Here is a 115,343-nt window from a genome sequence, read left to right as displayed (position 1 = left end):
ACAGCCTGTTTTTTGCCACGATCGTCGGGTTGATCACGCTGGCGCAGGCCTACCTGTTCACCGGTATGCTGGTGCACTGAGACCTGCACGTAATAGGGTAAGAATCGACGCCGGACACCGAGTCCGGCGTCTGCTATTTCTGGAGGACCGATGAGCCTGCCTGCTGCTTTTCTGAGCGACGTCGCACAACTGATCCCGAAAGATCGTCGCTTCGACGATCCACTTTCCACCCTCGCTTTCGGCACCGACGCCAGTTTTTACAGGCTGATCCCACAGCTGGTAATTCGTGTGGAGTCGGAAGACGAAGTTGTGGCGCTGCTGCAACTGGCCCAGCGTGATCGCGTACCGGTGACCTTCCGCGCAGCAGGCACCAGCTTGTCCGGGCAGGCCATCAGCGATTCGGTGCTTATTGTGCTGGGCGATAACTGGAACGGCCGCGAGATTCGCGGGCAAGGCACGCAGATCCGCCTGCAACCCGGCGTGATCGGCGCACATGCGAATGCGTGGCTGGCGCCATTCGGGCGCAAGATCGGGCCAGACCCGGCGTCGATCAACGCTTGCAAGATCGGCGGTATCGTCGCCAACAATGCCAGCGGCATGTGCTGCGGTACGGCGCAAAACACCTACCACACGCTGGCAGGTATTCGATTGGTCCTGGCCGACGGCAGCCGCCTGGACACCGAAGACGCCGCCAGCATCACAGCTTTTCGCAAAACCCACGGCGCGCTGCTGGAAAGCCTGGCGACGCTGGGCCGCGAGACGCGGGCAAACGCTGAGTTGGCTGCAAAGATCCGCCACAAATACCGTCTGAAAAATACCACCGGCTTGTCACTCAATGCCTTGGTGGATTTCGATGAGCCGCTGGATATTCTCAGCCACTTGCTGGTGGGCTCCGAAGGCACACTGGGCTTCATCAGCGCAGTGACCTACGACACCGTGATTGATCACCCAAACAAAGCTTCGGCGCTGATTGTGTTTCCGGATGTCGACACCTGCTGCAACGCGGTGACGGTGCTGAAAACCCAACCGGTCTCCGCCGTTGAACTGCTCGACCGACGCAGCATGCGCTCGGTGCAGAATAAACCCGGCATGCCCGCTTTCGTACAGCAGCTATCGGAAAATGCCTGCGCACTGCTGATCGAATCCCGCGCGGCGTCGCCGTCGTTACTGCATGAGCAACTCGCGCTGATCATGGCGTCCCTGGCGCCCTTCCCGGTGGAGAAACAGGTCGACTTCACCGAAGACCCCGTGGAAAACGCGCGCCTGTGGGCGATCCGCAAAGACACCTTCCCCGCCGTCGGCGCCGTGCGCAAAACCGGCACCACAGTGATCATCGAAGACGTGACCTTCCCGGTTGAGCAACTGGCCATCGGCGTGAACCGCTTGATCGAGCTGTTTGACAAACATCACTACGACGAAGCGATCCTTTTCGGACACGCCCTGGAAGGCAATCTGCACTTCGTCTTCACCCAAGGCTTCAACAACAGCGAAGAAGTCGCACGCTATCAGGCGTTCATGGACGACGTGGCGCAACTGGTGGCAGTAGAATTCGGCGGCTCGCTTAAAGCCGAGCACGGCACGGGCCGCAATATGGCGCCCTTTGTCGAGCTGGAATGGGGCAGCGATGCCTATCAATTGATGTGGCAACTCAAACGCCTGCTCGACCCGAACGGCATCCTCAACCCTGACGTGGTGCTCAGCGACGATCCCCAAATTCACCTCAAACACCTGAAACCACTGCCCGCCGCTGACGAGCTTGTGGATAAGTGCATCGAGTGCGGTTTCTGCGAGCCGGTCTGCCCCTCGAAAGGCCTGACCTTGAGCCCGCGTCAACGCATCGTGATCTGGCGCGATATCCAGGCGAAAAAACGCGCGGGTATCGACACCACCGAACTGGAGGCGGCTTATCACTACCAAGGTATCGACACCTGCGCCGCCACCGGGCTGTGCGCCCAGCGCTGCCCTGTAGGCATTAATACCGGCGACCTGGTGAAAAAGCTGCGCAGCCGTGAAGCCGACCATACGAAAACAGCCGATTGGCTCGCCAGCCATTTCGCTACCGCACTGCAAGGCGCGCGCTTTACGCTGCACGTCGCCAATGGCGCACGCATGCTGTTGGGCGCGCCGCGTCTGGCGAAGCTGTCGGCAAAAGTCACGCAGCTGTCCAAGGGCCAAATCCCGCAGTGGACCAGCGCCATGCCGCAACCGGAAAAAGCCATACGTTTCAGTCCCGTCGTCACTGATGGGCGACCGCGCGTGGTCTACCTGGCAGCCTGCGTCTCACGCGCCATGGGCCCGGCAGCCGGTGATAAAGAGCAAATGTCGCTGTACGACAAAACCCGTGGCCTGCTGGAAAAAGCCGGTTACCAAGTCGTGTTTCCCGACAATCAGGACAGCCTATGCTGCGGCCAACCGTTCGCCTCTAAAGGCTACGCCGAACAAGCCGAACTCAAACGCCAGGAACTGATCGGCGCCCTGCTCCATGCCAGCCGTGGCGGGCTCGACCCCATCTATTGCGACACCAGTCCGTGCACCCTGCGACTGGTGCAAGACCTCGGCGAAACGCGCCTCGACCTTTACGACCCAGTGCGTTTCATCCGCACCCACCTGATGGACCGCCTCGACTTCACCCCGCAAAAAGCGCCGATTGCGGTGCACGTCACCTGCAGCACCCAACACCTCGGCGAAAGCCAGGCCTTGATCGACCTCGCAAGGCGCTGCTCGAAAACCGTGGTGATCCCCGAAGGCATCCACTGTTGCGGCTTCGCCGGCGACAAAGGTTTCACCACCCCGCAACTCAATGCCCATTCACTGCGCACCCTCAAAAACGCCGTGCAGCACTGCAGTGAAGGCATCTCAACCAGCCGCACGTGCGAGATCGGCCTGAGCCAGCACGGCGGCATTGATTACCACGGCCTGGTGTACCTCGTGGACCGCGTCACCCAGGCCCGCGTGCATTAAACCTGCAAAAAAACAGAACCCCTGTGCGCCGGCGCAGTCATCTGCATAGGCCTCGACGAACGAGGCTAAACAGAGATGTCGCTGGCAGGCCTTGAACGCCAGCAATGTCGAGCCCTTTTTCGCAAGGAGATACCCTATGAAGCGTTCCGCTCTTGCTGGCTTGTTCATTACCGCTGCGATGCTGGCCTCCCCTGTTTTCGCTGCCGGTGACAAAGACTTGTGTCAGATCAACCTAGGCAAAATCAACAACGGCCAAGCTCTGCTGGCGGCTGATACCAGTGGCAAAAAAGGCGAAATCGACACCGTTGTCTCCCAAGCCAAGGCCGCTCAAGCCGCCGGCGATGACAAGAAGTGCATCGAGATGACCTCCAAGGCCCTGCAAGACATGCAGAACAGCGAGAAAGGCGGCCAATAAACCCGTCGCCGTCTCAGGGCCAACCTTCGGGTTGGCCTTCTCTAACCGTTTGGCGTACACTGCACAGGCTTGTCACTCACTAAGAAACAACGAGTTACAAGCACGGGGCCGTTTAGGATTCGACGCCGGTCGCGAAACTTTAGGTGCATGCCGAGTTGGTAACAGAACTCGTAAATCCACTGTTGCAACTTCTTATAGTTGCCAATGACGAAAACTACGGCCAGGAATTCGCTCTCGCTGCGTAAGCAGCCTTAGCCCTGAGCTTCTGGTACCTTCGGGTCCAGCAATCACCAGGGGATGTCTGTAAACCCAAAGTGATTGTCATATAGAACAGAATCGCCGTGCAGTACGTTGTGGACGAAGCGGCTAAAACTTACACAACTCGCCCAAAGCACCCTGCCCTTCGGGTCGCTGAGGGTTAACTTAATAGAAACGGCTACGCATGTAGTACCGACAGCGGAGTACTGGCGGACGGGGGTTCAAATCCCCCCGGCTCCACCACTTCAACATCTAAAGACGTCCACGGACGTCTTTTTTTGTGCCTGAAATCCAGCAAACACGGGGCTTTCAGGGCCATCAGCGTCCAAAGACGTCCGATACAATCTACAACCATTGGTATTCCACATGGTATTCCAAGCCCTGCAGTGGTAATTTTTGGAATACCGAACGATGTCGTGGAATACCTCATGTGCGCCCAAGCCACCCGCCTCTCTGATCGTCAGCTCAAAGCTATCAAGCCGAAAGATAAAGATTACGTCCTCAGCGATGGCGACGGCCTTCAATTACGAGTGAGAATCAATGGCTCTACACTATGGAACTTCAACTACCGTCATCCGGTAACGAAGAATCGTATCAACATGGGACTCGGCACCTACCCAGAGCTCTCTCTCGCGCAAGCAAGAAAGAAAACGGTCGAAGCCAGAGAACTGCTTGCACAAGCCATCGACCCGAAAGAGCAACGCAATGCGTTGACGCAAACAAAAAAAGCAGCAACTGAGCACACGTTCGAGAACGTAGCTGCTACTTGGTTTGAGCTAAAGAAGGATGTCGTTACACCGGCCTATGCCGAAGACATATGGCGCTCTCTCATCCTGCACGTATTTCCAAAGCTCGGAACTACACCCCTCTCGCAAATCACTGCGCCAATGGTCATCGAATTGCTCCGCCCCTTGGAAGCGAAAGGCAGCTTGGAGACAGTGAAGCGACTGACTCAAAGGCTCAATGAAATCATGATCTATGGCGTGAACTCGGGGGTGATCTTCGCCAATCCTCTCAGCGGCATCCGGGGCGTTTTCAAGAAACCGAAAAAGCAGAACATGGCGGCTCTTCGACCAGAAGAACTGCCAGAACTGATGATTGCAATCGCCAACGCGAGCATCAAAAGGACAACCCGCTGCTTAATCGAATGGCAGCTTCACACCATGACGCGCCCTGCGGAAGCCGCTACAACTTGCTGGGCTGACATCGACCTCGAAAGGAAGATCTGGACGATCCCTGCCGAACGCATGAAAAAGCGACGCCCACACGCCATACCGCTGACCGCGCACGCACTTGCTCTGCTGGAGACCATCAAACCCTACAGCGGCCATCGAGAGTTTGTATTCCCTGCTGACAGAGACCCACGCACTCACTGCAACAGCCAGACAGCCAATATGGCGCTGAAGCGGATGGGTTTCGAGGGGCGCCTCGTGAGTCATGGAATGCGCTCAATGGCGAGCACCATCCTCAACGAGCAGGGCTGGGATCCTGAATTGATAGAAGTCGCGCTTGCCCACGTCGATAAAGATGAGGTTCGAAGCGCCTATAACCGAGCGGACTACATCGAGCGCAGACGCCCAATGATGGCCTGGTGGAGCGACCACATTCAGGAAGCTGCTACCGGCAACCTTTCAGTGTCAGCTATTAGAGAAAAACGAGATTTAAAAGTCGTTTCGATACGCTGAACCAAAGGCAGCTATCGGCCCAGAGTGTGTAAAAACGCTTCGCCAAAATTGAAGTGTGCGCATCTGCGTTAAATCTGAAATTTATCGGCACGTCTGCAGATGTGGATTTCGCGTAGAGACGCGATTTCCAGTCCGGTTTGGAGTACCTGACGCGCTCAAAAACGTTTTTACACAGCCTCGGCCAATAGCAGACGTCCATCAATGACCGCTTCCTACCCATCCCGGACCTTAGACACGGTCCGGGATGGGTAGGAAGCAGTCGCTTGGAAGTATCTAGAAGTCTTGGGGCGAATCACCGATCAAGCAGCTGATGCGCCCTATGGATCTCTCGAATACTCCTTGTCAAACGTGCGCTTCTTGAGCATGGGGGCGGTGCGCCCGCAAGGAGTAAGGTCATCGAGCACGGGATTGATAAGAATTGCTCGTTCTGGTATGCATTGAGTTAGGGCGCAACGGACTCTTACTTTTTGGCACGTCGCGTCTCTGCAAGTGCGGTCGAAGCCATCCTTCAGTATGGAAGAAGATTTTATGGGAATGCAGAAGGACAAAATTTATCTATTTGATCATCCGACTCTTCAGGGTTATAGGATCATAGATGGTTGGGTTAAATTGCACGGTAAAGATATAGGAGTTGTTGGCAAGAATAATGGGGCATTCCGATTTTATCCAGAAGGGGTTATTGATTTCTACGCCCATCTTCCAGATTTGCCAAAAGAATGGAAGAAATCCATCATTATTCATGGGCTAACTGCAGTCCTGCCTAGTGAAGAATTAATTCCTCTTTACGAAATGCATTCTGAGCGTCCGAGTAGTATTGAAAAACGGCGCGCTGAAGCGTTACGCTATGAAGCTGCATTCAACGATTTGGCCAATGGAATCCTCGATGAGGTCAAAGGCTATCTGAGCGAAAATCACGATCCAGCGGCAGTCAAACGCTTCTATAGTCTACTTATATCATTTAAGAGTCGAATGGGGCGTGATGCTTCTTCGCCAAGCTTGAATGGCTTTCTCTTAGGCCTTCAGGCTGCGTCGATTTTAGATGAAAAGCAATCCCAACTTATTAGTGAAAAGATCAACCAGCTTCACGAACTTGGAGACATATATTCAGACTATATATCTCACCGTTAAATAATGCTTCTGGTATTAATGGTGGTGCGTTGACATTAGCTCCTGATGATAGAGGGCTCCATCGCCTCGGTGCCCCGCAGAAAGGAGAGCCACTGAGGCAGTTCTGCCTAGTCTTGCGGTGCTAATCAACGTCTCTACGAACATTTCAACCAGATGCCGTAGCCAATATCGGCGACCGGCACTTCTTGAGCTATAGCTGCTCTTCACCAGCGGCGCTTGAGAGTCGATAGCAGTCAGTCATGACTGACCGCTTATAGCAGATCCTCGCCTGTCGTTACAGATACAAATCGGCCATTAGCTAACAACCGGATAAAACTGAGAAGGATGACTGTGTACGGAACGTAGGAAGAGTTAACCTTCCGCAGGGACTTTATAATTTGGAGATGGATCTATGTGGTTTTCTGGGAGTAAGGTTATTCCGTTTTACGAGCTTCATAATTTGAAGCACGTGAAAAAAAATGCGGTTTGGCATAAGCCAGTTGCTCCGCCTGGGGTGTCTCTAGCTGTAGACCCGTTGCTTTTTATCTATGCGTCGACGCGATCTTCCATATTGGGTAAAAGGATCGGGTTGCGAGGGCAGCTGGCGGGTCTTGGGCTTGGGAGTGTGAGTCTATGTTATCTGGCTCCGCTGATATCTAGTGGCGTTAAGCTGCCATCAAATAAATTATTTCTTCACCATAACTTCGATAATACAAAAGATTTTATCGGATCAAGTATTAAAGGCACCATCGGGGCTTCGCTTGCCTATCTGGAGATGCAACGTTTAGGTTACGCCTGGAGCGGGCATTGGGAGGACTGCGTCTCTTCTACAGGAACCTCAGTCACTGCAACACCAGATTTCATATTTGCCTCAGCACGAGACGTTTGCCTTGTAGATGCGAAGGGGTCAGCACGGCCATTTTCTGACGTTGGGACGCTGGCAAAGAATGAGTGGAAGCGACAGATTTACTCAAATAGAAACGTGAAGCTGAAGCTTGGTGGTATGCCAACAGAGGGTCGAATTATTGCAACTACTTTAGTTCGCCCCCGTGCAGTTGGACTAGTCGCCGCATATGGCAGATTTCGCACTCCACGTGCCCATCTCACCATGCCGCAAGCTCCTATTAACCCTGACAGTTTGGCGATAAAGTCAGTCCAAAAAACAAACTTCACCAACGCATTCTACTTACTTGGTCTAAACGCGCTTGCAAGCAAATTAATAAATGCCAACGACAATGGCTTAGGGGCTCAGAAGCAACTAGCTTGGGCGTTGGCTAAGGCTGAAGTTATTGACGGACAGGGAGCAGTCTTTAAAGGCATTAGTAGATTCGTCAACCTCGGTGGCGAGGGAGCTTGGATAATGCAGCCATTTTGCCGAGCAGACATTCTTCGAGAGGCCTTTCTATACCTGGACAGCAACGATGCACCTCCGGTATCTAGTGCAGCGCTAATTCTTCCCACCAACATAGAAATGGGTAGAGAATTTGTGAGTGGTGCTCTCCGGTCAGCCGAGCGAATGATTGTTCAAAGCCGTGACGGAGTCGGGGCAATATTCGATCGCGTGAATATCACCTAACTCTCTCACAATCGTTCTTCAGTGCCACAACCGGTAATGAATAGGTAGTGTTTCACAAGCGCTCTCGGGATTCTCCTGCGCTGGTTATCAATCTACGTATCGAAGTGATGGATGGAATGTGATTAGCCTGGCTGGCCCAATATTGAGCCAAGCTAAAATGGATTATTACTTGGCTCGATCAAACTTTTGATTCTTGGCGGTTTACGCCCGTGTTGACCGGCAGCTATGGGGCAGCGCCTGACTTTATCCTGTGTAGGCCATTCATATAAAAAGACTAATGAAATGTACAATTTCGGCGAATCACGCTCGCCATTGCGGGTGCTGCCCTTGTACCGCATGTAGTCCAAGCAGCATCAGCACACCCGCCGGAGTAATTCAGGCCGACGATAAGACAAAAGCCTGGATTGAGCCGAAGTCTCGAGGCTTCCACTGGTGACATCACAGGGGAATGGTACGCGCATCGAGATGCCGCCTACCCATGCAATGCAGCGTTATGAATATCGACCCTTCTGCTGCTTCGCCAGCATAGGACATGCATAATGATGGCATACCGCCTTTATAGTTTCGCCGCACCGCGTTGTGCCGCCCCGAAAGGATTCGAATGAACCATTCCGATTTGCGCCTCAAACCGATACATGAACTACTCGCCGACGAAGATGGCAAGTCGACACAATTCTGGATTCCTGCCTACCAGCGAGGTTACCGATGGAAGCCTCTGCAGGTTACCCAGTTACTGGAAGATATCCGCGAGTTCAGCCAGCGCCGTAACCCCCAGCCAGAGGAGTTTTATTGCCTGCAGCCACTGGTGATCAAATCCACTGAGCAAGGCCCATTCGAGGTAGTCGATGGTCAGCAGCGGCTGACCACGCTTCTATTAATTCTGCGTCACTTCAATGAAAGACAGACGGAGAAGTACCGACAGAAGCTATTCACCCTCAACTACGAAACACGACCTCACCTGTTGGCGTTCCTTGATGAGCCCAATGAGACCGACGCAAACACAAACGTCGATTACTTCTACCTGTTCAATGCCATCAGCACCATTGAGGCGTGGTTCAGCACTCGAGCCCACGAAGTAGACGAGATCAAGTCTGCGCTGCTTAACAAAACCCGGGTAATCTGGTTTGAACTAGCGGCTCAGGACAATGCTGTAGATGCCTTCACTCGCTTGAACGTGGGCAAGATTGCCCTGACCGACGACGAACTGATCCGCGCCCTTTTCCTCAAGCGTGGTGATGATAACGATCCAGATGCCGCTGGCCGGCAAATGAGGATCGCTCACGAATGGGATCAGTTGGAAAAAGCCTTACAGGCCGATGATTTCTGGTACTTCCTTAGTAACCAGCAGAGCCGATCTCAGAATCGCATCGGCCTACTCTTCGAGTTGGTAGCCAAATCTGATGGCTTTGGCAATGGTACGGACCATGACGAGCACAGCATCTTTCATGCCTACAGCAAGAAGCTAAAAATATCAGGTGCTACGTCGAAAGAATGGCTGCGCATCAAGCAGACGTTCATGATGCTGGAGGAATGGTTTGAAGACCGCACGCTATACCACATTGTCGGGTTTCTGATTCATCAGGGTATGGATGTCACGCGCATCTGCGAACTGTCACTACAGACCACAAAAAGCGCATTCGAACGTAAGCTGCGCAAAGCCGTGTTTGCTCGCACCATCGGTGACGAAGACCTCGACATCCTGACGCCCGGATCGCTGAAAACGTGTATCAGCGAACGTCTCGAAGAGCTGGAGTACGGCCGTCATTCGTCGAGTATTCGCTCGCTACTATTGTTATTCAACGTGGCGACCCTCCTGGACAGCCCACGCTCTAACTTGCGCTTCCAGTTCGACAGTTTCAAAAATGGTGAGTGGGACATCGAGCACGTACGCTCGATTGCCTCTAGCCGCCCTATACGTCCGCATGACCAGGTGAACTGGCTAAATCTGTGTGCGGGCTACTTGGAAGCCCAAAATATCGATGACCAAGTGACGCAGGTGAAGCAACTGCTGAACAGCATTCATGCGTTTATCAAACAATCGAAGAAAGCCCACTCGGACGAAGCATTCGAAGTTTTGTACAAAAAGCTGTTGGCCTTCTTCCAGGAAAACGACGAAACGCCGACCGACCATGGTATCTCCAACTTGGCCCTGCTGGATAAAGGCACGAACCGTGGTTACAAGAACGCTGTGTTCGCCGTCAAGCGCAAAGCGCTGCTGGCCCTAGACCAATCAGGGATTTTTGTACCGCTGTGCACCCGCAATGTGTTCCTCAAATGCTACAGCCCTCAAGCTGACAACGTGATGTTTTGGAGCAAGGAAGACCGAGAAGCCTACCAGGCCGAAATCACCCAAGCACTCGTACGCTTCTTTAGTGCACCCAAGGAGATTACACAATGAGCGACTCCAGCAGTCAGATTACCCTGAAACAGCTGCTGAGCCGCCATCAGCGCATTCAGATCCCGATGATCCAACGCGACTATGCTCAGGGCCGCCCAGCAGCCGAAGAAATACGTGAAGAGTTTCTAGGTACTCTGAAGCAGGCATTTGCGCTGGTGCCGAATGACCCTGCCCTTCCACTGAACCTAGACTTCATCTATGGGAGCGTAGAGAGAGACGGAGAGTCGAACCGCTTTTTACCACTTGATGGCCAGCAGCGGCTGACCACACTATTTTTATTGCACTGGTATTTGGCTTGGCGAGATGGCAGTCAGGACGAGTTTCACCAAGCATTTTGCGAAGGCGAAGACTCACGTTTCTCCTACAAAGTACGCCCGAGCAGCGCCGAGTTTTTCGATGCTTTAGTGAAGTTCTGGCCTGCGCACGAGGCCGCTGTCGGATATTCATTGTCCAGTCTGATCACCAATCAGGCCTGGTTTTTCCGATATTGGCGCCTGGACCCGACGATCCAGTCTTGCCTGACTATGCTCGACGCTATCCACCAGCACTTTGCCAACATCAAAGGAGCCTACACACGGTTGATGGACGTAAAGCAACCAGTGATCACCTTTCAGTTGCTTGATCTAGACCATTTCGGGCTATCCGATGATCTGTACATCAAGATGAACGCCCGGGGCAAACCGCTGACGGCTTTCGAGACATTCAAAGCCCGATACGAGCACGAGCTCAAGAGCCAATTCGCCGATGAGACCAAGTACATCGGCGACCATGTATTCACCGTCGCTGATTACTTTGCACGACGTATGGATACGCGCTGGGCCGATTTCTTTTGGGCGTATCGTGACCAGGAAACCCACCTTTACGACGATGCAATCATGAACTTCTTTCATGCCGTAGCGTTTATCTGCCGCGACCCGGAACCTTCGAGCTATCTGGAGGAGATTAGTACCTTCAGAAGCAAGCCACTGAAGTCGGCTTACCCCCTGTATCACAAGGCTGGATGGCTGGAGCGCGACTTCTCTACCACCCTTATGTTGCTTCTCGAGACATGGAGCGCTCAGGAGAATCAGTTCACGCCACTATTGCCAGAAAACCCATATTTCAATGAGGAGGTCCTGTTCCAACATCTGGTTAGTGACCCCGCAGTCTTAGCCTATACCGACCTTGTTCAGTTGTTCGCCTACGTCGCCTTCATTAGAGCGGCAGGTGACGAGCTCGAACCTCAGGCGCTGCTGGAGTGGATGCGGGTAATTTTCAACCTGTCGACCAACACAAGCTATGACCGCCCCTCAGACATGCAACGCAGCCTTCTGGCTGTCCGGGCCCTGCTGCCCCATGCTGACAATATCCTCGGCTACTTTGCGAGCACCGAAAAACCAACAACCGGTTTCTCCCTACAACAAATCAGCGAAGAGCAGTTCAAGGCCGAACTGTTGCTAGCCCATATTGGCTGGCGCAAGCAGATCGAACGAGCGGAAAAACACGGTTACTTTAAAGGCCAGATCGAATTTCTACTGGAGTTCAGTGGCGCGGTGGCCAAGCGACGTAACACCGAGCGGGCGCAGTGGAAGCCAAGCGAACATCTTGCGCTTCAACAAAGCTTTTCGAGCTACCTGAACAAAGCGGAAAAGATGTTCAGTGCGCGTGGCCTGAACAGTCTGCCGGACTTCCGCTGGGAACGTGCCTTGCTTTCATTGGGCGATTACCTGCTGCGCAGCGGCTATAACTATTCGTTCCTGGTCAACCCCACGTCGGAGCAGGCTAGTTGGAAGCGGCTGTTACGCGGCGGGGCTGGAGGAAATGTACAGGAAGCGCGAGCCCTTTTGCAGTTGCTATTAGAGCGGATCAATCCTGACGGGCCTCTTGAGGATCAACTAGATGAGCTGATTGCCAATGCCGAAGGCCTTGAGCAGTGGCGCCAGATAATGGTGAATACACCAGCTGTATTCCACTATTGCGGTGAGCATGCATTGCGCAGGGAGGACGGCTGCATCTACCTGCTCAAGAAAAGCCGCATGAGCGGGATGCATGCGGAGCTGTTCAGCTTTCACCTGTCAGTGGAGCTTGATGCAGAGCCATTCAAAAAAGGGCTCTTGCCGCTGCGGAAAATTAGTTACCAGCCTGTCAGTGGCTCAGAATTCGAGCCTACTGTGTGTCTTGCCCTCACATTTCGGAGCTGCGACCTGTACTTCTGGATCTATTCAGACTCTGGGTACTTCACGATTCAAGCGCTTAGAAAACAACTCAAGCCCATACCTGCTCTGGAAAAACTGCTGTCTGAGACCTTCAAGTTTGACGTGCAAAAGGAAGACCTCAAACTAAATGTCCCACGAGAACGCATCCACATCACCCTGCGGGCCATAGCCCGAGCGATCAAGGGTTTGGAAGCCTAGTGTGGCTGATACTTTGTGAGGTAATGTCTGTTACTAGGTAGGAGCTGATACTTCCGACATAGCCCGATGCCCAAGGATGGGTATCGGTTAAGCGTCGCATCCTTCCTATGAAGACAGGTAGGTACCGGCCAGAAGAGGGCGTTCGGGCCAGGCCTGCTTCCAGCCAAAAGCTGGCAATAAATAACCAAGAGTCTAAGGTCACAACTAACTACGGAACCAGGGGCGATTCAGACCATGCATAGCGACGGTTGAATTCAGGCCGTCGCTAACCGGCCCAGAGTGTGTAAAAACGCTTCGCCAAAATTGAAGTGTCGCGTCTACGTTAAATCTGAAGTTTATCGGCACGTCTGCAGATGTGGATTTCGCGTAGAAACACGATTTCCAGTCCGGTTTTGAGCACCTTGGGAATTTAGAACGCTTAGGCTGCCACAAGCTTGTGATGGCAAACGCGAAGTCAGTATCGGAGGTACGGATCACAGCATGACATCAGCGGATGTCAGCTGCGATTCCGCAGGTGCACGTCAATTAAGGGCTGACAATGACCTTGACGTCCGAGCCCGAGATGCTCTTGATGTATGAGTAGCTCGTTCCCAATACGGTCAACTGCTCCTTCGACACCCTTTTCGCCGATATCGCGGGTTGGACGATCACAAATTTGAAGATCAGCTCATGGTCGTGGCATTTGTTGCGCAATATTTCCAACTGCTGAGGCGTGCCTTTCAGGATTCGATCAAAGTCCTTCAGCAGTGATTGCTGGTAACGATCCATCAGTCGGTTGAAGAACTTATCGCCCGTGTACAGCCATTTCACTGATCTCGACGCCTGACCGCATACCTCATAGACGTCGGCGACGCGCGCCCCGGGCGCGGCCACGCCATTCGTCATAGGGCAGAATTTGCAGTGGTAAAGGTCGACGTAGATGGCGCCCTTGTTTTCCCTAATTGCCACCAGATCAGCGATTTCGCCTTTGCCATCATCGTTGAAGACAATGGAGTAGTCATCAGCGATCCTGTCAAAGGTAAAGCCTTGTACTGAGTCATTACGTCGCTCTGCACGCATGGACTCTTGATGGATTTTCGTTGTTCCCCAATCCCAGGTTTCGAGCAAACCGGTAGGCAGTTTTACATCCATGCTGTTGAGCGAGTACTGACGGTAGTTACCTTGCACCATGGAGCCGTCGACCTTGAGCAATACAAGCGGCTCTGCATCCAGGTACGAGTCCAGTGGCATCTCGTGGGGGTAAAGTATCTTCACACCTGGACAGGAGGTCTTGTATCCGTCCTCCAACAACTTGATTGCTATGGTAGTGAGGCGACGCTCCTCGCCATCGTTACCCTCGACCAAAACCGGGATCTCCAGCGTCTGCGCACTACGGTACTCAGGCTTACCTAGCTCAACGTCGAGAAGGTTGAAAGTCTCTCCCTGAAAATACAGCGATATCCTTTGCTCGTTTTCGATCGCGATCGACACAGGCCAGTCGGCGTAGAACAGGCCTTCTGGCCATGTGTCCTTGATTTGGTCAGCACGCATGACATTTTTGAGTACGTCACCAGGGTCGATGGTGTTGTCGTTGAGTTTGACCGACATACGCTTGCACCACTCGACCCAGTAGTTGATCGGAGAGGAGTTCATCTCCCAGATCTTGCCTTTATGCGAGCAGCCAACCGTGGTTCGCTCACCATCCTCAAAACCGGTGGCGAAGATGTTGGATTTTGTCGCATTGCCCCTCTCAATGTCGCTAATTACCTGGTTGATATCGCGTCCCACGTGCATCGTAAACCGCAGGTCTTTCCGGGCGCGGGAAAGGCCAACGTTCTGCAGCTTCATCAGCTTAATGTCGTGGAGCGTACGGAAGGTCGGCTCACCATTGATGCGACGAGAGTCTTTGGTTACCAGGTTAAGAAAGCGAGCTGCCTGAGTGTCGTCACCAGAGGTGTGAATGAACAGGGTTTTCTGCGCCTTATCATAGAAAGCGATGTATAGATTCCAGTTGGTATCGACGATTTCTTCGGTCTGAGCCCAACCAACCAGCGTCTCTCGCCGAGTCACGACAATAACGGTATCCGCCTGATCATTGATCGAGATGTACTGAAGTGTCTCTCTGCGCCCATCCAGACCCTGCGCTCGCTGCGGTGTCCAGTCTTTGGGAGAGACGTGGTACGCCACGGCGCTGATTTTGGGGTTCGGGTTCAGCCCAAAAATCACCTGAGCATCGTCACCGTCAGCAAACTGCTCGTTGAAGTCCGCTTTCTCAATCTCCCGGTCGATCTTTTGCTCGCTCACGTTGCGAATGACTGCACCCCAGTCAGCACTCTCTTTATAGAGGTCGGCCATCTGGTGGTCGGTCTTCTGGTTGGCGATGTTCGCCACGAACTTGGCATCACCAAGAGCGGCATCAACCCTCGTCAACCGGCCAATGAATTGGAGCGTCACTGCCGGGCTTTGGTGTTGATCATGAATAGCGGCGATTTTGAGCTCGGGCAGATCGAAGCCTTCGCCAAGCATGTCGACACAGACGATGATCCGGTGCTTCTTTTTGACGATTTCAGCCATCACCCCGGCTTGGTTCGGCACCTTACTGTGAATCAGGACTGGCGTGAGGTCAGGGTGCTGCTTGTAAATCTCAAACAAGTCTATTGCCCGCTTGTGCGACTTGGCCCGCACCATCATCAAGTGGTTGTACCCAGCCTTGAGGTCAGCCCTAAGCAGCTCAACAGCCTTGTCCGCGATGGCCTGATCAGAAAGCTTGAGGTTGTATTCTCGCACCGGATGGAACTCGATGCCTTTGAAATAGCCATCAAGCTGCGCATCTCGGAGCGGATAGTTGTAAATGATCTTGCCGGCCAGAGCCAGACCATCCTCCCGGAATGGCGTCGCTGTGAACTGAATACAAGGTTTGCCTCTGAAGGCGGTTTTGATTCGGTTCCAACTCGCTGCCACGACATGGTGAGCCTCATCGATCATCAGGTGGCAGCATATGTTCACCAGCGCCCCCAAAGCAGCATCTTCGAATTGCAGCAAGGCCTGGGGAGTGGCCACAATGATGTTGGCAGTAGCTAATTCTGCAACCTGCGCCTCAGACAGCTTCGAATCGATGGCTGCAACAATAGGATTGCGCGCCTTGTCCGATACCGCCCCCACGGTGCGAAGCGTCTTCATCTCCGTGCACTTACCCACCAACTGCGTCCTGAGGGCGTCCGAGGGAACCAGGATCAAGGTTCTGGCCATCCTCGCAGCGATGATCAGCGCGAGCATGGTGTCGGTCTTCCCCGTACCGGTCGGCATGACCACTGTGGCGGTCGAAGCGGGATCAACCACCAGATGCCCCAAAGTGGCGTAAAGCGCAGCCAGTTGCGGCTTGCGCAGCCCTGGTGCGTTCGTCTTGGGATCGTCGAGACTGAAATTGAAGAGATGGTTTTTCCAGCTCTGGTACACATCCAAATGCGTTATGACTACATCGTCCATGGCGATAACCTAGAGGCAGAAAAACTTTTGGGAGAGGGTGGCGATATAGTAGCACGCCCCCTATTGCTTGCATGGCCTTAACCACTTAGACATAAGTACAAACCAGTCGAGCCGCGCGCAGGGTTGCCTGACTGTAGTGCCCGCTCGGTTTTGGTTTCGCCCAGCTTGCCTCCTGCGCAAGTGCAAGCGGGCTCACCTCTCTGCCTCTTGGATACGCCTGGCATGTCAAGTCTGCTGTGGGCCACGCCCCCGATGCGCATTGATTCGGCTGTAGACTGCGCTGAGTCGTCAACTACCGTACCGATCAAATCATTCATCAAAAACGCATATTCGATTCGAAAAAAACTTAACCCTACATCACTGCTATGACACCCCCACCATGGAGCCTCAAACCATGTCATTGCAGTGCCCTCGATGTAACTCACCCAAAATCGCTTCCTTTCACCAAGCCATGAAAATTGCAGCGGCCATCGGTACGGTCGGCGGAGCAGCGCGCGGCGTCAGTGCAGCGCTTGCTGGCGGTCAGGCGGGTGCTACCGTCGGCGCAGTCGCCGGCCCGTTCGGCGTCACTCTCGGAGCCGTCTCCGGCGCCATCCTCGGAGGGCTTGTTGGCGGCGCTGGCGGCTGTGCATTAGGCGCTCAACTCGGCGACAAGCTTGACCGCCATGTACTCGCCCACAACCTCTGCCTGATCTGTGGGCATCGCTTCAACCTGCCTGCTTAAACCGTCTTCTACCCCAATCTTTTAATACGCCCGGACAGTGCCACGCGATGCGTGGCGCTTTATGCCGGCTTGCACATAAAGGAATTACAACCATGGCTCATCAAATCGAACAAATGGCTTACATGGGCGCGACTCCATGGCATGGCCTCGGCAATCAGCTGACGCAAAAACAGCCGATTGAAATCTGGCAGTGTGAAGCCGGTATGGACTGGCAGATCCAGGAAAGCCCGGTGCACTTCAAAGCCGACGCTATCGGCCATCTGGGATCAATTCACCCATTCCCGGAACAAAAGGTGCTGTACCGCTCCGACACCAAAGCACCGCTGTCAGTGGTTTCCAACCGATATCAAATTGTCCAGCCGCGCGAGGTGATGGAGTTCTATCGAGACCTGACCGAGGTGTCCGGCTATGAGTTGGAAACCGCGGGCGTGCTCAAGGGCGGTCGTAAGTTCTGGGCGCTAGCGCGAACTGGTCAAAACACCGCATTGAAGGGCAACGATCAGGTTAATGGCTATTTGTTGCTTGCGACTTCTTGCGACGGAACGCTAGCCACTACCGCCACGCCGACCACCGTTCGCGTGGTCTGCAACAACACTTTGACCATCGCTTTAGATGGCACCACACGCGCCATCAAGGTACCTCACAGCACCCGTTTCGACCCACAAGTCGTCAAAAAGCAACTGGGTGTTGCTGTCTCGCAATGGGACGAGTTCATGTATCGCATGCGCGTGCTGGCCGAGCGCAAAGTTCAGTGGCATGAAGCTATGGGGTTCTTCATGAACGTGCTGTGTGAAGTAACGCCGAACAGCAAATTACCTGAAGTCCTCCCCAACGAACGTGCCCTGCGCAAAGTACAAAGCCTGTACGAAGGACGCGGACGTGGCGCAACGCTTGAGTCGGCGCAAGGCACTGCCTGGGGTCTGCTCAACGCCGTGACCGAGTATGTCGACCACGAGCGCAGAGCACGTAGCAACGAGTACCGCATGGACTCCGCTTGGTTCGGCCAGGGGGCGCAAATCAAGCAAAGAGCATTGGAGGCAGCCCTGCAACTCGCGGCCTGAAATGCCCTCTCCCCTTCAACCATAACGCCCGTTCAGCATCCAGCTCAACGGGCGTTTTTATGTCCGCAAGGTATCCCTTATGAAAGCGATTACTAGAAATGAAAATGCTTACAAGATCCGTCCGGCCCTTCGTTTAATCGGCACCAAGGAGCTCCCCCGTGAAGACTGGCTCGCTGTGCGTAAACAAGGCATCGGCAGCTCGGACGCAGGCGCAGCAGTTGGACTGAACCCTTATAAATCGCAGTTGGAGTTGTGGCTTGAAAAGACGGGACGGGATGCCACGTTAGCGAAAATAGACCCTCATGATGAGGAAAGCCCTGCCTACTGGGGCAATGTGCTGGAGCCCATCGTGGCCTGGCACTACAGCAAACGCACCGGTAAGAAGGTGCGACGAATTAACGCCGTGCTACAGCACCCTGATCCAGAACTGCCCTGGATGCTCGCCAATATCGACCGCGAAGTGAACGGTGCCGACGATGTACAAATCCTTGAATGCAAGACTGCCGGCATAAACGGAGCACGCCTCTGGAAAGAAGGCGTGCCCGAGTATGTGCAATTGCAGGTCATGCACCAGCTGGCCGTCACCGGCAAGCAGGCGGCTGATGTTGCAGTTCTACTGGGTGGCCAGCATTTAGAAATCTACCGCATCGAACGGGACGAGCAGATGATTGCTCGCCTGATCGAACTGGAACGCAAATTCTGGCATTACGTACAAACCGACACCCCACCTCCCGTCGATGGTAGCGCCTCATCTGAAGAGGCACTGCGTTGCCTCTACCCTCAGGACAACGGCCGAACCGTGGACTTCAGCGCCAATGCTGGATTGGCCGCGACCTACTTGGAGCTCAAAGCTGTTCGGCAGTCCATTACGGCAAAAGAAAGCCGCGAATCTCAACTGAAACAGATCCTGCTGCAAGCCATGGGCGAAGCCACACGTGCGCAGTTCAGCAGTGGCTTTATCAGTTGGAAACGCTCCAAAGACAGCACCGTGCTCGATGTCGAGCGCCTGCTGAAGGAGAAGCCCTATTTGCAAGTCCGCTTCAGCAGGCGCAAGGAAGGCAGCCGCCGCTTCCTTATCAACTGATCTTTTTTCCTATCTGGCCATCTTTACGAGATTCAGTTTTCGGGTGGCCATTTTCACTTCCAAGGAGAAGCACCATGCTCAAAGGCCTGGTCATTACACCGCCCGTGCTCGGACGTATTTCCATTGGCAAAATCGTCGAGAAAAACGGTAAGCGCCTACCGGAGAAAGACGATCAATTTACCATCACCTCACAGGTGCAAAGCAGGGATGGCTGGTTACTACACCCACTTAACGAAGAACTGCGCCAGGGTAAGGAGGACAAACTGCGTAGCATTCCAGTACGTCTATTGTTCAACGAACCGGAGCTAAACTTCCGGGCAGACTACACCCTGTTCGACCGGCAATCCGGACGCCCGCTATGTGTCGGCAACGGCGAAACCTGCAAACGCATGACCCAGGACGGCATGCAGTCGCTGCCCTGCCCTTCGCCGGATGCTTGCCTACTGGCCAAGGGAGGTGCCTGTAGGCCTTACGGCCGACTGAATGTGATCATTGGTGATGAGGATTCGCTGGGTAGCTTTGTGTTCCGCACCACCGGTTTCAATAGCATTCGCACCCTCGCCGCTCGTCTACATTACTTCCAAGCAATCTCAGGCGGTCGACTGGCCTGCATACCGCTGGAGCTGCGTCTACGCGGCAAGTCCACTCGCCAGAGCCACGGTACTCCGATTTTCTACGTCGACCTCACGGTACGTAGTGGCATGGACATGACCGAAGCACTACAGAAGGCGAGCGAACTTGATACACAGCGCATAGCAGTTGGTTTCGACCAGACGGCTCTGGATGACGCCGCTCGCCGGGGTTTCGGCAATGGCGCCTTCGAAGACAGCGAGGAGGACAGTCACGTCGTAATCGAGGAGTTCTTTGGAGACACGGAGGCCGCTAGCACCAAAAGCCAAGGTGAGTCGCTACCAACGACCAACTCCCTTGCGGACAAGTTGGAATCTCTCGCTTCGCAGGCCAACTAAGTCAAACCTGCCTGTGCTGAGGACATCGGCGAGGCAAAAGCTCTGGGCCCCTCATGATTGAGCCAATCAGCCGCGATCAAGTCTAGTGATAAGACGCTCCACCATATCCAGGACAAAGTCGCGGTCATGCGCCCCAAGTCTGGAGAGTAAACCATAAAGCCTGCGCGCCTGGTCCTCTGGGCGAGAACTCCCTTCGGTCAGCAAGTCAGCGGTTTCACAACCAAAAACTGCCGCCAACTCAACCAAGCGCTCGATGTTAGGCATGACAATTCCGCGCTCGATACGGGATACAGCCTCGCTTCCAATTCCAAGCTTTTCCGCAACCTGCTCCTGGTTCAGTTTGCAACGAACGCGCTGGCGGGCAATCGCCTGCCCAACGAGTTCTGCCAGCTGCTTCGATTTGGTTTTTGACATGCCACCCTCCGGTCCAACCTGGATGGTTGACCATCAACCCGTTGACATGAAGGACCTTACAGGCCGAAACTCACCTCTAAAGGTTGATATCCAACCCATCTTTTTGACTACCACCTCTTGCAAGGAGCTCAGAAAAACCATGAATGTCATAAAAGGCCTGAACGAATCGCAGATTGAAGACCTCGTGAGAAGCAAAACGTCCTTCGAGATCCATGGCCTCAGAGGTAACTTCATGCCAGGTATCAAACTTGTCGAAACCAAGATTGAAAGCCAGGGACTGAAGTGTCGAATCAAAAGCGACGTGAAAAGCGCTATCGCTCAAGGCGGTATATTGGGCGCTGTAATTGGAGCTGCATCTCTGCCTGTTGGGGTCGTATTAGCCGCTGCGGCTACCGTCGCCAGTACTGGCCATACTCTAGCCACCTACAACCCCGACTACGAAATCATAAAAGACTACGTTAATAAAAAACTGAAAGTCATCTACAAAAAATAGCAATCAACACCGTCAGCCCGCGCTCGCACTCACGCTCACGCTCAAAAAGCCTATGAATACCGACCGCAACCAATAAGAATTAAAATATTGGACATTCCAAATGGTAAATATCAGCCTACCAAAAATAATACTAAGCACTAGTTTTATAAGCGCAACATTTTTTGCTTACGAAGCTTTTACAAGAAACACCGTAGAAAATTTAGACTCACATAAAAAACTAATCGACTCTGGACTTTCTGAACACTGGAAAAGTGGGAACGTTATTTTGTTAATAAGGCACGAAGAGCGCTGTGATCGTTCAAACAACCCCTGCTTAGGCCCAGACGAAGGAATCACAGCTCTTGGAAGCGAGAGAGCAAAAGAAACAGGCATTCGTTTAAAAGCACACTTTGATTTTGACGATGCTGATATTTTCACCAGCCCAATGACTAGAACAGTTCAAACATCCGACTTCATGCTAGGCAAAGCGAGCCTGCTATCCGATAGAGAGGCCATTTGCGGAAACGACATCGTGGATAAGCTACTCGAACACAAGAACTCCGGCAGAAATCTTATAGTGATAACCCACAACACCTGCATGAAAAATTTAATAAGATCCAGCGGACACAGACATTCATGGAGCCCCGAATACGGGAGCCTCCTATTTGCAAAAACTACAAGCAAAAATGAAATACAGATTGTCGGCACGTTAAATGCTGACGACATCCCTAAACACCCATCGCCGATTTAACACCAAAAGCCATTCACAAAGAACTTACAAAAGAATCCAACCGTTTCCCTCCTCCCACCCTGAGTTTAAGACAGTGAATATAAAATCAGTTGCACTCAAAGCAGCAGGCTGCTTGGCGCTTGCACTTTCATTGAACGCACAAGCCGAAGTTGACTACGGGTACATGTATCCACCCATGTTGCCGAATGAACAAACCATGAACGATTTACCGTATGCCATTCCGTGCGCAGAGGCCAAAAACCAGTATGGGGCAAAATTCTACCGCTGCACCTGGTATAGCATTCCAAGAAATATTACTCAGTGGAATGCACAGCAGCAGCGCAACGTCACCTTCAGCAACCACATCAGCGGCAAATGCCTGCGAGGTACTTGCCGTGCGTCCAATGGCTCAGGCATCTATGGCATGTACGGCCAAGACCTCAGCTTTAGTCTCTCTATTTACTATTACATCTATGAAAGTGAAGATGGTTATCCGATTGCCTATCGCATGGATGGTGGACCAAATAAAAAGGGGAAAGAGGTTACCTATGCTCAATCCCGAAAAATACTTCAGGGCTTTTTGCTAGATCACGGCATCAGCAAAACGAGCGCAAAAGACGCTATTGCTACCTACTCGTTGGATGCGAATGCAGCGAGGGATTCGTCAGTCGATGACGCGCCACAGGTCGAAAAGACACCAATGACAAAACCCACAAAAGCCATTGAAGTAAAAGAAGCCTGGTGCAACCCGCGTGCAGACGATGAATGCAAAATCAATGGAAAGCACCTTCCAAAGGCGGAGCTCAAGCAATACCTGCCAGCGGTTTACGAACTGGAAGTACTAAATGCAGGCGGGTACTGCGAACATCCGATTTGCTATGACAAAAACGACAAGCCAATAGGAATTCACTAAAAAGAAGGCATGGGATTCGCCCCATGCCTTTATTTTTTCTTCTTAAGAAAATCGTTGCTAAAAAGCGAAGCAAAGATCGAAGCACAAGCTACCAGATAATACTTCAGTAGTTCTCTGATCTTTATTCATCACTCAAAAACGGGCCAGCATAGCTGAGAAACTCTGCATGTGGCACTCGTTGCTCAATCCATCTGTATGGCTTGGATGGGGGCGTTTCACGGTGCTCACTAACGGTCATAATCAATCGACGCTTGGCCCGTGATACGCCAACAAAGAAAGCACAACGCTCTTCGTCTGCCTTTCCCCAGAATGTCTGGTTTTCGACGCCAAGGAGGATGACCGAATCGAACTCCAATCCCTTGCTCTTGTGCATCGTCATGATGCGTACCGCCTGGTCATCCGAAAAACGCTCAAGGGCCTTGGGCAGATCAGGTTCAATTTTGAGCAATTCCTCAATACGCAATCTAGTATCCCGAATAACATCCTTAAGCCTGTCGTAAGACTCATAGTCCGGGGAAAGCGCGCTCAGGGTTTCGATACTAACTTGTTTCAAGAACGCCCGAACGGCCTCCCACCAACCTGAATACGGCACGTCAAGAAGCTCCGCTACATCAGCTTCTTTCCGCTGACGCTTGATCAATCGGTCTACATCCTTGCGAGTGCTGGATTGGATTTCATCATCCGCGAAAGGGATCAACTGATTCATCAACCGAACCCAGGCTTTGGGCTCACGCTGGCCATAAAGACAGGACAAATAGTCCACGATCAAGCGAGCTGCCGGTTCGACCGTGATGTCCTGCATCTGTTGTTCGTTACGAAAAGGAATGCCCCGCACCTCTAACTCAGCCATGAGATGGTCGGCATATAACTCCAACTGTTTGGAAACCAGCACCGCGATTTCGGAGGGGGGGAGCTGGTCAACCCTTATCCAGTTGGCAATCAAATCCGCCAAGCACTCAGCCTCTCTGTGGCTGTCCTCAAATTGCCACGCGAAAACCTCACCTTCATCACCGGCAAGCTGCTCGCCGAGCATAGCTGACGCAGGATCAAGAACACGGATGATCTCGTTCTGCACTCGAAGTAAGCGAGGCAGAGAACGGAAATTTCGGTACATGTTGAGCGGTACTGCAGCAAAATCAGCAGCGAAGGTTTCAAAGATGCCATCAAGGGCTCCGGCCCAGCCCATAATTTTTTGTTTGGTATCACCAACGGCTGTGAGACGTATGCTGGTGCCCTGAAAGGCAAGCTTTATTAGGTCGTACTGCAGATTGGTACAGTCCTGAAACTCATCCAAAAAAACATCGCTATAGGTTTGGCGAATGGCGTTCCGGGCCACTTTAGACGTCTGCAGTATCTTTATAGCCAACGGCACCAAGTCACCGAACACAATTTGATTTCGGGAGGGCTCTACCTTCCTATCGGTGATTTTGTAACCCGCGTCCAGAGCATCTTTCCCCACCAGAACTGGCCGAAACCGATCGATTATCCGTTTAGCAAAGGCATGGAAGGTAAAGCTATCAAAGCGAGAAGCCAGATCAGTGCCACAGCGACGCTGAACCCTCTCTTTCAGGTTCTTGCTGGCATCAACTTTGAACGAGATGGCTAGTATCCGCTTTGGATAACGACAAGTGCCGGTGCGTAAAAGAAAATCTGCTCGCTGTGCAAGCATCTCCGTCTTGCCGGCACCAGGTCCTGCAGTCAGGGCAAGACACTGCTTCTGTTCCTTGGCTGCGAGGAGGGCATTCGGTTCAAGCGTCAGCCCATCAGCAGGCTGCCAGGCTTCGACTGCAATCATTCCGGCAGGTCCGCTAGCTGGGCGATGACAGCATCTGTCAGCCGACTCAGGGATGCAGGCATTTTTTCAAGCAACTCCTGGTCACTTAATTGAGCAAGTGCACTGATATGCGCCGCGGGCTTACTGCCAAGCTTGAAGCACTGATGGTAGGTGCCAAACAGCTTGAGTTCGTCGTCACTGTATTGAGATGAGTCGTGATGGCTTTTCCCGAGAACAGCCTTGATAACACCAGCATCTGGTATCTCCAGTTCAACGCCATAAGCATCTGGGTAAGCGAGAAGCATCGAGAAATCGAGATCCAGTGGATTGGAGAAATAGATGCCTCGCGCCTCAAAAGCCGCTAAATAACCGGGATGTTCACGCACCTTATGCTCATCGGAGTTCCACTTGGGAATTCCATGATCTTTCGGAAGGACCTTATCCGCTCGAAACACCCGCAACTGATCGTTTACGTATTTGAACCGACCCCACCCTGCCTGATGGCGGGCCACATCGAAATCCAGCAACGTTAGATATGGAATCTGCAGAGCCTCCAGCAGACGCCAAAAATGGTTGACGTGCCGGCCCCCCAGCGGTGCTATCACGACAGCTGACTCATCAATCGGCGCGCCTTTGGCCCGCAATAGACGTGGCAATACGATCTCCTCGCTGTCCCCTTCGCCAAGGACAACCAATCGAGAGAAGTAAACTTCAGGGAATACCTGCACTGCCTCGCGCACGAATTTGTGTGCATCGTCTGTTTTTTCAGGCAACTGAATGCAGGTTACGCGCGATTGTCGCGCCTCAGTCAGCCGCAAGTAGCGGATGTGCTCAGGTTCGACGCGCCGAAGCATGGAAGGTGCATGCGTAGCGATGAGGGCTTGAGCATCGCCTTGGCTTGTCATGGCATTCAAAGCACTGACAATCCGTCCCAAATAGTGCGGGGAAAGACTGTTCTCAGGCTCTTCAACGGCAACCAGTGTAAAAACCGGGGGGCGCAGCTTGTCAGGATCGAAGGACTTGTCTTTCTCTGCTAAAACGGCGCGACCTATAGCCTGCGACGACAGCACAAGAGACAGATAGAGCATCGACTTCTGGCCATCACTCAGCCGAGAAAAATCGACCAAGCTTTCATCATGCCCTGGCGTGAACGAGACGGACATATGCCGCAACAAGGCCTCAATCTCAGAGGCTACAAAGGTAACTTTGGGTTCGGCAAAGAAACTGCCTTTGTGCAGCGATGCCCATGTCGCTTTCAACTGCTCGCTGAACACATTGACTGATGGGTTGGATGCCAAGCTATCGCTTATGCCGTCTGTGAGCCCCTTAATGACGTCTCGCTCTTTGTCCCATTGCACGGCTCGGAGTATCCGCCCAAGCAATGCGTTGGCTCCATAAGCGATGTGATCGGCAGGGTCACGTCGTGCGGGCAAGTAGTGGACATGTATATGGCTGCGTTCGGCTCGCGGCACTTGCGCAGTGGTGAGCGGAGAACCATCTAGATTGACGTCCAGTACATAAACAAAGGTTTCTTCGATGTCGCCATCGAGCCCCATCGCTGCACTAAGGCGGAAACGCACTCGCGGAATACCATCCGGTTCGTCTAGGCGCATGTGACCAAAATGAGGAGCAACCGTGTTGTTGTCTTCATCCCGCGTCAGTTCAGGGAAAAGGAAATCTGCTTCAATCCAAAGCTGCCGCTCTTCCGGAATAACCTCTTCATCAAATGGGATGTGGAAGTCAGAACGCTGGATACGACGCTGAGACGGATCAAAAGCGAACAGGCGGCATAGTGCTTGGAGCGCAGCTGTCTTGCCAGAACCATTAGGACCGATCAAGTAGGTAATGGCTTCGAGGCCGACCTCAGTAGTTCCAGGGCCGTAAGATTGAAAACTCGATAGGCGCAGCGTCTGTAGCTTCATACTGTTTATCTTCCTTGTTGTTACTTACAGCTCGCGCTACTCAGCACACGCCGCCGACCATGCCAATGAAAATCAGAAGGTTGGCAGTAAGGTTGCAAATACGCTTCTGTGGTTTTCAGTCACGGCAGATTACCTTACACCACCGTGACCTGGCCGTTCATCAGCATGGGCAGCAGCCAGTCTCGGAGCTGAGCCAGTTGCTGGTTTTCTTTAGTGTTGTTGGCGATTTTCTCGAACACAGGCTCAACAACTGCTGCAAATCTCTCGATGACATCTTCCGTTGGAATTGCCAGCTTGGTTAGTTCAATATCATTCGAGACAATGGAGTTGAAGACGGAGCCAGAGGACTTAACCTGCAGGTGATGGATCAACTCTTTAGCGAGAAAGAACAGAAATGTTTGACTGATTCCTGGCTTGGCGCGAAGAGCGTAGCAAGATTGATTCATCGCCATATCGACACCGGCCAGCACTAATCTGCCCACGGAACCACGAGCGGTAATGAAAACAGTATGCTTGCCGAAGAGCTTGGTACTACTGCCTTTAAGGCCTTCTTCAGTGATGAAGTCCGCCGTAGAAAATTTGAAGATAGTCCCATCGGCATCGGTTGGGGTAAAGAAAGGAATATCACCGTTCCAGTACTCAGTATTCTTTTTTGTAGGCGTGCCACCGCCAAACAGATCAGCGACGGCCAGAATGTTTGAGTCTGTCCACCCACCCGGAATCTCCCGCTTCAGAGTAGTGTTGTAGACCATCTTGCCGCTGGAAGATCTGTAGGGTTTGCGGCTGGCATCAGGGAATTCGAACTGCACAAACCAGTAGTCGTACAGCGTCTTGGCCATCGCCTCCAGCTCGGCGTTAATCCGGTTGTTGCAGTCGATCTTGGCGTCGAAGGTAGAGAGGACAGCGGCAATTTTGGATTGCGTTGGCTTGTCAATGTCCGGGAAAGCGATTTCCTTTGCCGAGCCAATATTGAAGTGCTTTTGTATGGCGCCAACTAGCTGGCCCTTTATTTGTGAGTGAGTGACTGAGTTGATGTAATAAGAGACAAAGTGAGGATTGAGCTTCTCACCACACCTTATTATCACCAAATCTGAGCAATTTGCCTCCTCCAAAAAATCAGGGATAACACAGGATGCTCCTGGGCTTCCCGTCCTAACAACAGCCACGTCACCCGGCCTTAAAGTTGACTTTTTGATTTTGTTATGAAATTTACTCGTTACATATTTTAGATTGGAGGGATCGAAGAAAAAGGGTCGAATATTTAATGAGCGAAGAAAGGGAATGCCTTTATCGACATACTCACTTGCCATCGATCCAACGTAACCAACAGTAATCCTTTCAGCTAGATCGCCAAGGAGTTTTGTCTTTTTGGCTAGCATTTACTTGAACTCCAATGATTTTACTTTCGAGAGTATTTGGAGTTCTAGATTCGACGATAAAGAAAACAATTTCTCCAGGTTTTCGCTAAAGCCCTGCATTTTATCACCGAACTGCTCCGGAGTTAGGTCAGAGTATTTGATCCTCACTTCAAAATACTGCCCGGCACTCAGACTGTAATTCTTGGCGGCGAGTTCTTCGTAACTCACCACTTTGGAGAAATCCTCCACTTCTCGTTTATCGTTGAAAGTGGCGATAATGTGGTCTTCCTCGGCTTCGGAAAGAAGGGTCTTCTGGTTCTTACCATCCTTGACCTTGGTTCCGAGATTGGAGGCATCGATCAGCACCACGTCTTCTTTATTGGCGGCATCGATAAATAGGATGGACACATTGGTGCCGGTAGTGGCAAAGATATTGCTGGGCATGGATACAACGCCGGCCAGCATTTTGTTATCCACCAAATGCTTGCGGATAGCCTTGTCTAAACCACTTTGTGTAGTGATGAAGCCAGTGGGCACTACCACAGCCGCTTTGCCGCCGGGTTTCAGCGAATGGATGATGTGCTGCAGGAACAGCTGATAAATGGCCATCTTGTCGACGGCCTGCTTGGGGATGCTCGGCACCCCGGCGAAGAAGCGCTCTTGATGCTCATTGCTATCCAGCGCGTTACGGAAATCGCTGAAGTCCATCTTGAACGGTGGATTGCTGACGATATAGTCGAATTTTTTAAGCGCTTTGCCCTCCCGATGGTAAGGGTGAAGCATAGTGTTTCCCTGGATGATGTTAGGGATGGAATGCACTAGGTTGTTGAGGATTAGGTTTAGGCGTAGCAGGCTGGATGACTTTTGTGAAATGTCCTGCGAATAGATGCTGCAACGCTGCTCGCCGATGGCGTGGGCGATATTCATCAACAGGGTGCCGGAACCCGCGGACGGATCGTAGCAACTCACGTTCCTGATTTTTCCGCGCACCTTCTCCGGCACTAGGATGGCGGCCATAATCTGAGCCACGGAGTGTGGCGTGTAGTACTCGGCGTATTTACCACCACTGTTACTGTTGTAGTCTTTGATCAGGTATTCGAAGAGCGCGGCGTAGAAATCGTACTTCTGGGTAAAGATACGCTCGAAGCTGAACTCCACCAGCTTGTTGATCAGGGCGCGACAAAAATTGTCGCGTTTGGACGGGTCGGAGATGTATTCGCTGACGCGGTCAAACAGCGTGACCTTGGCTCCGCCATCGGTTTTCACCGCGAAGATGTCGTTGTTGGTAATGGCGATGTCGCGCAGGGTGTCGTCAAACAGCTTGGCGAATTCTGGCTCATTCTGCCGGCCAAACAGATGAGCTAGAAAGTGCTCTGGCTTCAGGCGTGGAGTGTCAGGTCCCAACTGCAATTGCAGCATTTCCAATTCATCTGCACTAAGGCCAGCCATGGCCTGCTCCCAAGTGAGGGCTTGGCTTAGCTCAGGACGGATTTTCTTCGCTTCGAAGGTGAATTTGTCATTGAGGAATTTGTAGAGAAAGACCTGGGTGATGATCTTGAATTCGTTGCCGTCGTTGCCCAAACCGTAGTCGGCGCAAGTCGACTTAAGGCTGTCAATCAGCCGGCGAGTGCGTTGCTCAAATTCCTGCGTTACCACGTACGTGTTCCTATTCGGGTGCCTGAGGCAAATTCATTGATATATTCGGCCACCACCAACTGGTTGATGGTGCGGGAAGCGTCTGGGGTAAGCTTAATCTTCTGGTGGTTTTGGAACTCGCCAATCACGAGCGGCATCATCATCCCTTCGAAATAGCTTTCATTACTCACGAGCTGGGTGTTCTGTAACACCTGCTCGTCGGCCTGTTGTTTGACGCCAGAGAGAGCCTCAAACAGGCGGCGTTCGGTTTGCGTGAGGCCACCACGCTCTTGCAGGCGCTTGTGTATGCGGGTGTATTTGGCATCGCCCTGATACTTGGCACGTAGCTGGTTATTCTGCCGGTTGAGCTCTTTGACCTGGTCATGAATCGCGTTGAGCGCGCCGATATTGGCGGTCATTTCGTCTTGGGTGACTTCGTTGAGTTTTTTCTTCTTGAAAAGCCGCTCCAGCTCCTGTCTCAGAGTGATGAACTTGGGGTCTTGCTGATCGAAATTGTCGGCCAGTGCTTCGCGGGTCTGGCGCAGAGTGTTCTTGAGCTTGTCAGCCAGTACCAGCTCTTCTTCCCGGATTTTGGTGAACATGAACAGCACATCTTCCAGCGCCACGTTGAGCAGGTTGCTGGTGTCAGTGCTGGATTCGATGCTCTCTTTCAGGTTGAGCATGTCGAGGTGGTTGCAGGTTTCGCGGTAGAGTTGGTTAAGCTTCTGAAAATCAAGCTGCTGCAGGAGTGCGTAGTCAGCCTGCAGGCGAATCAGGTTATAGAGGCTGCGAGCGTCGCCCAGTGCTTTCTTGAGCGCCAGCACCGTGGCGCGATCCTGAATTTGGGTGATCTGCCGCGAAAACTCTTCGGCGTTTTCGATGTTGAAGCTGAATAGGATGTCCTTTATCGCTTCGATTTCCTCGGCGATTTCTTCAGCGGATTTGAACAGGTTGGAGTAGTGCTCAAACTCATCGCCTAGCTCGGCCTGCAGCTCGTCGAAATAGGCCTTGTTGGTGGCCTCGAACTCCTTGCGGATGTCAGCGAAATCGACCACATAGCCGTAGCGAAAATCCTTGTAAGTGCGATTGACGCGGGTGAGTGCCTGCAGCAGGTTGTGTGAACGGATTACACGGCCAAGGTAGAGCTTTTTTAGGCGCTTGGCATCGAAGCCGGTAAGCAGCATGTTGTAGACAAACAGCAGGTCGATCTTGCCTGCCTTGAAGTCTTCCACCCATTGCTTGCGCTCCTCCTTGCTGCCCACGTCGTGCAGAATCAGTGCGGCGCGTTTAGCGCGGTTCTCCAGCAGGCTGCGGGCGGCATAGCTCCCAGGCTGCGTAGCAGCGATCAATACTTGCGAGGAATCCTGCTGATTGTAGCTGGGCTGGCCTTGCTTGGCATGAACAGCGTTGAAGATCTCGAACATCTGCCGGGCCTGATCGGCACTGTCACAGATCACCATGCCGCCAATGCTGGCATCAGATAGCGCACCGCGGCTCTTTTCGAAATCACGCACGATATATTCGAGCATAGGCTCGACGAACTTCGGGTGGGCGTAGATAAGCTTACGGTCGATATCTCCTTGCTGCAGTTCTACCGCGGCTAGCGCTTCCTGAAGGACCATTCTGTAGTTGGTGGCAATTTCTTCACGGATCAGGCGCAGGGTATAGCCGTCGGCGATGGATGCGTTGTAGTAGTACTTGTGGATGTAGTCACCGAACAAGGCGCGAGAGTTGAAATCATCGCCCAGCAACGGGGTACCCGTAAGACCAATTTTGATGGCGTTGCGGTCCGACTGACTAAGGTTCGCGAGGAAGCTGCCTTGCGGATTGTAGCTTCGGTGCACTTCGTCAAGAAAGTAGACGCGCTGGATATTGACGTCGTAATCCTCGGTACGCACCACGTCCGGGTCATCCTGAAATTTCTGGATGTTAACCACAGTAATTTCTGGCCTGCCACTGTGGTTGTGCAGCACCTGAGTGGCCTTAATATCGCGAGCGAAAGCTTCGCGGCTGTCGACCGTGTGGACGATTAGCCCACGGCCACTGAATTCGCGCTGAGCCTGAATAAGAAGATCAAGCCGGTCGACGATGAAATAGAACTTGGGAATTATGCCCTGACGCTGGAAGTAGTCCGTTAGAAAACGGGTGTTGTAATAGGCCAGCGCGGTTTTCCCGCTGCCTTGGGTGTGCCAAATGATGCCCTTGCGTACACCAGCATTGAGCTTCTTCTCAATCGCCTTGGTGGCGAAAAGCTGCGGGTAACGCATGACGTGCTTTTGCAGGCCATCTACCTCGTTGACATACACGAGCGCAAAACGCAGTAGAAACGCCAGGCGTTGGTGGCTGAACAATGACGTGCAGATGCGGTTGGTCGGAGCATCGGGATCTTTGTTACTTAGAAACTCCGGGCTGTGCTTAATAACGTTGAGATTGTTGTCGCGCAGCACTGTGTTCTCGACGTCATCATCTTGTGCGACTAGCAGCTCGGCCAGATTCAACGCTTCCTCTTCACGGAAGTAGTTAAAGATCGGCATGTCATACGAAGGACTGCCATAGAACGCACCTTCGATGGGCTGCGGCGAACCGTCTTCGTACTCCATGTTGTTGGAGAAAACCATCAGCTGGGTGATGTTGATGAAACGACGGAAGCGCGGATTGCGGCAGCGCGTGATGATGCGGTTACGCTCAGCCAGTACGCCTTCGCGGTTGTGGGGCTTCTTAACCTCAATAAAGGCCAGCGGCATGCCATTGATAAGCAGGGTGATGTCGGGCCGAAACTCGTCGTCGCCGTTTTTGCAGGGCAGCTCGGTCACAACGTGGAAGCTGTTGTTGTCGAAATTATCGAAGTCGATTAGACGGATGCCCGAACGCTCGGTGAGCTTGTCGTAGAACGCCTTGCCGAGGTCTTCGTTATCCAACAGAAGCTTGACCTCGGCCAGCAGACGGTCGATGTCATCGGCATCTACCCCAGGGTTGATCCTAGCCAGCGAAGAACAAAAAAGCTCCGAAAAGATATTGGTTTGCTCATCCCAGGAAGCCCCCTTCAGAGAGAGGTAGCTGTAGCCCAGGCGAACCAGGTGCAAGATGCAGGGGATTTTGACGCGCGAATCTTCACTGAAAACCATCAGATGTGCTCTTCCTTAATGCAATGCGCTAGTTGTGTTGCGCTACGGTGTTAGAGGCATCATCCGCCCCTCCAACACGCACCCATTCATCCACCTCGGAGAGCTGGAACTTCCAGAGCCTGCCAATTCGATGAGCCGGCATGCCCCGCCGTTCACGCCAGCGATATACCGTGTCCTTGGCCACACCCAAGTGAAGGGAGACCTGCTCGGCAGTGACCCAAGGTTCAGTATTCATGGTGGACACGCTCAAGCTGCCATAGTCGGTTAAAGTAGGTCAAAGTCTAACAGTATCGATATGTCGTCGTGCAGGCCTCACTCGCATCTTCATCAGTTCAGTCTGATCTCTATCTCGCAGAACACTTGCATGGGCAACCGATGCACAACGGCGTGATATCGACGATCCACGCCTCGCGGCAGACCGCCTCACCGCTGGGAATTTGCTCAATCCGGTAGAGCCCAGGTCGCAGCACCATCACCTGTGACACGTCCATCTTTGCAGGATCGACTTTCTGCTGCAGATCGTGCTTGGATCGCTGGCGGGATTTGTTTCGCTTGCCGTATTCGGGGTTAGCTTCCCGATAATTACGCCAATATTCCGGATGACGATCCAGCCAAGCACGCTGATTGCGGCTCTGGTTATCCCGATAATCAGAATCGCTTTGCATCTTTTCGCGCTGCCAGCGCTGGCGTCGTACCCGTTAACAGGCTGGTAGCGAACAGTAGGTTTGGTTGGGTACTTGGGGTCGTTTTTTTCAAACGACAGGCCACAGCAAGCGCGGATCTTGTTGGACATCAACGTTCTCCATATGAAAACTCATATGAGGACTACAACCCAAAAATAATGGGTTCCATTTCGACGTATGGCATTGTCCAGCGAGCACCGGGACAGCAGTAAGGCTTTCGCTGCCATTCACTGGAAACCACCGACATCAAGTTAACGGTCGGGGGGTAGCTACGTGCCCCATCCGCAAGCATCGAGCACCGACGGGCTTCAGCCGCAACTGCTGATCATCCTTGACCAGGTAGCGCATCGCATAGTGGACATGACTGCGGATCTTCAGGTCACTACGAAGGATCATGCCTATACCCCGCCGGTCTCCATCCCTACCCTTATATTCTTCCTTCTCGTGGTTGCAGCTGTGGGAGTAGCCCTGCCCCCTAGTAACGTGCTCCCACAACTCACCAATCTGCTGGGCCTTGTAGACGTCAGCCCTTACCTCGTTACCGTTGAAGAAGAAAGCCACATGGATGTGGTAGCCGCGATCCTCCCCCTGCTCTACTGCGCAGATATAGCCAATGAGGTAGTCGAAAATCGGGTTACGCTCACGCTCAGCTAGCAACCGGTCTAGATCGTCGAATACTTGCTCGACACGCAGCCTAGTCTGAACCGTATGGCGGTAATACAGATTGACCCGAACGATCAGGGTCCGCGAGTAGCGATCAACCATAGCGTCCGAGTAGTCACACACACGGTCCGCCTGCTGCTGAGCCAGATATCGACGATCACCCTTCTGGCGGCGATACCGCTGCTCACCTGTTAGCTGACGGATACGCTCGACGAGCACGTTCATGCTGCGGTGGTGGTCGAGGTAGGCCGTGCCCTCTTCATTTAAGCAAACAGCCCCGGCAGGGCTCCGCTCCAGACCAATGTCCTGACAAGCCTCCCAGAACGCTTGCAGGTGTTCGCTGTAACGGTATTGGCAACGGTCATCGAATAAATCAACCATCTGCTGAATACGATCGAAGTAACGGGAGAGCCTCGTCCGCTCCGGCTGCTCATGAGCTGAGCGTATGCCTAGCAACCGGAATGCAGGGCTGTCGTATTGCTCGATGGACTTGACGAGCCGCTCAATCTCGATGGCGATATCGGATTGGGAGAGGCTGGTGTAGGGGCAGCAGTTACTCATGATTGTGTACCTGGTTGGTTGTTTTCATACCAGATACCGACTGTGCAATTTATAACCGGCGACCCACTCCCTTGATAACCAGCGATGACTGGACCATAGGGAGATTATTCATAGGTCGTTGATGACTGTCTCATGGCTAGTAGATTTGTAGTGAATGTCTACCTAGGAGCTATATAAATAGATGCAGCTCCGACTCAAGTGAACGCTCCCGACCAGGCAGGACAATAAGGATCAAAGCTCCCAAGCCTGCCGAGAAATTTACCCAACCACCTTCTGAGGGAGTTAGCCGAGAGTACACCCATCCCAGGCCGCATAAACGCCATGACCGGCAGCGAGCCGGTCATGGCGTATCATGAGGAATCGTGACTCAGACCCGTCACCGTGGTCGCCGGCCTACATCTCTTTAGCCAAATCACGCGCACTGATCCGCGCTTCGATCCAAGCCTCGACCTCACTTTCTACCCACGCGACCGCACGCTCCCCTAATGACACAGGCTTCGGGAATCTGCCCTCGGAGATGTATTTGTACAGCGTCGAGTTCTTAAAGCCTGTAGCCGCCAGCACGTCTTTCTTACGGAGCAATTTTTTCATGGCCGCAGCCCTCTGATTGGTTCAGAGGATGGGGAAGCCTTATAAAAAATGACCGGTCCCTCTACGGCCTGAGCCGTGGCGCGGTAAGCAGTCCCAACGCATAGCGCTGCTCCAGAGGAATATCCGCCTCACGCTTGAACGCCGCGACACTCCCCACGGCCTCATATCCAAGGATTAAACAGCCCTGTTCAGTAGCCTCCAGAGCCAACAGAGTAATAGCTTCATAGCCTCGCTCAGCAGGCACAGGGATGACGCACAACTCTAACCAGTCGAAGAAAACTTCAGACGTCTCTTGGAATCGTGAGCAGTACTCCTTCGCCAGCTCCACCGCCAACTCACGGAAGTGCTCAATGATCACCTCCCAGCCACTCTCTCCCAGCTCAGCATCCAGCGGTGATGACGGGGCAGGCTTGCGCAAATCCCTAGAGATCCTTTTTCGCAGCTCATCATCGACGTGGTCTGCGTGTGCTCCGAGAGCAGACCAGTGATGCGATAGTAGGTACGAGGCGTACTGTGATAGTAGCAACTGCAAGACTGCAAAGACTCGTGGGCGCTGCCGCCAAAGAAAGCGGACTACAGGCCTAGGGGTCGTGCTCGCGTTACCCAATGACTTTTTAGCCGCGCTGACGTCATTGCGAAGCCTATCGCCATGATGCTGAAACCACCGATCACTCGATTCGTGGGTCCAATGACTCAACACCTGAACATCCGTCGTTTGAGTCAGTTGACGATGACCCAAATTGAGAAAATAGGTACTCATGGCCTTCCTGGCAAAAATCGACGAAGACACTCCAGGTACGTAGCTACGAATAAACCCCAGATCCATCAGCCTACGGATCCTTTGCCTCAAACTGGCGGGCACCAGCCCCGTCAACTGAACCAGCTTCACGCTTCCAAGCTGACTGACCACCCCAAAAGCATCTGCGTAGCTCAAGAGGGTAGCCAGCAACAGTCGGTTAGCCAGACTGAGGTTGCCCCGGCGTCCCGGCGGAACCGGTTTACCGAACTCATTAACCGACTTCAAGGACTGGACTACTTCCGCACCATCACCGCCTTCATCAGGCCCCACCGCACGAATGACCGGGCCAGCGATCAGGCGCTTAATGAGTCCCTCGTGGATGACGGTCGGCACCATAGCCTTCTCGAGCGCGACCGCAAGAGCGGCTTGAACCTTATAAGTGTGATTGGGCCTTCCGGAAGACCCAGGCGTTGACACCGGCAGTTTAACAAGCCACCCGGAATCAACGAGCTGCGCTAAAGCCGATGCAACAACGCGAAGCGGAAGACCGAGTTGACTCGCCCGCACCTCACCACTGCACGGGCCTCCTTCGGCCAGTCCGTAACGCTGCACAAACGCCACCAAGACAAACTTCACCTCCGGCTCGACGCGCTTGAGTGGCATAGCTAAAACGCCAAGGTAGTAGCTCAACTCGCTCTCTCAATCATTAATTTATTACCGTTAATATACCCTATATGAATGCTTTCATGCTGACAGCAATAAAAACGCATAACGTAACGCATAACAGGTTACAAAAATCCTCTATTCGGGTATAAACCATCCCTGAGAGGAGTACCTAAATGGCTATGAAAAAAACCGGACTGGACTGGCTGAATCATCGCGATAAAGCCCAGCTCATATGGGCCACTGAATACCTAAGACGCCGCGGCGTTAATAGCCTCTTCGGCCTTGGAGCGGTGACCCACAACGATTTATTAGAAGCGGGCAAAGCACTTGAAAGCTCACCTAGCGGACTGATCACACTCAACGCCATGAAAAATGCATGGCGCCAGAAGCAGTACCGCAGCGCTGACAACGGCAGACAAGCGCGAACGTTTTCACTTCCAAGCACTGCGATAAAAGCCCTTTCACTACTAGCGAAGAACAACGACGGCCAGAGCAATACGGCCCAACTCATTGCTCTGATCGAGAATGCAGATGAAGGACGCCGCAAAATGCAGGAGGATGTTCGGCAGCAGGCCATTAAGGAAAAAGCAGCACTTCGCAACGAGCGACTAAAGTCGGCCCGCTATAAAGCGCAATTGGAGATCACCACACGACACCTGGAGCAATGCTTGAACGGACTGGCAAAATGGGAACTGTCTATGGCGGAAGCCCTGCCCCCATTCAATGGGGATGAAGCAGAAGCAGACAAGTTGGCAAAGAAGAAGTTGGATCAGGTAAGGCGGGACATTCAGAAAGCAATCCTGAAACTGGACATTGCGACGCCCAGAGATGGAGTGTCACCATAATTTTTACCAACGCGCTTATGCCAAGGCCAGTACTGTCATAGCTTCAGACGCCCTTGCTAAGGACAGATCATGATCCGGTATTCCAAAAAGTATTCCAAAGAAAATTCAAAACCAAAAATATCTATATAAATCAAAGTCTTATTATTTCAGTTCAGATTACCCCGGCCCACCAATTCGAAGCATCGACAGAACCCGCCTAGTGCGGGTTTTGTTGTTTCTGGGGTTTGGAAAGCCCAGCCTGCCTGCCCTCGGATTTTTCCTTCAAGATGTAGCGCCTTTGATGAACTGGCGCACATCCCAACACAACGGTAATTTCCCACAGTCGCTGCTCATCAGCGACCGGCTTTGACAGGCTGAAAAGTGTAACCTTTCACACCCCTTGATTTAGCGGCATGCTTTGCGTGTTCCGCCTCGTTCATGGCGGCTGTGCGTGGGGCATCTTCGGGTGCGCCGGGTTCCTACACTTCCGGCCTGTCAACCCGCGTACAGCTGCCACCCAATCCTGTTTGACAGCAGGGGGCGGTAGCTCCTCAAATAGTGTGGGAGCTTCATCATGAAAAAAATCACCCCCAACCCCCCAACCACCAACATCTTCACCATCGCCGATAACATCGCCCCCGAAACCCTCCTGGTCCAGGCCAGCGAAACCCTCGCATCCCTGAATGCCATGACCACCGACCTCGCTTTCGAGCTCGACGGCTCGACCCGACAAAAATGGCTCGCTGCCCAACAGTTAATCGTCCTGAGCGAGCTGTTGATCGACCGCGTGTTGAACACACAATCCTTCACCCACGAACTACCTCAGCCATAAAAACACCAAAAGGCGAGACGCCTGACAACGCCTCGCCCTCTGGAATCCCCCCACACTTCCCATTAACCTGACGCCCTCTATCAGACAACCGGAAGTCCGATACCCGTGTTCAAGCCCCTCGCTGTCATCGCGCTCGCCTGCGCGCCTTTGCTTGCCAACGCTGCCGACCTGGCCGGCGTGTGGACGGGCACACTCGGCAAGTCCGCTATCACCGCTTGCTTCAACGGCGCCCATGGCTCCAACGGCAGTTATTACTACCAACGCATCCTCACGCCTATCCAACTGACTCAAGCCAACGCCAGCGAGCCGTGGGCCGAGGAAGGCAATACGGGTTTCTGGCACCTGGATGAACCTCAGGGCGACACGCTGACGGGCACCTGGAGCAAGACGCTTGGCGGAAAAAGCCTGGCGTTGAGCCTGAAGCGGGCGGATTCGGACAGTTGCGCCAGCGACACCTATAACAATCCGCTCGAAGCAGTGCCGCCGCCGGTCACGGTCGAGAAGAAAACCTTCGGCGACCACGCCTATCAAGTGAGAACCCAGGGTGGGCAAGTCACCTTTAAACTTGAAGGCGAAGGGCCGGCGATCGAGCGCATCAACCGCGACCTTGCGCGGTTGGCGGTCAGCCCCGATGGCCAGGCTGACTTCTATCGCGAGCGGCGCAACGCGCTGGACCAAAGTGGTGGCACGTCGACCAGTGAAATCACGGTGGAGCCGTTTTACTGGTCGTCACAGTGGATCACTGTGCGGTTTTACCGTTGGACAGCCGGTTACGGTCGCGGCGGGATCAGTTGGGGCCTGCACAGTTGGAACCTGCAGACCGGCGAAAGCGTCGACCCGTGGAGTTGGTTGGGCGGGCATGAGGAATGGGACAGCCCTTACTCCGGCCAGGTCAAGTTACCTCACGCCTTCAGCACGTGGCTGGCGCAGCAAACGACGCCCGAGGAAGGCTGCCCGGCGATCACCAGCTATTCGACGTTCGACTTGAGCTTCAACACTTCGGGCCTTCAGCTTTCAACGCCGGCCACCGGCGACGGCTGCGACAACGAGTTGAGCTTCACCTGGGAGCAATTGGACCCCGTGCTGAGCGCGCAAGGCAAAGCCGCACTGCCAAGCCTGAAGCTGCCCTGAAACGGGCCTTACAAAAAACTGACACTCGTTCATGAAGTATTCAGAAATGCTCACAGATAATAGCCGATCGCCACGGCCGCTCCCCCGAGCGGTCCCTTGCCCCGGTAGCCAGAACCATGACGCGTCCCGCTCCTCTGCTGCTTCTTCTCGCCTGTCTGTTGTTCTTCTTTTCGCTTGGTGGCCATGAGCTGCAAGGCTCCACCGAAGCACGTGTCGCCGGGATCGCGATGGCCATGCACCTGGACAACGACTGGGTGATCCCGCGCCTGTTCCGTGAACCCTTCCTGGAAAAACCGCCCCTGAGTTTGTGGCTGGACGCTGGCGCCATTCGCCTGTTTGGTGGCACGACCTGGGCGGTGCGCCTGGCCTCGGCGTTTGCCGGATTGTTCAGCGTGATGCTGTTTTACGGGATGTTGCGCAAGTTCGGGCGACCGAAGAATCTGGCGTTCTGCGCCGCGCTGATCCTGGCAACAATGGCCAGCTACTGGGGCAATGTGCGCGGCGTGGGTGAAGACTCGTTGCTCAGCCTGGGCGTGACTACCGCGCTGCTGGCGTTCTATCAAGCCGTTCGACCTGATCGCGAAGGCTCCGCTGTCTGGGCGTGGGCCTTGTTCACCGTCGGAATGGTCATCGCCACCCTCAGCAAAGGCGTGCTGGGCCTGGCCATGCCGGGCATTGTGATTTTCGTGTACCTGGTCAGTACCAGCGTGATGGATAAACGCGTGCACATCGGCGACTGGCTCAAGCCAGCGCTGCTGACACTGTTGGCGCTGATACCGCTGCTGATCTGGCTGGGATTTCTGTTTCAGCGCGGCGGAATGCAGGCGGTGGCCGAGGTGCTGTGGACCAACAGCGTCGGGCGTTTCAGCGGCTCGTTTGTCGAGGCCGGGCATTACGAGCCAATCTACTACTACATCGCCAAACTGCCCGAGGCGTTCCTGCCGTGGAACATCCTGGTGTACCTGGGCCTGTGGCACTTTCGCAAAAGCCTAGTGCGCAACCGCTACCGCCTGTTTTTTAGCGTGTGGCTGGTGGCGCAATTCACCTTGCTGACCCTGGCATCGAGCAAACGCATTGTTTACCTGATGGCACTCACACCCGCCGCTGCCGTGCTCGCTGCGGAATATGCCGGGGTGCTGCTGGAATGGGTAAAAAACCACAAACCTGGGCTGTATCGCCATCACCGGAGCGTGATCACTGGCGTTTTCACCTTGGCCATCGCCTGTTACCTGACGGCAGCGTTCTGGTTTGCACCCAAAGCCGACAAACGTCAGTCGTTTGTGCCGGTGATCAGCGCGGTGCAGAAGCTCCAGGCCGAAGGCAAAGACGTGGTGTTGTTCCAGCCCAACGAACGCATCGCCGGGGCCAGCGTGTTCTACCTGCAAGCCTACCTGCCGATCCTGCAGACCGAAGCCGAGCTGCGCAGTTATCTCACGGCCAAGCCCGGCAACGTGGCATTGCTGGACCGTACTGAGCAGTTGAGCGAGAAGGTCACGGTGATCAAGGAAATGTCGATCAACCGCCAGCCTTACTTCTTCGTCGAGCAGTAAGGCTGACGCGGTGCATCAGTGCTTGGTGAGCTTGTCCAGGTAACCCATGGCGAACGCCGAGATTACGAAGGTCATGTGGATGATCACGTACCACATCAAATGCTGCGGATCGACGTTCTTGGCGTCCATGAAAATGCGCAGCAGGTGGATGGACGAGATCGCCACGATGGACGCAGCGACTTTCATCTTCAGCGATGAAGAGTCCATGGTGCCCAGCCAGTTGAGCTTTTCCTTGTTGTCATCGATATCCAGCTGCGAGACGAAGTTCTCGTAGCCGGAGATCATCACCATCACCAGCAAACCGCCGACCAGCGCCATGTCGATCAACGACAGCAGCAGCAAAATCACGTCAGCTTCCAGCATGCTGAACACGTTGGGAATGACGTGGATGATTTCCTGGAAAAATTTCAGCGCCAGAATCAGCAGGCCCAGGGAAAGCCCCAGGTAAATCGGCGCCAACAGCCAGCGTGAGGCGTACATCGTATTTTCAATAAAGCGTTCCATCAGATCTCACACGGCTTGGCTAAAAATGGCCGCAAGTATACCAGCCGCTCACAAACACCTGTAACCGTGAGAAAACTGACCTGAGCGGCATCTGTAAGAAGATTTTTCTGCTAGTGTCGAGCGCATCGAATCGGCTTGATGACGTCGAACAGGAAAAACTCAGATGATGGATGTGCGATCCCATTTGGCCACGCTAGGCCTGGGTGCGGTGTTGCTGATGACTGGCGGCTGCTCCCCCAAAGAAGAGCAGAAGCAAGCCACCCTCGAAGAGAAAACGGCCAAGTTCGAGCAGTCGCTCGACAGCATCCAGGACCCCAAACTGCGCGACGCCATCGCCGACCTCGGCGGTTCGCTGCTGTTGCTGGAGCGCGCGCGCGGCAAGCTCGCCAACAAGCCCATCGAGGCCGAATACGGCGAAGACACCCTTGCCCTGCTTAAGCATTACCCCACGCCCCAAGCCTTGGTGGACACCTACATCAATGGCCTGTTCGTGCTGCGCAAAACCTCGCACTCCGACTACCTGACCGACTTGCAGCCGGTATTCCCGTTCAACTTCAACACGCCGGACCAGTTCCCGTTCCCCCACGGCCTGGAATGGCAGTCGGTAACCTTGAGCAACAATAAAATCGTTCCCTTCCAGCCGGAATGGTCGGAAACCGACCCCGGCATCCAGCTCAGCCCCAGCAGCTCCAACTTGACCAACCCCGATGACCTGACGATCACGTACCCGTTCATCGACGGCATCGAGACCGAAAACAAGAGCCAGCCGCAGCCGGTGAGTCTAAAAGGCGCGGTTGAAGTAGTCGCGCCGGGCAAAGTGCTGACTTTCGACCTGACCAAAAAAGACGTCGGTCACAAACGCACCGAGGGCAATATCACCCTCAACCTGCTACTGCTTGAGAAAAACTACGCCGAGATCGAGCTGACCAACAGCGCGCCGCTGGCGCCGGAAGTCGGCGACGAATCGCCAAACCCTCTGCTGGTGCAAGCCCGAGACAGCACCGGGCAGTTCCTCACCCGCGCTGGCTCGATCAACGAAAATGCCGCGCAAGTGGCATTTTACGAGAAGCAGCTGGGCGAAATGCAGAAGCAGACGGCCTGGACGGACGCGTTCGAGAAGCAGCTCAGCGATGAGCAAAAAGCCTTTGAGCGCAAGCAGAGCAGCCATTACGCCAAGGTGTATTTCAATGGCGTGATCGACAACCTGCAGGTCAACGTTCTGGACTTTTCCACCGCCACGCTCACGCGCAAGGACCTCGACCTGCCGGTGCAACGCTTCGACAAGAACAGCCTGCAAAATACTGTGCAACCCCTGCCGATGCCGGTCACGGTGTACGACGACGGCGTCGCCAGCTGGCTCAAAGACGCGGCGATGACCGAAGACCAGCTGAAAAAAAGCGTCACCATCAGCCAGTCGACCGAAGACGCGAGTGCCGCCAAAGTCGTGTTCGACCACCCTTTCACCTTCAACGACGAACTGGTCGGTGCCGAACGCAACAACAGCGACGCGCCCATCACTTTCTTTACGGCGGATGAAAAGGGTGAGCGTGGCGAGCCGATTGAGCTGCCCACCGAAGCCTTTGAGATGAACGCGGGCAGCGGCACGCTGACGTACGACCTCAACCTGTTTCCGGAAACCCCGGCGTATGTGGTGGGCTCGGTGCCGCTGTTCCTGGCCACGATTGATAAAGCCGTGATCGACGTCACCAAGCTTCCCAAAGGCCTGTCGCTCAAGGACAACGCGCTGGTGGTCGACCAGAAAGAATTCCCCTCCGACAGCTGGCGTTTCTACGCCAAGGACGCCAGCGGCAACTACCTCAAGGAAATTCTGGGGGTCAGCCACCGCGCCGAGGAGTACGGCACGGCCCTGTTTGACGTGCATTACTTCTACGGCCAGCCGACCGCCCTGGAAAGCTACCAGCGCACCGACCTCGACACCGTGCAATACGGCTTCGAGGTCAAGCTGGACAAGCCCGAGAGCAAGTAAGGCTCAGTGGTGGGTCTCACGGGTCGCGTGCTCCCGGCCGCCATTGAGCTGCCGCAGATGCGCCTGCAAGTGCAGGCACCAGATCTGCGGGTCATCGGCAAGCTCATAGCCGTGCAACGTCAGGCTGTCGACAATCGATCCCAGAATAGTTTCTGCCACGAAAGGCCCATGAAACGGGCCTTGAGACTTGATGGCAGAAGGTTGCTCACCGGTCATTCCGGCAGCAAACAACAAGGTCCACATTCCGTTATCCCCCGCAAGAGGGCGAATGGAGCATTCGATACGGGTGACCAGCCCCAGGCATTGGCGGGTAAGGCAAAGGTTGCGCGGCATGGCGGCGACCCTCGGTAGATCGGTGTTCAACCTCAGCGCAGGGCCGAGGCTGTTTCTATCCAGTGACTCCTGTGGATATCCCTTGAATTGAGGATAGAGGAAAACCGCGCCAAACCAGGGTTGTAGAGACCAACGGGCGTTGGTCCCTGGGCGGGGAGTCAATTTTGTGGCGAGTTGACGACTATTCCCCAACTCACCACTAACCCAATGTGGGAGCGGGCTTGCTCGCGAAGGCGGTGCATCAGCCACTTATACGTTGACTGACACGCCGCCTTCGCGAGCAAGCCCGCTCCCACATTAACCGAGTCTCGGCAACCGTCAGGTAGGTTTGGCTTCTGCCAACGCCTGCTGCGCCAACTCCTTCTCCGCCTCCTTCAAATCCTCCTCGCTGATCATCTCGGCAATCGCGCGCAAGCGCTCTACCACGCGCGCATTCACGGTGCCTTCAGGGAATTGCCCCTCCTCGTCCGGCTCACCCGCCGGCTCGCCCACCAACAGGCTCAGCGCCTCGTCCGCCTGACGCACCGCGTAGATGTGGAACTGCCCGGCCCGCACGGCCTGCAGCACCTTTTCATCGAGCATCAGCGTAGCGACGTTGGCCTTGGGAATGATCGCCCCTTGCTCACCGGTCAACCCGCGCGCTTCGCAGAGGCGGAAGAAGCCTTCGATCTTCTCGTTGACCCCGCCCACCGCTTGCACTTCACCAAACTGGTTGATCGAGCCGGTGATGGCAAAGCACTGCTTGAGCGGCGTCTTCGACAGGGCCGAGATCAAGGTGCACGCCTCGCCGAGCGAGGCGCTGTCGCCGTCCACGTAACCGTAGGACTGCTCCAGCGCGATACTCGCCGAGATCGCCAGCGGGAATTCCTGGGCATAACGGCTGCCCAGGTAACCGGTGAGGATCATCACGCCCTTGGAGTGAATCGGCTGGCCGAGGTTAACCTCACGCTCAATGTCGACGATGCCGCTGCCGCCCGGGTACACCGTGGCGGAAATCCGCGCCGGCACACCAAAGGCCGAATCACCGACCTCCAGCACCGTCAGCCCGTTACACTTGCCCACGGCCGCGCCGGCGGTATCAATCAGAATCACGCCAGCGAGCATGTCGTCGAGAATCCGTGCCGACACCCGCCCGGTGCGCGTGGCCTTGGCCTTGAGCGCGCGTTCGATATGCCCGGCATCGGTCATTTCGTCGCCGGCCAGGTGGCGAATGAAGTCCGCCTCGCTGACCAGTTGGAACAAGTCGCCAATACGCGCCGACAAACGGCCCTGATGCTCCGCCAACCGCGCGCTGTAGGTGGCCAACCGCGCCACCGCGTCCGAGGTCAGCGGCGCCATGCCTTCTTCCGAGGTGCGGGTTTTGAGCAACTGGGCGAACTGCTCCAGGCTCTCGTCGACCATCGGGATGTCTTCGTCAAAATCCACCAATACGCGGAACATCTCCTGGAAATCCGGATCGGCGTCCTGCAACGCATAGTAGAGCTGGCGCGAGCCGATGATGATGACCTTGACCTGCAACGGGATCATTTGCGGGTTGAGGGTCACGGTCGCCAGGCGGCCCAGTTCGCCCAACGGCGCTTCCATCTTCAACTTGCGCGACTGCAAGGAACGCTTGAGCGCATCCCACACAAACGGCTCGCTGAGCATTTTCTCGGCTTCAAGGATCAGGAAGCCGCCATTGGCACGGTGCAACGCGCCGGGGCGCAACTGGCGATAGGTGGTGTACAGCGCGCCCTGATCGGTGCTGTATTCGATGCGGCCGAACAGGTTGTCGTAGGTCGGATGCGGTTCAAACACCACCGGCGCGCCGCCGTTGACCGGATGGCCAACCACCAGGCTCGGGCAATATTGCTCTTCGAGCAGCTTGCGCGCCTGGGCGTCGGTCTTGGCGTCGTCCACAAACTGCTCAACCACGGATTTGAGCAGATACACCTGCATGGCCTGGAGATAACCGCAGACTGCCGCGTTTTCTGCATACTTTTCCGACAACGGTGAGAGCAATGGCTGTAGGGCCAGGGTGATGGTCTCTTCGTTGAACTGACGCATCTGGTTGTTCGATTCGCGCTTCCACTGTGGCAGGCTGGCCAGCTCTTCGTTGAGGCGTTCTTCCAGCTCGGAAATATCCGAGTGGAAACGCTCGCGATCGGCTTCCGGCAGTTGCGAAAATTCCGCCTCGTCCAGCGCCTTGCCTTCAAGCATCGGGGTGAACGCAATGTTGGAGCTGTCGCGGTACAACGCCACGTCTTTTTCCAGCGCCAGGCGTTCGATCACGTCCAGAGCCTTGTCGTAACGCTGATTGAACGCACGGTCGATGGCGCTCTTGCGCTGCTGATACGTCGGGTGCTCGAAGACCGCCGGGAACGTGGCGACCAGGTTGTCGATCAAGCCGTTGATATCGTTGATGAACGCCGCAGCGCCGCCCGCAGGCAATTCCAGCGCACGCGGTTCGCGAGGGTCATCAAAATTGTTCACATAGACCCAGTCAGCCGGGGTCTGCAGGCGCTTGCCTTCGGCCTTCAGGTAGCGTTTGACGAACGAAAAGCGACCGGTACCGGGCTCGCCCATGACGAACACGTTGTAACCGGGGCGTGGCATGGCCACACCGAACTGCAACGCTTCAACCGCACGTTCCTGGCCAAGCACACCGCGAAAGGGCTCCAAATCATTGGTGGTCGAGAAGCTGAACTGTTCAGCGGAAAAAGGACGAGTCAGCGCTTCGGGCGCTAAACGCAAGCTGGCAGCAACAGGATCAGGCATCGGGCTTCCTTACATCAGGCGGGGCAGATGTCGGCATTCTGGCTCCCGGTTACGCGCTCTGGCAAGGCACGCTTTGGGTAAAGCATAGACAGCGGAGCCGTCCTGCAAAAAAAACGCAGTAACTCTTATTGTTTTATAAAAAATCACGGAACCCAGGGATCGTGCCTAAACTCCAAACTGCGCGGGTTGGACTAATAACTGACCCCTAGGGCGCTGCGACGCGTCTGAACCCTTGTCCATTGGTTTGCACACAAAGAGAACAAAGCTATGAAACGGATCCTTCTTGGTACTCTTTTCACCGTCGTCTCCCTCAACGCAATGGCAGAATCACCAGGTGGCCCGAACTGCGGTTGGGGCAACATGTTGTTCGAAGGCCAGCGCGGCACTCCAGCTCACTTCCTGGCTTCCACCACTAACGGCACCTCCGGTAACGCCACGTTCGGCATGACCTCTGGCACCAACGGTTGCAGCACCAACAGCGCCCTGACCTACGGCGGCAAGTCCTGGATTGCCATGAATGGCATGATGAACGAGCTGTCTGAAGACATGGCCAAAGGCAATGGCGAAGCACTGACCACCTACGCGGTGGTACTGGGCGTTGCGCCGGAAGATCGCGAGCACTTTGCTGCCGTGACCCACGAGCACTTCCAGCAGATCTTCAGCAAGGCTGACGTGACCGCTGACGACGTGCACAACAACACCCTCGCCGTACTGAAAAGCGACTCCCGTCTGGCGAAATACGCAACTCAAGCTTAAGCTCGACACGCCCGCGCCTTCCAAGGCGCGGGTCTTATTTTTGGACCCGCCCCCCTTGGGTCTCACTTTTTCCGACTTAAGTTGCCCTTATGCTCAAACGCTTTGCCTGGCTGGCACTCTTCGCCTGCGCCCCGCTGTACGCGGCCCCGCATATTGATGATCAACGTTTGCAGCAATTGGCCAACGATCCGTTCTGGCTGTCCTTGGGCCATTACGAAGCCGGCAAAATCAGTGGCTGGCGCAGTTATGTCAGCGACAAAAAATTCTTCCTCGCCCCCGATGGCGCGCACCACCCGGACGCTGAACTCAAGGCCACCGTTGAAGCGCTTTATGCTCCGGCGAGCCTGGGTGAAAAACACGCCCAATGCGTTTATCCCGCACGTACGCGCTGGCTCAAGGCTCAGTTGAACCTGACCGACTTGCCCGCGTTGGAGTGCAAGGAATTCACGCAATGGTTCAAGGACGTCGCGCCCCACAGCGCGGTGATGATCTTCCCGGCGGCCTACCTCAACAGCCCGTCGTCGATGTTCGGGCACACCCTGCTGCGCATCGACCAGGCTGACGTGCAAAAAGACAACACGGCCCTGCTCAGCTATGCGATCAACTTCGGTGCCTACATCGAAGGCTCCGACAACAGCATTCTTTACGCCTGGAAAGGCCTGATGGGCGGCTACCCCGGCCTGTTTGCCCTGGTGCCGTATCAAGAAAAACTCTCGGAATACCGTAGCCTCGAGAACCGCGACCTGTGGGAATATCGCCTGAACCTCACCGAAGTCGAGACCAAGCGTATGGTCGAGCACGTGTGGGAGCTCAAACAGATCAAATTCGACTATTTCTTCTTTGACGAAAACTGCTCCTATCGGCTGCTCGAACTGCTGCAAGTGGCCCGCCCGAGCCTGCGCCTCACCGAGCAATTCCCGCTGACCGCGATTCCGACCGACACGGTCAAAGCCGTGAAAGACGCGGGTTTGGTTGAGAAGATTGACTACCGCCCTTCCCGTGAACGCGAGCTGCTGGAACGCGCGAAGCCGCTGAACAGCGACGAGCAACAATGGGTGCTGAAAGTCAGCGACGATACCAAGCAGTTGCAAGACCCTGCGTTCAAGGCCATCGCCAAAGAACGCCAGGCGCTGATCATTGACGCGGCCTATCGCCTCGGCCGCTACCGCGCCAACGGCCTGGAGCGCGACCCCGAACGCTCCCAGCGCAGCTTCGAACTGCTGCGCGCGATCAACCAGAACCCGCCGCCGAACCTTCAGATTGAACGCCCTGGCCTGCCGGAAAACGGCCACGAGTCGCGCACCTGGCAAGCCGGTGTCGGCACGCGCGGTAACAAAGCTTTCGGCGAATACGGCCTGCGCATGGCCTACCACGACCTCAACGACAACGCCGAAGGCTTCCCGCTCGGCGCGCAAATCGAAATTCTGCAAATGAAACTGCGCCAGTACGAAGGCAACCACTGGCAACTTCAGCAACTCGACCTGGCTACCATCCGCTCCCTGACCCCGCGTAACGCCCTGCTGCAGCCGTGGTCATGGCAAGTCACCGGCGGCCTGGAACGTGTGCCCGGCAAGCATGACGACGAAACCCTCGTCGCCCACGTCAACGGCGGCGCCGGCGGCACCTGGCAACTGACCGACGACATGCTCGGCTTCGCCCTCGGCACCGTGCGCGTGGAACACAACAACGACTTCAACGAAGCCATCTCACCGGCGGCCGGGTTCAACACCGGCGTGCTGTGGAAAAACCCGCTGGGGAATTTGAGTTTGGAAGCTAAAGGCGATTTCTTCACCAATGGCGAAGTACGGCGCAGCCTGAGCCTGAACCAGCAATGGGAACTGTCGCGCAACTTGGGCCTGCGCCTGAGTGCCCAGCGCGAATACAGCCATTTGTCGACGCCGGTGAATGAAGTGATGCTGGAAGTGAAGTGGTATCACTACTGACTGAAGCTTGGCAGTGATCGAAATGTGGGAGCGGCGGTGCGACGATTCGACTTGCTCGCGAAGGCGGTCTATCAGTAACGGCTTAGTTGACTGGCCCGCCGCCATCGCAGGCAAGCCAGCTCCCACACTTTTTGGTGCCCTACGTAGATTCTGCGCCCGCCGCAATTCAAAGGTGGGAGCCGGGCTTGCCCGCGATAGCAGTCGTTCTGGCAGTGATGCATTGAATGCCCCACCGTCTTCGCGAGCAAGCCCGCTCCCACATTTGGCCCGCATGCAGTCAAGTCCATCTCATTATTCACTGGCATCATTTTGAAGTGATGCTTGAAGTGAAGTGGTGTCACTACTGACTGAAGCCTGGTGAAGATCAAAATGTGGGAGCGGCGGTGCGACGATTCGACTTGCTCGCGAAGGCGGTCTATCAGTAACGGCTTGGCAGTCTGACCCACCGCCATCGCAGGCAAGCCAGCTCCCACACTTTTTTGTGCCAGGCCTGAATTCTGCGCGCGCCGCAGTTCAAATGTGGGAGCGGGCTTGCTCGCGAAGGCGGTGTATCAGTAGCGGTCTGGCAGACTGACCCACCGCGTTCGCGAACAAGCCTGCTCGCCACGAGGGCGGTTGTTATCGGATGCAGAGCGTCCAGGCCGGCATTCCCGCGCAGAGCGTGGCAACTATCATTGCCTCAACACATTTCTCACCGCCCTTTCACACCGCCCCAACAAATCCCTGACTAGACTTCCCCCTACAAGCCGTGAAACGGCCAGGGAGTACGCCATGTGGCGGTCTGCGATATTGCTGTGCGTGGTGGTGTGGCTGGCAGGTTGCCAATCGACCCATGAGGATTTACTGGCCAAGGGGTATCCACCCGCCTTCGCCGACGGGTTTGAAGACGGTTGCAGCAGTGGCCGCCAGGCCGCCGGCGTTATCAGCGGGGAGTTTCGCAAGAACGTGCCGCGCTATCTCAAAGACCGCGAATACGCCGAAGGCTGGGAAGACGGCTTTCGCCAGTGCAAAGCGATGCGGGAGAGCGAGGAATTGCGCGACTACAAGGACAACCACTGGGATGACCGCGAACGCGCCTGGCAACAGGAGAAGGACCGCGATGCGGCCAGGGCCTATCGCTCGCAATAGGTTGTGCGTTATTACCTTTAAAGCGGACGCAGAGCGTCCAGGGCGGCATTCCCACGCAGAATGTGGGAACGATCACCCGCCGACCGTGGCCCAAACTCCATAGAAGGAGAATGTCATGAGTCGAGCTTTTGTAAACGAAGACAATGCCGCCGCCCAGGCTGATCAGCCGGTGGAGCGCCAAGTCAGCGAACAACCCAATCACCTCACTGCGCAAGGGTTGGCGCAATTGCAGGCCAAGGTTGCGCAGTTGCAGCAGGAATACAGCGCCGAATCGGCCAAGGGCGAGAATGCCGACAAGCAGCGCCAGGCCGATCTGGAGCGGGATTTGCGCTATTTCAATCAGCGGGTGCAAAGCGCGCAGGTGGTGGCGCCCGCAACGTCTGCCGAAAAGGTGCAGATCGGCAGCTGGGTGACCTTTGCCAATGAGCTGGACGAACGCCAGCGCATTCAGTTGGTGGGTGAAGATCAGGCCGATGCCAACGCCGGCCTGATCAATTGGGGCTCGCCTCTGGGCCGCGCGTTGCTGGGCGCGCAAGTCGGCGACGAGGTGCTGTGGAAGCGCCCCGTCGGCGATCAGTTGATCGAAGTGCTGCGCATAGAACCTGAGGTTTAGCCAATGATCGGGCCTGCTTGAGGCTCGACGTTCAGCGTCAGCGTGTGCCCGGTACCAGGTCGAGAATCTCGTCTATTCCCAGGCAGCGCGGTTCTACTTCCAGGGTTCGCCCATTGGCGAGAATCTGATTGGCGGTGTCCCTCATCGCCAGGTACGCACTGCGCAGCATGTGGTTGGCATAGATCACGGCGTTGAAGCCTGCCTGTTCCAGTTCTTCAAAGCGCAGGTGGGCATAGCTGGTCGGCACGCATATCAGCGCCACGTTGGGATGATGCTGGCGAAACAGCTGGGCAAACTCGAGTATTTCCAGCCCGTCTTTTTTACGGCTATGAATCATGATCCCGTCGGCCCCTGCGTCGACATACGCCAGGCAACGATCAATGGCGTCCTGCATACCCTGTTCAAGTATCAGGCTCTCACACCGCGCAATGATCATCAGCCCAGGGTAGCTGCGACTGGCACAGCCAACGCGGATCTTCTCGCAGAACTCTGCCGTGGTTTCTTGCGACTGGCTGACCGCATTGCCAAACAACGAATTTTTCTTCAGCCCACATTTATCTTCAATCACCACCGCCGAAACGCCGGCACGCTCCAGCATCTTGATGTGAATCGCGAAATGCTCCGGTTTGCCGCCGGTGTCGGCATCGAAAATCAGCGGCATTGTGCAGACGTCAAATATCTCGCGAACCCCCTGCAATCGGTTGCTTGGCGACAGGATTTCGATATCCGGCAAACCGCGCTGGGTCGAGTCCGTCAACGAACTCGACCAGATAGCGTCGTACGACACGCTACGCCCTGGGGCCAATTCAAGTTTTGCCTGCTGCGCCAACAACGCCGAGATGGGGCTATGCGCTTCCAGTACGCGAAGGCAACGCGAGCGCCCGAACAAGGTGGACAGACGGGTGCGGCGGGTGTCGGTATCCATCATCGAAAGTCACGCTCCTGTTTTATCCAACCAAAGACGGGCGCTCAGCGCCAATCAATCCCACGCGGGTGTTTCGCTTTTCAATACGCTGGCCATCTTGCCCAGGTGCTCGCAGGCTCTGGTGACGTACTCATCGGACAGATGCTCGATACGCCGGTAATCGACCGATTGGCCAGTCGCACTGGCGTAGAGCGTCAGGGCCTGGGTCGCATGGCGAAAATGCCGGGCCTCGACACTGCCGCAATGCACACTCAGAAACGCCGCGACGCGATTGGCATCCCCGGTGGAATAGCCGCGCACATCACGCAGCCACTGCTTCCACATCGGCGTCATCACGTTGTATTCGCCGGTGTTGAACAGCTCAGTCATCGCCATCATTTCCAGGGCTTCCATAAGGTCCGGTGCCAACGGGCGCTTTTGCCCCACCCAACTGGAAAACTCTTTGGTGATCGGGTCGAGAAACCTGTCCTGCAGGCGCCAGTCATCCGAGCCGCAGATGGCGGACGCCATGCGGTAATACAACTTCGAATGGTGCGGATGGCCGTGCATTTCGCCGAGCCCGACATCCTCAATAATGATTTCGCCGCAATGGCGCGCTGCGTCCAGCATCTTCAGCCGGGCATCTATCTCCAGCGACTCGGATTTCTGAAGGATGCGCACGATAATGCTCGAGACCGCATGGGCAGCACCGTCGGGGCTGCGCCAGCCGCAAAAAAACGTGCACAGCGACGACTCGCTCCAATGGCCGGCGGTCATTTGTTCGTAAGTGCGGCAATACGCGTCCAACCGCTCGGAATGCCGATAGAAACCGCTCATCAACGCTTCAACAAGGTTGCGGTCCTCCACATCAGCCAATGCCTGGTCGACGTACCCGATAAAATTGCGGCTCAGTTGCTCCACGGTCACTCTCCTTGTCTGGTGTCAGTCTGCGACGAGTTCAGCCATGAATTGCTCAAAACGCGTCAGCCCTTCGATCAACTCTTCACGCTCGACGGCGTATGAAATCCGAATGCTGGTGGGGTCACCGCACGCAGAACCGGGCACCACGGCAATATGCGCTTCGCTCAACAGCAACTCGGCCAGGTGGTCGACGTCGCGGATCGGCGTGCCGAGGTAACGACGACCCAGCTTGCGGGACACGTCGATGTACAGATAAAACGCCCCCTCGGGCGGTGCGCAGGTAATGCCATCGATAAACCCCAGGCACGTACAGGCGGCAATCAGTTGCCGGTCAAGAAACGCGTTCACATCACGATTGAAGGGCGAGGCGTCGGCGTTAAGCGCGTTAAGCGCGTTAAGCGCGGCATATTGAGAAAGGCTGCTGGGGTTGGACGTGGTGTGACCCTGCAGGTTATGCATGGCCGCGATCACGTGGGCCGGGGCACAGGCGTAACCCACGCGCCAGCCGGTAACGGCCTGGCTTTTGGAGAAGGAATCAACCAGCACCGTCTGGTTTTTCAGGGCTGGAAACAGCGACACGATGTTGTGATGCTCATGGGGCTGGCGAACCAGCTGGCGATAGCACTCGTCGAAAACCACCCAGAGTTGGCGATCAAATGCGAGTTGGGCAATGCCCAATAATTGCTCGCGCTCGTAGAGCGTTCCCGTCGGGTTGTTGGGTGTGTTGATCACAATCATGGTGGTGCGCGGGGTCAGGGCTTTTTCGACCGCCTCGCAGGTCAGGCGATAACTCTGTGCCTGGGTGTCGACGAACACCGGAATCGCGCCTGCGAGCCGGATCTGTGTGGGCAAGGTTTCCCAGTACGGCCTGACCACAACCACCTCGTCTCCGGGATTGAGCAGCACCAGTGCAGCGTTGTAGAGCGCTTGCTTGGCGCCCGCCGTCACGGCCACTTCGGCCGCGGTGTAGGCCACGCCGCAGCGCTGGCTGACAGCGTGCGCAATGCGCTCGCGCAGCGCGGGCAAACCGATCGGCGGTGTATAGCGATTACGCGCGTGCCTTACGGCGTCAATGGCGCCGGCTTGCATGTCCGGACAGGCGTCGAACGATAATTCGCCTGCGGCAAAGTTGATCACCTTGACGCCCTTTTCCTTCAAGGCATTGGCTTTGCTGCGCATGCTGGAGGTGCCGGGAGCGCTGAGGCTCAGCGCGCGCGCGGATAACGACAGTCGGTGTGCAGCGCTCTTGAAGTCATTCATCGTTGTGCCTGCGAAAGTGGTTTGAACACACAGCAATCAACAGCGGCCATCGCGCCCTTGCGCCACGCTCAGCGGTCTTGAGCGAGCCGGGCATCCGCGTCCAGGCCTCGTTGCACGCACCAGGACAACGGCAATGTCAGCACCAGGGTGGCGGCCAACAGCATCACGGCGACCGGAATACCGGTCACGTCCCCCAGGCTGCCAAACAGCACCGGCGCCAGCGCCCCGCCGCCGATCGTGCCGGTGTAGAACACCGCAAACGCTTGCTCGCGCTTGCCAGGCCCGGCCAGTTCAGGCACGGCGCCATACAACACTGACGAGGTGCCGTTCAGCGCCAGCCCCAGCAACGGCAACATCACCATCAAGGGGTAAAACGGCAGGTACACCGCCATGACAATCAATACAGCGGTGGTAAATTCGGTCAGCCATACCGTCTTCACCATGCCGATACGCGCGCCCAGGTAGCCACACAGCAACTTGCCGAACGCGCCGCCCACGAACAACATCGTCAGCGCCAGGCCGATACCGGCGGTTCCGGCGCCCTTTTCTTTCAACAGAAATGGCAGGAACGTGAGAAAGCCCATGCGCACGGCACTGTCGAGCGTGCCGGTCACAATCAGCGCCCGCAGCCCACTGGCCGAGCCGCGGCCATGCACCACCGCGCGGGCTTTGCCGGTCACGGCGTCTGGCTCGCCACGCACCGGGATCAGCCACCACAACAGGCCGGCCGTCAGCAACCCGAGCAGGCCCAGGGCCGTGACACTGGCGCGCCAGCTGATGACCGTCAGCAGCAGGCCAATCAAGCCGGGAATGAGGGTCTTGCCGATATCACCGGCGAAGTTGTATTGCGACAGCGCCTGCTTGACGCCGCCGTTTGCCTCGTACGTGTCGCTGATCAACGAGGATGCCAGCGGATGCTGCGTACTCGCCCCCAGACCGCCCAGCAGCAGCGCCAGCAGCAGCACGCCCAACCCGCCCGCCTGGCCCGCCAGCAAATAGGCCAAACCCGCGAGCGCGGTTCCCCCCACCAGCAGGCGCTCACGCCCCCATCGCCTGGCGGCGCGACTCGCCAACAACTGAAAACCGGCCATCATCCCGGCGTAAGCGCCCCGCAACAGGCCCACCTGGGCCAGACTCAGGCCAAATTGCGCCTGCCAGAGGGGCAACAACACGTAGATAACGTCGGTGAGCCCATCATGAATCGCATGCGCGCCGCTGCCGGCTATCAAGGCGCGACGACGGTCGCTGGCGGCGCTCGTCGGTACCGTCTGCGCGGATGAAATCGGGTTTGTCGTTTCATTCATTGGTTGAGCAACTCAACGGTGAGGCAATGACAGGGGCAACCGAAACCGAGTCGCCCGTTCCTTTAGCGCAACAGCTGTGCACACTCGTTCATGACCGTGGCTTTGCGTCGCAGGTAGTCGGTAAAAATGCCCCGAGCGGCCTGTGGGTCGATGGAAATGTGCATGGCTTCGACGAATTCACTGACCGCCGCCACAGCATGGGCGAAGTGATTGCTCTCGGTGCCGCCAGTGTGCACGGTGACCCAGGCGACCGTGGCGCGGGCCTTGTCGTGCGGCACGCCCATGTCACGCACGAACCATTGCTGGTACAGCGGCAGAATGAATTCCACCTCTCCGTGGGTGTAGACCTCGTGGATCAAGGTGGTCAGCAAGCCCTGCAGCAGGTCGCGATCGCGCAGGCGGCGGGCATCCGTCCAGTCCTTGAACGCCTGGGCCGAGGGCAGGCAGTTTTCCTTGAGCAGCCATTGGTCATCGCCGCATAGCGGGGTGGCCATGTTGTAGAACAGCTCCGCGTGCAGGGTATTGCCCAAGGCGCCAAGGTCTTCGTCAGTAATTCGTTGCAGGCTGCCGCACGCCCGATACAGCTGGTCCGCCGCCGCGCTGCCCTGTTCCGAGCGCGCCAGCAACGTGATGCGATTGGCCAGCCCCGAAACACTGACGGCCGAGTTGTTGGTCTTGGACCAGCTCGCGAAGAACTTGCGCAGTACCTGCGGTGATTGCCGACGCGAGGTGAGCTGTTCGAACGCCTGTTCGATGTCGACCAGGGCTTCCTCTTCGGCCCAGAATGCCTCGAACAGTGCGTGCTTCAACGTGCTGGCCGGCATGTCGTTCAGCACGGGCTCGATGATGGTCATCAATTGGCTGTGCCGGGTCAGTACATTGCTCATGGTCATCGCTCATATTCCTTTATTGGATGATGGATCAGGCAGGTTCACCGCAGCGGCGCGACCCTGGGGTTGGCGGTCGGGCAGCGCGGCAGGTGCAGGGGAGCGCCAGCCGCAGATGGCGATCAGCAGCGACAGCAGTTGGAAAACGATGATCAGCGCCACGCAGCCCTGCCAGCCAAAGCGGCTCCAGAGCAAGGCCGGCACGATGGCGCCGAAGCTGCCGCCCAGGTAGTACGCCGTCAGGTACAACCCGACCGCCCCGGCCTTGGCAGGTCCGGCTGTCGCCGTGATGAACGCATTGGCGCAGGCCTGTGCGAGAAATACCCCGGTCGAGCTCAGGGCCAGGCCCAGCACGATCAGCCACAGCGAGGGCAGCAGCGTCAGGATCGAACCGCAAACGCCCAGCACGACCGCACCCGCAAGCATCTGCACGTGAGGGCGCGATTGGCTCAAACGGCCAGCGATTGGAATGACCACCAGCGCCAGCAGGAACACGCCATAGAGCATTCCCAGCGCCGCAGCGCCGAGGTTGAACGGTGCCTGACTGAGGTAGAGCCCGGCATAGGTAAAGGTCGCGATTTGTGCAAACAGTACGCAGAAGCCCACGCCATAGGCGGCCAATAGCGGCTTGCGGCACAGCGCGCGAAGCCCATAGGCGCCCACCGGTGGTGCTTCGGGCTTGACCCGTGGAGGGGCCGGCAACAGCCAATAAATGCCCAAACTTGTCAGCACACTGATCGCCGCCAGCAGCTCAAACGCCTCTCGCCACCCCACGTACTCGGTCATCACCCCCGTGACAAAGCGCCCGGCGAAGCCACCCAGCACCGTGCCCGCCACATACAGGCTGGTGATCTCGGTCACCGCGCCTGCGCTCCAGCGGTCACCGATATAGGCCACGCTGGTAGCGAAGACGATCGGGATCAACATGCCTTCAACGAAGCGCCAGACCAACAGTTCAGTAAAGCTGTGAGCGTGGGCAGTGAGCAGCGCGGGCAGCGCCAGCAACAGAGACGCGCCGACGATCACCGAGCGTTGCTCAAAGCGGCGGAACACACGGCTGACAAAAGGCGCAGTGATTGCGACTGCCAGGGTCGTCACGGTAATGCTCCAGCCCGCCAGTTTGGCGCTCACCTCAAAGTCCAGGGCAAACTCTTGAAGTATGCTCTGGGTTGAATAGAGATTGAGGAAGGCTGCGCAGCCACACAAAAACAGGGCAATGCGCGCCTTGGGCGTGCGCGAATTCATGAAACTTCTCGTTTTATTCTTGAGGGCGTTTATAGAATAAGCACCAGCCGGGCACCAATACCGAATTCGAACCGATCAATACCCAAGGATCAGGATGCTTGATCTACGCAAATTACGTTATTTTCTGACGGTCGCCGAAGAGCTGCACTTTGGTCGCGCTGCCGTGCGCCTGCACCTCGCCCAGCCACCCTTGACCCGGCAGATTTCGGCACTGGAAACCGAACTGGGCTTTCGCCTGTTCGATCGCACCAGCCGCACGGTGACACTCACCGCCCAGGGTCGGCATTTCTTGCCCTACGCGCGTGCGGTGCTGGACCAGGTCAACCTGACGCAGACCATCGCGCGTAAATTGGCCGCCGGATCGGCCGGCCAACTGGTGCTCGGCTACGCCAGTTCGATTGCCCTCTCGGACCTGTTCAGCCAAGCCATTCAGGCCTTTGCCCAACGCTTTCCCGACGTACAGCTGACGCTGGTGGAAAGCGCTTCGGGGAGTCTTTGCTCGCAAGTGGCGGATGGCCGTGTCGACATTGGCATGAGCCGAATGCCGCTGGAGCACGGGCAGACCGGCGTTCAGGCATTGGCGCTGGGCGACGAACCGCTGGTGGCCGCGCTGTCCAGCGATAACCCGTTGGCACGCCAGGAAAGCGTCAGTTTGAGCCAACTCAGCGCGTACCCGTTGATTCAGTTTCCCGCAGACTTCGGCTCCGGGCTCAATGACTCCATCGAACAGCTGTACCGGCGCAATGGCTTGCCCTTGCGTCCAGGCCCGTCGGGGCGACAGATTACGTCGATCATCGCCCTGGTCGCCGCCGGTCAAGGCGTCGCACTGGTGCCTGAATGCACGCGCACGCTGGCCAAGAAAGGCGTGACCTACCGCCCGCTGACAGATGCCGAAGCGTGCGTGCAACTGCTGATCCTCACGCGCAACCAAGGCCGCAGCCTACTGGTGGAAGCCTTTATGGGCGTGGTCAATGAATGGGTGCAGACGACGCGGCCCACCTGAGCAACGCCGCAAAAAAAAGCGGAGCCCGAAGGCTCCGCTTTTTCAAACCACCAGCCCGAATCAGGCCAGTTTTTTGTGCCGTACACGGTGCGGCTGGGCAGCAGCATCGCCCAGGCGCTTCTTACGGTCTGCTTCGTACTCGGTGTAGTTACCTTCGAAGAACACCGCTTGGGAGTCATCTTCGTACGCCAGGATGTGAGTCGCGACGCGGTCAAGGAACCACCGATCGTGAGAGATCACAATGGCGGCGCCCGGGAAGTCCAGCAGGGCTTCTTCCAGGGAACGCAGGGTTTCAACGTCAAGGTCGTTTGACGGTTCGTCGAGCAGCAACACGTTGCCGCCCTCTTTCAGGGTCAGGGCCAGGTGCAAGCGACCGCGCTCACCACCGGACAGGTCCTTGACGAACTTCTGCTGGTCGCCGCCCTTGAAGTTGAAACGGCCGACGTAGGTGCGCGACGGAATTTCATAGTTGCCGATGCGGATCTGGTCGGAGCCGTCGGAGATTTGCTGGAACACAGTTTTGCTGCCGTCCAGGTCTTCGCGGCTTTGGTCCACGCACGCAAGCTGTACGGTGTCGCCGACTTCGATGCTGCCCGAATCCGGTGTTTCCTTGCCCATCAGCATGCGGAACAAGGTGGATTTACCCGCACCGTTACCACCGATTACGCCGACGATTGCGCCTTTTGGCATGGAGAACGACAGGTTGTCGATCAACACGCGGTCGCCATAGCCTTTGGAAACGTTTTTGAATTCGATGACCTTGTCACCCAGGCGCGGACCGGCCGGGATGTAGATCTCGTTGGTTTCGCTGCGCTTCTGGAATTCCTGCGATTGCATTTCTTCGAAGCGTTGCAGACGGGCCTTGGATTTGGACTGGCGGGCTTTGGCGCCTTTGCGCACCCACTCCAGTTCTTCCTTCATGGCTTTTTCGTGGGCCGATTGCTGCTTGGATTCAGCGGCCAGACGGTCGGACTTGGCTTCCAGCCAACCGGAATAGTTGCCCTCGTAAGGGATACCGGCGCCACGGTCGAGCTCGAGGATCCAGCCGGCCACGTTGTCCAGGAAGTACCGGTCGTGCGTGATCGCAACCACGGTGCCCGGGAAGTCGTGAAGGAAATGTTCCAGCCAGGCGACGGAATCGGCGTCCAAGTGGTTGGTCGGTTCGTCGAGCAGCAGCATGTCGGGGGCCGACAGCAGCAGGCGGCACAGGGCAACACGACGTTTTTCGCCACCGGAGAGGAATTCGACCTTGGCGTCCCACGCCGGCAGGCGCAGCGCGTCGGCGGCGACTTCCAGCTGGCGCTCCAGGTTGTGGCCGTCGCCCGCTTGCAGGATGGCTTCGAGCTTGGCTTGTTCAGCGGCCAGTTTGTCGAAGTCGGCGTCTTCTTCAGCGTAAGCAGCGTAGACCTCGTCCAGGCGAGCCTGGGCGTTCTTGATCACGGAGACGGCTTCTTCGACCACTTCGCGCACGGTTTTGGTCGGGTCCAGGATCGGCTCTTGCGGCAGGTAACCGATGTTCAGCTCTGGCATCGGGCGCGCTTCGCCTTCGAACTCGGTATCAACGCCGGCCATGATTTTCAGCAGTGTGGATTTACCCGAACCGTTGAGGCCGAGTACGCCGATCTTGGCGCCCGGAAAAAAGGACAGTGAGATGTTTTTCAGGATTTCCCGCTTCGGCGGAACAATTTTTCCCAGCCGATGCATGGTGAAGACGTATTGAGCCAAAATGGAGCCCTCTGAGTAACAGCTTAAACAAAGGTCTGCATTCTACTTCAAGATCATCCTGTGAACAGGTGCAGACCGCTGACCGGGCTTGATAAGCGCCCCGTCAGAAAACTTTCAGGTCCAGCACCTTCAGACTCAACTGACTGTGCAACAGCATGACCAGCAGGATCGCCGAGGTGCACAGTACCTGGCCCAGCACGCCGTAATGGATCTGCCGCGCCGCCGCTTGCCACTGCTCAGCCTGGGGGGGCGTGCGCTCAAGCACGAGGTTGGCCGGCTCGCGCAAGCGCTTTTCGATCACCGAATCGAGCACAAAGATCGCCACGCTCAGCACAAACCACACCTCGAAGCTGCGCCGCCAATCCACCAGCCAGAACATCAGGATGCCGCTGAGGATCAATCCCCAACCGGCGACATTATAAAAGCGATCAGTAAACGCCAGCCCTTTGAGCAGCAAGGGTTTGGTCTGCTCGGTGCAGTGTTTGAGCTGCGCCGAAAGCCAGGGGGCGAACAACAGCGGGCCGGTGGCGGCCACCGCTGCGAGTGCATGGAAGATTTTAACCGCGTCGTATTCGATCATTGCCTTGGGCCTCTTGAAAGGTAGAGGCCTAGGCTAAGTCAGGGCTTGCTTGTCCGGAATGGCTCATCAGGACAGACAAACGAACGGATCAGACACTTTCAGCCTTGAGCTTCTGCGCTGCCCTGCAACGTATTGCGCACCTTGCCCGGACTGCTGCCGGTAACACGTCGAAACCAGTGACCAAAAGAATCCCCCGAGGCAAACCCCAAATGTTGGGCCACCCGCTCATTGGTGTGCTCAAACATCAAACCCCGATAGGCCTCAACCAGCAGCAGGCGGTTGTACCACTGCGTGTAGCACAAGCCCGTCTGCTTGCGAAACAGCCGCGTCAGGGTGCGCTCCGTCGCACCGACTTCACTGCCCCACTCCGTCAGGCTTCTGCGCATGCCGGGGCGGGCTATCAGTTGATCGGTGACACGCTTGAGCCGCACATCACTGGGCAGAGGCAGAACCATGTCACTGGCCGGAAGCGCGGTTATATCCTCGAACAACAACTGCAATATGCAATTGCGCTGGCACTCGGACAGCGGCCGCGTACTTTCTTCGGCCAATCGCTCGCAGAGCGCAATCATCAGCGAAGACGCATCGATCAGTTTGAGAAACGGGGAGAACGCCTTGGACCGCTCGGCCCCCAGGTACAGGACGGTCAGGTCGACCTGAGTGTCGGCGGCGCCCGCGTGCAAGGTCTGCGGAGGAATCCACACCGCCATCCCAGGTTTGAGCAGCCAGCGTTGATCCACCGTATGCCCGTGCAGCATGCCCTTTTTCACTAATACGAACTGGCCGAGCGGGTGTCTGTGAGGTTCGCTTTCGCTGGCGTCCAGCTTGGTTAATTGCCTTTCAACGACCAGTGCAGAGTAACTGGTTTTTTCAAGATGCATTACTACCCCAATGAGTCTTTCCGTAGTCCATTTTGCGAAGGCAATCCGTAGGCAAAGAGTAAACCGCATCCCATGATCAGGCCAAGCAGAAGAAAGGTGCCTGGGTAGGCGTGGTCAGCTGGCAGGTACAGCGCAACCGCGACCATCGCGTTAACGCCAAACGCGGCGCCGAGGCTGCGCAAAAACTGCACCGTGGAGGTGTACCCCCCCAACTGGTCCTGCGGCGCACTGTTCTGCACGAAGACCAGCGTGGTCGTCGCCGTCAGCCCCATGCCCAAGCCCACCAGAATCTGCCCTGCCCCGATCGCCGGCCAAAACGTCCAGTACAGCCCTGAGGCCACGCCTGAACACCCGATCGCCAGCATCAACATGCCCCCCACCGCCATCGGCCTGAACCCGACGCGCGCCAGATGCTTGCCGCATAGCGTCGCGCCGACCACCCAGCCCAACGCGGCCATCATGATCAGCGCGCCGCTGGACAAGGCGCCGGCCTGTGAATGACTGAGCGCGACCGGCAGCAGGCTCACCGACGCATACAGCCCGACGCTTGAGACAATCACCAGAACCATGACCGCGCCCAACGCCGGACGGGTAAAGAACCCCAACGGCACCGGGCTGCTTTCGGGGGCCGCACGAACCCGGGTGAGCAATACGCCAAGGCTGATCAGCATGACAACAGCCAGGGTCGATAGTGGGTGCGCGATCAGCTCAAGGCGCTGACTGCTCAACATCAACAGACCGGCACACGCAAAGATCGCCAACGCGCCTTGTGCCAGCCCGTCGACATGCCGGCTTGATTGACCACGACCGATCACAGGGGCAAAAAACAGCGCCAGCAGCGCCAGGACACCCAAGGGCAGGTTGAGCCAAAACACTGCGCGCCAACCCAAGGTGCTGCCCAGCACCGCACCGGCGACCGGGCCGAGTACGGCAGCCAGGCCCCAGACACTGCTGAGCATGCCTTGCATGCTTGCCCGCTTCGGCCCTTCGAACAAAGACGCCAGCAAGGAATAAGACAGCACGATAATCCCACCCGCGCCCACGCCTTGCAGCGCCCTGCCAGCGATCAGCATGAGCATGCTCTGACTCATGGCGACCCATACCGAGGCAACGATGAACAGCACCAGGCTGATTTTCATCATCGAACTGACCCCAAACCGGTCGGCCAGTGCGCCCGCCAGCGGCGCGACGAGTGCCAGCGGCAGCAGGAAGCCTGAAACAACCCAGGGATACAGCGTCGTATCGCGCATTTGCGCGTTGATCTGCGGCAGGATGGTGCTGACCGCCGTGCTGTCCATGGCGGCAAGAAACAGTGCAATCAGCACCGCGACGAGACTCAGCGGATACTTCTGGCCCACTGATTCCTGTGCTGCAAGGGTTTGCGGCTTCATGCGGCGGTCCTCAATGGAAATACTGGGTATGAATCTCACTGGCCCGCGAGAACTCGCGCACGATGCCGGCGGTATCCACATCCATGTATTCATCGACTTTGCGAATCAGATCCTGTGACTGGATGATCTCTCTGAAGCGCAGCGTCATTTCCAGTTGGGTATTGGCAGCCATATTGTTCTGCGTGTAATCCAGATCGAATTCGGCCTTTATCTGCTCACCACTGGTGATGGCCAGTTGTGTGTTCATCGCCTCTGTGTCGTGGATCAATTGATGCATGCGTTGGCGCTCGACACTGCTGAGCGAGGGAATAATCCGGTCAAACACAAAATGATCGAACTGGATATGACGCGCCTCGTCCAACCCATGAAAATGCAGCAGGCGTGTCAACAAGCTGCGCTGCATCGGATCAAGCACCTTCAACCGGCGCTCGAACACCGTGATGACTGACTCGCCGACGTAGGCGGTGGCGCACAGCGCGGCCAGTTTGATCTTGGGCGAGTCGTCGCCCTCGTACAGTGCGCGGCGCTCGGCGAAGAGATTATCCTTGAGCTTGATGTCACGCCCGGACAGGTGCCGGATGTACTGATAGAAGCTGCTGGCGTGATTGATTTCCTCGGCGGCAAAACACGACAGCGCGCCATACAGGGAATCGCCTGCGGTCAGGGTATCGTCGTTGGCCTGAGCCTCACACAGGATGCGCGTCATGGTATTGGCCACATGCATCTCGATTTCCGCCAGCTGCCCCAGCTCTTTGTACAAATAGGCCACGGCTTTGTCCTCTTGCCCGGCCTCGCCGACCAGGGCTTTGGACAGGAACTGCAGTTCGTCATCGGTGCGGGCGCTGTCCCACTCCATACGATTGGGGTGCAGGTAATTGATGTGCGCCAAAGCATTGATATTTTTCAAGGTATTCATTGCAGTTCTCTTAATCGACGTAGGAAAGAGCGTTGAAGATGGTGCGCGCCGGATCATCAATTGCCCGGCGCCCGTGCATGACCCGGGTGTTGTCTATCAGCACGACATCGCCGCACTGCCAGCCCACGTCTACGGTGAATCGCTGGCACAGGGCGTCCAGCGCCTGCAACAGGTGCGGATCAATCGGTTCGCCGTCGGCGAAGGTGATCCGCGGTGCCTCGTAATGGTTCGACGGGCCGAACAGGCTATTGGCAAACGCCAGGTGCGCGTCGTCTGCCAGTCGGCTGGTGCGCACCGCCGGGGTGCGGAAGCGGTACGTAATCGAACCGTCCTCGTTCAGCTCAATCTGCGAGGACTCGTCCTGGGCACTGAGCGACAACAAGTCCTGCAGGGTGACGGCCTCCACGCAGGCCGGCGCGGCGTCGCCTTGGGCCAGCGCATGAAAGGCATAGGTCTTCCACTTGGTGGCCTCCACGCGTCGGGCGTACTGGATGTCGCGCCCGCTGAATGCCGCGCGCTGTTCGGCGCTCAGATGCCGGTAAACCACCTGGCCGTCGCATACCGTGGTCTGTGAACCGCGGGCCGGCGCCGTCTGGCAATAGAACCAGCACAGGTCCGGCCAGAAGGGGCTGTTACCGTTTTCGCAGTGCAGGCCGACGGCATCCAGGCCGGCGTCGACTTTCTGCGCGGTATTGCCATCGAACGTGCGGGCAGGGTCCAGGCTGATCCGGCTGCTGTTCTGACGTACCAACCGGGAAAACCCGTCGATGCTGTGTTCAAAACCGCGCAGCACCAGGTAGCCATGGGTGATCAACAAGCCCTTGAGAACTTCGGGAGCCAGATCGACCAGCGCCTGGGGGGCCAGGGGCGTCACAATCAAGCCACCGTAGACGGTGTGAGGCAATGTACTGAGCTTCATGCGCAGATCCTCAATGTTGAATCCAGCAGGAACGATGGAAGTTGATCGCGGCGCGGTCGCCCGGTGACGGTGAACAGTCGACTCATGACCGCTTCACTGTGCACCACCAATACCGGGTGCTGAATCTGTTCGATCTCACTCAGATGAGTCCGCGCAAATCGCCGGATTGCCTCTCGAACTTCAGCGGGATTGGCCTGTGCATTGATGATGAAAACGCCGCCCATGAACGCCTGTCGATCGCCGAAGACAATCACCTGCTCTACATCGGGTATCTGCCGGTAGGTTGCCTCGAGCCACTCGGGAGAAACGTTGCGGCCGTTGGCGGTGATAATCATGGTTTTTTTGCGGCCGATGATGCTGACGAACCCGTCCCGATCAATCGTGGCCAGGTCACCGGTGTGCAGCCAGCCGTCAGCGTTAATGGCGCAACTGCTGGGGTCTTCGTTGGTGTAGCCGGCGAACAGCGAGCTACTGCGCAGTAGCAGTTCACCGTCCTCGGCGAGGCGTAGCGCGACATGGGGCAATGCTTGCCCGACACTGCCCAGACGGTTGGCGCCCCGGTAGTTCCAGGTTGCCACGGAGCTGTTTTCACTGAGGCCGTAGCCCTGAAAAACCTCAACCCCCAGTTGGCGCAGACGCACCAGAACCTCAAGCTCCACAGGCCCGCCACCCGCTGCAAGCAATGGCAAGCGTGAAGTGCCGAAGATCTGTTCGATACGCTCAGGTGTCGACGGCCCCGACGTTTCGGCGCGCACGGCAATCGCCTCGACCAGCGCAGGCGTGAGCGTCATCGCGGTGGGTCGCGCCTGGCGGATCAGCGCCAGGCGGTCTTCAGCGATGGCCCCGGGGCTGCCCAGCGGCGCCAGGCTGACCGGCGGCAGAACCACCGCGCCGCCGGAGGTCAAGGGCATATAAAGCGCCGTCACTTGTTCAATCAACAAACTGAACGGCACCAGCACCAAATAGCGCTGATAATCATCGCGCAACGCCCGCTGCCAGAGCGCCTGGACCAACGCGCCCAAGCCATCACGGCGAATCTTCACGCCCTTGGGTGTGGAGGTGGTGCCGGAGGTGTGTATGACTTTGATGACACCGTCGGCGCTGGGGCAGGCAGCGGCGGTCGGTAATTCGGGGCTCAATGGCACAGGCGCCAGCGACACCTGACGCACTTGCGCCGACAGTGCCAGGCCGTCAGAGCACCACGCCTGCAACTTGCGCGCGCCCATTTCATCGACCAGCACCAGTGAGCAGCCCTGCAACAAATGCAGCGCCTGATCGACGGAAAACGCCAGGGGGACGGGCACTTCAACCCTGTCGCTGAGCATCAACGCCAGATCCGCCAACACCCATTCGGCGCTGTTGCCCATCACGATGCCGACCTGGCTGTCGGCGGGTGTGGTTTGTGCAAGGGCGCGGGCCAGATGCTGTGCCTGCGCCACCCACTGCTGGTAGGTCAGGGCGACCGTCTCGATTGACGCGCTGTCGTGCCCCAATTGAATGACCGCCGCCGCATCCGGCGTGCGCTGGGCCTGGGCCAGTATTTGCGTGAGGACGTTCATGCGGCAACCTGCTCAGCGTGACCGACCCGGTGTTCAAAGCCTGTGAACTTCAGCCTTCCGCAATACTGGTTGAACAGGTGCGAACATTCTTCCAGCAGGATCACACCGGTCTGGGGCGATTGCGCGTAGTAACTGCCCCACTGTTGCAACTCCAGGTCCGACAACCGACCCGCGTCGGCATCGCCCAGGACCCGCAGCGGAATGCCGTGGTACTTGAGCAACACGCGCAACCTGCGTGTGGAGGTGCACAAGATCGCCTTGGCCCCCATGAACCAGGCCATGATCGGCAATGCCTTGATAATCTCTGCTGCCGCATGGGAGTCGTCGGACGCCAGCGAACCGATCTCCACAATCTGCTCACGCAGCAACGTCTGCCGGCTCAGCGCACCCAGGACGGCCTCGATAGGCTCGTCGAAATACCGTTCGGAGAAAAGTGGCCGAGTGGGAGAGGCGAATGAAATGCCCGCGCAAGCGGTGAGCGCACCTCCTATCAGGTTTCGCCGCGTCACCAGCAAGTCGGGGTTGGGGGTCATCTGCGCGCCGTAATGGCGCTTATAAATTTCCTGGATGTAGCCTATTGGCTCCGGTGCACTGTGCTCGCTTCTTTTAATTATTTCGAACCGCGCATGATCAATTTCATTATGACTTGAGGTATGAAGAAAACTGTTCATGACGTATCCCTGTTAACGGCATTTGCCTTGAACAAAGCTACGTAACTGCCCACGCCAAGAACATGCTCAGCCAGGACAACAAGTCGATTGAAACGGACGATTACTTTCGGCCACACCTGCCTTGGCGGTTTTCGATCAGGCCTTGCTCGCCCTTGGTCGGCGCCTTAAAGCGGGGCTGGCACTTTGCCACGCGTCAAGGCATGCTAGCCGCCCTTCGGGCGTCCGGCTTATAGTGCACGTCGCGCGCCAGCTCAGCCAAACCGCAGGATCACAGCTTGTCCAAAGTCACGCCGCCCACTCCTCTGCGCGCCGCTCATATAGCGCCGGGAGCCCCCCTGCACGGCACCCTCAAAGGCGCACTGGCGACGCTCGTGCTCATGCTGCTCGCGTTATTGTTCTGGCAACTGCTCGACCAACTGCAGCAAAACCAGAAGGACCAGCAGCAATACACCATCGATTACAGCGCCGACCTCGCCGAACAAATCAGCCTGAACATGGCCCTGAGCGCAAAAATCGCGCTGAACCTGTTACCGATGGTCGAGCCACCGCGCGGCGACGAGCAGCAACAAGCGCTGATGCGCACCTTGCAACGCTCGCTGCCGGAGCTGCGCAGTGTGGCCCTGCTTGCACCCAGCGGCGCGATAATCAGTGACAGCGCCAAAGACAGCGACGACGCCGCCTGGCTCGAAGAGCTGGTGCAGCGCAGCCACTCGCAACCTTATTACCTGAGCAATAACAGCGACGGCACCCTCGTTTATCTGTTGCTACACCAGCCCAGCGGCGGCTCCAGAATGTACTGGGCGCTGCGCCTGGCACCGAACTACCTGACCAACCTCACCCGCCAGGACGGCCAGGGCCAGGGCCCGATGTGGGCCATTGAAAACCGCATGAACTACCGCGTGGTCAGCCGTGACAGCGGCATGCCGGCACAGTGGACCTCTGCACTGACCCCGGATGAATTGAATAAAAGCGTGCTGGTCACGCCCCTGAGCAAAAGCGACTGGCAATTGCGCGGCCTGTTCGACCGCAGCGCGGTGCTGCAACAGCTGCTGCCGGCGTTTATCGGCAAATGCCTGCTGGGGCTGGCCTTTTCGCTGATCCCGGTGATCGTGCTGCTGAACATGCGCCGCCGTCAGCGCCAGGTGAACGAAGGCCGGCGACGCTATCAGGATATTTTCGAAGGCACCGGCGTGGCCCTGTGCGTACTTGACCTGTCCGGTGTGAGGACCTTCTTCGCCAAAGCCAACATGCACACCCGCGAGCACTTGCAGGACTGGCTGCACAACAACACCGAGGAGCGCAAACAACTGCTCAAGGAGTTGCGCGTTACCGAGGTCAACCAGATGGCGGTGCGCCTGCTGAATGTGAGCTCATGCGATGAGGCCTGGGAACGCCTGATCGACGATTGCCCGCGCAACGCCACGGCCATCGGTTACCAAGTGCTCGAAGCGGTGCTGACCCAGCAAAAACAGCTGGAGCTGGAAATTCAGCTCAACGACATGGCCGGCAACGACCAATACCTGTGGTTGGTGATGCGCCTGCCGGAACAGCAGGATGACTTCAAGGCCGTGATCCTGAGCATCAGCGATATCACCAGCCGCAAGCTGATCGAGCTGTCGCTGGTGGAACGCGAGAGTTTTTGGTCGGACGTGGTGCGCACCGTGCCCGATCACCTGTATGTGCAGGACGTGATGAGCCAGCGCATGATTTTCAGCAACCACCATTTGGGCCACACCCTCGGCTACAACAAGGCCGAACTGCAGCAAATGGGCGAGTATTTCTGGGAAATCCTGCTACACCCCGACGACGCCGAGTATTACCACGAACTGCGTCAACAACAGCGTCTGGTCGGCTATGCGACCCAATTACAGTGCCAGTTGCGTTTTCGTCACCGCAATAACCAATGGCGCCGTTTCGATATTCGCGAACAAGCGCTGGCCCGCGACAAGACGGCGGTGATCACGCGGATCATCGGCGTGGCCAAGGACATTACCGACCAGATCGAAGCCAGCGAATCCCTGCGTGACAGCGAGCAGCGTTACCGCATGCTCGCCGAAAGCATCAGCGACGTGATCTGCTCCACCGACAGCCAACTGGCGCTCAACTACATCAGCCCGTCGGTCAACGCCGTGCTGGGGTACGACGTGGATTGGGTGTTCAAGAACGGCTGGCAGTCGATCATCGCCAACCCGCAACAACTGACCGGCATCAGTAGCCTGGTGGAACACGTCAGCCGCGCAGTGGGCGACCCCGCCGCGCTGAACCGCCTGCGCGATGAAGTGCAAACCCAGCTGTTCCTGTTCGACTGCCTGCGCGCCGATGGCCGCAAGGTGCCGATCGAGTTGCGCCTGGTGCTGGTGTGGGATGAACACGGCGCATTTGAAGGCATCCTCGGTGTGGGCCGCGATATCAGCCAGCAGCGCCGCGCCGAGAAAGACCTGCGCATGGCGGCCACGGTATTCGAACACTCAACCTCGGCGATCCTGATCACCGACCCGGCCGGGTATATCGTGCAGGCCAACGAGGCGTTCAGCCGCGTCAGCGGGTATGCCGTGGCGGACGTGCTCGACCAGTTGCCGAACATGCTCACCGTCGACGAGCAACAGGAAGCCCACCTGCGTTACGTGCTCAAGCAACTGCACCAGCACAGTACCTGGGAAGGCGAAGTGTGGCTCCAGCGCCGCAACGGCGAGCATTATCCGGCGTGGGTGGGCATTACCGCCGTGTTCGACGATGAAGGCGACCTGGCCAGCTATGTGTGTTTTTTCAGTGATATCAGCGAGCGCAAGGCCAGCGAACAGCGCATCCACCGCCTGGCCTATTACGACGCCCTGACCCACCTGCCCAACCGCACGTTGTTCCAGGACCGCCTGCACACCGCGTTGCAGTCGGCTGAGCGGCAGAAGTCGTGGGTGGTGCTGATGTTCCTCGACCTCGACCGTTTCAAGCCGATCAACGACTCGCTGGGCCACGCCGCCGGCGACCGCATGCTCAAGGAGATGGCCACGCGCCTGCTGGGTTGCGTCGCCGAAGACGACACCGTGGCACGCATGGGCGGCGACGAGTTCACCTTGCTCCTGCAACCGCGGGTCAGCCGTGAAATGGCGCTGAACCGCGCTATTTCGGTGGCCGAGCAGATTCTGGCAAGCCTGGTAAAACCCTTTGTACTGGAAGGCCGCGAGTTCTTCGTGACCGCGAGTATCGGCATCGCCCTCAGCCCACAGGACGGCAATGAGCTGAGCCAGTTGATGAAGAACGCCGACACCGCGATGTACCACGCCAAAGAGCGCGGCAAAAACAACTTCCAGTTCTACCAGGCCGACATGAACGCCAGCGCCCTGGAACGCCTGGAACTGGAAAGCGACCTGCGCCATGCACTGGAACAGGACGAATTCGTGCTGTATTACCAGCCGCAGTTCAGCGGCGACGGCAAACGCCTGACCGGCGCCGAAGCCTTGCTGCGCTGGCGCCACCCGCGCCGTGGCCTGGTGCCGCCGGGGGATTTCATTCCGGTGCTGGAAGAGTTGGGGCTGGTGGTGGACGTGGGCGACTGGGTGATCGGCGAGGCCTGTCGCCAGCTCAAGACCTGGCACCAGAACAAGGTGCGCGTACCGAAAGTTTCGGTGAACATCTCGGCGCGGCAATTCTCCGATGGGCAATTGGGTGAGCGCATCGCCACCATCCTCAGGGATACCGGCCTGCCGCCCGCGTGCCTGGAGCTGGAGCTGACCGAAAGTATCCTCATGCGTGAAGTCACTGAGGCCATGCAAATCCTCGCCGGCCTTAAAAACCTCGGCCTGAGCATTGCGGTGGATGACTTTGGCACCGGGTATTCGTCGTTGAACTACCTCAAGCAGTTCCCGATCGACGTGCTGAAAATCGACCGCACCTTTGTCGATGGCCTGCCGTCCGGCGAGCAGGACGCGCAGATCGCCCGAGCAATTATCGCCATGGCCCACAGCCTGAACCTGGCGGTGATCGCCGAGGGCGTGGAAACCCATGAGCAGCTGGATTTCCTGCGCGAGCACGGGTGTGACGAGGTGCAGGGGTATCTGTTTGGACGGCCGATGCCGGCGAACCGGTTTGAGGCGCAGTTCAGCAATGAAGCGCTGTTCCTGTTCGACTGAATACTTGTTGTGGGGCTGATGGCCTCATCGCAGGCAAGCCAGCTCCCACAGTTTGAATTGCAAACACCTTCCAGTGTGGGAGCTGGCTTGCCTGCGATGGCAATGGCACAGGCCCCCTTGCCCCTAAGTGAATCCCGCTTGTCCGCGACATGATGTCCTTTCATATGCCATCTAAAACCCATTGGGTTAGAATGCCCTCCTTTTCTGCCCCCGATCCTTGAGGACCGCCATGTTCAGCCGTGATTTGACTATTGCCAAGTACGACGCCGATCTCTTTGCCGCCATGGAGCAAGAAGCCGTGCGCCAGGAAGAGCACATTGAGCTGATCGCTTCGGAAAACTACACCAGCCCTGCGGTCATGGAGGCTCAAGGTTCGGTACTGACCAACAAGTACGCCGAAGGCTACCCAGGCAAGCGCTACTACGGTGGTTGCGAGTACGTCGACGTGGTTGAGCAGTTGGCCATCGACCGTGCAAAAGAACTGTTCGGCGCCGATTACGCCAACGTCCAGCCGCACGCCGGCTCCCAAGCCAACAGCGCCGTGTACCTGGCTCTGCTGCAAGGCGGCGACACCATCCTGGGCATGAGCCTGGCCCACGGCGGTCACCTGACCCACGGCGCCAGCGTTTCCTCCTCCGGCAAGCTGTACAACGCCGTTCAATACGGCATCGATGCCAACGGCCTGATCGACTACGACGAAGTCGAGCGTCTGGCGGTTGAACACAAGCCAAAAATGATCGTGGCCGGTTTCTCTGCCTACTCGCAGATCCTCGACTTCCCGCGTTTCCGCGAAATCGCTGACAAGGTTGGCGCCTACCTGTTCGTCGACATGGCCCACGTGGCCGGTCTGGTCGCCGCTGGTGTCTACCCGAACCCGGTGCCTTACGCTGACGTGGTCACCACCACCACGCACAAAACCCTGCGCGGCCCACGTGGCGGCCTGATCCTGGCGCGCGCCAACGCCGAGATCGAGAAGAAGCTGAACTCCGCGGTATTCCCGGGCGCTCAAGGTGGCCCGCTGGAGCACGTGATCGCCGCCAAAGCGATCTGCTTCAAGGAAGCCCTGCAGCCTGAGTTCAAGACCTACCAGCAACAAGTGGTGAAGAACGCCAAGACCATGGCCGAAGTGTTTATCGCACGCGGTTTTGACGTGGTGTCGGGCGGTACCGAGAACCACCTGTTCCTGTTGTCGCTGATCAAGCAGGACATCTCCGGTAAAGATGCTGACGCTGCCCTGGGCAAAGCCTTCATCACCGTGAACAAGAACTCCGTGCCGAACGATCCACGTTCGCCGTTCGTCACTTCCGGCCTGCGCTTCGGCACCCCGGCTGTGACCACCCGTGGCTTTAAAGAAGCAGAGTGCAAGGAACTGGCTGGCTGGATCTGCGACATCCTGGCAGACCTGAACAACGAAGCCGTGATCGACGCGGTACGTGAGAAGGTCAAGGCCATCTGCAAGAAGCTGCCGGTGTACGGCGCTTGATTGCAGTTGCTTGAATAAGAAGCCCGGCTGAAGAGCCGGGCTTTTTTATGCCTGTTTGCAGGTGAAACACAGTCAATTGTGGGAGGGGGCTTGCTCCCGATAGCGGTGTATCAGGCACTGATATGTCACTGACACACTGTCATCGGGAGCAAGCCCCCTCCCACATTTTGACTGCATTTCAGGTCAAGTCAGGGTTGGTAGACGCGCTGGAAGCCCTCGCGAATCTTTTCTTCCGGCAACTCATCGGCAATAAACACAATCACACTTTCCCGCGCCTCGCCCTCGGCCCATTCGGTGTCCCAATCGAACCCGTAGAGCTTGAGCACGCCCTGGAACACCATGCGCCGGTCTTCCCCGGCAATGTTCAGCACGCCTTTGTAGCGCAGCAATTGCTTGCCGTGGTCTTCCAGCAGTTCGTTCATGAACGCGCTGAGGCGGTCGATATCCAGCGGCTGGTCGGTGCGCAGCACCAGGCTGGAGATTCGGTCGATGGACGGCGCAGCACTGACCGGGCGCAGGCTCATGCCGGCGTTCAGGTTGAAGCCGCGCACGTCGAGCAGTTCGGCCAGGTCGATGTTGCCGTGGTCGACCACACGAATCGGCGCGCGGCGGTTGATGCGGGTCAGGCGCTGGCTGAGGGCATCAAAGGTGGCGTCGTCCACCAGGTCGCGTTTACTCACCAGCAGGCGGTCGGCAAAGCCGATCTGGGCCTGGGCGATGGTCTGGGTCAGGTGGTGCTCGGCGTGGGCGGCGTCCACCAGCGTGATGATGCCGTCGAGGATGTAGCGCTCGCGCAGTTCTTCATCGATGAAAAAGGTCTGGGCCACCGGCGCCGGATCTGCCAGGCCGGTGCATTCGATCACCAGGCGGTCAAAGGCGATTTCGCCGCTGTCCAGGCGTTCGAGCAGCAGGTAAAGGGCTTTGGTCAGGTCGGTGTGGATGGTGCAGCACACGCAGCCATTGGACAGGGTCATGACTTGCACCGGCTCGGCGCCCAACAGTTGGGTGTCGATACCGGCGTCACTGAATTCGTTTTCGATCACGGCGATTTTCAAGCCGTGCTCGGCCTTGAGCAGGCGGCGCAGCAAGGTGGTTTTGCCAGCGCCGAGGAAGCCGCTGAGGATGGTGACGGGGATGGGAGAGGACAAAACTGATCTCCTGATTACTGAAGGAACACAAAGCAAATGTGGGAGCGGGCCCCTGTGGGAGCTGGCTTGCCTGCGATGCAAACAACTCGGTCTTCCAGTCATACCGAGTTGATGCTATCGCAGGCAAGCCAGCTCCCACACAAGCCCGCTCCCACAGGGGATCACCGCAAGCCCGAGTGCCGGGTCAGCAGCACTTAGGCCCACCCTTGCCGCCGTAACGGGCTTCCTGGCGTTCCCGGAAGAACGCCTTGTAGTCCATCATCGGTTTGTCCGGGTGTTTGGTTTGCATATGCTCGACGTACGTATCGTAGTCGGGCATGCCGACCATCAGGCGCGCGGCCTGACCGAGGTATTTACCCAGGCGACTGATGTCATTGAACATGATTGCACTCCTCGATCACGCGTCCGGCAAGGCCTGGAACGGGGCTTCTTTATCCGTACGTTCTTTGTTGCCCCAGGCGGCGACGCCGACCTTGAGCGCATAGAACAGGATGCTGAACACCACGAACAGGAACAGCGTAGTCAGCGTTGCGTTGGTGTAAGCGTTCCAGATCACGTGCTGCATCTGGTCGATGTTCTTGGCCGGGGCGAGTATCTGGCCGTTGGCCAGGGCATCGCTGTACTTCTTGGCCAGTGACAGGAAGCCGATCGCCGGGTTGGCATCGAACAGCTTGATGAAGCCTGCGGTCACGGTGCAAATCAGCAGCCAGACGGCCGGCAGCATGGTCACCCAGATGTAGCGCTGGCGTTTCATTTTGATCAGCACCACCGTGGCGAGCATCAGCGCGATACCGGCCAGCATCTGGTTGGAGATACCGAACAACGGCCACAAGGTGTTGATGCCGCCCAGTGGGTCGATCACGCCTTGGTACAACAGGTAACCCCACATCGCCACGCAGCCTGCGGTCGCAATCAGGTTGGCGGTCCAGGACTCGGTGCGCTTGAGCGACGGCACGAAGGAACCGAGCAAATCTTGGAGCATGAAACGCCCGGCTCGGGTACCGGCGTCAACCGCCGTGAGGATGAACAGCGCTTCAAACAGGATCGCAAAGTGGTACCAGAACGCCATGGTGTTCTCACCTGGCAGCACGCTGTGCAGGATCTGCGCGATACCTACCGCCAATGTCGGCGCACCGCCGGCACGTGCCAGGATGGTGGTTTCGCCGATGTCATGCGCTACGGCGGTCAGTGCTTCCGGGGTAATGGCGAAGCCCCAACTGCTGACGGTTTGCGCAACGGTCACAACGTCAGCGCCCACCACGGCAGCCGGGCTGTTCATGGCGAAGTACACGCCAGGCTCGATCACCGACGCGGCAACCATCGCCATAATGGCCACGAACGATTCCATCAGCATCGCGCCGTAACCGATGTAGCGCGAGTTGACTTCGTTATCCAGCAGCTTGGGCGTGGTGCCCGACGAGATCAGCGCGTGGAAACCCGAGACCGCGCCACAGGCGATGGTGATGAACAGGAACGGGAACAGACCGCCCTTCCACACCGGGCCGGTACCGTCGATGAATTGGGTCAGGGCCGGCATTTTCAGCTCTGGCATGGTGACCAGGATGCCGATCGCCAACGCAATGATGGTGCCGATTTTCAGGAACGTAGAGAGGTAGTCACGCGGTGCGAGGATCAGCCACACCGGCAGTACCGCAGCGACGAAGCCATAGCCCACCAGCATCCAGGTGATCTGGATACCCGTGAACGAGAAAGCCTTGGCCCAGACCGGGTCAGCGGCAATCTGCCCGCCCAGCCAGATCGAACCCAGCAGCAACAGCACGCCGATAACCGAAATTTCACCAATGCGGCCCGGGCGGATGTAACGCATGTACACGCCCATGAACATCGCGATCGGGATGGTCGCCATCACGGTGAAAATGCCCCACGGGCTCTCAGCCAAAGCCTTGACCACGATCAGCGCCAGCACCGCGAGGATGATGATCATGATCAGGAAGCAGCCGAACAGCGCGATGGTCCCCGGAATGCGGCCCATCTCTTCGCGGACCATGTCGCCGAGGGAACGGCCGTTGCGACGAGTGGACAGGAACAGGACCATGAAGTCCTGCACCGCACCGGCCAGCACCACGCCGGCAATCAGCCAGAGCGTGCCGGGCAGGTAACCCATTTGCGCCGCCAGTACCGGGCCGACCAAGGGGCCTGCACCGGCAATCGCCGCAAAGTGGTGACCGAAAAGAATGTGTTTGTTGGTCGGCACATAGTCCAGACCGTCGTTGTTGAGCACTGCGGGGGTGGCCCGCCGTGGGTCGAGTTGCATCACATTGTTAGCGATGAACAGACTGTAGTAGCGGTACGCAACCAGGTAGATGGCCACCGCAGCGACCACGATCCACAAGGCGTTGATCGCCTCGCCTCGGCGCAAGGCCACTACGCCCAGGGCGCATGCTCCTACGATTGCCAGCACCAGCCAGGGTAGGTGGCGTAGCAGGCTATTATTATTTTTCATTTTTATATTCCAGCCAGGGTGGACAGAAAGGACAGCCAGCCGGAGTTTAGCGCTGTTGGCTTTAAAGGCCACCCCCCACGTTGGTCTAGAGCCTTGCAATCGCAAAAAAAGCAGAAATAAGCGCCGGTTGATGGCGCAAGGCTACAATCCTTCTATTCACACAGGGGTTAACCATGACTGAACAACCGTCTGATCGCCGCCGTTTTCGGCGAATCGCCTTTAAGGCAAAAACGACCATTGCCCAGGGCAGCTGGAAGTGGCCGGTGCAACTGGTGGATGTGTCACTCAAGGGTTTGCTGGTGGACCGCCCTGATGATTGGCAGGGTGATGGCGAGCAGCTGTTTGACGTCGATATTCGGCTGGACCCAGAGGCGCATATACAGATGCAGGTCAAGCTGGCCCATGACGATCATGGGCAGTTGGGGTTCGTGTGTGAACACATTGACCTGGACTCGATCACCCATCTGCGGCGCTTGATCGAGTTGAACCTGGGTGATGAGGATGAGCTGCACCGCGAGTTGGGTGCATTGCTGGAGGTTTAGCCGTCAGGGAAACGCCGCTCGTGCCGGGAAGTGGCTTTCCGACTCCCAAAGACCCGTTTTCTGACTCGACGCGGCCTGCCATTGCCCGTCGGCAAAACGGTAGGTCGTGTAACGAGTGACGAAATCTTCGTCGCCATCACCGTCCATAAAGGACGACAGTTGCAGCAACTCATCCGCGCCACCTGCTGCGGGCGTGGCTACTTGCCAGGCGGCTTTGCCGGTCTGGGCCAGGGTCAGAGGCTTGACCTTGCCGTCAGCGCCCTTGTAGTCCATCGGTTTGAGTTGCTGCCTGGCCGGCATCAGCAGTTGCGTCGCCGGGCCGCTGTAGCTGCCCATCGGCGCGGTCTGGTCGATGCTCAAAAAATACACAGGCGCTGGCAAGCCGTTGAGCGGGGCCTTTTTGACCTCAGCCAACGGATAACCGAGTTCTTCGTGCGCGATCACTTCGCCAGACGCCGACACCCTGCGCACCTGGGCTTGGAGCAGCGGCTTATCCACCAGGTCGCCGGGATCGTCAAACGAGTCCTCGTCCAGCCCGTTGCCCCAGCGGTCCTGGTGCAACTGGGCGCTGATACGCTGGTCTTCCAATACCTGCAAGACGCTGCCGTCCTCGGTCGCCAACTGTTGCGCGAGACGGTAACCGGCTGGCAGTTCAGCCCACGCCATGGCGGGCAGCCCGGCCAGGGCGACAAACAGGGCGACTGCGCCCCAGCGATTCGATCGTTGCATGGCGTCCATCCCTGATTATTCGAACAGTGCGTCCAGCGCCTGCTCCAGGCGCGTGACGCCAATGATGTTTATCCCCGGCGGCGATTCCTTGGGCATATTGCCCTTGGGCACGATCGCGCGTTTGAAGCCATGTTTGGCCGCTTCCTTCAAACGCTCCTGGCCACTCGGCACCGGGCGCACTTCGCCTGACAAGCCGACCTCACCGAACACCAACAAGTCGTGGGGCAGCGGTTTATTGCGCAGGCTGGACATCACGGCCGCCATCAATGCCAGGTCAGACGCCGTTTCCAGCACCTTGACCCCGCCGACCACGTTGAGGAACACGTCCTGATCGTGGGTCGGAATGCCGCCGTGACGGTGCAGTACCGCCAGCAGCATGGCCAAACGGTTCTGATCCAGGCCGAGGGTGACACGGCGCGGGTTGGCCAAATGGCTGTCATCCACCAGCGCCTGCACTTCCACCAGCATTGGCCGGGTGCCTTCCCACGTTGCCATCACCACGCTGCCCGGGACTTCTTCCTGGGCACGCGTGAGAAAAATCGCCGAAGGGTTGGAGACTTCTTTCAGGCCGCGATCCGTCATCGCGAACACGCCCAGCTCATTCACGGCGCCGAAACGGTTCTTCACCGCCCGCAGCAAACGCAGGCGGCCGTCGGATTCGCCCTCGAAATACAGCACGGTGTCGACCATGTGCTCCAACACGCGAGGCCCGGCCAGCGCGCCTTCTTTGGTCACGTGGCCGACCAGGAAGATCGCCGTGCCGCTCTGCTTGGCATAGCGCACCAGCAACGCCGCGCTTTCGCGCACCTGGGACACGCCACCGGGCGCCGATTGCAGCTGCTCGGTGAAAATGGTCTGGATCGAGTCGATCACCATGACCTTGGGTTTTTCGATGCGCGCGGTGGCAATGATGCTTTCGATGCAGGTTTCGGTCATCACCCGCAGTTGATCCTGGGGCAAGCCCAGGCGGCGAGCGCGCATGGCTACTTGTTGCTGGGACTCTTCACCGGTGACGTACAGCGCGGGCATGCGGCTGGCGATGCTGCACAGGGTTTGCAGCAGGATGGTGGATTTGCCGATGCCGGGGTCGCCGCCGATCAGCACGACAGAGCCGTCGACCAGCCCGCCGCCGAGTACCCGGTCGAGTTCACCGGAGGCGGTGGAGAAACGCGGGATTTCTTCGACGCTGACTTCGGCCAGGGTCTTGATCTGCGCCTGTTGCCCGGTCCAGCCAGCACGGCCGGTGGGGGCTGCGGCGCCGCCGCTTTCGATCATGGTTTCAGTCAGGGTGTTCCACGCGCCGCACTCGGTGCATTGGCCAGCCCACTTGGGAAAGGTCGCGCCGCACTCCGTGCAGCCGTACATGCGCTTGGCCTTTGCCATTTGAGAACCTCCAACCGAAAAACCGCGATGATAGCTCAGCGCGGCGCCGGGGTCCGGATTTCACCACTGGCTAATCGTGAAGCACTGTTGCCGATCGGGTCTTCGGCGTTGAGGTCGGCGCCTTTGGCCTTCAGTTCATCGAGCAGCTCGACGCGCTTGAACAGCCCGGCGTACATGGCGGCGGTCTGCCCGGCGCCGTTGCGTTGGTCGGGGTTGCAGCTGGTTGCCAGCAGGCGCTGGGCAATTTTCAGCTCGCCCTTGAAGATCGCGCCCATCAGCGCGGTGTTACCGCGTTTGTCCTGCACACAGGCGTCGGCGCCAGCACTGAGCAGGCGGTCCACAAACGCGCCCTGGCCGTGGTAGGCGGCGAGGATCAGTGCGGTGTAGCCCTTGTCGTCTGTGGTGTTGAGGCTGTAACCGGATTCGATGAAGGTGTTGAGCATGTCGACATCGCCCCGGCGGGCAGCATCGAAATAGTAGTCCTGCAACTGCGCCTTGAGCGCCACCGGGTCGGGGGACTCGGCGTGGGCGACAAAGGCGAGCGTGGCCATCAGTAAACCGATAAAAATTCGCATGGGTGTTCTCCTCACGGAAGTCGGCGCCCTCAAGAGGGCGCCGACTGGAACAGACGTTAGTCAGTCAGTTTTTCTGCCAGCGCTTTTACACGCGCCAGATCACCCTTGGCCACTTTGGTCACGCCCGTGCCGTACTCCGGGTCTGCCTTGTAGAGGAACGACAGGATGATGTGCTTGCTCTCGTCATCAGTGGTCGCGAGGGAGCCACCGAAGTTGTCGATCAAGTCCTGACGCTCTTTCTGGTTATAGGAGCGGTACAGATCACCCGCCTGTTTGAAGTTCTGCTCACGCTGAATCTTCGCTTGCTGGGTGCTGCCCGACAGCGCCAACTGGCTGTAGCGCGCGGTTTGCGTTTCTTCCCGTGGCAGCAGGCGGCTTGGCTCGTAGTTCACGCCAGTGGTGGTTTTGCCCGAGTTCATGACGCCGTCCTGGTTACCGTTGTTGACGGTCACCCGTGGAGCGTTGATCGGCAGTTGCAGGGCGTTCGGCCCCAGGCGATACATCTGCGTGTCGGCGTAGGAGAACACTCGACCTTGCAGCAGGCGGTCTTCCGACGGCTCGATGCCCGGAACGAGGTTGGCCGGGGCCATGGCGACTTGCTCGGTTTCCTGGAACACGTTCCCAGGGTTGCGGTTCAGCACCATCTGCCCGACTTTACGCTCCGGCACATTCGGCCAGATCTTGGTGGCGTCCAGCGGGTCGAAGTCAAACTTGGCCAAGTCCTCAGGTTTCAACACTTGCACATACAAGTCCCACTTGGGGAAGTCGCCCTTGTTGATGTGCGTAACCAGGTCATTGGTCAAATGGCTGTAGTCACGCCCTTGCACTTCGGTGACTTGCTTGGGATCAAGGTTCTTGATGCCTTGCAGGCTCTTCCAGTGGAACTTGACGTAGTGCACTTCGCCTTTGGCGTTGATCAACTTGTAGGCGTGCACGCCATTACCGTCCATTTCCCGGTAACTGGCTGGCGTGCCGGAGTCAGAGTACAACTCGGTGAGTGTGCGGGTGGACTCTGGAACATGGGAGAAGAAATCGAAACGGCGAGAGTCGTCGTCCAGGTTAGTGCGCGGGTCAGGTTTGAACGCGTGGACCATGTCCGGGAACTTGATGGCATCGCGAATAAAGAAGGTTGGGAAGTTATTCCCCACCAAATCCCAGTTACCTTCGGCGGTGTAGAACTTGGTGGCAAAACCGCGCGGGTCACGCAGGGTTTCCGGAGAGTGGTTGCCATGCACCACGGCCGAGAAACGCACAAACACCGGGGTGGCTTCGCCGGCGGCAAAGACCTTGGCTTTGGTCAGGTCGCTGAGGTTGTCGGTGACGGTAAAGGTGCCGTGAGCGCCAGTGCCGCGGGCATGCACAACGCGCTCCGGGATGCGCTCGCGGTCAAAGCGCTGCAGTTTTTGAATCAGCTGAACGTCTTGCAACAATACCGGGCCATTGGCACCAGCGGTTTGCGAGTTCTGGTTATCGCCAACGGCGGCGCCGTTATCACGGGTCAGGTTGGCGGCTTGTACAGAGAGGGAAAGCAGGCTGGCGGTGACCAATGCCAGCGCGTGACGCGCAGTCACTGGCCTGCGGCTCATGGTGGTATTCATCGAGGTGTCCTCTGGTTTTTTTATGCACATTCATTCGTGCTTGCCAGAGGCTAGTGACCCGCGAGTCATAAGATAAATAGAAAAGGCGTACTGCCCCGATAAAGAAAATAATGTGGCAAGGCACTGAAATGGCGCGTATTCCGCGCGCGATTGGTGGCACTTTGCAAACTATTTGCCATTTAATGTGTCGATAAAAATTAGCAGTGTTAACGGTTGTGTCGCGCAAGCCCACAACGACTGACTTACACTGACCTCCACCTTTCTCATCTGTAACAAGGAATAACTTATGGGCGTGATCAGCGAGTTCAAGGCCTTCGCGGTCAAAGGCAATGTGGTCGATATGGCCGTGGGTATCATCATCGGCGCCGCCTTCGGCAAGATCGTTTCCTCCTTTGTAGGCGACGTGGTGATGCCACCTATCGGCCTGTTGATCGGCGGCGTGGACTTCGGCGACTTGGCCGTGACACTCAAGGCAGCACAGGGCGACGTTCCGGCGGTAGTCCTGGCGTATGGCAAGTTCATTCAGAGCGTGATTGATTTCGTGATTGTCGCGTTTGCGATCTTTATGGGCGTCAAAGCCATCAACCGCCTGAAGCGCGAAGAGGCCGTGGCGCCAAGCTTGCCGCCAACGCCGACCAAAGAAGAACTGCTGCTGGGTGAGATCCGCGATCTGCTCAAGGCACAGAACGACAAGCCGCTTTAATCAAAGCCGGCCTGAAAAAAAGCGCCCGCTGGGGCGCTTTTTTATTACCAGTAATTTTCCACCGCCACTTGCCCGGGACGTCGGCTCAGGCTCAGTTGCATATCGCGTTGTTTGAGCAATTGGCGGGTATCGTCGACCATCTGCGGGTTGCCGCAAATCAGTACGCGCGAGTGCTCCGGGGTCAGCGCGACGCCAGCGGCACGCTCCAGTTCGCCATTCTCGATCATCGCCGTAATACGCCCGTTCAAAGCCCCTGGGTGCTGTTCACGGGTCACAATCGGAATATAGGTGAGCTTGTGCGCGTATTCAGCCAAATGCTCACGCTCACCCAATTCGTTGATCAGCGACTGGTACGCCAATTCCTTGGACTCGCGGGCGCTGTACACCAATACGATGCGCTCGAATTTTTCCCAGACCTCAAAGTCCTGCAGGATCGACAGGAATGGCGCCACACCAGTGCCGGTGCCCAGCAGCCATAAATCCCGCCCGTCCACAAAACGGTTCAGCGTGAGGAAGCCGGTGGCCTGGCGCTCCACCATCAGCGTATCGCCTACCTGCAAACGGCTCAGTTCGCTGGTGAACTCCCCACCGGGCACTACAATAGAGAAGAAATCCAGATGCTCGTCAAACGGTGAAGACACGATGGAATAAGCACGCCACACGGTGCTGCCATCCGCCTTGGTCACCCCCAGACGCACGAATTGGCCGGCCGTAAACCGAAAGCCCGGGTCGCGGGTGGTGCGCAAGGTAAACAGGCTGGGGGTCAGCGATTGCACGTCGAGCAGGGTTTGTCGGGTGAATTTCTCAGCACTGGCCGTCATGGGGGGCTCCGTTCTACAGGTGCCCTAGTGTCCCTCAAAGTCGACGATACAAACACCGGTGGTTTGTAGTGGCATCACTTAGTCGATCAATAGTGGCTCTTTAGCACTAATTCCAATCAATTGGCTATTAACTCGCTAGGGTTCACCTATAACGTTGTGAAGAGCTACTGTTAGTTAAATTTCCGTGATGTTTCAAGTCACTCAAATCCCGCAGGAAATATCGCGTGATGCGAAAAGTGCGGAAGGGGCACGTCGAGAAAAAACTGATTAAACCCGCCCGTCCAATTACGAAATTTTAATTCCATCGTGTAGCCGATGCCCTACACTCATTTTCGTGTCGCTTCGGGAGATGAGGACGTACCCGAGTCATGGAGATTCCTATGGAGAGTTACCGATGGTCAACTGGCGCAATTCACGTCTTCCTAAACTGGACGGTGAGCAAGCAGTCACCACCGTTTTTCAAATGGTCATCAATAGAACGTATGAACTCGGCTTTCAATACTGCGCCTTCAGGATGAGTTCCCAGTTACCGGACAAGAACGCAGACCCCATTGATTTCAATAACTATCCACCCGAGTGGAATGCCCTTTACAAGCAAGCGCACTTTTTCGACAAAGACCCCGTGGTAGACCTGTGTAAACACAGTGTTTTTCCTGTGGTCTGGGAGGAAAAAGTCCTCAGTGCAGCGCCTAATTTGTGGGACTTGGCACAATCCTACGGTGTGCACGTGGGTTGGACCCAGGCGGTGCATGACTTTCGGGGCGTCTTCAGCATGCTGACCCTGGGCCGCAGCGACGGCGCCGTCAGCCCGCAGGAGCTTTACGAAAAGGCCGGCGAGGTGTTGTGGCTTTGCCATGCAATGCACGCGGTATTGGCCCAGAGTTTTGCGGACAAGCCCTGCATCAGCCCTGCCACACGGTTAACGCCGAGAGAGACGGAAATTCTGAAATGGTCGGCGATAGGCAAGACGGCGGAGGAAGTGGGCAACATCATGTCGATCACCCCACGAACGGTCAGTTTTCACGTCGGCAGCGCCATGCGCAAACTGGGCGTCAGCAGCAAAATTGCCGCCGTGCTACGCGCATCGAAAGAAGGGCTGTTTGACTGACCTGTAAACACCGCATGTAATCCCTCCGAAAAAAAAGTAACATTTACGGCCAATTCTGAGTGTTGAAGCCGCCGCCCTGGTGGCGCCGCCTCGCAGTTCGCTCAGACGGTTCGGCCAGTTGCCGCCACCGAACACCCATCGATGACCCAGAGCCTCCCCCGCCATGCCCCTGCTTGACAGCCCCTTCGCCCAGCTCGATCTGATCCGCCAGCCAGAACAACACAATGATCCGCTGCAAGCGTTCGACGCCGCTGATGAGTACCTGCTCAGCCATCTGGCAAGCCAGCAGCCGAGCCTCTCGACCCGCGTGCTGGTGCTCAACGACAGCTTCGGTGCCTTGGCGGCGAGCCTTGCAGGTAAAGTGCAGGTGGTCTCCAGCGGCGATTCGTTTCTGGCAGCCCAGGGCCTTGAGAAAAACCTGGTACGCAATGCCAGGGCTTTTGATGCGGTGCCGTTTATCCCGGCGAACCTCTCGCCAACCGGGCCGTTTGACCGCGTACTGATCCGCGTCCCCAAAACCCTGGCCTTGCTCGAAGAACAACTGATTCGCCTGCAAGGGCAACTGGCACCGGGCGCCGAAGTGATCGCCGGGGCAATGCTCAAGCACCTGCCGCGGGCGGCGGGCGAAATGCTCGAACGCTATATCGGCCCGATGCACGCCTCGCTCGCAGTCAAAAAAGCCCGGCTGCTGATCGCCACCGTTGCCGAGCGCCCCGCCGCCGTCTCGCCCTACCCCACCCGCTACCGCCTGGACGTGCCGGCCATCGAACTGCTGAACCACGCCAACGTGTTCTGCCGCGAAGACCTGGACATCGGCACCCGCGCGTTCCTGCCGTTCCTGCCGAACAACCTCGGCAGCGCGCGCGTGGCGGACCTGGGCTGTGGCAACGGTGTATTGGCCATCGCCAGCGCGCTGCAAAACCCGGAAGCGCACTACACGCTGGTGGACGAGTCCTACATGGCCGTGCAATCCGCCGCCGAGAACTGGCAGGCCGCACTGGGTGATCGCGACGTGGTGATACGCGCCGGCGATGGCCTGGCTGGCCAGGAGCCACAATCGCTGGACGTGGTGCTCTGCAACCCGCCGTTCCACCAGCAACAGGTGGTCGGCGACTTCCTCGCCTGGCGCATGTTTCAACAGGCGCGGGAAACCCTGGTGGTCGGGGGCGCGCTGTACATCGTCGGCAACCGTCACTTGGGTTATCACACCAAGCTGGCGCGGCTGTTCCGTGGCGTCGAGCAAATCGCTACCACACCGAAATTCGTGATCCTCAAAGCGCGCAAATAAAAAAACCCTGCCGCTCTTGCGAAAGGCAGGGCTGAAAAGCCGGACCGCAAGGCCCGGATCGGGATGTCAGTGAGTGGTCAAGCCAGCCGCATTCATGAACATGCGCATCAGGCTGGCCACGACGAACAGGGCCAGCACGCTGCCCGTCCAGATCATCGCGAGCCACCCCAGGCGCCGCCACAATGGCTGTTTTTCGGCCTGTTCAATCTCGTGCAACGAAGGTTTGCCGGACATGCTTCGAGCCTCCTAGTGATAACCGTCTTCGTGGGTGACCTTGCCGCGGAACACGTAGTAGCTCCAGAAGGTGTAGCCCAGGATGAACGGGATGATGAACAGCGTGCCCACCAGCATGAAGCCCTGGCTTTGCGGCGGCGCGGCGGCGTCCCAGATCGAGACCGACGGCGGAATGATGTTCGGCCACAGGCTGATGCCCAGGCCGCTGTAGCCGAGAAAGATCAGTACCAGTGTCAGCAGAAACGGCGTGTAGTGCGCATTGCGCGCCACCGCGCGGATCAGCCCGTACATGGTCACCAGCACCAGGATCGGCACCGGCAGGAACCAGAACAGGTTCGGCAGGGTGAACCAGCGCGAAGCAATTTCCGGGTGCGCCAGCGGCGTCCACAGGCTGACAATAGCGATCACCGCCAACACCACAAAGGCCAGGGGCCGCGCCAGGTTGTGCATCTGCTCCTGCAACTTGCCTTCGGTCTTCATGATCAGCCAGGTGCAACCGAGCAAGGCATAAGCGACCACCAGCGCAACGCCGCAGAACATGGTGAACGGCGTGGCCCAGTCCAGCGAACCACCGGCAAACTGGCGATTGACCACCGGAATGCCGTCGATAAACGCCCCCAGCGCTACGCCCTGAAAGAACGTGGCCGCGACGGAGCCGCCAATAAACGCCTTGTCCCACAGGTGACGCTTGTGGTCCTTGGCCTTGAAGCGGAACTCGAAGGCCACGCCGCGAAAGATCAGGCCGATCAACATCAGGATCAGCGGCAGGTACAACGCCGACAGCACCACCGAATAGGCCAGCGGAAACGCGCCGAACAGCGCCGCGCCACCCAGTACCAGCCAGGTTTCATTACCGTCCCAGACCGGCGCGACGGTGTTCATCATCACGTCACGGTCGACTTTGCCCGGTATAAACGGAAAGAGAATGCCGATACCCAGGTCGAAGCCGTCCATCACCACGTACATCATGATGCCGAAGATGATGATCACGGCCCAGATCAGCGGAAGATCAATACCCATCTCAATGCCCCTTGTGCTGGATGTCGTCGTGATCATTGTCGGTGCCGTCATCGGCAGCCGACAACGGACGAGCCGGTGTACGTTTCTGGCCAGGCCCACCGTGGGTCGGCGCAGTCACGTCGTGGGCGACGGGGCCTTTGCGCACCAGGCGCATCATGTAGCCCAAGCCGGCACCGAACAGCGCGAAGTACACCACCACGAACAGCACCAGGGTGATCGTCATCTGCGTCAGGCTATGCCCGGACGAAGCATCCGCCGTGCGCATCAACCCGTAGACCACCCACGGCTGACGACCAATTTCGGTGGTAAACCAGCCAGCGAGAATCGCGATAAGGCCGGACGGGCCCATCCACAGCGCCAGGTACAGGAACGGCCTGGACGTGTACATCCGGTCGCCCCGGCGCAGCCAGAGGCTGAACAAACCGGTGAAGATCATCAGGAAGCCCAGGCCGACCATGACCCGAAACGACCAGAACACAATGGTCGAGTTAGGCCGGTCTTCAGGCGGGAAGTCCTTGAGCGCCGGCACTTGTTTGTCCAGGGAGTGGGTCAGGATCAGGCTGCCCAGATAGGGAATTTCAACCGCGTACTTGGTTTTTTCGGCCTTCATGTCGGGCCAGCCGAACAGGATCAACGGCGTCGGTTCGCTGCCGATATTTTCCCAGTGGCCTTCAATCGCGGCGATTTTCGCCGGCTGATGCTTGAGCGTATTGATGCCATGGAAGTCGCCGATCACCGCCTGAATAGGCGCGACGATCAGGGCCATCCACATCGCCATCGACAACATGGTGCGGATGGCGGGCGTGTCTTTACCGCGCAGCAAGTGCCAGGCCGCCGAGGAACCGACGAAGAACGCGGTAGCCACAAACGCCGCCGTGGCCATGTGCATCAGGCGGTAAGGGAATGACGGGTTGAAGATCACCGCGAACCAGTCGGTCGGAATCACGCGGCCGTCGATGATTTCAAAGCCTTGCGGCGTCTGCATCCAGCTGTTGGACGCGAGGATCCAGAAGGTCGAGATCAGCGTGCCGACGGCCACCATCACCGTGGCGAAGAAGTGCAGCTTGCGCCCCACCTTGTTCCAGCCGAACAGCATGACCCCGAGGAAACCGGCTTCCAGGAAGAACGCCGTGAGTACCTCGTACGTCAGCAGCGGCCCGGTGACGGCGCCGGCGAAGTCCGAGAAGCGGCTCCAGTTGGTGCCGAACTGGTACGCCATGACCAGCCCGGAAACCACGCCCATGCCGAAGTTGACCGCAAAGACCTTCGACCAGAAATGGTAGAGGTCGCGGTAGGTGTCGTTGCGCGTCTTGAGCCACAAGCCTTCCAGCACCGCAAGGTAACTGGCCAGGCCGATGGTGATAGCCGGGAACAGGATATGGAAAGAGATGGTAAACGCAAATTGAATTCGGGCGAGATCTAGCGCCTCCAAACCGAACATAAGTCTTCCTCTGTCAGGTGATACCGGCTGCGGGCTGGGAGCCTGCACCCACTGCCCCCACGGATATGGAGTGTGACGAATTTCAATTCGTTTCTTTTATTAACCACCACGTGGGGAATCTGGCCTTTGGCCTCCAGAACAATCCCTGGAACGGTTTGATCTGGATCAAGCATTGATGAAAGAGTAGTCCCATTTTGACGGTAGGACCGTGTGGTCTTTTGCCGCGTGACAGGCTGCCTCAGTCAGGCGCTCCTCCCTCAAAAACTGGCAACTATTTGTTACAGGTTGATGCTAATCTCGCCGTTCCCTCCCGCTCTGACCAGAATTCCCGATGCCCAGTGAACCCGCGTTGTTGTTACGTCACCACCGCCCCTTCATCGCGTTCTGGCTGGCGCGCATCTTCACCGCCAGCGGCTTCCAGATGCTCACGGTGGCCATCGGCTGGAACCTCTACCAACTGACCGGCAACGTGCTGGACCTGGGCCTCGTCGGCCTGGTGGAGTTCATTCCGCGCGTGCTGTTCATGCTGCACACCGGGCATGTGGCCGACCGCTATGAGCGGCGCAAAGTGGCCGCGATCTGCCAGACCGTACAGGCGCTGATTGCTTTGACCCTGGCCATCGGCGGCCTGACCGGCCACGTGACGCGTGAAATGATCTTCGTCCTGGCCTTCCTGCTCGGCGCCGCGCGCTCGTTTGAAATGCCCACCACTCAGGCAATGCTGCCGAGCATTGTGCCGACCGCGCTGTTTCCGCGTGCCGTGGCTTCGTCACAGTCGGCGCAGCAACTGGCCACTATTGTTGCTCCGGCGCTGGGTGGTTTGCTCTATGCGTTTGGCAGCGTGTGGGTGTATGGCCCGACAGTGGCGCTGTACCTGATCGCCTGCGTGCTGACGCTTAATCTGCCCGCACGTCAGACGCCGCTGAACAAGGCCAAGGCGACCATGGATTCGCTGCTGGCCGGTATCCGTTTTATCCGCAGCCGCCCGGACATCCTCGGCGCCATCTCCCTCGACCTGTTCGCGGTGCTGCTGGGCGGCGCCACCGCGTTGTTGCCGGTGTTCGCCAAGGACATCCTGCTGACCGGCGCCTGGGGCCTGGGCCTGCTGCGTTCGGCGCCAGCGGTAGGCGCGTTGTTGATGTCGTTGTGGCTGGCGCGGTTCTCGGTGGACCGCCATGTGGGCCGCGTGATGTTTACCGCTGTCGGCGTATTTGGCGTGGCGACCATTGCTTTCGGCCTGTCGACGTCTTTCTGGTTCTCCCTCGCCGTGCTTGTGGTGCTGGGCGCGGCGGACATGATCAGCATGGTGATCCGTGCCTCGTTTGTGCAGTTGGAGACCCCGGATGAAATGCGCGGGCGGGTCAGTGCGGTCAACGGCCTGTTTATTGGCGCGTCGAATCAGCTGGGTGAATTTGAGTCGGGGATTACCGCGCATTGGTTCGGCACCGTGCCCGCCGTGGTCATGGGCGGGATCGGTACGCTGGTGGTGACCGGGGTGTGGATCAAACTGTTCCCAAGTTTGGCCAACCGTGACCGGATGCATGTGCCGGTGGAAGAAAGCGTTAAGCCCACCGCCTGATCCAATCACTGTGGGAGCGGGCTTGCCCGCGATTGCGGTGTACCACGCAACCGATGTAAGGCTGACCCACCGCTATCGCAGGCAAGCCAGCTCCCACATTTGATTACCAGTGCCTGGTAGAACGGGCTACAGCACCTTGTCCAGCGTGATCGGGAAGTCCCGCACCCGCTTGCCGGTGGCGTGATAAACCGCATTCGCCACCGCTGCCGCCACGCCGACGATGCCAATCTCACCGACACCCTTGGAACCCAAGGCATTGACGATTTCGTCGTGTTCTTCGACAAATAACACGTCAATCTCGCCAATATCCGCATTCACCGGAATGTGGTATTCGGCCAGGCTATGGTTCATGTAGCGCCCCAGTTGGTGGTCAATCTGGGTTTCTTCGTGCAACGCCATCCCTATCCCCCACACCACGCCGCCGAGAATCTGGCTGCGGGCCATCTTGGGGTTGACCACGCGCCCGGCGGCAATCGCACTGACGACGCGGCTGACCTTGATAGTGCCCAGGTCTTCATCTACCCGAACTTCGACAAACACCGCCGAGTGCGTGGCCGTGGCGTAACCCTCACGTTTCTTGTCAGGTTCGCTGTCGACCTGCACTTCCAGTGCGTCTTCACCGCTGTCCTTGACCAGTTGCGCCAACGACACACTCACGTCACCGGTGTGCAGTTGGCCGTCTTCAAAGCGTACCGATTCGGCGTCCGTGAACACCGGGTAAGTCTGGCGTGCGATGGTCAGCAGTTTGGCGGTCAGCGCTTCACAGGCTTGCTGCACGGCGGTGCCGACGGACGACACGGTGAACGAGCCACCCTGCAATGGCGCGGTGGGCAATGAAGAGTCACCGAGCAGGAACACCACGTCTTCCACCGCCACGCCGCTCGCCTGCGCGGCGATCTGGGTCATCACCGTGTAAGTGCCGGTGCCGATGTCGGTCGTAGCGCTGCTGACGGTGAGCTTGCCGTGCGCGTCAATGCGCGCCTTGGCGCTGGCTTTCATCTGCATGGCTTCCCATACCCCACCCGCCATGCCCCAGCCGATCAACTGGTTGCCTTCGCGCATGCTGCGCGGTTCCGGGTTGCGCTGGCTCCAGCCGAAACGCTCGGCGCCTTCGCTGTAGCACTCGCGCAAGGCTTTGCTCGACCAGGGTTTGTCTTCGGCCTGATTGCGCTCGGCGTAATTGATCAGGCGCAGTTGCACCGGGTCCATGCCGAGCGCGCACGCCAGTTCATCCATGGCGCATTCCAGGCCGATTACGCCCAGCGCCGCGCCGGGGGCGCGCATGTCCAGCGGGGTGAATACATCCAGCGGCACCAGCTTGTAGGTCAACTGCACGTTGTCGCATTGGTAGAGCATGCCGCTCCACTCGACCACGTGTTCGCTGAAATCTTCAAAGCGTGAGGTCTGGCCAATCGCGGTGTGCCCCAACGCCAGCAGGCGGCCATTGGCGGCGGCGCCCATCTGCAAACGCTGCAAGGTGCGCGGGCGGTAGCCGAAGGTGAACATTTGTTGGCGCGTGAGGGTTACGCGTACCGAACGCTTGAGTGCCAGCGATGCCATCACCGCCAGCGGCAGTTGGTATTGCGGGCGCAGGCCGGAGCCGAACGCGCCGCCAACAAACGCGGCGAAAATCCGCACCTGGCTTTTGTCCAGGCCGAAGACTTTTTGCACATAGGCCTGGCAGTTCTGCGGGCCTTGGGTTTTGTCATGGATATGCAGCGTGCCGTCCGGCTGATACAGCACGGTGCTGGCATGCGGTTCCATGGGGTTGTGGTGTTCGATGGGAGTGCTGTAATGCGCGTCGAGGCTGACGGCGGCAGCGGTCCATTCGGCGAGAAAGTTGCCGCGCGGCGCGGGCGGAGTTTGCGGCGAGGGATGCGCCTGCTCCTGCATGGCCAGCAGGTCGGTTTCAAAGGCTTCGCTTTCGTACTCAATGTCAACCAGCGAGCCGGCATGCCGCGCCAGTTCGAGGTTGTCGGCGATCACCAAGGCCAGGGGCTGGCCGCTGTAGAGCACGCGGTCGTTATACAGAGGACGAAACGGTGAACCGTCGGCGGCATCGGCGTCGGCAAAAGCGTCGTCGTAGCTGGCGAGCTTGGGCCGATTGAGGTGGTCGAGCACCATCACCACGCCCGGCAACGCCAACGCTTTGGAGGCATCAATACGTACCACGCGACCCTTGGCGATGGTGCTGGAGACCACGCTGCCGTGCAGCAAGCCTTGTTCGGGGAATTCACCGGCATAGCGCGCCTGGCCGGTGACCTTGAGCAGACCGTCAACCCGGTCCAATGGTTTGCCGACAGCGCTCATGGGCGATCTCCTGCAACGGCGGCGTCGCTCAGGGCACGAATAATCCCACGGCGCGCCAGCTTGATTTTGAAACCGTTGTGTTCCAGCGGTTCGGCGTCTTGCAACAGGGCGTCGGCAGCATTGCTGAACGTTTCGCGGCTGACGGTCTGGCCGATCAATGCGGCTTCCACCGCACGGTCGCGCCAGGGTTTGTGCGCCACGCCGCCCAGCGCCAGGCGCGCGTCGACGATGGTGTCACCGTCCAGTTCCAGCGCGGCGGCGACCGATACCAGGGCAAAGGCGTAAGACGCGCGGTCGCGGATTTTCAGGTAGTGGCTGTGGCCGGCCAACTGGTCGGCGGGCAGCTCAATGGCGGTGATCAATTCGTCGTCGGCCAATTGGTTGTCGCGCTGTGGCGTATCACCGGGCAAGCGATGGAAGTCGGCAAACTCAATGACGCGAGCGCCGCCGCGCCCTTCTACATGCACCTTGGCGTCCAGCGCCGCCAACGCGACGCACATGTCCGAAGGGTGGGTGGCCACGCACTGTTCGCTGGCGCCGAGGATCGCATGGATGCGGTTCAAGCCGGTGCGTGCCGGACAGCCACTGCCAGGCTCACGTTTGTTGCACGGCACGGTGGCGTCGTAAAAGTAGTAGCAACGGGTGCGCTGCAACAGGTTGCCGCCGGTGCTGGCCATATTGCGCAGTTGCGGCGAGGCGCCAGCGAGGATGGCCTGGGACAGCAGCGGGTAACGCGTTTCGATCAGCGGGTGCCAAGCCAGGTCGGCGTTGCTCACCAGGGCGCCGATCTTCACGCCGCCCTCAGCCGTTTCTTCAACGTCTTGCAGCGGCAAGCCGGTGATATCGATCAAGTGCTCGGGGCGGCTGATGTTTTCTTTCATCAGGTCGAGCAGGTTGGTGCCACCGGCAATAAAGCGCGACACGGCGCTGCTCAGGTGGACGGCTTCGTGTACATCGACCGGTTTGCTGTACTGGAACGGGTTCATTTTTCACCTCCCAGTACAACGTCTTCAATTGCGTCGCGAATATTGCTGTAGGCGCCGCAGCGGCACAGGTTGCCGCTCATCAGTTCCTGGATGTCTGCGGTGTTGTGGGCGCGGCCTTCGTTGGCCAGGCCGACAGCGGAGCAGATCTGGCCAGGGGTGCAGTAGCCGCACTGGAAGGCGTCATGCTTGATGAAAGCCTGCTGCATCGGGTGGAGAGTGTCGCCGTCGGCCAGACCTTCGATGGTGGTCAGCTCGGCGCCGTCGCACATCACCGCCAGGGTCAGGCAGGCGTTCACGCGTTTGCCATCGCGCAGCACGGTGCAGGCGCCGCATTGGCCGTGGTCGCAGCCTTTTTTGCTGCCGACCAGGTCCAGTTGTTCACGCAAGAGGTCAAGCAACGTGGTCCAGGGCAACACGTCCAGCGCGCGCTCCTGGCCGTTGAGGGTCAAGCGGATCGGGTGGGTGACGAACGGTTGGGCCGCCGTGCCATTGGGAGTTGCGCTCATAAACACCTCACGGGTTGTGTACTTCCGCGGCGTTCAGGAAAGTCGCCGTCTCAGGGGTACGACTTCTCGGGTTTATGAGCGTTCAAGAGGATTGATCAGCGGATGTTGAGCAGGGTCTTCAAGGTTTTCGCCGGGCCATTGATGGATGAGTTGCTGTACTCGAACCAGCCTGGGCCTTGGACATTTACGTCAAACACATAGATGTAGCCCATCACGGTGCCTGCGCCATTACACGCCTGGCTGATGTTGCCGACCTGGCACACCGCCGTGCGTTGCCCGTTCAGTTCTGCCCCATCGAAACGGCCCATCGGGTTGTTGCCCAGGCCAACTTCCATGACCGAAACCTTGGTAGGCCCGCGGTGCGTGCACATCTGGGTGGTGTTCACCCGTTCGGGAATGGCTTCGGTGCAACGCGCCGACTCGACCTGGAACACGCGCACTTCGCTCAAGGCCGGTGCAGCCGCGCCCCACGCCGGTGCTGCGCCGAGCCACAGGCTGACACTGGCGATCAGGGCTAGACTCCACGCGTTGGCTTTTTTCATGCTGTTGATGACCCTGAATTGAACGTCGGCGCAGTATGCCTCAAGGCCATGCGCGACAAAACCAACCCCATGCGCCACACGGCCTCGGCTGCTGGTATGATGCGCCGCTTTTTCCGATCCTCTCTGAAACCACAGGCGCTTGGCGCAGTTTGTGCTTTGACTTAGAGGTCAACAAATAACGACGCAAAATAGCGTCACAGGGAGCCGGCATGCTGGAAAAGCTGTTTCAACTCAAAGCACACAATACAAACGTGCGCACCGAGATTCTTGCGGGTATCACCACGTTCCTGGCCATGGCCTACATTCTGTTCGTGAACCCGAGCATCCTTGGCGAGACCGGCATGGACAAGGGTGCGGTGTTCGTCGCGACTTGCCTGGCCGCTGCCATCGGTTCGACCGTGATGGGCCTGATCGCCAACTACCCGATCGCCCTCGCGCCGGGCATGGGCCTCAACGCGTTCTTCACCTACACCGTGGTCCTGCACATGGGCCATACCTGGCAGGTTGCGCTGGGCGCGGTGTTTATTTCGGCGGTGCTGTTCTTTCTGCTGTCGATCTTCCGCATCCGTGAATGGATCATCAACAGCATTCCGTTGCCGCTGCGTTCGGCAATTGCCGCCGGTATCGGCCTGTTCCTGGCGCTGATCGCCCTGCACAACGCCGGCATCGTGGTCAGCAATCCGGTGACCATGCTCAGTATGGGCGACCTGAAAAAACCGGCGCCCATCCTCGCTACCTTTGGTTTCGTGCTGATCGTTGCGCTGGAAGCCCTGGCCGTACGCGGCGCGGTGTTGATCGGCATTCTGGCGGTGACCATCGTCTCGATCGCGCTGGGCGTTACCGAGTTCGGCGGCGTGACGTCGATGCCTCCATCGCTGGCCCCGACCTTCCTGCAGTTGGATATCAAAGGCGCGCTGGATATCGGCCTGGTCAGCGTGATTTTCGCCTTCCTGTTCGTCGACCTGTTCGACAACTCCGGCACCCTGATTGGCGTCGCCAAGCGCGCCGGCCTGATGGGCAAGGACGGCCACATGCCGAAAATGGGCCGTGCGCTGATCGCCGACAGCACCGCTGCCATGGCCGGTTCCCTGTTAGGCACTTCGACCACTACCAGCTACATCGAATCCGCTGCGGGCGTGAGCGCCGGTGGCCGCACCGGTTTGACTGCGATCGTGGTTGCGATCCTGTTCCTGCTGGCGCTGTTCTTCTCGCCGCTGGCCGCCAGCGTTCCGCCGTTCGCTACCGCGCCTGCCCTGTTGTTCGTCGCAGTGCTGATGACTTCTGGCCTGGCCGAAATCGACTGGGATGACATCACTGTCGCAGCGCCGGTGGTGATCACCGCCCTGGCGATGCCGTTCACTTACTCCATCGCCAACGGCATCGCCTTCGGTTTCATCGCCTGGACCGCCATCAAGCTGCTTTCGGGCCGCTACCGTGAGCTGAACCCGGCACTGGTGATCCTGTCGATTCTGTTTGTGATCAAGCTGGGCTGGTTCAACGCATGACTTTTGACGCCGCAAGCTACACCGCTCAACTGCAAGACAAGGTCACGCGCCTGCGTGACCTGTTGGCACCGTTCGACGCGCCAGAGCCGCAAGTCTTCGACTCGCCGCTGCAGAACTTCCGCCTGCGCGCGGAGTTCCGCTTGTGGCGCGAAGGCGGTGAACGCCACTACGCAATGTTCTCCCAGGACGACAAGCGCACCCCGATCCTGATCGAAGAGTTCCCGATTGCCGGCCTGCGCATCAACCAATTGATGCCGCAACTCAAAGCCGCCTGGCAAGCCAGCGCCGCCCTGAGCCACAAGCTGTTTCAGGTGGAGTTCCTCACCACCCTGGCCGGCGACGCGATGATCACCCTGTGCTATCACCGCCCGCTGGACGAGCATTGGCACACCGCTGCCAACAAGTTGGCCGCTGACTTGAACGTGAGCATCATCGGTCGCTCCAAGGGCAAGCGCGATGTGATCGGCCAGGATTACGTGGTGGAAAAACTCGACGTCGGTGGCCGCACGTTCAGCTACCGCCAACCCGAAGGCGCGTTCACCCAGCCCAACGGCACCGTGAACCAGAAGATGCTCAACTGGGCGTACGAAGCCTTGGGCGATCGCCCGGATGATTTGCTCGAGCTGTATTGCGGCAACGGCAACTTCACCCTGCCGCTGGCGACCCGCGTGCGCAACGTGCTGGCGACTGAAATCAGCAAGACGTCAGTCAATGCGGCCTTGAGCAACCTCGATGAAAACGCTGTGGATAACGTGACGCTGGTGCGCTTGTCTGCCGAAGAACTCACGGAGGCACTCAACGAAGTGCGCCCATTCCGCCGCCTGCAGGGCATCGACCTGAAAAGCTACGCGTTCGGCAGCGTATTCGTCGACCCGCCCCGCGCCGGCATGGACCCGGACACCTGCGAACTGACCCGACGCTTCGACAACATCCTCTACATCTCCTGCAACCCGGAGACGTTGGCGGCGAACATCGCGCAACTGCATGACACGCACCAGATCACTCAGTGTGCAATGTTTGACCAGTTCCCGTGGACGCACCATATGGAATCCGGGGTCTTGTTGACCCGTCGTTGATCTGGATGCGATTCATACATCCGTCGAATCGCCAGTTTCGGTGACCTCTTCCTTGCGTGGCCGCCCGCCCTTCTTGCCATTGGCTCGAGCGGCGGCGGTTTTGGCGGCGCTGCTTTTGCGACCGTTGCGTGATGCCACCATGCTGACGGCCAGGTCCATCAGGGGCTGGCTCGTTGCGATCAATCCGGTGATTGATACATCCAGGTCCTGAGCCTCACAGCACAGCGCCTTGCCGCCAAAACCGACCTCCAACTGCTGGAAATCCTGTAAGGAAAACCCTTCGAACTCGGGCAGACCGGCCACGGGCAACATGACGCGGCTGCCGTCGCTGAAACCAATGGACAGACAGTCGTCTTCATAACGCACGGAGCTGGCGTTGGCGTACAAACGCTTCAACTTACGCCCGCGGGCTATAGCCTTATCGATATCGGCCTCTGTGAGAGGGACATCGGGATAGACTTTGGCTTTTACGATTTTTCTCATAAATCAATCTCCACGTAACCTGGCGCTCGGACCAGAGTCAATATTGTTCGCTGCGCCACCGCATCGTGGCGGGCTTTTGCAATCACATAGATACCGGGCCGAATGACCAAGCCCGGCACCACCTCATCAGCGTCCCAATCCCAGGAGTGGTTCTCCAGACAGACCGTGTGCATCTTCTCCCACCAGATCCTTCGTGCCCGAGCCAGGTAATGCGGTTGCATCAACGCTTGGCGCAATCCTTTAAGGATCGACTCTGGTGGGCGCCTCCGTTCTGGATCCACATCCCACAACTCCACTCGCCCATTCAGAAAGCTGAAACGAAAGCGCGCATCCCATTCCTTCCCCCTTACATGTACGTGGGGCGGGCAGTGCTCATCCCTGAGAAGCACTGAAATTACATATCCTTTGTAAGCGCCTACTTTCATCGTAACCCATCCGTTAGGTTATTTTCCGTCAGGTAACAATTTAGCGTCTGCCACCTGACAACCGGTGCCGTCATCCGGCCGTTGTTGCACAGGTTAGTAACGGCACGACTACCGTCGAATGCGGTCTTGTAACCACCCATGGCTGTAGCGATGAAATCCCCGCGTTCGCTCATTCAAAGTTCGGTAATCGAACACATCCCGTCACAACGCGCCCGGCTTGATTGACCAAAGTAACCATCCGGTACATTTTATCTCCACAACTAACAATAAGCGTGGAGATACGCCAAATGCCGCCCATCGTGCTGGTGCTCAACGGCCCCAACCTCAATTTGCTCGGCACCCGCGAGCCCGCCACTTACGGCCATGAAACCCTGGCAGACGTCGCCGCCCTGTGCGGTCGCAGCGCGGAAAAACTCGGTCTCAAAATCGAATTTCGCCAGACCAATCACGAAGGCGAATTGCTCGACTGGATCCACGGCGCCCGCGCGCGTTGCGCCGGTATCGTGATCAACCCGGCGGCGTGGACCCACACGTCCGTGGCGATTCGCGATGCGCTGGTGGCCAGTGAAGTGCCAGTGATCGAAGTGCATTTATCCAACGTGCATGCGCGCGAGGCGTTTCGGCATCACTCGTTTGTGTCGCCCATCGCCAAAGCCGTACTGGCAGGGTTCGGCAGCCACGGCTACCACTTGGCCCTGGAACATTTCAGCCACACCTTGAAAGGATGAACCTGATGAAACCGCGCATCCTCGCTGGCCTGATCGGCGCCGGAATCCAGGCCTCCCGCACCCCGGCCCTGCATGAAAGGGAAGGCGACGCCCAGGGCTTGCGTTACCTGTATCAGTTGATTGACCTGGAACCGCTGCATCTGACCATCAACGCCCTGCCCGACCTGCTCGACGCCGCCGAACGGATGCACTTCACCGGCCTGAACATTACCTACCCGTGCAAGCAGGCGATCCTACCCTTGCTGGATGAACTGTCTGACGAGGCCCGTGGCATTGGCGCGGTGAATACCGTGGTGTTCAAGGACGGCAAACGCATTGGCCACAACACGGATTGCCTGGGGTTTGCCGAGGGCTTTCGCCGCAACCTGAACGATGTCGCCCGTCAGCGCGTGGTGCAAATGGGTGCCGGCGGCGCGGGCGCGGCGGTGGCCCATGCGCTGCTGGCCGAGGGTGTGCAGCACTTGAGTATTTTCGACGTGGACACGGCCCGTGCCCGCGACCTTGTGGATAACCTTGCCCAGCGCTTCGGCCCGGGTCGCGCGCAGATTGGCAATCACCTGGACAGTGCCATGGCCGAAGCGGATGGCCTGGTGAATACCACGCCGATGGGCATGGCCAAACTGCCTGGCACGCCAGTGCCGCCGGGCTTGTTGCGCGCTGAGGTGTGGGTCGCGGAGATTGTGTATTTCCCGCTGGAAACCGAGCTGCTGCGTGATGCCCGGGCGCTGGGGTGTCGCACGCTGGATGGCGGGAATATGGCGGTGTTTCAGGCGGTGAAGGCGTTTGAGTTGTTCAGTGGCGAGGTGCCGGATGCGGACAGGATGCTGGCGCACTTTCAGAATATGAACATCTGACTGGATAAACAAAAATCCAAATGTGGGAGCGGGCTTGCTCGCGAATGCGGTGGATCAGTCAGCATTGCAGTGAATGACGCAACGCATTCGCGAGCAAGCCCGCTCCCACATTGATTGCATTTCAGTCTGAAGGATCAGGCCTGCAAATACCGCAGCACCGACTCACAAATCATATCCCGATGCCGTTGTTTCACCGCCTCATCCGACAGCTCAATCTGAAAAATCTCACTGAACGTATGGCGGTTGGACACCCGGTAAAAGCTGAATGAGTTGATCAGCAAATGCACGTCCAACGGCTCCAGCCCCGCGCGAAATACGCCACTCTCGGCGCCGCGCTGCAAAGTCGCGCCCAACGCTTCAAGGATATTGCTGTTCATCGCCTTGATCGAATCCGAACGCTTCACGTACTCGGCATTGTGGATATTTTCGATGCTGACGATGCGCACGAAATCCACGTTCTGATCGTGGTGATCAAAGGTGAATTCCACCAACCGGCGGATCGCTTCGCGCGGCTCCAGCTCGGTAAGGTTCATGCGCGTTTCGGTGGTGCGAATGTCGCCGTACAGCTTCTCCAGCACCTCGAGGTACAGCTGTTCCTTACTGCCGAAGTAGTAATAGATCATGCGTTTTGAGGTGTGGATGCGCTCGGCAATGGCATCGACGCGCGCGCCGGACAGGCCCTGCTGAACAAACTCGACAATGGCTTCCTGAAGGATGTTTTCGCGGGTCTTTTCCGGGTTGTTCTTGCGACTCTTGCGCGGTGCGTCTGACACCGCGGGGAGTTCGGGACTCGAGGTCATGGTGCGCTCACGGCCATTGTTGTGCAGGCGGTGATTATGGGCCGCGATGCTCGCCGAAGGAAGCAGCCGGCCCGCCCTTATAAACGCGCCTGACGCACCGCGCCGCTGCGCGATTTGGCCATCGCCGCCAGGCGCACCGCCACGTTGGCCGCGCCGTAACCGGCATAACCGTTTTTGCGTTGGATGATCTCGAAGAAAAACCGCCCCTCGAATGGCTCGGTGTACACGTGAAACAACTCACCGCCAGAGGCGTCGCGGTCATACAGCACGTTGTAGTACGCAAGCTCGCTGAGGAATTGCTCGTCAAAATCAAAGCGCGCCGCAAGGTCGTCGTAATAGTTGAGCGGGATATCCAGCAGCGGCACGCCCGCCTCCTTGGCCCGGCTCACTTCGGCGAAAATGTCCGCGCAGTCGAAGGCAATGTGGTGCACGCCCGAGCCGCGATAGCTCGACAGCGCGTGGGAAATGGCGGTGTTGCGGTTCTCGGAAATATTCAGCGGCAGGCGAATCGAACTGCAACGGCTGCGCAACGCACGGCTTTTCACCAGGCCGTACGGGTCGGGCAACACCACTTCATCGTCGGCTTCGAAATCCAGCAGGCTCTTGTAGAACAGCACCCAGCTGTCGAGGCTGTCGGCCGGCAAGGCCATGGCCATATGGTCAATGCGCAGCAAGCCGCCGCTTGACGCCGTCGCGGCTTGCAGGTTGAAGTCGGTGTCGTACAGCGTGCCTTCGGACGAGTCCACCAGATAAATCAGGCTGCCGTCCGGCGCGCGCACCGCCGCCAGCTCCAGCTCATTCGGCCCGACCAGCCCGCGATACGGCTGGCCCTTGTAGGCCACCGCGCGTTCCAGGGCTTTGGCGCTGTCCTTGACCCGAATCGCCGTGGCGCACAGCGACGGCCCGTGGGCTTCGAAAAAATTGTGCGCGAAGGAATAGGGTTCACAGTTGAGGATCAGGTTGATATCACCCTGGCGCAACAGGCTCACGCTCTTGGAGCGATGCTGCCCGGCCTTGACGAACCCCAGGCGTTCCAGCCAGTGCGTCAGCTTGGCGCCGAGGTTTTCGTCCACGGCAAATTCGAGAAATTCGATGCCGTCGTAGTCGCTGGCGGCGGGGGTATCAAACAGAATCTCGACGGGCCGGGCCGCCGCTTCCTGCTGCAAGCGCTGGCGGGTTTTCTCTTCCAGGTACAACAGGGAGCGCAAGCCGTCCGCCGCATTCGCCCGTGTCGGTGCCGCGCGGAAACCGTCGTTAAAAATCTCCAGGGACAGCGGCCCGGTGTAACCACTCTTGATGATCGGCGCCAGAAAGCCCGCCAGGTCGAATTCGCCCTGCCCCGGGAAGCAGCGGAAATGCCGGCTCCACTCCAGCACGTCCATCGCCAGGAGCGGCGCGTCGGCCATTTGCACGAAGAAGATTTTGTCGCCGGGAATGTCGGCGATAGCACTCGGATCGCCTTTCAAAGACAAGGTGTGAAAGCTGTCGAGCAACACACCCAAGGCCGGATGATCGATCTGACGCACCAGGTTCCACACCTGTTGCCAGGTGTTCACGTGCTTGCCCCATGCCAGCGCTTCATAACCGATGCGCAACCCACGACGGCCCGCCCGTTCGGCGAGCAGGCTGAGATCATCGAGCAAAATGCGTTCATCGCCCAGCGAATCCGCCGAGGCATTGCTGCACACCAGCACCAGGTCGGTGCCCAGTTCCTGCATCAGGTCGAACTTGCGCTCGGCGCGCTCCAGGTTGCGCGCGAGGCGGTCGCGGCGGCAGCCTTCAAAGTCGCGAAAGGGCTGGAACAAGGTGATGGCAATGCCCAGATCGGCGCACATTTGCTTAACTTCGCGCGGGCTGCCGTCGTAATACAGCAGGTCGTTCTCGAAGATCTCAACCCCGTCAAACCCGGCGGCGGCAATGGCTTCGAGCTTTTCCGGCAGGGTGCCGCTCAAGGAAACGGTGGCAATGGAACGTTGCATGGGGCGACTCCCGGCACTTGTTATTTGTGGCAAATTATTCGCCCCCAGCCTACAGGCAGCAATTAAAATGTACGAACCGGTTAGTTTTTGGTGCGATTATCGAACACTATGCCCCTTTGGCGAATTGACGATTTTTTAGTCGCTGCGCACCATCGAAAACGTAAGCAGACCCAGAACACACCATAAAAATTTCAAAAAACGGGTACGACCTCATGCCTTCGCAAAACTCCGTCCTGGCCGCGCGCCCGGGCAACCTGCACGCCGGCGTCGGCGACAAAATCCGCGGCGCACTGGCCGTAGGTAAGACCCGCTGGGGCATGCTGGCCCTGGTATTTTTCGCCACTACCCTGAACTACATCGACCGCGCCGCACTCGGGGTGATGCAGCCTATTCTTGCCAAGGAAATGAGCTGGACGGCGATGGACTACGCCAACATCAACTTCTGGTTTCAGGTCGGCTACGCGATTGGTTTTGTGCTGCAAGGCCGCCTCATCGACCGCGTCGGCGTGAAACGCGTGTTCTTCTGCGCGGTGCTGCTGTGGAGCCTGGCCACCGGCGCCCATGGCCTGGCCACCTCGGCGGTCGGCTTTATGGTGTGCCGCTTTATCCTCGGGCTGACCGAAGCCGCCAACTACCCGGCCTGCGTCAAGACCACGCGGTTGTGGTTCCCGGCGGGTGAACGCGCAGTCGCCACCGGCATCTTCAACGCCGGCACCAACGTTGGCGCAATGATGACGCCGATGCTGCTGCCGTTAATTCTGCACGTGTGGGGCTGGCAGGCGGCGTTTCTGTGCATGTCGGCACTCGGCGGCATCTGGCTGGTGTGCTGGGGCTTGAAGTACTACAACCCGGAAGACCATCCGAGCGTTAAACAATCCGAATTGGACTACGTGCAACAGGAAGCCGAACCGGAACAACCGCGCGTGCCGTTCAGCCGCATCCTGCGCATGCGCGGCACCTGGGCCTTCGCCCTCGCCTACTCGCTGACCGCGCCGGTGTTCTGGTTCTACCTGTATTGGCTGCCGCCGTTTTTGAATCAGCAATACAACCTGGGCATCAACGTGACCCAGATGGGCATTCCGCTGATCATCATCTACCTGACGGCCGACTTCGGCAGTGTTGGTGGGGGGATTCTGTCTTCGTTCCTGATCGGCCGTGGGATGAATCCGATCAAGGCGCGGCTGTTGTCGATGCTGCTGTTTGCCTGCTGCATCGTCGGCGTGATCATGGCAGCCGGCTCGAGCCAGCTGTGGGTCGCGGTGTTTGCCATTTCATTGGCCATCGGCGCGCACCAGGCCTGGACCGCCAACATCTGGAGCCTGGTGATGGACTACACGCCCAAGCACATGATGAGCACGGTGTTTGGTTTCGGCGGGATGTGCGCAGCCATCGGCGGCATGTTCATGACCCAGATCGTCGGCCATATCCTGACCGTGACGAACAACAACTACACCGTGTTGTTCACCCTGATACCGGCGATGTACTTCATCGCGCTGGTGTGGATGTACTTCATGGCGCCGCGCAAGATCCCGACCGTAGACGCCTGACCTAGCGCCGCCGCTGCTGCCAGGCAGCGGCCAACCCGCTCATGCAGATCACCCCGATGCCGACCACCGTGGTCATGTCGGGGGTATGGTTGAACACCAGCCAGCCCAACAACCCTGCGAACACGATCTGGCAATAGCCGAACGGCGCCAGCAAGGCCGGCGCCGCGAAGCGGAATGCCTGGGTCAGCATCAAGTGCGCGGTCATGCCACAGGTACCCAGCGCCAGCATCAACACGCCGTGCCACAGCGTCGGCAACTGCCAGAAGAACGGCACCATCGCGCTCATCACCAGGGTATTGCACAAGCCGGCGAAGAAGTTGCTGGTGGTGGGCGTGTCGTATTTGCTGAGGATGCGCGTGAGCAACTGGTAGAAGCAGAAGAACAGCGCCGAACACAGCGGCAGCAACACCGCCGGGGTGAACAGCTCGCCGCCGGGGTGGATGATCACCAGCACGCCGATAAACCCGCAAATCACCGCCAGCCATTGGCCACGCGTCACGTGTTCGCCGAGCAACGGCACTGAAAGCGCGGTTACCAGGATCGGCGCCAGGAAGTTCACCGCCGTGGCCTCCGCCAACGGGATGTAATGCAACGCCGCGGTGAAAAACAGGCTGGTGCCCAACAGGCACAACGCCCGCACCACCTGCATCCCCGGCCGTTTGCTGCGCAGCACGCGCAAGCCCGACTGCGGCAGGAAAATCCCCGCCATCAGCAAGGTGTGCACCAGGTAACGCGCCCACACCACCATCACAATCGGGTAGAACCCGGCCAGGTATTTGGACAAAGCGTCGTGGCTGGAAAACAGAAACGTCGCCACCACAATCAGAAGGATGCCTTTGAAAGGGTGGTTGACGCCGGAGAGAGGTGTGCTGACAGTCATTGAATTCTCTTGCATGGCGGGCTGAACGCGTTTGCACTCAACCCGGTAATCTAGCAGCCAAGCTTGCGTCTGCCCCAAGAGCATAACCAAACACCGTGCGAACAGCGCACTAAATCACGGGATACCAGTCCAACGCTGCACTTCTTACCGCGCGTTGAACACTTTTTAAACAAGGCCTGCCCGCTATGAAAAAAACTCTGTTTGTTCTGTCTGCCCTTGCCCTGCTCACCGCATGCAATAAAGAGCCAAAGGAAGCGCCCAAGCCCGCGCCAGCCTCGGTGCAAGCCACCCTCGTACCGGCCACCCCGCCCACCGATAAATGGGTTGGCAAATGGATCGGCGTGGAAGGCCTGAACCTGACCATCGCCAAAGACGAAAGCATCGGCCGTGGGCATTATATTTTGACCATGCAATACGGCCTCGACGCTGACGACTCCGGCACCTTCAAGGGTGAAGCCAACGAAGATGGCATCGCGTTTACCCGCCCGGACGGCCCGCAACAGCTGAGCGCCGGCGACGGTGAAGCCACCGGTTTGAAATGGCTGGCGGATAAAAAGGACTGCCTGGTGGTCGATACTGGCGAAGGTTACTGCCGCGACTGACCTGGCAAACCTGACACAACTTTCATCTGGCGCCCCTGCCGGCACGGCCTGACAGCAGCGATACTAAGCAGCTCTCGTACCTGTCAGACAGCCGGGCTGGCGCCATGCCCTTGCACCAACAACACTGCTTTGACAGTTATCGAGAGGATCTCCCCCATGCTATGGAAAAAAGGCCGACGCAGCGACAACGTGGTAGATGCGCGAAATGACAGTGGCGGGGGCGGGGGCATGCGGTTTGGTGGTGGCAAGGGCCTGAGCCTTACGGCGATTGTGCTGATCGTCGGCATCGGCTGGCTGACCGGCCAGGACCCGATGCAGATCCTCGGCCAATTGACCGGCCAAGGGGAACAAGCGCCGTCGGTGAGTACGCAATCGCGCCAGGCGCCGCCAGCGAATGACCAACAGGCGGATTTTGTGCGCGCCATTCTGGGCGACACCGAAGACACCTGGGGCCAGGTCTTCAAGGAAAACGGGTTGGCGTACCAGAACCCGAAACTGATTCTTTTCCGAGGGCGTGTGAACTCCGCCTGCGGTGGCGCCAGCTCAGCCAGCGGCCCGTTCTATTGCCCGGCTGACCGGCAGGTATATCTGGACCTGGATTTCTTCCGGGAAATGTCCCAACGCTTCCAGGCCGCCGGCGATTTTGCCCAGGCTTATGTGATCGCCCACGAAGTCGGGCACCACGTGCAAACGTTGCTGGGCATCTCGGCCAAGATCCAGACCGCGCGCGAGCAAGGTCGGCCGATGCAAGGCGACGGCGGCCTGTTGGTGCGCCAGGAGCTGCAAGCCGACTGCTTCGCAGGCGTGTGGGCCAACCGTGCGCAAAAACGCCTGAACTGGCTGGAGCCCGGCGACATTGAAGAAGCGCTGAACGCGGCCAACGCCATCGGCGATGACCGTTTGCAGCAACAGGGTCAAGGGCGCGTCGTGCCGGACTCGTTTACCCACGGCACCTCGGCACAGCGGGTTCGCTGGTTCAAGACCGGCTTTGCGGGGGGCCAGATCAATCAATGCGACACCTTTAACTCCAAGAGTCTCTAAATGAATAAACGATTGGGTTTGCTGCTCGGCTTGATGATTACCTGTTCCACCACTTGGGCCGCCGAGAAAGAACATGGCGTCAAGGAAGTCAGCCCCGATCGTTTTCACCTGGATGGCGGCGACCTCAGCCTGGGCCTGAGCCAGGACTGGAGCAAGCCGCTGCCCCAAGTTACTCGCGCGTTGATCATCGTCCACGGCCGCCTGCGCAATGCGCAGACTTACCTGCAAAGCGGCGAAGATGCCGCCAAGCATGCTGGCCAGGCGGGCAATACGCTGGTGATCGCGCCGCAGTTTCTAAATCAGTCCGACGTGAAGCGCAACCACCTCGACAACGGCGTGCTGCGCTGGAATGGCAATGACTGGATGGCCGGCGATGCATCCACCGGGCCTGGCCAGATCAGCTCCTTCGGTGCCCTCGACCAGATCATCAAGCACCTGGGCAACCGCAAACTGTTCCCGGCGCTGAAAGAAATCGTGGTGGCCGGGCATTCCGGCGGTGGCCAGGTGGTGCAGCGTTTTGCGCTGACCGGCCATGATCACCCCATGCTGAAAACCGAAGGCATCAGCCTGCGCTATGTCGTTGCCAACCCGTCGTCCTATGCTTACTTCACGCCGCAGCGCCCGGTGAAGTTTGATGTCGCCAGTTGCCCAGGCTTCAACGACTGGAAATACGGCATGCAGCACCTGCCCGACTATGCAAAGGGCCAGAGCGCCCAGCAGCTTGAGCAAGCTTACGTTTCACGCGACGTGACCTACCTGCTGGGCCAGCAGGACACCGACCCGAACCACCCGGCGCTGGATAAAAGCTGCGAAGCCGAAACCCAGGGCCCGTATCGCCTGATTCGCGGGCACAACTATTTTGATTACCTCAAGGCGCGCCATCCGCAGTTGACGCACAAACTGGTGGAAGTGCCGGGGGTTGGGCATAACGGCGACGGGATGTTTACGTCGCCTGAAGGCGAGAAGGTACTGTTTGCGAAGTAGTCACTGAAAAAATGCGGTTAGAAATGTGGGAGCGGGCTTGCTCGCGAATGCGGTATGTCAGCAACAAATAAGCTGACTGATCCACCGCATTCGCGAGCAAGCCCGCTCCCACATTTGATCTTCATCGCTTGGGCTAAATCATTCGGCGCAAGGCCGCGCAATCCTGCGCATGCCAGTCCACCAACGCCGGCCACGGGTTTTCCGGCAGGTTCACTAACACTGTCCGCGCCCCCGCCGCCCGGCCGCAATCCAGGTCAAAGCGGTAATCGCCGACCATCACCATCTCGCTCGGCGAAACATCCCAGGCCGCAGCCAGCTTCAACAGGCCACCCGGGTCAGGCTTGGGCGGCGCATCTTCACGCCCCAACACGTCTTCAATCGCAAAGCAGTCCGCCAACCCAATCGCTTCCAGCGTGACATGCGCCAACTCCTGCGCATTGCGGGTCAAAATGCCCAGGCGATAACCGCGCCCGGCCAACTCGCGCACCAGTTCCACCGCACCCTCGGCCGCCACTGAAGCCAACGCCAGCTCGCGCTCATGCTCCAGTAACCAGGCGTGTTTTTCCGCCGCCACTTGCGCAGGCAACGCCGCCAGATGCGTGAGGATGTCGTCCTCGGGCGGAATCTCCAGCGCCACGCGAATCGCCGCAAAGTCATGCACGGCCACGGTCAGGGTGCCGTCCATGTCGAACACCCAATGCTTGATCTGCGTCAGGCTCATGCCCAATCCTCGCGATGGCGGATCAAGCCTTCCTGCGTCACCGAGGCCACCAGTTGCCCGGCGCGGTTGTACACGCTGCCCCGCGAAAACCCGCGGGAATTGCCGGCCCACGGGCTGTCCATGGCGTAAAGCAACCAGTCATCGGCGCGCAGGTCGGCGTGGAACCACAGCGCGTGGTCAAGGCTGGCGACCTGCATGTCTTTTTGCCAAACGGTCTTGCCATGGGGCAGCAAGGACGTGGTCAGCAAACCGAAGTCCGAGGCGTAGGCCAGCAAGTATTTATGCAGCGCTGGCGAGTCGGCCAAGGCGCCGTCGGCACGAAACCACACGTATTTGACCGGGTCCGAGGCCTGCGGGTTGAACGGGTCTTTCTCGGTGACCGGGCGTACTTCGATCGGCTTGGGGCACAGCAGCTTCTCGCGCATGTGCTCAGGAATCAGGTGCGCACGCTGCTGGGTCAGCTCCAGCTCCGACGGCAGGTTCTCCGGGCCCACCACCACCGGCATGGTGGTCTGGTGCTCGAAGCCTTCTTCGTCGTACTGGAACGAGGCGCTGCAGGTGAAAATCGGGTTGCCCTTCTGAATCGCCGTTACGCGGCGCGTGCTGAAACTGCCGCCGTCGCGCACGCGGTCCACCGAATACACCACCGGCAACGAGGCATCGCCTGGGCGCAAAAAATAGCCGTGCAGGGAATGCACGTGCCGCGCTTCTTCTACGGTCTGGCTGGCGGCCGACAACGACTGGCCTAGCACCTGGCCGCCGAACAACTGGCGAAAACCCAGGTCCTGGCTGCGGCCGCGAAAGAGGTTTTCCTCGATCGGCTCCAGTGTCAGCAAGTCCACCAGATCTTCCAATACTTGGCTCATAGAGCAACTCCTACAAACGGTGAGGCATTCCGGGCTGCTTATCCGTGCAGCGTGTCCAACCATTGGGCGCGGGTGATGCGGTACAAAACATGATGGCGCAGCGCGTCATCGGCTGCGACCTTGGGGTGTTCAAAATCTGCCTGCGGATCGTAATGCATACCGATGGCCTGCATGACTTTTTGTGATGGCAGATTGGTCTCGGTGGTAAAGGCAAGGACCTCATCCAGCTGCAAGCGATCGAAGCCGCAGCGCAATGCCGTCCACGCCGCCTCGCTGGCGTAACCCAAACCCCAATGCTCGCGGGCCAGGCGCCAGCCGATTTCCACTGCCGGGCTGAAGCCAGCCTCGAAATTGACGTTTTGCAGCCCGGTCAGGCCGATGAATTCGCCGGTGTCCTTGCGCTGCAACGCCCAGAAGCCAAAGCCATACTCAGCAAAGTGCCCGCGAATGCGGCCAATCAGCGCCGCGCTTTCCAGATGGCTCAGCTTGGCCGGGAAATAACGCATGACCTGCGCGTCGGTGCACATGCGCGCAAATTCCGGCAGGTCGCTGTCGCGCCATTGGCGCAGCACCAACCGTGCGCTTTCCAATTCCAGTATCGGCTCCATGGGGCCCCTCCCTTGCCATGTGCGTGAGTGTACAACGGGGGTAAGATGCGTCGCAGGTTCCCGTCAGAAAATCCCATGCCACTGCCCCTGATCTACCACGATGACTACAGCCCCGAGTTCCCGGCGGACCACCGCTTCCCCATGGACAAATTTCGCCTGTTGCGCGACCACCTGGTGGACAGCGGCCTGACCAAGGACAGCCAACTGCTGCGCCCCGAACTGTGCCCAAGCGAGATTCTGGCCCTGGCCCATGACACCGGGTATATCGAACGCTACATGAGTGGCGAGTTGTCCCGCGAAGACCAACGGCGCCTCGGCCTGCCGTGGAACGAGGCCTTGGCCCGACGCACCGTGCGCGCGGTCGGCGGCTCAATCCTCGCCGCCGAACAGGCGCTGGAACACGGCCTGGCCTGCCACCTGGCCGGCGGCACCCACCACGCGCACTACGATTACCCGGCGGGCTTTTGCATCTTCAATGACCTGGCGGTGATCAGCCATTACCTGCTGGCCAGCGGCCGGGTCAACCGCGTGCTGATCTTTGATTGTGACGTGCACCAGGGCGACGGCACCGCGCGCATCCTCCACGACACGCCGGATGCCATCACCGTGTCGCTGCACTGCGAAAAGAACTTCCCCGCGCGCAAGGCCCAAAGCGACTGGGACATCCCGCTGCCCATGGGCATGGGCGATGCCGACTACCTCCAAGTGGTCGACGACGCGCTCAACTACCTGCTGCCGCTGTATCAGCCCGACCTGGTGCTGTACGACGCCGGCGTGGATGTGCACAAGGACGACGCCCTCGGTTACCTCAAACTGACTGACGCTGGGGTTGCCGCCCGTGATGAAAGCGTGATGCGCCACTGCCTGGGCCGCGATATTCCGGTGATGGGCGTGATCGGCGGCGGCTACAGCAGAGACCGCCCTGCCCTGGCCCGCCGCCATGGCATCCTGCATCACAGTGCCCAGCGGGTGTGGACGTCATCAGGTTGTCATTGAGGTGTGAGCGTTACCCACAATGGCTGTGGAGCTGACTGTGGATAACTTGAGCGTAAGCCTCTGAAAGCACGCAAGCACTTGGGCTGCAGAAAACTGTACGTTTTTTGACCAGATACTTGTCCACAACCTTCGCCGGTGTGCTGGGCTGGGCGGCGGCAGGCGTGGGCATCATCACCTCGTTCGTGTTCCCGATCATCGAAGTGGTCAAGCGCGAGAAACAACAAGACCAATTCTTCGGCGCCCTGGTGCCGGTGCTCGACAAGTACGGCCTCACCGGCGGCCCGATCACCGACGCCGACCGCGCCGACGAGTACCCGCCAAACACCAACACCGGCTTTGCCTGACCCCGCCGGCTGCGCTCCCCCCGGTGGTGAGCTGGCTTGTAATGGCGAGCGGGCTTGTTGTGGTGAACGGGCCTGTTGTGGCGAGCGGGCTTGCCCCGCGTTGGGCTGCGTAGCAGCCCCAGTAAAGTCGCTGCGTTTCCTCAGAAAGAATGCGGTAGCAGTATTGGGGCTGCTACGCAGCCCAACGCGGGGCAAGCCCGCTCGCCACAACAAGCCTGCTAACCACAACAAGCTCGCTCACCACAACAGGCCCGTTCACCACAACAACCCTTTCCCCCCCACAACCGCGCGGCATCTCTTACAATGGGCGCCCTTTCTTTACACGCCAGGCCTGCTGATGTCCACCACTGCCCCTTCCCACGTCGCCATTATCGGCGGCGGCCCTGCCGGGCTGATGGCCGCCGAAGTCTTGAGCCAGGCGGGCGTGCGGGTAGACCTGTATGACGGCATGCCGTCGGTGGGCCGCAAGTTCCTACTGGCGGGCGTGGGCGGCATGAACATTACCCACTCCGAAGACTACCCGGCGTTTTTGTCACGCTATGCCGAGCGCGCACCGCACGTGGCGCCGCTGCTGCGAGCGTTTGGCGCCGAGGCGTTGTGTGAGTGGATTCATGGCTTGGGCATTCAGACCTTTGTCGGCACTTCCGGTCGGGTGTTTCCTACCGACATGAAAGCCGCCCCGCTGCTGCGCGCGTGGCTCAAACGCCTTCGCGATCAGGGCGTGGTTATCCACACCCGTCATCGCTGGATGGGCTGGGATGCTGACGGCGATTTACTTATCCACAGCCCGGACGGCGAGAAAGTTGTCCACAGCGACGCGGTGCTACTGGCGCTCGGTGGTGGCAGTTGGTCGCGTCTAGGTTCTGACGGCGCCTGGCTCAAGTTGCTGGAAGACAAAGGCGTGCCTTACGCCCCGCTGCAACCGAGCAACTGTGGTTTCGAGGTATCGGCCTGGACTGAATTGATGGTCAGCAAATTCGCCGGCGCGCCGTTGAAAAACGTTGCTATCGGGTTGGCGGATGACAAGCCCCGGCTGGGCGAATGCGTGGTCACCGCCAGCGGGATCGAAGGCAGCTTGATCTACGCGCTGTCGGCGCCGATTCGGGAAGCAATCAACCGCGACGGCTCGGCGACCGTGCATATCGACCTGCTGCCGAGCAAGCCGCTGGACAAGGTGCAAGCCGCCTTGGCCAAGCCCCGTGGGTCGCGGTCGATGAGCAAGCATTTGCACAGTCAATTGGGGCTGGATGGGGTGAAAGCCGCGCTGTTGCGTGAACTGGCGCCCGCTGAGCACTTCAATGACCCGGCGCAACTGGCGGTGGATATCAAGGCATTGCCGCTGACCCTGGTGAAAACCCGGCCGATGGATGAAGCGATCAGCACCGCCGGTGGCGTGCCGTTTGAAGCGCTGGATGAGCGGTTGATGCTCAAGCAACTGCCGGGGGTGTTTTGTGCCGGGGAGATGCTCGACTGGGAAGCGCCGACCGGCGGTTATTTGCTGACGGGGTGCTTTGCCAGTGGCAGAGCGGCTGGGCGGGGCGTGCTGGAGTGGCTGCAGCGCTGAGACTTTGGCGAATTCAGCGCCGCCTTCGCGAGCAAGCCCGCTCCCACATTTGACCGAGTTCCAAATTTGGAATGCAGTCAAATGTGGGAGCGGCGGTGCGACGATTCGACTTGCTCGCGAAGAGGCCATCAGCCTCGCCGAAAAATTACTTCTTCTTACGCGGGCCCGTATTAAACACCGGCACTTTGCGCACCGGCTTGATCGACGGCTCCGGCGGCGTCGCTTCCCCGCTGTCCACCCACTTGCCCAGGTTGCGCTTGCCGCCACCGCCCGACGTTTTAGGCTTTTTCGGTTTCTTCGGCTTCTTCACCACTTGCCCGCTGGCATCGGTGTCGGGCACGCGGTGTTCCGGTTCGAAATCCTGCTCCATCTGGCGGGTCAGGGTCTGACGCGTCAGCATCTCGATGGCCGAGAGCATGTTCACTTCGTCGGCGCACACCAGGGAAATCGCTTCACCGGTGTTGCCCGCGCGGCCCGTGCGGCCGATACGGTGGATGTAATCCTCGGCCACGATCGGCAGGTCGAAGTTGACCACCAGTGGCAGGTCTTCGATATCCAGGCCACGGGCCGCCACGTCGGTGGCCACCAGAATCTGCACATCACTGGACTTGAAACGGTCCAGCGCGCGTTGGCGGGTCGCCTGGGGTTTGTCGCCATGGATGCCGTCGGCATTGATGCCCAGGCCCTGCAACTTGTCCACCAGCGCATCAACGCCGTTACGGGTTTTGGCGAACACCAGCACCTGCTTCCAGCGGCCTTTGCGCATCAAGTGCACAAACAGCTCGGCCTTGCGCTTCTTGTCCACCGGCACAACCCACTGTTTAACCGTGTTGGCAGCCACGTTGCGCGGGCTGACTTCAATGCTCAGCGGGTCGTTGAGCATCTGCCCGGCGAGCAGGCGGATATCATCAGAGAAGGTCGCGGAGAACAGCAGGGTCTGGCGCTTCTTCGGCAGCATGCGATAAATGTTCGCCAGCTCCTCGGAGAAGCCCAGGTCGAGCATGCGGTCGGCTTCATCGAGCACCAGGGTTTGCAGCTGGTTGAGCTTCAGCGCGTTCTGGCGGAACAGGTCAATCAGGCGGCCCGGCGTGGCGACCAGAATGTCGACGCCCTTGCGCAGCTTCATCATCTGCGGGTTGATGCTCACGCCGCCGTACACCGCGTACGTGGTCAGCGGCAGGTGTTGCGCGTATTCGGCGACGCTGGCGTGAACCTGCTCGGCCAGCTCGCGGGTCGGGCACAGGATCAGCGCGCGTGCCGAGTTGGCGGCGACTTTCGGCCCTTCCATCGTCAGCAGTTGCAGCAGCGGCAGGGCGAAACCGGCAGTTTTGCCGGTGCCGGTCTGGGCCGCGGCCATCAGGTCGCGACCGGCCAGCACCGCCGGAATGGCTTGCGCCTGCACCGGCGTCGGGGTCTGGTAGCCAAGCGTCTCAAGGGCGCGCAGCAAGGGTTCGATCAGGCCAAGGGAGGCGAAAGTCATGTGTTTACCGTAGGAAAAATTCAGCGCAAAGCCGTAATGCGCCGCAGTTTACCTTATTTCCGGCTTCGGCTTGCGCCACTGGGGCAGGCTGATCAATAGCACCGCGCTGATGATCACCAGCATCGCCAGGGCTTCTTCCACGCCGATGGTTTCACCGACGAACACAATCCCCAGCAACACCGCCACCGCCGGGTTCACATAGGCATAGCTGGTCGCCGCCGCCGGGCGCACGTGCTTGAGCAAGTACATATAGGCATTGAAGGCGATGATCGAACCGAACACCGCCAGATAAGCCAACGCGAGCCAGCCCTCAATCGGCGGTATGGCGTGCAGGCGTTCACCGGTCAGCGCACTGCCGACCAACAGCAGGGCACCGGCGATCAGCATTTCCGCCGCGCTCGCCATGGCGCCCGCGGGCAGCGGCAAATGCCGGCTCCACACCGAGCCAAAGGCCCAGGAAGCGGCAGCAAACAGCAACAGCATCGCGCCAGTCGGGCTCGATTGCAGGTTGGAACCCATGTTGAGCATGGCAATGCCGATAATCCCCAGCACCACGCCTGCCCACTCCAACCGCGTATTACGCGCGCCCCAGAAATAACCGCACAACAACGTGAACAACGGCACCGTCGCCACCGCCAGCGCAGCCACACCCGAGGCCACGCCCGTGTGCTCGGCCACCGTCACCGCGCCATTGCCAAAGGTCAGCAGCAACACGCCAATCTTGGCCGCCGCCTTCCACTGCACCCACGTCGGCGCCGGCGCCCCGCGCCAGCGTAAATAGCCATACATCGCCGCGCCCGCCAGCAAAAAGCGAATCCCGCCGAGCATCAACGGCGGCCAGTATTCCACGCCAATGCGGATCACCAGGTAGGTAGACCCCCAAATCACATACAGCGCAAAAAAGGCGGCGATCAACGGTAAAGGGAAGCGACGTGGGCCAGGCATTGGGCAGCTCTACGGCAGGAAACGGGAGGTTTATTCTAGGAAAGCAGCCCGATAAACATAAGTTACAAAACCTGTTTAAAGCGCCCGTACACTTTTCAAAACATGGTTATGAAGGCTATAAACCGTGCTTTCGAAAGCCCTGCGCAATTGGAGCCTTATCATGGACAAATACGACCGCATGCTCCTCAGCGCCCTGCTCGAAGACGGCCGCGCGTCCTACGCGCAACTGGCCCGCACGGTAAACCTCTCCGCCCCCGCCGTGGCCGAACGCGTGACCAAGCTGGAAGCCAGTGGCGTCATCACCGGGTACCAGGCCAAGGTAGACATGTCCAAAGTGGGCTTGCCGATTCAGTGCGTGATTGAGCTGCGGCTGACCAACCATGGCAGCCAGAAAGTGTATGACGCACTGAGTGAAATTCCTGAACTGACAGAATGCCACCGCGTGACAGGCGACCCGTGCGTGATCATGCAAGCAGCGGTGGGCTCGATGCCGGAGTTGGAGAGCTTGATCAACCGGATTGCGAAGTTCGGGTTCAGCAAGACGTCGATTATTTTGTCGAGCGCGATAGAACGGCGGGTGCCGTTGGGGCAGTTGGAAGGCAATGGGAAAAATGGTGGTTGAACCAGCGCTATCGCCGGCAAGCCAGCTCCCACATTGACCGAGTCGTCAGGGCTGGATGCAGTCTACTGTGGGAGACGGCACCTTCACTGGATGAGGCGGCGAACCCGCAGCAGCGGGCGGTGATGCATTTGGTGGGGATGGCAAAGGAGGTAGTGGATCGGGCGTTGGAGTGTGTGCAGCCTCGATAGCCTGAAGGACGCCATTTTGTGGCGAATGGGCTGTTGTGGTGAGCGGGCTTGCCCCGCGTTGGGCTGCGCAGCGGCCCCAATCAGGGCGCCGCGTTCTTTCAGTCAGGACCGAGTGTCAGGTTTGGGGCTGCTGCGCAGCCCAACGCGGGGCAAGCCCGCTCGCCACAACTGGCGCTCTAGCCGCATGAGATGCGCGCGGGGGTTAGAACCCGCGATGTTTTTTCAGGTGTTCATTGATCTTCGCTGCTGGCACTTTCTGTAGGGCGCACAGCAGGTCGTGGGACAGCTCGCGCAAGCCGTGGGTGCCGCGCAGTTCCTGGGCCAGATGCGCCGTGAGGTTGGCGGCCATTTCGGCATCCGCCATCGCTCGGTGAGCCTTGCCGGTGTGGGGCAGTTGAGCGAAGGTGTTCAGGGTGCCGAGCTTGTGGTTGGGCGCCGACGGCATCAGGCGGCGCGCCAGCAGCAGCGAACAGGCGAATTTCTGCAGGCGGGTGCGGCGGATCTGGCTCAGTTCGTAATCCCAGAATCGTTGGTCGAACGCGGCGTTGTGCGCCAGCAGTGGCGTGGCGCCGACGAATTCATTCACTTCATTCATCACCCGCTCAGCAGGCGGCGCGCTGCGCAGCATGGCGTTGCTGATACCGGTGAGTTGT

Annotated in this window: 99 protein-coding genes, 1 other RNA gene and 1 pseudogene (2 of these 101 only partly in view); 46 read left to right on the top strand and 55 right to left on the bottom strand. The window is 58.0% G+C overall.

The features are described 5' to 3' along the window. The 9 genes from Q7C20_RS03195 to Q7C20_RS03155 form a co-directional block, all read left to right on the top strand. Positions 1-80: the 3' end of a lactate permease LctP family transporter gene (locus Q7C20_RS03195; protein WP_375065328.1), read on the top strand. 1,615 nt of this gene lie to the left of the window's left edge; 80 of the gene's 1,695 nt are visible here — the last part of the coding sequence; its start codon lies beyond the left edge, outside the window; its stop codon occupies positions 78-80. 70 nt (positions 81-150) lie between these two features. Beyond that, positions 151-2,961: an FAD-binding and (Fe-S)-binding domain-containing protein gene (locus Q7C20_RS03190; protein WP_375065326.1), complete on the top strand. Its 2,811-nt coding sequence runs from the start codon at positions 151-153 to the stop codon at positions 2,959-2,961. 136 nt (positions 2,962-3,097) lie between these two features. Further along, complete coding sequence (locus Q7C20_RS03185; RefSeq protein ID WP_375065324.1) at positions 3,098-3,376, top strand: hypothetical protein; 279 nt, start codon at positions 3,098-3,100, stop codon at positions 3,374-3,376. A 104-nt stretch (positions 3,377-3,480) separates the two neighbouring features. Then, positions 3,481-3,877: a transfer-messenger RNA gene (gene ssrA / locus Q7C20_RS03180) on the top strand. 185 nt (positions 3,878-4,062) lie between these two features. Next, positions 4,063-5,319 carry an integrase domain-containing protein gene (locus Q7C20_RS03175; protein ID WP_375065321.1) on the top strand — a complete coding sequence of 419 codons (1,257 nt, stop codon included), beginning with the start codon at positions 4,063-4,065 and terminating at the stop codon, positions 5,317-5,319. Between the two features lie 513 nt (positions 5,320-5,832). Further along, positions 5,833-6,447: a hypothetical protein gene (locus Q7C20_RS03170; protein WP_375065319.1), complete on the top strand. Its 615-nt coding sequence runs from the start codon at positions 5,833-5,835 to the stop codon at positions 6,445-6,447. Positions 6,448-6,838: 391 nt separating this feature from the next. After that, positions 6,839-8,002, top strand: coding sequence for a hypothetical protein (locus Q7C20_RS03165; RefSeq protein ID WP_375065317.1), 1,164 nt, complete (start codon positions 6,839-6,841; stop codon positions 8,000-8,002). A gap of 601 nt (positions 8,003-8,603) precedes the next feature. Then, positions 8,604-10,400 (top strand): DUF262 domain-containing protein, encoded by a 1,797-nt coding sequence (locus Q7C20_RS03160; protein ID WP_375065315.1) that lies wholly within the window; start codon positions 8,604-8,606, stop codon positions 10,398-10,400. Beyond that, positions 10,397-12,793 carry a DUF262 domain-containing protein gene (locus Q7C20_RS03155; protein WP_375065313.1) on the top strand — a complete coding sequence of 799 codons (2,397 nt, stop codon included), beginning with the start codon at positions 10,397-10,399 and terminating at the stop codon, positions 12,791-12,793. Before Q7C20_RS03160 ends, Q7C20_RS03155 begins: the two co-directional genes overlap by 4 nt. 525 nt (positions 12,794-13,318) lie before the next feature. On the opposite strand, the gene Q7C20_RS03150 is transcribed toward Q7C20_RS03155, so the two are convergent. Further along, entirely contained in the window at positions 13,319-16,258 is a 2,940-nt protein-coding gene (locus Q7C20_RS03150) for a DEAD/DEAH box helicase (RefSeq protein WP_375065310.1), read from the bottom strand. A gap of 451 nt (positions 16,259-16,709) precedes the next feature. Between Q7C20_RS03150 and Q7C20_RS03145 the strand changes: the two genes are divergently transcribed. The 4 genes from Q7C20_RS03145 to Q7C20_RS03130 all read left to right on the top strand — a co-directional run bounded on the left by Q7C20_RS03145 (position 16,710) and on the right by Q7C20_RS03130 (position 20,095). Next, positions 16,710-16,982 (top strand): hypothetical protein, encoded by a 273-nt coding sequence (locus Q7C20_RS03145; RefSeq protein ID WP_375065308.1) that lies wholly within the window; start codon positions 16,710-16,712, stop codon positions 16,980-16,982. A 92-nt stretch (positions 16,983-17,074) separates the two neighbouring features. Further along, positions 17,075-18,043, top strand: a complete 969-nt coding sequence (locus Q7C20_RS03140) for a DUF932 domain-containing protein (RefSeq protein WP_375065306.1) — start codon at positions 17,075-17,077, stop codon at positions 18,041-18,043. 79 nt (positions 18,044-18,122) lie between these two features. Next, positions 18,123-19,127 carry a YqaJ viral recombinase family protein gene (locus Q7C20_RS03135; protein ID WP_375065304.1) on the top strand — a complete coding sequence of 335 codons (1,005 nt, stop codon included), beginning with the start codon at positions 18,123-18,125 and terminating at the stop codon, positions 19,125-19,127. A 74-nt stretch (positions 19,128-19,201) separates the two neighbouring features. Next, complete coding sequence (locus Q7C20_RS03130) at positions 19,202-20,095, top strand: hydrolase or metal-binding protein (protein WP_375065302.1); 894 nt, start codon at positions 19,202-19,204, stop codon at positions 20,093-20,095. 66 nt (positions 20,096-20,161) lie between these two features. Here Q7C20_RS03130 and Q7C20_RS03125 read toward each other — a convergent pair whose 3' ends face one another. Beyond that, on the bottom strand, positions 20,162-20,509 hold the full coding sequence (locus Q7C20_RS03125) for a helix-turn-helix domain-containing protein (RefSeq protein WP_375065300.1): 348 nt from the start codon (positions 20,507-20,509) through the stop codon (positions 20,162-20,164). A gap of 139 nt (positions 20,510-20,648) precedes the next feature. Between Q7C20_RS03125 and Q7C20_RS03120 the strand changes: the two genes are divergently transcribed. The 3 genes from Q7C20_RS03120 to Q7C20_RS03110 all read left to right on the top strand — a co-directional run bounded on the left by Q7C20_RS03120 (position 20,649) and on the right by Q7C20_RS03110 (position 22,624). Further along, positions 20,649-21,002: a hypothetical protein gene (locus Q7C20_RS03120; protein WP_078803863.1), complete on the top strand. Its 354-nt coding sequence runs from the start codon at positions 20,649-20,651 to the stop codon at positions 21,000-21,002. 100 nt (positions 21,003-21,102) lie between these two features. Then, positions 21,103-21,732 (top strand): histidine phosphatase family protein, encoded by a 630-nt coding sequence (locus Q7C20_RS03115; protein WP_375065298.1) that lies wholly within the window; start codon positions 21,103-21,105, stop codon positions 21,730-21,732. Continuing rightward, on the top strand, positions 21,695-22,624 hold the full coding sequence (locus Q7C20_RS03110; protein WP_375065296.1) for a hypothetical protein: 930 nt from the start codon (positions 21,695-21,697) through the stop codon (positions 22,622-22,624). The genes Q7C20_RS03115 and Q7C20_RS03110 overlap by 38 nt, the downstream gene beginning before the upstream one ends. 121 nt (positions 22,625-22,745) lie before the next feature. Here the strand turns inward: Q7C20_RS03110 and Q7C20_RS03105 are convergent, their stop codons facing one another. The 10 genes from Q7C20_RS03105 to Q7C20_RS03060 form a co-directional block, all read right to left on the bottom strand. Further along, positions 22,746-24,419 (bottom strand): UvrD-helicase domain-containing protein, encoded by a 1,674-nt coding sequence (locus tag Q7C20_RS03105; protein WP_375065294.1) that lies wholly within the window; start codon positions 24,417-24,419, stop codon positions 22,746-22,748. Then, positions 24,416-26,320, bottom strand: coding sequence for an ATP-dependent endonuclease (locus tag Q7C20_RS03100; RefSeq protein ID WP_375065292.1), 1,905 nt, complete (start codon positions 26,318-26,320; stop codon positions 24,416-24,418). Before Q7C20_RS03100 ends, Q7C20_RS03105 begins: the two co-directional genes overlap by 4 nt. 134 nt (positions 26,321-26,454) lie before the next feature. Next, a complete protein-coding gene (locus Q7C20_RS03095; RefSeq protein WP_375065290.1) occupies positions 26,455-27,699 on the bottom strand; it encodes a restriction endonuclease subunit S in 1,245 nt (414 codons plus the stop codon). Beyond that, positions 27,700-29,334 (bottom strand): class I SAM-dependent DNA methyltransferase, encoded by a 1,635-nt coding sequence (locus Q7C20_RS03090; protein ID WP_375065288.1) that lies wholly within the window; start codon positions 29,332-29,334, stop codon positions 27,700-27,702. Further along, on the bottom strand, positions 29,328-32,438 hold the full coding sequence (locus Q7C20_RS03085; RefSeq protein ID WP_375065286.1) for a type I restriction endonuclease subunit R: 3,111 nt from the start codon (positions 32,436-32,438) through the stop codon (positions 29,328-29,330). Before Q7C20_RS03085 ends, Q7C20_RS03090 begins: the two co-directional genes overlap by 7 nt. Before the next feature lie 28 nt (positions 32,439-32,466). Continuing rightward, positions 32,467-32,673 carry a helix-turn-helix domain-containing protein gene (locus tag Q7C20_RS03080; protein WP_375065283.1) on the bottom strand — a complete coding sequence of 69 codons (207 nt, stop codon included), beginning with the start codon at positions 32,671-32,673 and terminating at the stop codon, positions 32,467-32,469. A 109-nt stretch (positions 32,674-32,782) separates the two neighbouring features. Next, entirely contained in the window at positions 32,783-33,103 is a 321-nt protein-coding gene (locus Q7C20_RS03075; protein ID WP_375065281.1) for a hypothetical protein, read from the bottom strand. Positions 33,104-33,367: 264 nt separating this feature from the next. Continuing rightward, positions 33,368-34,345 carry an inovirus-type Gp2 protein gene (locus Q7C20_RS03070; protein ID WP_375065279.1) on the bottom strand — a complete coding sequence of 326 codons (978 nt, stop codon included), beginning with the start codon at positions 34,343-34,345 and terminating at the stop codon, positions 33,368-33,370. A 393-nt stretch (positions 34,346-34,738) separates the two neighbouring features. Beyond that, positions 34,739-34,936, bottom strand: coding sequence for a helix-turn-helix transcriptional regulator (locus tag Q7C20_RS03065; protein WP_375065277.1), 198 nt, complete (start codon positions 34,934-34,936; stop codon positions 34,739-34,741). 61 nt (positions 34,937-34,997) lie between these two features. Beyond that, positions 34,998-36,365, bottom strand: coding sequence for a hypothetical protein (locus tag Q7C20_RS03060; RefSeq protein WP_375065275.1), 1,368 nt, complete (start codon positions 36,363-36,365; stop codon positions 34,998-35,000). 149 nt (positions 36,366-36,514) lie between these two features. Between Q7C20_RS03060 and Q7C20_RS03055 the strand changes: the two genes are divergently transcribed. The 4 genes from Q7C20_RS03055 (at position 36,515) to Q7C20_RS03040 (ending at position 40,678) form a co-directional block, all read left to right on the top strand. Next, positions 36,515-37,186 (top strand): hypothetical protein, encoded by a 672-nt coding sequence (locus Q7C20_RS03055; RefSeq protein WP_375065273.1) that lies wholly within the window; start codon positions 36,515-36,517, stop codon positions 37,184-37,186. 553 nt (positions 37,187-37,739) lie between these two features. Continuing rightward, the gene (locus Q7C20_RS03050) at positions 37,740-37,997 is read left to right on the top strand and encodes a DUF6124 family protein (RefSeq protein ID WP_375065271.1); all 258 of its coding nucleotides are present in this window, start codon (positions 37,740-37,742) and stop codon (positions 37,995-37,997) included. Between the two features lie 105 nt (positions 37,998-38,102). Next, positions 38,103-39,128 (top strand): hypothetical protein, encoded by a 1,026-nt coding sequence (locus Q7C20_RS03045; protein ID WP_375065269.1) that lies wholly within the window; start codon positions 38,103-38,105, stop codon positions 39,126-39,128. A gap of 116 nt (positions 39,129-39,244) precedes the next feature. Then, positions 39,245-40,678 carry an ArnT family glycosyltransferase gene (locus Q7C20_RS03040; protein ID WP_375065267.1) on the top strand — a complete coding sequence of 478 codons (1,434 nt, stop codon included), beginning with the start codon at positions 39,245-39,247 and terminating at the stop codon, positions 40,676-40,678. Positions 40,679-40,693: 15 nt separating this feature from the next. On the opposite strand, the gene Q7C20_RS03035 is transcribed toward Q7C20_RS03040, so the two are convergent. After that, on the bottom strand, positions 40,694-41,182 hold the full coding sequence (locus tag Q7C20_RS03035; protein ID WP_348057023.1) for a TIGR00645 family protein: 489 nt from the start codon (positions 41,180-41,182) through the stop codon (positions 40,694-40,696). A gap of 163 nt (positions 41,183-41,345) precedes the next feature. Between Q7C20_RS03035 and Q7C20_RS03030 the strand changes: the two genes are divergently transcribed. Next, complete coding sequence (locus Q7C20_RS03030) at positions 41,346-43,169, top strand: hypothetical protein (protein ID WP_375065264.1); 1,824 nt, start codon at positions 41,346-41,348, stop codon at positions 43,167-43,169. A 3-nt stretch (positions 43,170-43,172) separates the two neighbouring features. Here the strand turns inward: Q7C20_RS03030 and Q7C20_RS03025 are convergent, their stop codons facing one another. Both Q7C20_RS03025 and Q7C20_RS03020 read right to left on the bottom strand, forming a co-directional pair. Then, a complete protein-coding gene (locus Q7C20_RS03025; protein ID WP_375065262.1) occupies positions 43,173-43,502 on the bottom strand; it encodes a hypothetical protein in 330 nt (109 codons plus the stop codon). A gap of 318 nt (positions 43,503-43,820) precedes the next feature. After that, entirely contained in the window at positions 43,821-46,259 is a 2,439-nt protein-coding gene (locus tag Q7C20_RS03020) for an AAA family ATPase (protein WP_348057079.1), read from the bottom strand. A 267-nt stretch (positions 46,260-46,526) separates the two neighbouring features. Here Q7C20_RS03020 and Q7C20_RS03015 point away from each other — a divergent pair, with 267 nt between their 5' ends. From Q7C20_RS03015 to Q7C20_RS03000, 4 genes are all read left to right on the top strand, one after another. Continuing rightward, entirely contained in the window at positions 46,527-47,015 is a 489-nt protein-coding gene (locus Q7C20_RS03015; RefSeq protein WP_375065260.1) for a DUF3015 domain-containing protein, read from the top strand. 89 nt (positions 47,016-47,104) lie between these two features. Continuing rightward, positions 47,105-48,958: a DUF4105 domain-containing protein gene (locus Q7C20_RS03010; RefSeq protein WP_375065258.1), complete on the top strand. Its 1,854-nt coding sequence runs from the start codon at positions 47,105-47,107 to the stop codon at positions 48,956-48,958. A gap of 771 nt (positions 48,959-49,729) precedes the next feature. Continuing rightward, the gene (locus Q7C20_RS03005) at positions 49,730-50,086 is read left to right on the top strand and encodes a hypothetical protein (RefSeq protein WP_375065256.1); all 357 of its coding nucleotides are present in this window, start codon (positions 49,730-49,732) and stop codon (positions 50,084-50,086) included. A 115-nt stretch (positions 50,087-50,201) separates the two neighbouring features. Beyond that, positions 50,202-50,699, top strand: a complete 498-nt coding sequence (locus Q7C20_RS03000) for a GreA/GreB family elongation factor (protein WP_375065254.1) — start codon at positions 50,202-50,204, stop codon at positions 50,697-50,699. Between the two features lie 37 nt (positions 50,700-50,736). Here Q7C20_RS03000 and aepX read toward each other — a convergent pair whose 3' ends face one another. The 6 genes from aepX to Q7C20_RS02970 all read right to left on the bottom strand — a co-directional run bounded on the left by aepX (position 50,737) and on the right by Q7C20_RS02970 (position 57,220). Beyond that, positions 50,737-51,627: a phosphoenolpyruvate mutase gene (gene aepX, locus Q7C20_RS02995; protein ID WP_375065252.1), complete on the bottom strand. Its 891-nt coding sequence runs from the start codon at positions 51,625-51,627 to the stop codon at positions 50,737-50,739. A 51-nt stretch (positions 51,628-51,678) separates the two neighbouring features. Next, complete coding sequence (locus Q7C20_RS02990) at positions 51,679-52,524, bottom strand: hypothetical protein (protein ID WP_375065250.1); 846 nt, start codon at positions 52,522-52,524, stop codon at positions 51,679-51,681. 21 nt (positions 52,525-52,545) lie between these two features. After that, positions 52,546-53,703 (bottom strand): aminotransferase class I/II-fold pyridoxal phosphate-dependent enzyme, encoded by a 1,158-nt coding sequence (locus Q7C20_RS02985; protein WP_375065441.1) that lies wholly within the window; start codon positions 53,701-53,703, stop codon positions 52,546-52,548. A gap of 149 nt (positions 53,704-53,852) precedes the next feature. Beyond that, positions 53,853-55,088 (bottom strand): MFS transporter, encoded by a 1,236-nt coding sequence (locus tag Q7C20_RS02980; RefSeq protein ID WP_375065248.1) that lies wholly within the window; start codon positions 55,086-55,088, stop codon positions 53,853-53,855. 62 nt (positions 55,089-55,150) lie between these two features. After that, positions 55,151-55,975 carry a hypothetical protein gene (locus tag Q7C20_RS02975; protein WP_375065439.1) on the bottom strand — a complete coding sequence of 275 codons (825 nt, stop codon included), beginning with the start codon at positions 55,973-55,975 and terminating at the stop codon, positions 55,151-55,153. 9 nt (positions 55,976-55,984) lie between these two features. Then, on the bottom strand, positions 55,985-57,220 hold the full coding sequence (locus Q7C20_RS02970) for an MFS transporter (RefSeq protein ID WP_375065246.1): 1,236 nt from the start codon (positions 57,218-57,220) through the stop codon (positions 55,985-55,987). Positions 57,221-57,314: 94 nt separating this feature from the next. On the opposite strand from Q7C20_RS02970, the gene Q7C20_RS02965 reads away from it, so the two are divergent. Beyond that, positions 57,315-58,223 (top strand): LysR family transcriptional regulator, encoded by a 909-nt coding sequence (locus Q7C20_RS02965; protein ID WP_375065245.1) that lies wholly within the window; start codon positions 57,315-57,317, stop codon positions 58,221-58,223. A 60-nt stretch (positions 58,224-58,283) separates the two neighbouring features. Here Q7C20_RS02965 and ettA read toward each other — a convergent pair whose 3' ends face one another. The 8 genes from ettA to Q7C20_RS02925 all read right to left on the bottom strand — a co-directional run bounded on the left by ettA (position 58,284) and on the right by Q7C20_RS02925 (position 66,865). Continuing rightward, positions 58,284-59,948 carry an energy-dependent translational throttle protein EttA gene (gene ettA, locus Q7C20_RS02960; RefSeq protein WP_375065243.1) on the bottom strand — a complete coding sequence of 555 codons (1,665 nt, stop codon included), beginning with the start codon at positions 59,946-59,948 and terminating at the stop codon, positions 58,284-58,286. Positions 59,949-60,051: 103 nt separating this feature from the next. After that, entirely contained in the window at positions 60,052-60,528 is a 477-nt protein-coding gene (locus Q7C20_RS02955) for a hypothetical protein (RefSeq protein ID WP_375065241.1), read from the bottom strand. 98 nt (positions 60,529-60,626) lie between these two features. Further along, positions 60,627-61,409, bottom strand: a complete 783-nt coding sequence (locus Q7C20_RS02950; RefSeq protein WP_348061158.1) for an AraC family transcriptional regulator — start codon at positions 61,407-61,409, stop codon at positions 60,627-60,629. Between the two features lie 2 nt (positions 61,410-61,411). Beyond that, positions 61,412-62,800, bottom strand: coding sequence for an MFS transporter (locus tag Q7C20_RS02945; protein ID WP_375065239.1), 1,389 nt, complete (start codon positions 62,798-62,800; stop codon positions 61,412-61,414). A 10-nt stretch (positions 62,801-62,810) separates the two neighbouring features. After that, the gene (locus Q7C20_RS02940) at positions 62,811-63,716 is read right to left on the bottom strand and encodes a diiron oxygenase (protein WP_348061154.1); all 906 of its coding nucleotides are present in this window, start codon (positions 63,714-63,716) and stop codon (positions 62,811-62,813) included. A gap of 10 nt (positions 63,717-63,726) precedes the next feature. Next, a complete protein-coding gene (locus tag Q7C20_RS02935; RefSeq protein WP_375065237.1) occupies positions 63,727-64,635 on the bottom strand; it encodes a TauD/TfdA family dioxygenase in 909 nt (302 codons plus the stop codon). After that, positions 64,632-66,194: an AMP-binding protein gene (locus Q7C20_RS02930; protein ID WP_375065235.1), complete on the bottom strand. Its 1,563-nt coding sequence runs from the start codon at positions 66,192-66,194 to the stop codon at positions 64,632-64,634. The genes Q7C20_RS02935 and Q7C20_RS02930 overlap by 4 nt, the downstream gene beginning before the upstream one ends. Beyond that, positions 66,191-66,865, bottom strand: a complete 675-nt coding sequence (locus Q7C20_RS02925; RefSeq protein ID WP_375065233.1) for a thermostable hemolysin — start codon at positions 66,863-66,865, stop codon at positions 66,191-66,193. The genes Q7C20_RS02930 and Q7C20_RS02925 overlap by 4 nt, the downstream gene beginning before the upstream one ends. 275 nt (positions 66,866-67,140) lie before the next feature. Here Q7C20_RS02925 and Q7C20_RS02920 point away from each other — a divergent pair, with 275 nt between their 5' ends. Both Q7C20_RS02920 and glyA read left to right on the top strand, forming a co-directional pair. Continuing rightward, the gene (locus tag Q7C20_RS02920) at positions 67,141-70,992 is read left to right on the top strand and encodes an EAL domain-containing protein (RefSeq protein WP_375065231.1); all 3,852 of its coding nucleotides are present in this window, start codon (positions 67,141-67,143) and stop codon (positions 70,990-70,992) included. 229 nt (positions 70,993-71,221) lie between these two features. Next, a complete protein-coding gene (gene glyA / locus Q7C20_RS02915) occupies positions 71,222-72,475 on the top strand; it encodes a serine hydroxymethyltransferase (protein ID WP_122538973.1) in 1,254 nt (417 codons plus the stop codon). 188 nt (positions 72,476-72,663) lie between these two features. Here glyA and yjiA read toward each other — a convergent pair whose 3' ends face one another. The 3 genes from yjiA to Q7C20_RS02900 all read right to left on the bottom strand — a co-directional run bounded on the left by yjiA (position 72,664) and on the right by Q7C20_RS02900 (position 76,087). Next, positions 72,664-73,623 carry a GTPase gene (yjiA, locus tag Q7C20_RS02910; RefSeq protein WP_375065228.1) on the bottom strand — a complete coding sequence of 320 codons (960 nt, stop codon included), beginning with the start codon at positions 73,621-73,623 and terminating at the stop codon, positions 72,664-72,666. Positions 73,624-73,807: 184 nt separating this feature from the next. Continuing rightward, positions 73,808-74,005: a YbdD/YjiX family protein gene (locus Q7C20_RS02905; protein WP_003176208.1), complete on the bottom strand. Its 198-nt coding sequence runs from the start codon at positions 74,003-74,005 to the stop codon at positions 73,808-73,810. 15 nt (positions 74,006-74,020) lie between these two features. Next, entirely contained in the window at positions 74,021-76,087 is a 2,067-nt protein-coding gene (locus Q7C20_RS02900; RefSeq protein ID WP_375065225.1) for a carbon starvation CstA family protein, read from the bottom strand. A 173-nt stretch (positions 76,088-76,260) separates the two neighbouring features. On the opposite strand from Q7C20_RS02900, the gene Q7C20_RS02895 reads away from it, so the two are divergent. After that, positions 76,261-76,629: a PilZ domain-containing protein gene (locus tag Q7C20_RS02895; RefSeq protein ID WP_375065223.1), complete on the top strand. Its 369-nt coding sequence runs from the start codon at positions 76,261-76,263 to the stop codon at positions 76,627-76,629. Between the two features lie 3 nt (positions 76,630-76,632). Here the strand turns inward: Q7C20_RS02895 and Q7C20_RS02890 are convergent, their stop codons facing one another. From Q7C20_RS02890 to katB, 4 genes are read right to left on the bottom strand one after another with little or no spacing between them, the layout of a single operon-like run. Further along, complete coding sequence (locus Q7C20_RS02890; protein ID WP_375065222.1) at positions 76,633-77,358, bottom strand: hypothetical protein; 726 nt, start codon at positions 77,356-77,358, stop codon at positions 76,633-76,635. Between the two features lie 15 nt (positions 77,359-77,373). Beyond that, complete coding sequence (gene radA, locus Q7C20_RS02885; protein ID WP_348062075.1) at positions 77,374-78,741, bottom strand: DNA repair protein RadA; 1,368 nt, start codon at positions 78,739-78,741, stop codon at positions 77,374-77,376. Positions 78,742-78,776: 35 nt separating this feature from the next. Beyond that, positions 78,777-79,316 carry an ankyrin repeat domain-containing protein gene (locus Q7C20_RS02880; protein WP_375065219.1) on the bottom strand — a complete coding sequence of 180 codons (540 nt, stop codon included), beginning with the start codon at positions 79,314-79,316 and terminating at the stop codon, positions 78,777-78,779. Positions 79,317-79,372: 56 nt separating this feature from the next. Further along, the gene (katB, locus tag Q7C20_RS02875) at positions 79,373-80,914 is read right to left on the bottom strand and encodes a catalase KatB (protein ID WP_375065218.1); all 1,542 of its coding nucleotides are present in this window, start codon (positions 80,912-80,914) and stop codon (positions 79,373-79,375) included. Positions 80,915-81,200: 286 nt separating this feature from the next. Here katB and mscL point away from each other — a divergent pair, with 286 nt between their 5' ends. Continuing rightward, a complete protein-coding gene (gene mscL, locus Q7C20_RS02870) occupies positions 81,201-81,617 on the top strand; it encodes a large-conductance mechanosensitive channel protein MscL (RefSeq protein WP_348062248.1) in 417 nt (138 codons plus the stop codon). Between the two features lie 44 nt (positions 81,618-81,661). On the opposite strand, the gene Q7C20_RS02865 is transcribed toward mscL, so the two are convergent. Continuing rightward, entirely contained in the window at positions 81,662-82,438 is a 777-nt protein-coding gene (locus Q7C20_RS02865; protein WP_375065215.1) for a ferredoxin--NADP reductase, read from the bottom strand. 394 nt (positions 82,439-82,832) lie between these two features. Between Q7C20_RS02865 and Q7C20_RS02860 the strand changes: the two genes are divergently transcribed. Both Q7C20_RS02860 and Q7C20_RS02855 read left to right on the top strand, forming a co-directional pair. Beyond that, the gene (locus tag Q7C20_RS02860; protein ID WP_375065213.1) at positions 82,833-83,546 is read left to right on the top strand and encodes a LuxR family transcriptional regulator; all 714 of its coding nucleotides are present in this window, start codon (positions 82,833-82,835) and stop codon (positions 83,544-83,546) included. A 163-nt stretch (positions 83,547-83,709) separates the two neighbouring features. Then, positions 83,710-84,834, top strand: a complete 1,125-nt coding sequence (locus tag Q7C20_RS02855; protein ID WP_375065211.1) for a methyltransferase — start codon at positions 83,710-83,712, stop codon at positions 84,832-84,834. Positions 84,835-84,900: 66 nt separating this feature from the next. Here the strand turns inward: Q7C20_RS02855 and Q7C20_RS02850 are convergent, their stop codons facing one another. From Q7C20_RS02850 to Q7C20_RS02840, 3 genes are read right to left on the bottom strand one after another with little or no spacing between them, the layout of a single operon-like run. Next, the gene (locus Q7C20_RS02850) at positions 84,901-85,068 is read right to left on the bottom strand and encodes a DUF2474 domain-containing protein (RefSeq protein WP_010206690.1); all 168 of its coding nucleotides are present in this window, start codon (positions 85,066-85,068) and stop codon (positions 84,901-84,903) included. A gap of 12 nt (positions 85,069-85,080) precedes the next feature. Then, positions 85,081-86,088, bottom strand: a complete 1,008-nt coding sequence (gene cydB, locus Q7C20_RS02845; RefSeq protein ID WP_375065208.1) for a cytochrome d ubiquinol oxidase subunit II — start codon at positions 86,086-86,088, stop codon at positions 85,081-85,083. A 1-nt stretch (position 86,089) separates the two neighbouring features. After that, a complete protein-coding gene (locus Q7C20_RS02840; RefSeq protein WP_375065206.1) occupies positions 86,090-87,529 on the bottom strand; it encodes a cytochrome ubiquinol oxidase subunit I in 1,440 nt (479 codons plus the stop codon). 331 nt (positions 87,530-87,860) lie between these two features. Between Q7C20_RS02840 and Q7C20_RS02835 the strand changes: the two genes are divergently transcribed. Further along, positions 87,861-89,108 carry an MFS transporter gene (locus tag Q7C20_RS02835; protein WP_375065203.1) on the top strand — a complete coding sequence of 416 codons (1,248 nt, stop codon included), beginning with the start codon at positions 87,861-87,863 and terminating at the stop codon, positions 89,106-89,108. Positions 89,109-89,234: 126 nt separating this feature from the next. Here Q7C20_RS02835 and Q7C20_RS02830 read toward each other — a convergent pair whose 3' ends face one another. The 4 genes from Q7C20_RS02830 to Q7C20_RS02815 form a co-directional block, all read right to left on the bottom strand. Then, positions 89,235-91,418 carry a xanthine dehydrogenase family protein molybdopterin-binding subunit gene (locus Q7C20_RS02830; protein ID WP_375065201.1) on the bottom strand — a complete coding sequence of 728 codons (2,184 nt, stop codon included), beginning with the start codon at positions 91,416-91,418 and terminating at the stop codon, positions 89,235-89,237. Further along, positions 91,415-92,404, bottom strand: a complete 990-nt coding sequence (locus tag Q7C20_RS02825) for an FAD binding domain-containing protein (protein ID WP_375065199.1) — start codon at positions 92,402-92,404, stop codon at positions 91,415-91,417. The genes Q7C20_RS02830 and Q7C20_RS02825 overlap by 4 nt, the downstream gene beginning before the upstream one ends. Then, positions 92,401-92,910: a (2Fe-2S)-binding protein gene (locus tag Q7C20_RS02820; protein ID WP_375065197.1), complete on the bottom strand. Its 510-nt coding sequence runs from the start codon at positions 92,908-92,910 to the stop codon at positions 92,401-92,403. Before Q7C20_RS02820 ends, Q7C20_RS02825 begins: the two co-directional genes overlap by 4 nt. A gap of 95 nt (positions 92,911-93,005) precedes the next feature. Continuing rightward, on the bottom strand, positions 93,006-93,452 hold the full coding sequence (locus Q7C20_RS02815; RefSeq protein ID WP_375065195.1) for a DUF4879 domain-containing protein: 447 nt from the start codon (positions 93,450-93,452) through the stop codon (positions 93,006-93,008). 209 nt (positions 93,453-93,661) lie between these two features. Between Q7C20_RS02815 and Q7C20_RS02810 the strand changes: the two genes are divergently transcribed. Next, positions 93,662-94,957, top strand: a complete 1,296-nt coding sequence (locus Q7C20_RS02810) for an NCS2 family permease (protein ID WP_348059665.1) — start codon at positions 93,662-93,664, stop codon at positions 94,955-94,957. Continuing rightward, the gene (trmA, locus tag Q7C20_RS02805) at positions 94,954-96,033 is read left to right on the top strand and encodes a tRNA (uridine(54)-C5)-methyltransferase TrmA (protein WP_375065193.1); all 1,080 of its coding nucleotides are present in this window, start codon (positions 94,954-94,956) and stop codon (positions 96,031-96,033) included. Before Q7C20_RS02810 ends, trmA begins: the two co-directional genes overlap by 4 nt. Before the next feature lie 12 nt (positions 96,034-96,045). Here the strand turns inward: trmA and Q7C20_RS02800 are convergent, their stop codons facing one another. Next, complete coding sequence (locus tag Q7C20_RS02800) at positions 96,046-96,516, bottom strand: DUF2442 domain-containing protein (protein ID WP_375065191.1); 471 nt, start codon at positions 96,514-96,516, stop codon at positions 96,046-96,048. After that, on the bottom strand, positions 96,513-96,941 hold the full coding sequence (locus Q7C20_RS02795; RefSeq protein WP_375065189.1) for a DUF4160 domain-containing protein: 429 nt from the start codon (positions 96,939-96,941) through the stop codon (positions 96,513-96,515). The genes Q7C20_RS02800 and Q7C20_RS02795 overlap by 4 nt, the downstream gene beginning before the upstream one ends. A 287-nt stretch (positions 96,942-97,228) precedes the next feature. Between Q7C20_RS02795 and aroQ the strand changes: the two genes are divergently transcribed. Beyond that, positions 97,229-97,669, top strand: coding sequence for a type II 3-dehydroquinate dehydratase (aroQ, locus tag Q7C20_RS02790; RefSeq protein ID WP_017253796.1), 441 nt, complete (start codon positions 97,229-97,231; stop codon positions 97,667-97,669). 5 nt (positions 97,670-97,674) lie between these two features. Next, positions 97,675-98,523 carry a shikimate dehydrogenase gene (locus Q7C20_RS02785; protein WP_375065186.1) on the top strand — a complete coding sequence of 283 codons (849 nt, stop codon included), beginning with the start codon at positions 97,675-97,677 and terminating at the stop codon, positions 98,521-98,523. Between the two features lie 134 nt (positions 98,524-98,657). On the opposite strand, the gene Q7C20_RS02780 is transcribed toward Q7C20_RS02785, so the two are convergent. Next, positions 98,658-99,323: a TetR/AcrR family transcriptional regulator gene (locus Q7C20_RS02780; protein ID WP_375065184.1), complete on the bottom strand. Its 666-nt coding sequence runs from the start codon at positions 99,321-99,323 to the stop codon at positions 98,658-98,660. Positions 99,324-99,400: 77 nt separating this feature from the next. Further along, positions 99,401-101,302 (bottom strand): 3-dehydroshikimate dehydratase QuiC, encoded by a 1,902-nt coding sequence (quiC, locus tag Q7C20_RS02775; RefSeq protein WP_375065182.1) that lies wholly within the window; start codon positions 101,300-101,302, stop codon positions 99,401-99,403. A gap of 212 nt (positions 101,303-101,514) precedes the next feature. Between quiC and Q7C20_RS02770 the strand changes: the two genes are divergently transcribed. Then, a complete protein-coding gene (locus tag Q7C20_RS02770; RefSeq protein WP_348059649.1) occupies positions 101,515-102,849 on the top strand; it encodes an MFS transporter in 1,335 nt (444 codons plus the stop codon). A 1-nt stretch (position 102,850) separates the two neighbouring features. On the opposite strand, the gene Q7C20_RS02765 is transcribed toward Q7C20_RS02770, so the two are convergent. Continuing rightward, positions 102,851-103,729 (bottom strand): DMT family transporter, encoded by an 879-nt coding sequence (locus Q7C20_RS02765; RefSeq protein WP_375065179.1) that lies wholly within the window; start codon positions 103,727-103,729, stop codon positions 102,851-102,853. A 185-nt stretch (positions 103,730-103,914) separates the two neighbouring features. On the opposite strand from Q7C20_RS02765, the gene Q7C20_RS02760 reads away from it, so the two are divergent. The 3 genes from Q7C20_RS02760 to Q7C20_RS02750 all read left to right on the top strand — a co-directional run bounded on the left by Q7C20_RS02760 (position 103,915) and on the right by Q7C20_RS02750 (position 106,356). Then, complete coding sequence (locus tag Q7C20_RS02760; protein ID WP_348059174.1) at positions 103,915-104,331, top strand: membrane lipoprotein lipid attachment site-containing protein; 417 nt, start codon at positions 103,915-103,917, stop codon at positions 104,329-104,331. Between the two features lie 156 nt (positions 104,332-104,487). Then, positions 104,488-105,372, top strand: a complete 885-nt coding sequence (locus Q7C20_RS02755; RefSeq protein WP_375065177.1) for a neutral zinc metallopeptidase — start codon at positions 104,488-104,490, stop codon at positions 105,370-105,372. Further along, positions 105,373-106,356, top strand: a complete 984-nt coding sequence (locus tag Q7C20_RS02750; RefSeq protein WP_375065175.1) for an alpha/beta hydrolase — start codon at positions 105,373-105,375, stop codon at positions 106,354-106,356. A 133-nt stretch (positions 106,357-106,489) separates the two neighbouring features. Here the strand turns inward: Q7C20_RS02750 and Q7C20_RS02745 are convergent, their stop codons facing one another. From Q7C20_RS02745 to Q7C20_RS02735, 3 genes are read right to left on the bottom strand one after another with little or no spacing between them, the layout of a single operon-like run. Then, positions 106,490-107,077 (bottom strand): HAD family hydrolase, encoded by a 588-nt coding sequence (locus tag Q7C20_RS02745; protein ID WP_375065173.1) that lies wholly within the window; start codon positions 107,075-107,077, stop codon positions 106,490-106,492. Continuing rightward, positions 107,074-107,943 carry an acyl-CoA thioesterase II gene (gene tesB / locus Q7C20_RS02740; RefSeq protein WP_348059166.1) on the bottom strand — a complete coding sequence of 290 codons (870 nt, stop codon included), beginning with the start codon at positions 107,941-107,943 and terminating at the stop codon, positions 107,074-107,076. The genes Q7C20_RS02745 and tesB overlap by 4 nt, the downstream gene beginning before the upstream one ends. Positions 107,944-107,981: 38 nt before the next feature. Next, positions 107,982-108,551 (bottom strand): GNAT family N-acetyltransferase, encoded by a 570-nt coding sequence (locus Q7C20_RS02735; RefSeq protein ID WP_375065170.1) that lies wholly within the window; start codon positions 108,549-108,551, stop codon positions 107,982-107,984. Between the two features lie 75 nt (positions 108,552-108,626). Between Q7C20_RS02735 and Q7C20_RS02730 the strand changes: the two genes are divergently transcribed. The 3 genes from Q7C20_RS02730 (at position 108,627) to Q7C20_RS02720 (ending at position 111,455) form a co-directional block, all read left to right on the top strand. Beyond that, a complete protein-coding gene (locus tag Q7C20_RS02730) occupies positions 108,627-109,547 on the top strand; it encodes a histone deacetylase (protein ID WP_375065168.1) in 921 nt (306 codons plus the stop codon). Between the two features lie 116 nt (positions 109,548-109,663). After that, positions 109,664-109,891 (top strand): hypothetical protein, encoded by a 228-nt coding sequence (locus Q7C20_RS02725; RefSeq protein WP_348059160.1) that lies wholly within the window; start codon positions 109,664-109,666, stop codon positions 109,889-109,891. A gap of 337 nt (positions 109,892-110,228) precedes the next feature. Further along, positions 110,229-111,455: a TIGR03862 family flavoprotein gene (locus Q7C20_RS02720; RefSeq protein WP_375065166.1), complete on the top strand. Its 1,227-nt coding sequence runs from the start codon at positions 110,229-110,231 to the stop codon at positions 111,453-111,455. 145 nt (positions 111,456-111,600) lie between these two features. Here the strand turns inward: Q7C20_RS02720 and Q7C20_RS02715 are convergent, their stop codons facing one another. After that, positions 111,601-112,935, bottom strand: a complete 1,335-nt coding sequence (locus Q7C20_RS02715; protein WP_348059156.1) for a DEAD/DEAH box helicase — start codon at positions 112,933-112,935, stop codon at positions 111,601-111,603. Positions 112,936-112,983: 48 nt separating this feature from the next. Then, positions 112,984-113,880, bottom strand: a complete 897-nt coding sequence (yedA, locus tag Q7C20_RS02710) for a drug/metabolite exporter YedA (RefSeq protein ID WP_375065164.1) — start codon at positions 113,878-113,880, stop codon at positions 112,984-112,986. Positions 113,881-114,040: 160 nt separating this feature from the next. Here yedA and Q7C20_RS02705 point away from each other — a divergent pair, with 160 nt between their 5' ends. After that, positions 114,041-114,502, top strand: coding sequence for an Lrp/AsnC family transcriptional regulator (locus Q7C20_RS02705; RefSeq protein WP_375065162.1), 462 nt, complete (start codon positions 114,041-114,043; stop codon positions 114,500-114,502). A 98-nt stretch (positions 114,503-114,600) separates the two neighbouring features. Beyond that, positions 114,601-114,690 (top strand): annotated as a pseudogene (locus Q7C20_RS02700) (DUF3077 domain-containing protein); the annotation flags it as partial. Between the two features lie 202 nt (positions 114,691-114,892). On the opposite strand, the gene Q7C20_RS02695 reads toward Q7C20_RS02700, so the two are convergent. Then, positions 114,893-115,343 carry the 3' portion of a PolC-type DNA polymerase III gene (locus Q7C20_RS02695; RefSeq protein WP_375065160.1) on the bottom strand. It continues 161 nt past the right edge of the window, so 451 of the gene's 612 nt are visible here — the last part of the coding sequence; its start codon lies off the right edge, out of view; the stop codon is at positions 114,893-114,895.

Origin of the sequence: Pseudomonas sp. AMR01 (genome assembly GCF_041946035.1) — a bacterium.
GTDB lineage: Bacteria > Pseudomonadota > Gammaproteobacteria > Pseudomonadales > Pseudomonadaceae > Aquipseudomonas > Aquipseudomonas antarctica_B.
This window is presented reverse-complemented; position numbering and strand designations above follow the sequence as displayed.

Excerpts from the sequence above, each read along its gene's own strand:
- Q7C20_RS03020 (WP_348057079.1), bottom strand. The coding sequence starts at position 46,259 with ATGCCTGATCCTGTTGCTGCCAGCTTGCGTTTAGCGCCCGAAGCGCTG.
- Q7C20_RS03080 (WP_375065283.1), bottom strand. The coding sequence starts at position 32,673 with ATGAATACTGAACCTTGGGTCACTGCCGAGCAGGTCTCCCTTCACTTG.
- Q7C20_RS03030 (WP_375065264.1), top strand. The coding sequence starts at position 41,346 with ATGATGGATGTGCGATCCCATTTGGCCACGCTAGGCCTGGGTGCGGTG.
- Q7C20_RS03140 (WP_375065306.1), top strand. The coding sequence starts at position 17,075 with ATGGCTCATCAAATCGAACAAATGGCTTACATGGGCGCGACTCCATGG.
- Q7C20_RS02880 (WP_375065219.1), bottom strand. The coding sequence starts at position 79,316 with ATGCGAATTTTTATCGGTTTACTGATGGCCACGCTCGCCTTTGTCGCC.
- Q7C20_RS02975 (WP_375065439.1), bottom strand. The coding sequence starts at position 55,975 with ATGAGCAATGTACTGACCCGGCACAGCCAATTGATGACCATCATCGAG.
- Q7C20_RS03165 (WP_375065317.1), top strand. The coding sequence starts at position 6,839 with ATGTGGTTTTCTGGGAGTAAGGTTATTCCGTTTTACGAGCTTCATAAT.
- Q7C20_RS03055 (WP_375065273.1), top strand. The coding sequence starts at position 36,515 with ATGGCTATGAAAAAAACCGGACTGGACTGGCTGAATCATCGCGATAAA.
- Q7C20_RS02810 (WP_348059665.1), top strand. The coding sequence starts at position 93,662 with ATGCTGGAAAAGCTGTTTCAACTCAAAGCACACAATACAAACGTGCGC.
- tesB (WP_348059166.1), bottom strand. The coding sequence starts at position 107,943 with ATGAGCCAAGTATTGGAAGATCTGGTGGACTTGCTGACACTGGAGCCG.
- Q7C20_RS02785 (WP_375065186.1), top strand. The coding sequence starts at position 97,675 with ATGAAACCGCGCATCCTCGCTGGCCTGATCGGCGCCGGAATCCAGGCC.
- Q7C20_RS03150 (WP_375065310.1), bottom strand. The coding sequence starts at position 16,258 with ATGGACGATGTAGTCATAACGCATTTGGATGTGTACCAGAGCTGGAAA.
- Q7C20_RS02765 (WP_375065179.1), bottom strand. The coding sequence starts at position 103,729 with ATGACTGTCAGCACACCTCTCTCCGGCGTCAACCACCCTTTCAAAGGC.
- Q7C20_RS02860 (WP_375065213.1), top strand. The coding sequence starts at position 82,833 with ATGGTCAACTGGCGCAATTCACGTCTTCCTAAACTGGACGGTGAGCAA.
- Q7C20_RS03050 (WP_375065271.1), top strand. The coding sequence starts at position 37,740 with ATGAAAAAAATCACCCCCAACCCCCCAACCACCAACATCTTCACCATC.
- yedA (WP_375065164.1), bottom strand. The coding sequence starts at position 113,880 with ATGCCTGGCCCACGTCGCTTCCCTTTACCGTTGATCGCCGCCTTTTTT.
- Q7C20_RS03085 (WP_375065286.1), bottom strand. The coding sequence starts at position 32,438 with ATGGTTTTCAGTGAAGATTCGCGCGTCAAAATCCCCTGCATCTTGCAC.
- Q7C20_RS02840 (WP_375065206.1), bottom strand. The coding sequence starts at position 87,529 with ATGTTCGGTTTGGAGGCGCTAGATCTCGCCCGAATTCAATTTGCGTTT.
- katB (WP_375065218.1), bottom strand. The coding sequence starts at position 80,914 with ATGAATACCACCATGAGCCGCAGGCCAGTGACTGCGCGTCACGCGCTG.
- Q7C20_RS03095 (WP_375065290.1), bottom strand. The coding sequence starts at position 27,699 with ATGCTAGCCAAAAAGACAAAACTCCTTGGCGATCTAGCTGAAAGGATT.
- Q7C20_RS02715 (WP_348059156.1), bottom strand. The coding sequence starts at position 112,935 with ATGACTTTCGCCTCCCTTGGCCTGATCGAACCCTTGCTGCGCGCCCTT.
- Q7C20_RS03155 (WP_375065313.1), top strand. The coding sequence starts at position 10,397 with ATGAGCGACTCCAGCAGTCAGATTACCCTGAAACAGCTGCTGAGCCGC.
- Q7C20_RS02890 (WP_375065222.1), bottom strand. The coding sequence starts at position 77,358 with ATGCAACGATCGAATCGCTGGGGCGCAGTCGCCCTGTTTGTCGCCCTG.
- Q7C20_RS03170 (WP_375065319.1), top strand. The coding sequence starts at position 5,833 with ATGGAAGAAGATTTTATGGGAATGCAGAAGGACAAAATTTATCTATTT.
- Q7C20_RS03070 (WP_375065279.1), bottom strand. The coding sequence starts at position 34,345 with ATGAGTAACTGCTGCCCCTACACCAGCCTCTCCCAATCCGATATCGCC.
- aepX (WP_375065252.1), bottom strand. The coding sequence starts at position 51,627 with ATGATGGATACCGACACCCGCCGCACCCGTCTGTCCACCTTGTTCGGG.
- Q7C20_RS03110 (WP_375065296.1), top strand. The coding sequence starts at position 21,695 with ATGCTGACGACATCCCTAAACACCCATCGCCGATTTAACACCAAAAGC.
- Q7C20_RS02720 (WP_375065166.1), top strand. The coding sequence starts at position 110,229 with ATGTCCACCACTGCCCCTTCCCACGTCGCCATTATCGGCGGCGGCCCT.
- Q7C20_RS03005 (WP_375065256.1), top strand. The coding sequence starts at position 49,730 with ATGTGGCGGTCTGCGATATTGCTGTGCGTGGTGGTGTGGCTGGCAGGT.
- Q7C20_RS02835 (WP_375065203.1), top strand. The coding sequence starts at position 87,861 with ATGCCCAGTGAACCCGCGTTGTTGTTACGTCACCACCGCCCCTTCATC.
- Q7C20_RS02735 (WP_375065170.1), bottom strand. The coding sequence starts at position 108,551 with ATGGAGCCGATACTGGAATTGGAAAGCGCACGGTTGGTGCTGCGCCAA.
- radA (WP_348062075.1), bottom strand. The coding sequence starts at position 78,741 with ATGGCAAAGGCCAAGCGCATGTACGGCTGCACGGAGTGCGGCGCGACC.
- cydB (WP_375065208.1), bottom strand. The coding sequence starts at position 86,088 with ATGGGTATTGATCTTCCGCTGATCTGGGCCGTGATCATCATCTTCGGC.
- Q7C20_RS03130 (WP_375065302.1), top strand. The coding sequence starts at position 19,202 with ATGCTCAAAGGCCTGGTCATTACACCGCCCGTGCTCGGACGTATTTCC.
- Q7C20_RS02705 (WP_375065162.1), top strand. The coding sequence starts at position 114,041 with ATGGACAAATACGACCGCATGCTCCTCAGCGCCCTGCTCGAAGACGGC.
- Q7C20_RS02935 (WP_375065237.1), bottom strand. The coding sequence starts at position 64,635 with ATGAAGCTCAGTACATTGCCTCACACCGTCTACGGTGGCTTGATTGTG.
- Q7C20_RS02970 (WP_375065246.1), bottom strand. The coding sequence starts at position 57,220 with ATGAATTCGCGCACGCCCAAGGCGCGCATTGCCCTGTTTTTGTGTGGC.
- Q7C20_RS02770 (WP_348059649.1), top strand. The coding sequence starts at position 101,515 with ATGCCTTCGCAAAACTCCGTCCTGGCCGCGCGCCCGGGCAACCTGCAC.
- aroQ (WP_017253796.1), top strand. The coding sequence starts at position 97,229 with ATGCCGCCCATCGTGCTGGTGCTCAACGGCCCCAACCTCAATTTGCTC.
- Q7C20_RS03120 (WP_078803863.1), top strand. The coding sequence starts at position 20,649 with ATGAATGTCATAAAAGGCCTGAACGAATCGCAGATTGAAGACCTCGTG.
- Q7C20_RS02730 (WP_375065168.1), top strand. The coding sequence starts at position 108,627 with ATGCCACTGCCCCTGATCTACCACGATGACTACAGCCCCGAGTTCCCG.
- Q7C20_RS02980 (WP_375065248.1), bottom strand. The coding sequence starts at position 55,088 with ATGAATGAAACGACAAACCCGATTTCATCCGCGCAGACGGTACCGACG.
- Q7C20_RS03025 (WP_375065262.1), bottom strand. The coding sequence starts at position 43,502 with ATGCCGCGCAACCTTTGCCTTACCCGCCAATGCCTGGGGCTGGTCACC.
- Q7C20_RS03105 (WP_375065294.1), bottom strand. The coding sequence starts at position 24,419 with ATGATTGCAGTCGAAGCCTGGCAGCCTGCTGATGGGCTGACGCTTGAA.
- Q7C20_RS02745 (WP_375065173.1), bottom strand. The coding sequence starts at position 107,077 with ATGAGCCTGACGCAGATCAAGCATTGGGTGTTCGACATGGACGGCACC.
- Q7C20_RS03175 (WP_375065321.1), top strand. The coding sequence starts at position 4,063 with ATGTGCGCCCAAGCCACCCGCCTCTCTGATCGTCAGCTCAAAGCTATC.
- Q7C20_RS03145 (WP_375065308.1), top strand. The coding sequence starts at position 16,710 with ATGAAAATTGCAGCGGCCATCGGTACGGTCGGCGGAGCAGCGCGCGGC.
- Q7C20_RS02755 (WP_375065177.1), top strand. The coding sequence starts at position 104,488 with ATGCTATGGAAAAAAGGCCGACGCAGCGACAACGTGGTAGATGCGCGA.
- Q7C20_RS03125 (WP_375065300.1), bottom strand. The coding sequence starts at position 20,509 with ATGTCAAAAACCAAATCGAAGCAGCTGGCAGAACTCGTTGGGCAGGCG.
- Q7C20_RS02780 (WP_375065184.1), bottom strand. The coding sequence starts at position 99,323 with ATGACCTCGAGTCCCGAACTCCCCGCGGTGTCAGACGCACCGCGCAAG.
- trmA (WP_375065193.1), top strand. The coding sequence starts at position 94,954 with ATGACTTTTGACGCCGCAAGCTACACCGCTCAACTGCAAGACAAGGTC.
- Q7C20_RS02900 (WP_375065225.1), bottom strand. The coding sequence starts at position 76,087 with ATGAAAAATAATAATAGCCTGCTACGCCACCTACCCTGGCTGGTGCTG.
- Q7C20_RS03040 (WP_375065267.1), top strand. The coding sequence starts at position 39,245 with ATGACGCGTCCCGCTCCTCTGCTGCTTCTTCTCGCCTGTCTGTTGTTC.
- Q7C20_RS02930 (WP_375065235.1), bottom strand. The coding sequence starts at position 66,194 with ATGAACGTCCTCACGCAAATACTGGCCCAGGCCCAGCGCACGCCGGAT.
- Q7C20_RS03185 (WP_375065324.1), top strand. The coding sequence starts at position 3,098 with ATGAAGCGTTCCGCTCTTGCTGGCTTGTTCATTACCGCTGCGATGCTG.
- Q7C20_RS02865 (WP_375065215.1), bottom strand. The coding sequence starts at position 82,438 with ATGACGGCCAGTGCTGAGAAATTCACCCGACAAACCCTGCTCGACGTG.
- Q7C20_RS03075 (WP_375065281.1), bottom strand. The coding sequence starts at position 33,103 with ATGCAAAGCGATTCTGATTATCGGGATAACCAGAGCCGCAATCAGCGT.
- Q7C20_RS02940 (WP_348061154.1), bottom strand. The coding sequence starts at position 63,716 with ATGAATACCTTGAAAAATATCAATGCTTTGGCGCACATCAATTACCTG.
- quiC (WP_375065182.1), bottom strand. The coding sequence starts at position 101,302 with ATGCAACGTTCCATTGCCACCGTTTCCTTGAGCGGCACCCTGCCGGAA.
- Q7C20_RS03065 (WP_375065277.1), bottom strand. The coding sequence starts at position 34,936 with ATGAAAAAATTGCTCCGTAAGAAAGACGTGCTGGCGGCTACAGGCTTT.
- Q7C20_RS02750 (WP_375065175.1), top strand. The coding sequence starts at position 105,373 with ATGAATAAACGATTGGGTTTGCTGCTCGGCTTGATGATTACCTGTTCC.
- glyA (WP_122538973.1), top strand. The coding sequence starts at position 71,222 with ATGTTCAGCCGTGATTTGACTATTGCCAAGTACGACGCCGATCTCTTT.
- Q7C20_RS02820 (WP_375065197.1), bottom strand. The coding sequence starts at position 92,910 with ATGAGCGCAACTCCCAATGGCACGGCGGCCCAACCGTTCGTCACCCAC.
- Q7C20_RS03015 (WP_375065260.1), top strand. The coding sequence starts at position 46,527 with ATGAAACGGATCCTTCTTGGTACTCTTTTCACCGTCGTCTCCCTCAAC.
- Q7C20_RS03135 (WP_375065304.1), top strand. The coding sequence starts at position 18,123 with ATGAAAGCGATTACTAGAAATGAAAATGCTTACAAGATCCGTCCGGCC.
- Q7C20_RS03100 (WP_375065292.1), bottom strand. The coding sequence starts at position 26,320 with ATGAAGCTACAGACGCTGCGCCTATCGAGTTTTCAATCTTACGGCCCT.
- Q7C20_RS02955 (WP_375065241.1), bottom strand. The coding sequence starts at position 60,528 with ATGATCGAATACGACGCGGTTAAAATCTTCCATGCACTCGCAGCGGTG.
- Q7C20_RS03160 (WP_375065315.1), top strand. The coding sequence starts at position 8,604 with ATGAACCATTCCGATTTGCGCCTCAAACCGATACATGAACTACTCGCC.
- Q7C20_RS02925 (WP_375065233.1), bottom strand. The coding sequence starts at position 66,865 with ATGAACAGTTTTCTTCATACCTCAAGTCATAATGAAATTGATCATGCG.
- Q7C20_RS02945 (WP_375065239.1), bottom strand. The coding sequence starts at position 62,800 with ATGAAGCCGCAAACCCTTGCAGCACAGGAATCAGTGGGCCAGAAGTAT.
- Q7C20_RS03035 (WP_348057023.1), bottom strand. The coding sequence starts at position 41,182 with ATGGAACGCTTTATTGAAAATACGATGTACGCCTCACGCTGGCTGTTG.
- Q7C20_RS02850 (WP_010206690.1), bottom strand. The coding sequence starts at position 85,068 with ATGTCCGGCAAACCTTCGTTGCACGAGATTGAACAGGCCGAAAAACAG.
- Q7C20_RS02830 (WP_375065201.1), bottom strand. The coding sequence starts at position 91,418 with ATGAGCGCTGTCGGCAAACCATTGGACCGGGTTGACGGTCTGCTCAAG.
- Q7C20_RS02950 (WP_348061158.1), bottom strand. The coding sequence starts at position 61,409 with ATGCATCTTGAAAAAACCAGTTACTCTGCACTGGTCGTTGAAAGGCAA.
- Q7C20_RS02800 (WP_375065191.1), bottom strand. The coding sequence starts at position 96,516 with ATGAGAAAAATCGTAAAAGCCAAAGTCTATCCCGATGTCCCTCTCACA.
- mscL (WP_348062248.1), top strand. The coding sequence starts at position 81,201 with ATGGGCGTGATCAGCGAGTTCAAGGCCTTCGCGGTCAAAGGCAATGTG.
- Q7C20_RS02965 (WP_375065245.1), top strand. The coding sequence starts at position 57,315 with ATGCTTGATCTACGCAAATTACGTTATTTTCTGACGGTCGCCGAAGAG.
- Q7C20_RS02985 (WP_375065441.1), bottom strand. The coding sequence starts at position 53,703 with ATGCGCAGCAAAGCCAATGCCTTGAAGGAAAAGGGCGTCAAGGTGATC.
- Q7C20_RS03000 (WP_375065254.1), top strand. The coding sequence starts at position 50,202 with ATGAGTCGAGCTTTTGTAAACGAAGACAATGCCGCCGCCCAGGCTGAT.
- Q7C20_RS03010 (WP_375065258.1), top strand. The coding sequence starts at position 47,105 with ATGCTCAAACGCTTTGCCTGGCTGGCACTCTTCGCCTGCGCCCCGCTG.
- Q7C20_RS02905 (WP_003176208.1), bottom strand. The coding sequence starts at position 74,005 with ATGTTCAATGACATCAGTCGCCTGGGTAAATACCTCGGTCAGGCCGCG.
- Q7C20_RS02760 (WP_348059174.1), top strand. The coding sequence starts at position 103,915 with ATGAAAAAAACTCTGTTTGTTCTGTCTGCCCTTGCCCTGCTCACCGCA.
- Q7C20_RS02815 (WP_375065195.1), bottom strand. The coding sequence starts at position 93,452 with ATGAAAAAAGCCAACGCGTGGAGTCTAGCCCTGATCGCCAGTGTCAGC.
- Q7C20_RS02795 (WP_375065189.1), bottom strand. The coding sequence starts at position 96,941 with ATGAAAGTAGGCGCTTACAAAGGATATGTAATTTCAGTGCTTCTCAGG.
- Q7C20_RS02895 (WP_375065223.1), top strand. The coding sequence starts at position 76,261 with ATGACTGAACAACCGTCTGATCGCCGCCGTTTTCGGCGAATCGCCTTT.
- Q7C20_RS03190 (WP_375065326.1), top strand. The coding sequence starts at position 151 with ATGAGCCTGCCTGCTGCTTTTCTGAGCGACGTCGCACAACTGATCCCG.
- Q7C20_RS02855 (WP_375065211.1), top strand. The coding sequence starts at position 83,710 with ATGCCCCTGCTTGACAGCCCCTTCGCCCAGCTCGATCTGATCCGCCAG.
- Q7C20_RS02825 (WP_375065199.1), bottom strand. The coding sequence starts at position 92,404 with ATGAACCCGTTCCAGTACAGCAAACCGGTCGATGTACACGAAGCCGTC.
- Q7C20_RS03115 (WP_375065298.1), top strand. The coding sequence starts at position 21,103 with ATGGTAAATATCAGCCTACCAAAAATAATACTAAGCACTAGTTTTATA.